This is a genomic window from Blautia fusiformis (assembly GCF_020686995.1).
Classification (GTDB): Bacteria; Bacillota; Clostridia; order Lachnospirales; family Lachnospiraceae; genus Blautia_A; species Blautia_A fusiformis.
This window is the reverse complement of record NZ_JAJEPT010000010.1, coordinates 1-115,343: the sequence shown is the minus strand read 5'-3', so window position 1 is coordinate 115,343 and position 115,343 is coordinate 1. Positions and strand designations below refer to the sequence as shown.

Sequence of the window (115,343 nt, the reverse complement as noted above, 5' to 3'; positions counted from 1 at the left end):
GGAACAACAGGAGCAAAAACTGGAGCAGCTCAGTGAGTATCTAAAACAACCAAAGGGAACTCTCTGTTATTACTATTCTCCAAAGGAACCTTATACCATCACTGCTGCCAAAAATATTTTTGACATTCAGAAACCGGAAAAGAAGATCGGTATTTTACTGACTGAGATCAATATCCGGTTTATGGAGGATATGATCACGGAGCATCAGGATTCTGAATATAGTTATTATTCCCTTTTTCAAAATAGTGACCTGGTATATACAACTTCCCCCTATGCCCCATCCGTCACAGCCAGCATGAATATGAATTATCACTCCCACAGGGGGAATAGTAATTTTTATGCCATCCGCTATTCTGTAAACGATTTCTTACAAATCGGAGGGCTTCTCAACACAACCGGCGCATTTCATTCGATCAATCGTGTATGGCGTCAGCTACTGGTTATTTCCATATTTTTTCTCTTGATACTGGTTTTCGCTGTTATTCAGATTTCAAGAACCATATCCCAGGAATTTCAGGTTTTTATCACTAAGTTAAAACAAACTTCTGTTGCCGATGAAACCGCCCTGATCCACACAGTTTCCAGCAACGAATTTTCTGAGCTGACAAAGGAATACAACCATATGCTCCTGCGCCTTCAGGAATCCGGAAAGAAGATCACGGAACAACAGATTCTTCTAAAAAACGCAGAGCTGAAAACGCTTCAGGCACAGATCAACCCACATTTTCTTTACAATACCCTGGACTGTATCTCAAGCCTGGCATCTCTTGGAAAAACAGCGCAAATCACAGATATCGTTCCAAAACTGGCTGATATCATGCGAATGAGCATCAAAGGCCCTGATCTTCTTCCTATTTCAGAAGATCTTAATTACGTAAGAGAATATTTGGATATTCAGAAAATGCGTTTCCAGGATCGGCTTCTTTTTCTGATCGAATGTAACGATCCCATGGAAGATCTGTATATCCCAAAACTGATCATACAGCCGGTCGTTGAAAACGCTATCATACATGGTATCAGTGAATCTGTGGAAAATGGCTTTCTTTCTATTCAATTATTTACTTTTAAAGACGATGTACTGATCAAAGTCTATAACACCGGCCCCCTGTTTTCTCACCAGGTAATTGAAAAGATTCACTCTGTATCACAAACTTCTTTTTCCGACCAGAAAAGCATTGGGCTTATAAATATTCAGATGCGGCTACGGTCCCAATTCGGAAATTCCTATGGACTGCTTCTTGAAAATATGGAAGACCGTACTTCTGTGTGTGTTACGATCCGTATTCCACAAATACATCAAAGGGAGGACCTGACAAAATGAAAATTCTGATCGTTGATGATGAAAAGATCATCCTGGAAAAACTTAAAATGTATATTTCACAGATTTTTACAGAAAAAGAGAATATTTTTACTTCTGACAATGCAGCAAAAGCACTGGAGATCATATCCTCTCAGCAACCAGATATCATTCTTACGGATATCCGTATGCCAGGAAAAGACGGCCTGTATATTTCTTCTTTCGTGCATAATAATTTTCCAGATAAGATCGTAATACTGATTACCGGTTTTTCTGATTTCAAGTATGCACAGACAGCGATTAAAAACCATGTTTTCGATTATATCCTAAAACCAGTAGACGAAAACGTCCTGAAAGAATCCGTATTGAAAGCTATACATACTATCACCGAACGGAAAAATCAGGCGATCATGCGCAAAAAATATGAATCCTATCTAAAAGAAAATATCAGAAATCTTCAAAAAGATTTTTTTGAACGGTTACTTTTCAGGAACACCACTTCCCTTTCTTCTTCTTTTCATGAAGAAGTCACCATGCTCCGCCTGGATCATATTAAAAGCTATTACCTTTTATACTGCAAATGTTCTACAACAGTTTCAAAAGATCTGGAAAAAGAATATTACTTTACGCATATCGCCGAACATTATCTTCAGGAACAGATTCCGGGAGCTCTTATTTTTTCTTATGGAAACGCTTTGTATTCCTTATGTCCGGACATTGATGAAAAACAACTTACAAAAATAACTAATTTCATACATGGGGAACTAAAAAAGAATCACGTTCTCATGTCCGCAGCCATCAGCAGTCACTCTGAGAATCTGTCTGAAATTCCCCTGCTTCGAAGCCAGACTGTAGAAATTTTTAATACCCTGAAAAATTCCAGTCATTTTGTCATGCTCTACCGTGATCTGGAAACCAACCCCGTTGCTGTCATGTATGAAAAATCCAACTATTTTCAGGTTCTTCTCAATTCCCTGTCTTCCGGTGACAAAACAATGATTCAAAGGCATTTTGATGAGATCTCCCAGTTTTTCACCCGGCAAACTCCTGATGAGTTCAACAGTTTTATGTATAGTTTTATGACTCTTTTTCTTTCTTTTTTTCAGTCAGCTTCCACGGAACTGTCAGATTCGGTACGTCAGATCACCAAAACACAGAAAGAGCTTTTTTCAACCTCCTCACTTCCGGAAAAAAAGACTGAAATATTTCAGGACTGGATGTTTCAGATTGCAGGCCTTCTGAATACTGATAAAATTAATAAAAACAACTACCTGACCAGTCAGCTGATTGAATATATCCGCGCAAATTATGAAAAACCTCTGAGCCTATACAGTATCGCCGATGAATTTAACCGAAGTACTCCTTATATCAGCAGACTGATCAAACAGACAACCGGCAAAAATTTTACGGATCTTCTTACCGATCTGCGTATCCAGAAAGCTAAAGAATTGCTGAAAACTTCTTCCTATCACGTAAATGAGATATCCCACATGGTAGGATATCCCAATTTTCGTTACTTCAGCCGTATTTTCAAGCAGCAAACTGGTATGACTCCCAATGATTATCGGAAGATTTCCTGCCGTTTTCACTGAATTTTTATACTGCTTCCCACACCATCCCCACCACATTTTTTGGTGACGATGATCTTATTTTCGATCCGTTCCTTCAATTCTGACACATGTGAGATAATTCCTACCAGACGTTTTCCGTCGGCCAGACTTGTCAGGGCTTTCAGGGCCTGTTCCAGGGATTCCTCATCCAAGGATCCGAATCCTTCATCTACAAACATGGAATCCAGCCGGATTCCCCCTGCGCAGGCCTGGATCTCATCAGACAGGCCCAGTGCAAGGGACAGAGATGCCTGGAAGGATTCCCCACCGGACAATGTCTTTACACTTCGTTCTGTTCCGTTATAGTGATCTATGACATTCAGATCGAGACCTGCTTTTTCTTTCTGATTTTTGCTCTGCTCCTGGCGTTTCAGTTCGTACTGACCGCTACTCATGGTCATAAGACGGAGATTGGCTCTTCGCAGGATCCGGTCAAAATATGCCATCTGGATATAAGTTTCCAGCTCGATCTTTGCCTTTCCGTTCAGTTTTCCATTGGCTGTATCCGAAAGATTTTTCATCCAGACATATTCTTTTTCCGCCGCAGTCATTTCCGTCTGACGTACCTGCACTTTATGATATATTTCCTCATTTCCCTTCTGAACAGAAAAAAGTGCTTTTCGTTTTTCCGAAAGCTGTGTTTTCTCTTCCCTAAAACGGCTGTACTGCTCTCTGAGCGCATCCTCATCTACTTCTCCGATTTCTTTTTTCTGCTCCTCAAAGTTTTTTACAACCGCTGTTATTCTTTCCTTTTCCGCCCGGATCTCCTGTAATTTCTGTTGAGCTCTTCTGCTGCTTTCTTTCAGCTCTTCATACAGCTTCCTCTGTGTTTTTATTTCCTGTTCCCGAGATTCTTTTCCACCTTCTCCGAGCTCTTCGTTCAGCTCATCCACTTTCTGTGCTTTATTCTTCCTCTCTGTTTCCAGACGTACGATGTCCTGTACAGCTTCATTGATAACTCTTCCCAGTTCTTTCAGAGTCTTTTCTCTTTCTATGATCAGCTTCTCAAGATCCTGTTTCTGTTTTGCTTCTTTTTCCTTTCCCTGAACTTTTTCTGACAGGCAGCTGAGCATATCCTGTATCTGTCTTTCAAATCCTGCAGCTGTGTTGTCCGTCACTTCTCCATTTCCTGACACCAGACTTTTCTGAATCAGTTTTCGGATCTCTTCTGCTGTTATCTGCTGCTGCTTTTTGTTTTCCACGTCTCTTGTCTGAAGACCGGCCTGTTTTCTGTCACATTGATTTTTCTCTTCCTGTAACTGAACGATCTCTGTTTCCAGCTTTTCGATCCACGTTTCTGTTTCGTTCTTCTTTTTTTTACGTTCTATTGCTATGCGAATCTCTTCCTCGCTGTCTGCCAGCTGCTTTTCACATTGGTCCTGTTTTTCTTTCAGCAAAGGGATCAGCTTTTTCCATTCCGTCTCATGTAAAAGCTCTTGTGCCTCCCTCTGGATCTGATGCCATAATGTTTTCTGGCGTTCTTTTCGTTTTCCTGCTTCCACACTCTGCGTATTTGCGTCATTCTCCAGTCTGTCCAGTTTTTGTTTCTCTCTGTCCAGGATTTCCTGATCCACAACCTGTCCTTTGGGAAGTATTCCCGGACGCGGATGCTCGAAAGAACCACATACCGGGCATGGGCAACCCTCTTTCAGTTCCTGCGCCAGGAGCCCTGCCTGCGCGTCCAGAAAACTCTGAAACAGTTTCTGGTAAACTTCTCTCTGCTTTTGTACTTTTTCAATGGAAATCTTATATTTTTCCTGCTGCTCTTTCGTGGCATTATAAGCCCCTTGAAACTCCTTAACCAGAGCAATCAGTCCTTCTAATTCTTTCTTTTTCCGAAGCCCTTCTGTCTTTTTCGTCTCTGCCTTCTGAAGTTCCAGCTCCGCGCTGTCCAACAGCGCCTTGTCTTTCTTTTGCTGCTCCAGCTCTTCCTTCTGCTGCGTTTCTTTCCGGATGATTTCTTCCTGCCATCCATCTATCTGTTTCTGTTCTTTTTTGATCTCTTCTTCCGTCAGCAGACAGCTATCATAGCTTCGTTTTTCACTGTCCAGTTTATCGTACTCAAACTTGTATTTTTGTAGTTCTTCTCCTGCATCTGCCAGTATTGAAAGGCGTTTTTTTTCTTCCTCATCTTTTTTCTGCAAAAGCTGCTCTTCGGAAATATCCTTCTCTTTTTTTTCACTGACTGTTTCAAGCTTTCCTTCGATTGTTTCCAGCTCTTTTTTCAGCTTTTCCAGCTCCTGATATTTTTTCAGCTTTTCTTCTTTTTCACGGATCCTGATTCCAAGCTCTTCACATCTGTGATCTGCATCTTTATATTTTTCCGCCACTTCTACTGCAAGCTGTAGAAGTGGTGTTAATTCTTCCAGATCTTTTTCCGCTTTTTTCTTTTTCAGCTCCAGATTTCGTTTCTGAGCCACAAGATTTTGTGCCTCTTCTGATTTTCGTATATCCTGATTAAGCGAGTCTTCTTTTTCCCGGAGCTCTTTTTCCTGTGCTTCACCATATTCCAGAAACTGCTTCAGAAGTTCCAGACTCCGCTCCAGTTTTCCCTCGAATTTTATCTTTTTCAGTTCGTCAAATTCCTCTGCCTCCTGCCATGAAGCAGTCTCCGTTTTCACTCCATCCAAATACTGGGCAATACTGCGGCGCATTTCATCATATTCCTTATATCTGGCTATTGACGCATCCTTAAGTTTCATCTGAATCTGCTGATAAAGTCCTGTGTGAAAGAGCTGTCGGAAGATCTCTCCTCTCTGTGTAGTTCCTGCCAGAAGTAATTTCTGGAAATCCCCTTGGGCGATCATTGCGATCTGTGTGAACTGATCATAACTCAGTCCCAGAAGCTGTTCCACTGCCACAGTAACATCTTTTGCCTTTGTCACCGGCTGCCGGTCATCCGGATAGATCAGCTGTGCCTCAGCTTTCCTAAGAGTCTGTCCGGTGCCTCTTTTTTTCGGAGCCATATATTCCGGACTTCGGCGCACGTGATAGGTTTTCCCCTGATAGGAAAAAACAAGCTCCACAAAAGTCTCCGTGGAATCTTTTGCATACTTACTCCGGAACATGGCGGATTCCCTTACCTCTCCACTGGCTCTTCCATATAACGCAAAGGTGATCGCATCAAAGATCGTAGTTTTTCCCGCTCCGGTGTCACCGGTGATCAGGTAGAGACCGCCCTCTCCAAGCTTTGAAAAATCAATCTCTGTTTTATCTGCATAGGGCCCGAAGGCACTGATGGTCAGTTTTTCCGGTCTCATTGTCTCACCTCCTGGATCTTACGGATCAGATCTTCGGAATATTTCCGCTGTTCTTCATTCATGGGCTGGTTATTCTGCAGTTCAAAAAATTCCTCGAAATATTCCAGCTCGGATTTCCTTTTCACCGTTTCTGTACCTGCGATTTCCTGGTTTTCTCTTGTACGTCGGTTATCATATTCCAGCCTCATCAGATTCGGATAAACAGTACGGAGCTTCTGCATTCCATCTACGATATCTTCTTCATCTGTCAGCGTGATCTGCACATAATCCTCTGTGTTTGTGTCCTGATAACTGGACAGTGATGTGATCTCCATGTATGTGCCTTTCAGTTTTCGCATATCCCGAAGAGGCTTCAGCGGAATCGCCCTGATCCTGAAATTTCCTTTTTCCAGAAGCTCCACAACTGTCACGGATTTCTGCTGTCCTGCCTCGGAAAAAGAATATTTCAAAGGAGTTCCGCAGTAGCGGATGTGCTCGCTTCCCACATTCTGAGGACTGTGGATATGGCCAAGTGCCACATAGTCAAAATCCCGGAACACATCTGCCTCCACCTGGTCGATACCTCCAACGGAGATCTCTTCAGAATCACAGCGCATGGCACCGACCACAAACTGATGGGCGATCAATACATTGCGATAACGTTTATCAATCTCCATATGTGCAACTGCCGCCTGCACTGCCTCCTGGTAGGTACGGATCTCATCCACCTCTTCTTCTCCTTCCAGTCCGTGCCTCACAGTTGCCGGACGCACAAATGGAAGCAGATGGATCCAAACTTCTCCATAGCTGTCCGTTAAACAGTACTTTTCTGTTTTTCCATCGTATACCGGGGACATACAGATCCCGCTGCTGCTCATGATCTGTGAACCGAAAGCGATCCTTTCCGCACTGTCATGATTTCCGCTGATGGCATACACCGGGAGCTTCCGCTTTGCAAGCCTGGTAAGAAACCGGTCAAAAAGCTGCACTGCCTCCGCAGAAGGAACCGGCCTGTCATAAAGATCTCCCGCAAGAAGAATTCCATCCGGTTCTTCTTTATCAATGATTCTCAGAATTTCATTCAAAATATATTTCTGATCTTCGATCATGGAAAACTCATTGACTCGTTTTCCTAGGTGAAGGTCTGATAAATGGATCAGTTTCATCGATCACCTCCTGCGCTCACCCAGCCTCCGAACAGTTCCGGTGCAAGATCGATCTCACAGGCATCCAGTACATCTTTTAGCTGTGAAGGATTGCTGACGCCGGTTACAGGCACAGTCTGGAATGGCTGATGGAAAAAGTATGCCAAAGACAGGGCCTGCAGGCTGTGGCCAGTTTCTTTCTGCAGCTTTAACAGCTTCTGATAGGTGCGAAGGTTTGTCTCGTTCCAGTAGGATCTTTTCATACTTTCTGAAAGACCTGTGATCTGTGTTTCCTTCTCCCGCATCCAGGATGCATCCACCTCTGCATCTGTACAGGAAAGCCCCATTTTCTGAAGTTTTGAAAAAAATCCCATTGCAGTGGAAGAAAACGGAACGGCAGCAGCACCTGTCTCACAGTGCCACTGATATTCTTCTCTGGAAAACTCCACAAGTGTAGGATCCGGATTTGTATTTCCTCCGGGATTGATTCCTGCAAGACTCCACTGATTGGATACTGCTGTGATCCCTGAAAGATTTCGTTCTCTCAGACACTGAGCAATTTCTTTCAGCCTCTCTGTGCGGTAATTGGAAAATCCATAATAACGGATCCGGCCTTCTTTTTTCAATTCTTCCAGAATATCCACGATTTCCTCCGCCGGTTTCTCCGGATCATCTCTGTGAAGCCAGTAAAAATCCATCTCATCTTTTCCCAGTGTACGGCAGCTCTCATCCAGGTCCATGCGGATATCTTCTTTGTTCACTCTGCTGCGGCCCGGATCCTCAAAGGAATAGTGCGCGCCCTTCGTTGCCACAATAACTTTTCCCTGCATGCCACTCTCTTTCAGCCATTTTCCTATGATCTGCTCACTGCAGTTTCCATGTCCTTTTAGCCATTTGCAATAGACATTTGCCGTATCAATAAAATTTCCACCTGCGCGTACAAATGCGTTCAGAATCTCAAAGCTTTTTTCCAGGTCTGATTTATCTCCAAATCCTGCTGTTCCGAGGCAGATAGGACTGATGTTCAGATCTGTATTGTTCAGCTGTATATATTTCATCTACGTAACCTCCCGTATTCATATATATCTTTTTCTATTATAACTTTTTTCCGTAGATCCGAACAGTATATTTCCCAACTATCCATATACCACGGCACAAAAAAATCCTCCGGCACATGCATGCCGGAGGATTTGATATTCCGTTATCTTAACAATATGATTTATTTGTAAAGTGGTCCATAGTTCTTGCAAGCGCGGAAGTCTGCACCCTCTTTTTCCATACCGAATGCGTTCCAAGCTGCCGGACGATAGATATCCTTCTCAGGAACGTTGTGCATGGATACCGGGATTCTCAGCATAGAGCACATTGTGATCAGGTCTGCACCGATGTGTCCGTAGGAGATCGCACCGTGGTTAGCACCCCAGTTGTTCATTACATCGTAAGCTGTTTTGAACGGTCCCTCTTTGCCATCGCATCTTGGAGCGAACCATGTACATGGCCATGTGTAATCTGTACGTTTCCAAAGCTTGTCAGATACCTCTTCCGGAAGGGCTACTGTCCATCCCTCTGCGATCTGAAGAACCGGTCCAAGTCCTTTTACAAGGTTCAGACGGATCATAGTTGCAGGCATCTGAGCACGTGTCTCATAACGGCTGGAGTATCCGCCTCCACGGAAGTATCCGTTGTCGGCCATACACCACTCTGTGTTGTCCATGATCGCTTTCTGGTCTGCCTCTGTAACATCCCACCACTGTTTCATAACTGGTGTTCCGTCAGCCTCTTTAGCCTGTCCGTTAGCATCCAGGCAAGCAGCACCGGAGTTGATCAGATGAAGGAATCCGCCAGCTTCTTTGGCAACACCCTCAAGGTCATATCCTGTAGCTTTCTTAACTGCCTCCGGGCTCCAGTATGTACGAACATCAGCGAAGATCTGAGCACGTCCTGTAAGAAGTTTCATGAACAGCATTCCAAGTCCGTTGAGAACGTCGTTCTCTGTAGCAAGGATGTACGGCTCACGAGCGCCATTCCAGTCGAAGGATGTGTTCAGCATAGCCTCTGCGAAGTCACCGTTCGGATAGAAGTCTGTCCACTGTCTCTGGCCCTGGAATCCAGCTGCAAGAGCATTGTGTCCGATCGCTTCCTCGGAGAATTCCGGAGCAAGATTATCACAGCCGTTCATCAGCTCTTTGATGATAACTGCCATCTTAACAACAAACTCGAACTGCTCCTCTTTCTTCTCTGGTGAGAACTGAAGCTCTTCCGGGTTCTTGTCCCAACCGATCTTGCAGGTCTCTTTTGCCCATTTGAGAGCTTTCTCAAACTCTTCGTGATCGTAGATACCCTCTGTCATACGACGGATGATCTCTACCTCATCAACAGACTCAACTCTCATTCCGAGATAGGACTCGATGAAATCAGAATCGATGATAGATCCGCCGATACCCATTGTTACAGAACCGATCTGCAGGTAGGATTTACCTCTCATGGATGCAGCTGCAACTGCTGCACGACCGAATCTTAACAGTTTCTCTTTAACGTCTTCCGGAATGGATGTGTCGTCAGCTTCCTGAACGTCATGTCCGTAGATACCGAATGCCGGAAGGCCCTTCTGTGCATGTGTAGCAAGAACGGATGCCAGATATACAGCACCAGGTCTCTCTGTTCCGTTGAATCCCCATACAGCCTTGATGGTCTGTGGATCCATATCCATGGTCTCAGCTCCGTAGCACCAGCATGGTGTAACTGTAAGAGTGATATCTACACCCTCTTTACGGAATTTATCCGCACATGCAGCGCTCTCACCAACACGTCCGATGGTGGTATCAGCAATAACAACTTTTACAGGCTCACCATTTGAATATTTCAGGTTCTCCTCGAAAAGCTTTGCTGCGGATTTGGCCATGTTCATAGTCTGATCTTCCAGAGATCCTCTTACATCGAGGGCTCCTCTACGTCCGTCGATGGTTGGTCTGATACCGATAACCGGATAGCTGCCTACTAATCTGCTCTTTGCCATAGTAACAATTACCTCCTAAATTTATATTCACTATTATAACTTACAGTTTTTTCACGTTCTGACAACTCCTGTCCGAACTATGCTTTTATTATACGATTGCATCTTTTAAATTACTTGTGTTATAATAGCAAAAAACAGTACAATATTCACTTTTTCATATGAGTTCCTAAAAAATCTATAAAATTTAAGAAAGAAGGGTTGTATTTTGCACGATCTTGGAAGAAATGAGGACAGACTTCGAGGTACCTATGAATTTCCTTTTGAATTCCACCACATTGACAGCAGCCATCCACGCTATGTCATGTCCTACCACTGGCATGTAGAATGTGAAATCATGCGTGTATTACAGGGCACTCTCACCGTCACTTTAGACGAAAAAAGTTTTACAGCAAAAGCCGGAGATGTGATTTTTGTCAATAGTGGAGTTCTGCATTCCGGAATTCCTCAGGATTGTATCTATCAGTGCATTGTTTTTGATATGAACATGTTTCTGAAATTTAATTCCGTCTGCACAGAATATATGCAGAAGATCAGCCACCAGGAGCTGCTGATCTATCACCATTTCACCGAAAAGCAGCCTGATATCCAGAGAGCGGTGAACTCTCTTTTTGATTCTTTCTGGCAGAGGAAGCCAGGATATGAGCTGGTTGTGTTTGGACAATTTTACCACTTTTTCGGATTGGTTTTTGGTAATCATTACTACCTGGAAAGCCTGCGGAAAACCAGACGAGATTACAAGCGCATTGTCCAGCTGAAGCAGGTCGTGGAATTTATTGAAAAGAACTATGCCAGCCCCATTACCCTGCAGGAGCTTTCCGCTTCGGTTTCCATGTCTCCCAAATATTTCTGCCGGTTCTTTTCCGAGATGACGCATCAGACACCAATGGATTACCTCAACCGCCAGAGGATCGAGCAGGCCTGCTGCCAGCTGGCTACCACCGATGATTCCATCACAGAGATTGCCTATCGGAATGGCTTTAATGATCTGAGCTATTTTATCCGTACCTTCAAAAAGTACAAGGGGATCACCCCCGGCAAATATAAAAGACGCTGAAATATTTTTCCACGTCTTAATGGCACATATCAGAGTATTACATGACAAAAAGCAGGATCTCGCACATATTGCGGATATCCTGCTTTTTGAGGAATTGGGCTGTTTTATGTAAATACAGCTTTTTCGGCCTGGCGGAGAACAGTCATGCCGGAACGGATTCCCGTTTTGCAGACGGGCTATGTTCATGTCTTTATGAATACATGCTACTCTTCTGTATGAGAAAAAAAGCCGGCAGGGCAGATTTTCTGCATGAAAAAGCCGACGCAGATCGTGAAGGAGCCTGATCTCTGTTTACGCAGTGACCAGCACCAGATTATGTCTTAATTGAAAGCGGATACGATCATCCACCTCACTGCTTGCTTCTGACCAACGGATATCTCACACAGTTGGTCCATCTACTCGAAGGGATTCCACTGCTGCATAGAACTCTGCTTGCGAAATGCCTGTACGCTGCACCGGAACATGCAGCAGAAATATGATACAGTTAAAAACGATCCGGCCGCATTATAGCCGCCGGATGTTTCCTGCTTGTCTTATTCTAACAAATGCCTCTTTAAAATGCAAGAAATTTCAGAACATTTCGCTCTTCATTTTTCGACGGCAAAAGTCTATTTCCTACAGATTTTTCACCGCGTCTATAAACCTTTTTCCGTATTTTTCGTACTTGTGCCTGCCGACTCCTGTCACATTCAGCATTTCCTCCTCGTTTCCGGGCTTCAGAATGCACATATGGATAAGGGTTTTGTCGGAAAAGACCATATAAGGGGGGATTTTTTCCTCTCTGGCGATTTCCAGGCGAAGAGCACGGAGCTTCTGAAAAAGGGGCTCATCCTGTTCTCCCAGCTCCCCGACTGCAGATTTCGGAAGTCTGCTCCGTTTCTCTTTTTTCTTCGTCTCCAGCTCTTTTGGCATTTTCATTGTGAGGATATGCGCCTCCTCCAGAAATGACCTGGAAGCGGCGGTCAACTTCACAATCGTATATCCGTCATCCGTCAGATGAAGATATTCCTTCAGTACCAGATAATTAAAGATCTGCCGCAGCCGGTGTGCCGGAATCTTTGCACAGACTCCGTATTCCGGATTTCCATCCATCTCATACTGCCGGATCTTCGCCGTAGATGCGCCGCGCAGAGTATCCAGGATCACGTTCACCCCGTATCTCTGACCACTGCTTTCCACGCACCGGATCATTGCCCTGGCCTCCTGGCTCACATCCTGCTCTTCAAACTCGGTCTGGCAGTTCAGGCAGTTTCCGCAGTAGCTTTTTCCGTATTCCCCAAAATATTTCAGGATGTACTCACGCAGACAATCATGGGTAAAGCAGTAAAAGGTCATCTGCTTCAGCCTCTCCTGATCACGCTCCCGGACAAGGCGCCAGGCTGCCGCTTCCATTTCCTGGTTATCCTGTCCTCTCTCGATAAGATACTGATTGGTAACCACATCCTTCCCGCTGTAAAGCAGGATACATTCCGCAGGATCGCCGTCACGGCCCGCACGGCCTGCTTCCTGATAATAGCCTTCCATGTTCTTCGGCATATTATAATGAATGACATAACGCACATCGGACTTGTCGATTCCCATTCCAAATGCATTGGTGGCTACCATCACACGACAGCGGTCATAAATAAAATCATCCTGATTGTTCCGGCGTTCCTCATCGGAAAGTCCTGCATGATATCTGGTGGCCGTGATGCCGTCACGGATCAGCTTTCCGCAAACCTCCTCCACCACCTTTCTGGTGAGACAGTAGATGATTCCACTGTCGTCCGGATGCTCCAGTATGTAATCGTGTACTTCCTTATATTTATCTTTCGGTGTTTTCACTGCAAAATAAAGGTTTTCCCGATCAAATCCTGTGGTTGTGCAAAAGGGATCCTGAAGCCCCAGAAGTCTTGCAATATCCTCCCTGACCTCCTTCGTAGCTGTAGCTGTAAATGCACCGATCACCGGTCTTTTTGGAAGCTGTGCCACAAACTCTGCGATCTTCAGATAGCTTGGCCGAAAATCCTGTCCCCACTGTGATACACAGTGTGACTCATCCACTGCGATCATGGAAATATCCGCGCTCAGCGCAAAATCCAGAAACGCCTCTGTGGTAAGCCTCTCCGGTGCTACATAGATGATCGGATATCGTCCTGCCTTTGCATAGCGCAAGGCTGTGAAATACTGCCCCTGCGTCAGAGAGCTGTTGAGGTATGCTGCTGAGATACCGACCTGGTTCAGGCTTCTCACCTGATCCTTCATAAGGGAGATCAACGGTGATATTACCAGTGTGATCCCCTTCATCATCAGTGCCGGTACCTGATAGCAGATGGATTTTCCTGCGCCGGTTGGCATCACTGCCAGAACATCTTTTCCTGCAAGAAGCGCATCGATCACCGCTTCCTGCCCTTCTCTGAATGTATCATACCCGAAATGGGTCTTTAAAAGTTCCTGTTTCGTCATAAATCGACATGATCCTTTCTGTTACGTTCCCACCGGAACTGTAACGCTTCTCTTTTTCATTGTCGAATCGCTGCTGTTTTCCGAATATTTTATTTTAACATATTTACAGATAAATTGCCAATTGATACAAAAAAATCACAAAGCACTTCCTCTCTGGTTTCCTGTTATAATGATATAAGAGAAAGAGTCTGTTTATACTGTTCCGCAGCAGAGGACCATGAATTCATGGAGTACCCGGGCCTCTGTTCAGTAACAGCCGGAATGCTCATAAAAAAAGGAGGTTTGTTATGTGTAAAAGAAAAATAAAAACCATCGAAGCAATTTTTTTCCTGTTTCTTTTTTCCGTTATTGTGCTCCTGCTTCCCCAGGATGCCCACGCCAGAGTCCGGGTCGTGACCAAAGGAACCACTTCCACTATCCGTGATACCGACGGTGTGATCGAAGATGAGTCTTCAGACATTAATTTCCCGATCAACATCAAAAATGCAAACTGCCAAAAACGGGTCTATGCCGTGACAGTTCGTGTAAGCTTTTATTCACCCAAGGGAGTCATCCCAAAAAGCACCACATTTTCCATCGATGGGATCAATGTGGTTAAGCTGAGCACTTCAAATTATACACCACTGGCATACAAGGAAACCTTTTTCACCTACGATGACAACATAGAGGATGGCTACCTGGAGTTCGATTTCGGCAATAAAGAATGTCCGGTACCGGTAGACTGTGACTATGAGGTTACCATCAAACAGGCTGTTCCGGAAATTTTTATCACCAACAACAATTATCTGAACCAGAGCATCCGAACCGGAAAAACCACTTCCATCGGAATCGAGATTTCTGATCCCTACGTAAAAACCATCAGCAAATCAAAATTCAAGGTTACTTCTTCCAACAGCTCTGTTCTCAAGGTACAGAGCATCACTCAGGATTCCAAAAAACGCAGCCGTTTCACAGTTACCCTGAAGGGCATGAAAGCTGGATCCGCAAAGATCACTTTATCCTATCCAAAGGCCGCAGCCTGTAAGCTGACCGGAAAAGTAACCTCGCCTTCAAAAACCGTAGCAACCTTCCGCGCTTCCAAGACTACACTCAAGGTTGGTTCCAAGGTCAGCATGCGTTCTCTTATCAATCTAAAGGGCGGTACCAATCTGACCATCAAAAATGCAAAATCCAGCAAGCCTTCTGTACTTGCCATTTCCGGAAACTATCTTGTCCCAAAGAAAAAAGGGTCAGCCACGGTTACCGCAAACTTAAACGGTGTCAATCGTAAGATCACTATTACCGTGTCCGCACCGGCCGCCAAACCTACCGTCAAAAATCTGAAGATCAGTGTTGCCGGTATCAAGTATGGCCCCAATGACATGAAGACCTATTATACCTTAAAATTTACCAATACTTCTGCAAAAACCATCACCACCGCAAAAGTACAGATCACCACCGGTTCCGGTATCTATGACCAGATGTACTGGACCAAGAACCTGACACTGAACCTAAAGCCCGGAAAATCCATGACAAAAACCTATTTCATCCAGAACATGGTCCAGGCGCCGGAAAAAAGTGATATTTCCGTTAAATGCCTGAAGATTAGCTGGAAATAAATAATTCAAAAGGGACGTGCCGCAGTATTGATTTAAAAATCATCACTGCAACACGTCCCTTTTATTTATTCTCTCTGAGCTGTCTATACGTTTTGTTTTTATCCTACAGTACCTCATTCAGTACCTGCAGTCCATACTCTGCAAGGCTGTTATCCTCTTCGCCGGTACCGCCGCTGATACCGAGACCGCCGATGATGGTGTCTCCAACCTTCAGGGGTACACCGCCTCCGAATATCACAATATTGTCACTCATTTTTCCAAGACCATAAAATGTCTGGCCCGGTTGTGTCAGTCTGGAAAGCTCCATGGTGGACATCTTCACTGCAACCGATGTATAAGCCTTCTTCAAAGCCACCTCAAAGCTTACAAGAAAAGATCCATCCATCACATGAACCGCAACCGGATTTCCATCCGGGCTGCATATCGCAATTACGGAAGGCTTGTTTCTTCTCAAAGCTTCCTGCTCGATCTTCTCAATAAGCCTCTTGGCAGAATCCAATGTGATACGACCCTGGATACCCATACGCTTCAGCACTTCCTGGATCATCGCCGTGTTTGCTGCTATACTGTCATTCTGTGCCATTGCCGTATTTCCTCCCGCTGCTGTCGTCACAGTCCCATTCTGCACATCAAAAGCCTGTACATCCCTTTTCTGCACCATCTGCGAATCCTGTGCTCTTACATCCACCGCCGATGTACCCGCTGCAACATCCGCACTACTTCCAACAGCCTCTGCCCCAACATTAGCTACAATCCCAGCAGTTTCTGCTTTCACAGATTCCTGAACACTTTCAGAAATATCTGTCTTCTTCTCTTCAATCTTCGCTGCATCCACATACCTTGCCAACACATAAAAATAATCCGACAATCGATTCATATATTTCTTGGCTCCGGTATCCGATCCAAACTTCACGCTGACCAGCGCAAGCTCTCTCTCAGCCCTCCGTGCCACAGCTCTTGTCACATCAATCTCAGCCGCAACTCGGGAATCCCCCGGAAGAATCGGAAGCCTCTCTCCGGAAAAAATCTCTTTCATCCGGCCAATCTCCTCCTCCAGAAGCTCCGTCCGGTCTTCACTGACCTTAAACTCCCGATTATAAGGATCAGAAACCCCATCTATGATCTTCTTCAAAGTCTCCGAGATTTTCTCCAGCATCCGGACAACATCCACATCATCAACCAGAACCCGCACAAGCCCAATATGACTCATCAGCTCCTCAACTGACCCCATCAGACAAATCCGATCATCCGACTTTGAAACATTCTTCGTATGGGAAAGATCCGTCATCCCCTTATCACCATACCCGGTATAAACCTCCATCCCAGCTCAACCTCCCAGCAACTCCTGATAAATAATCCCACCCATATCAGACCAATTTTACAATCCTCGAAATGCTACGCATACCACACGTACGTAAACACACACCACAACCATCCCGGCAAACCAAGCGCGGCGTTCACAAACGCGCCAGCCCCTGCCAACAACGTCACACATCCAAAGCGCCCACGGCGCCCCATCGGCACAACGTTCAACCCGGAACAACCGCAGCATACAGGCACAAGTCAATACCCTTCCGCCCGCCACAGTCAAGCACTCTAAAAAAAGCCCGAGGGGTGTGCAGAGGGGCCGCGGCTTTGCGGCCCCTTTGCGGTTTTCATCTTTTATCAAAAAGACCAAAGTTTAGTATAAATCTTAACAATATCCTCTTTCTTCGGTACACGCGGATTTGCCGCTGTGCAGGCATCCGCAAGTGCCATATCCGCCATCTTATCAACCGCCGCAAAATAAGCATCCGGTGTGATCGTCTTCATCTCTTCGATGGTAAGCGGGATATTCATCTCTTTCTGCATAAACTGAATCCAGTTTACAAGAGATCTTACGCTCATAACTTCGTTATAATTGCTCAGTCCAAGAAGATGTGCAATATTGGAATATCTCTTTACTGCCGGAAGATATTCTTTCTGGCTTCTGCTGCGTTTGTTGATATTTGCATTATATTCAACAATATGCGGCAACAGCATCGCATTAGCTCTTCCGTGAGGAATATGGAAAATAGCACCCAGCTGATGAGCCATACTGTGAGTAATTCCAAGACCTGCTGCATTGAAGGAAAGTCCTGCCAGACAGGACGCTACATGCATCTTCTGTCTTGCATGCATATCATTACCGTCAACATATGCACGATAAAGATATACGCCACAGATCTCGATTGCTTTCTCTGCAAGTGCAGATGTAAACTCATTATGGTTGATGCTGACATAAGACTCAATTGCATGAGTCAGAACATCCATACCTGTATCTGCTGTAATCGCAGGCGGAACACTACGTACAAGCTCCGCATCCAGAATTGCCTCATCAGCGGTCAGGCTTTCTGAGATCAGCGGATACTTCACATGTGCTTCTGTATCATTTACAACTGCAAAAGAAGTAACCTCGGAACCGGTACCACTTGTTGTAGGAATGGCAACCAGTCCGACTTTTCCGTAATTATTGATCTTCAGGGCAAACTCACGGATTGCCTTGGAGGAGTCGATGGCAGAACCACCACCTACTGCAACAATAGCTTCCGGCTGATACTGAAGGAATTTCTTAACTCCTTCGGCAATTTTTCCAACCGGTGCATCCGGAACAACATCACAGAAAATATCAAATTCTTTTCCACCTGCCTGAAGCGGTTTTGTGATCATATCGATCATTCCGCTTTTTACAACAAACGGGTCTGTGATAACAAGGACTCTTTTGTATGGAATTTCTTTCAGTCTTCCCAGGGCATCAGCTCCAAAATGGATGGCTGTTTTCATTTCAAATGTATTCATAGAAACTGCTCCCTCTCGTCATACCGAAACACAGGTCTCTTTTGTCTGCCTGTGGCCGGATAAAGTAAAGCGGATCTCCGCATTCCGCATACACTGCATGCTCATGAACACAATCGTTTTCCGATATATGTCCAACCTATTTCGGGTAGATGCATTCGATCTTATGCGCGCTGAAATGCTTCAGCCACTTTTCAGACGGCTTTTTGTCTGTGATGACCGTCTCGATATCCCGCAGCTGTCCTGCCACGGAAAAAGCAGTCTGATCAAATTTCGTGCTGTCTACCACCAGAATACGCATTTTTCCGGAATTGATCATGGCTTTTTTGGTTGTTCCAAAGGCTTCTTTGGATTCCATGATCCCCATATCCTCGTTTAATGCCTTACAGGAAAAGATCACCTTGTCCACATAATAAGAACGGATCACTTCTTCGGTTCTGGCACCAAGAAATGCAAGATACCCTTCCTTCATCACTCCACCGGTGGAAATAATATTCCAGCCGGATACATCAGAGAGTTCCAGAAGGATCTCCATAGAATTGGTAACAACGGTGAGACGTTCTTTTTCTTTCAGCGCCTTGGCCACAAAAACTGCCGTTGTGCTGGCATCCAGAAAAATGTGATCTCCGTCATTCACCATGGAAGCAGCAATCTCCGCCATTTTCTGCTTTCCCTGTACATTCTGGTTTTTACGAACATTAAATGGTAAATCAATACCGACATCTTCGTTGATCACCGCACCGCCATAACTCTTTGTGGCAAGTCCCTCTTTTTCCAGCTTGTCCAGATCACGGCGGATGGTTTCTTCTGAGACACTGTAAAGCTGGCTTAGTTCACTTACAACAACCCTTTTCTCTTCCTGTAATTTCTCGAGAATCAGATTTCTTCTCTCTAATGCTAGCATAAGATGCCTCCTTTTCAGATGTCATTGCAGGGATACCCTTCAAAAGGATATCCCTCAGATATAAAGACAATATTAAAGGATCGTATCGATCATTCTCTTGTCCGGATGAGCGATCACTGAGGAATCCATGTACATTCCTTTTTCAGCTACCAGCTCTTTTGCTCTTTCGATAGAAGCCTCTACTGCAGAAACCTCGCCGGTAAGGAGCATGTAAGATTTACCGCACATACCCTTGGCGATACGAAGCTCGATCAGATCAACGATAGCTGTCTTAGCTGCCTGATCTGCTGCCTCGATGATAGATGCTGCATCATAGGTCTCAAGAATTCCCAGGGCACTGATCTCCTCGACCTGTGTGGTTCCGTAGATTGCCGGGAAAATGGACTCATGTGGATTGCCCAGTACAAAACTGTCAATACATTTGTCCTCGTATGTTGTTACAGCCGTGTCTACAGCAGCTTTTACTGCGCTTAAATCTCCGGTGATAATTGCAATATATTTTCCCGGACATACTGTCTGCGCCTCCACGATCTCTACTTCAGATGTCTTAACCATGGCATCTGCTGCAGTGATACCAGCTGGTGTGGTTTTAAACTCAATCATTCCGATTGCTCTACTCATTTTGTGCACGTCCTTTCTAATTTCTTGCAATTACAACATGGCGGTCTGTCACTTCTGTAACCTTACCGCTGATGGTTGCATGGATTCCGACACTTAATCCTTGTGCAGGCTGTGCGATCATCTGGCCTTCTGTTACCATATCGCCTACATTTACGATTGCCTGTGCCGGTGCACCGATATGCTGGCTTAAGAGAACCTTTACCTTCGATACGTTTACAAGTTCTTCCTGAAGCGGTGCATCCTTGTCATATCTGGTAAGTCCCAGACGTGCCATCAGACGCTCCTCAGGAACCTTGCGGTATTCTCTGGACTCCTGAACCGGCTTCGGCTGAACACCCTGAGGTGGTCTGATTCCGGCCTTACGAAGTCCGCCCTTCATATCTGCAAGCAGTGTTCTCGGAGCCAGGCTCTGCGGACACGCATACATCTCGCAGACGCCACAGGAGCTGCAGAATGCAGAATTGATATAAGGATTCACATTTCTGAAATCCTGATTGGATGCTGCCATCATGAACATTGCCGGATCGATCGGGTGTCCCAGATTGTGTCTCGGGCAAAGATCTGTACATGTATGGCAGTGGCAGCAGATGGATGCTGCTCTCTTCAGATCTATAGAAGAAGTCCGCTGCTTCTTCATGACAATAACATGGTCCTTTGGAAGAACCAGGATTGCGTTCGTTGTTTTTGTAACCGGATCAGAACCGTTTCCGATACGTCCCATCATCGGGCCGCCTACGAAATATACAGGATCTTTCACAGTTGTTCCGCCTGCCTGGGCAACAACCTCTTCCAGTGTGCATCCCAGTGGAACTTTCACTGTAACAGGATTCTCAACTTCTGCAACAACGGAAACATATTTGCTTGTAACCGGTTTGTGTTCTTCTACCGCGCGGTATACATTGTAGAGTGTCTCTACATTGAATACGGCTACTCCCTGCTCGATTGGCAGTCCTCCTGGCCGTACCACACGTCCGGTTGCCTCATAAATAAGAACAACCTCATCACCCATCGGATAAACCTCATCCAGAAGATGGATCTTAACCCTCGGGAATTCTTCAATATGCTGATTTAAAGCATTGATCGTCTGTACATAAGACTTTTTGATTCCGATAATGGCCTGTGAAGCTCCTACCGTCTCCGCAACCATATCGAATGTTTTCATGATCTCGTATGCGTGCTTCTCCAACAACTGTCTGTGAAGTTTCAGTAATGGTTCGCACTCTGCACAGTTCATAAGAATGGTATCCGCTTTGTCTGTCAGTTTCATGTATGTAGGGAAACCTGCTCCACCTGCTCCGACAACACCATTCTCCTGCATAATTTTCTGTAATTCTTTGATATCCATGGCGTTACTCCAATCCTGCACCGTCGTCTACGATACCGACGATGGCGGCATCTACCGGTGCTGTTTCTACGCCGCAGCCAATTCTTGCTGCGCTTCCTTGTGCCACCAATACATATTCGCCGATTCCCGCACCGATGATATCGATGGCAACAATCTGGCTGTGCTCGGCCTTCATATGATGCACCGGCTCCACGATCATGAACTTATTTCCTATCAGTTTTTCACTTTTTCGTGTGGAAACAATACTTCCAACTACTTTGCCTACAATCATATGAGCCTCCGTTTTTCTCTATATCCTCTGCTGGGGATGCCGGAAACGGCATCCCCGAAGGAGGAATATTATTTGATTATGGTAACTGTATTGCCTGTGGCAATTCTTGCTGCATTTGCTTCATCTGTATCAATATGCATTTCCAGTGTAAAGCTGTCATCAACACGGATCTTAACCTGATTAAAGATCGTTCCGCGCTCATTGTCAGCTTTGACGGAAACAACATCACCATCATGTACACCCGCAGCCTGGGCATCCTTCGGAGCCATGTGAATGTGACGCATAGCCACAATACATCCCTCTTTCAGATAAATGGCACCTTTCGGTCCGACGACGGCGATCGGTGCACTTCCTGCAAGATCACCGGACATACGTACCGGAACCTTCATTCCCAGCTTGATCGCATCTGTTGCGGAAACCTCAACCTGTGATTTACTGCGGACAGGTCCGAGGATCCTTACATTCTCGATCGCACGGAGCTTCAGTCCCACAATGGTAACTGTTTCGTTGGATGCAAACTGTCCGCCCATCAGATCCTTTTTCTTTGTGAGCTGATAGCCTTCTCCGAACAGCGCCTCCACATGCTCCTGTGTCAGGTGAATATGTCTTGCGGAAACTCCGATAGGAACAACGAAACCATTGCCCTTGTCTTCGTTTTTGTTGATCGCATCGATCACCATTTTTGTGATCATTTCAATATTATTCGTTTCCAAGAGTACACCTGCTTTCTTTCGGTTTCATGACTGAACTTAACTCAAAACACACCGGCCGGAAGCCTTAATGGCCCTCAGGCCGGTGCGTCTTGGAACTGATCAGTTAGATTATTTAAGAACCGGAAGGATTTTCTCTACGTCTGTATGAGGTCTCGGAATTACGTGTGTAGCTACAAGCTCTCCAAGTCTGGATGCTGCTGCGCTTCCGCTCTCTACTGCAGATTTAACTGCTCCTACATCTCCACGAACCATAACTGTTACAAGACCGGAACCGATCTTCTCTGTTCCTACCAGAGCAACGTTAGCTGCTTTACACATCTGGTCAGCTGCCTCGATAGCTGCTGTAAGTCCTCTTGTCTCAACCATTCCTAATGCTTCCTGTGTCATGATCATATCCTCCTTGTGGATTATAAATGCTTTATTTGTTCTGTTTACTTCTGACTATTTTGGTGCAACAGCTTATTTTTTGCTGCTGTTTTTGCTTTCCAGTGCTTCTTCCGGATTTTCCTGCTGTCTCTTTTTCCATCGGCTTGCACTCAGCTCAACCAGTTTGACGATTTCCTCGTGAGGATTGGCAATTACCGCATAGCTGGCAGGTTTTTTGATTGCCTGCTCCACTGCTGCATTGACAGCTGCTGTAACTGCTGATACATCGCCTTGTACGATCAGGGTCACCAGTCGTCCGCCCAGCTTACGCTCCCATGACGCCAGCTCAACGTCTGCCGTTTTGCACATGATGTCCAGGGCATTGATCGCCGCAACTACACCAGTGATTTCTATAAATCCATATGATTTTCCCATGAGCGAACTCCTTAACTAATTTCTATTCCTCTCAAAGCCTGAATCAGAGCTTTGGAAGGATTTTCTCTACGTCTGTATGAGGTCTCGGGATTACGTGTGTAGCTACGAGCTCTCCAAGTCTGGATGCTGCTGCGCTTCCGCTCTCTACTGCTGCTTTTACAGCGCCTACGTCTCCACGAACCATAACAGTTACAAGACCGGAACCGATCTTCTCTGTTCCTACCAGAGCAACCTCTGCTGCTTTTGTCATTGCATCTGCTGCCTCGATCGCAGCTGTGAGGCCTCTTGTCTCAACCATTCCTAATGCTTCCTGTGCCATGATTCTATCCTCCTGAATCTTATCTTCGTTACATTTTTATCATATATGATTCCGCCACTTTTGTAAAGTGAACTTCGGAATCCTCTCAATCTTTATCCAGGGCGCTGATTTTCAGCATTTTCTGTGTACCTGGTTCCGGGTTGGGGATTATGTAATGCTGTACCACGCCTGTCATGCTCTCTGCGACTTTCATGCCGGCTTCTACCGCTGCCGTGACATCTGACACGCTTCCGCGGTACTTGATGCAGACAAGAAGCGGTACTGGCAGGCTGTCCGCATTCGCCGGTTTATTCTTATCGAATACCTCCAGGTGGACATTTGCAGCCTTGCACCCGGCGTCAGCTGCCACAAAGGCTGTCGCAAGTCCGAAGACCTCCAGAATTCCTACAGCTTCTGCCATGTTGCTTCTCCTTTCCCGTTAAGGTTATTTGTTAACAATCGCGATCTTAAGACCTGTCATTGCCAGGTTTGTCTCAAGTGCCTCGTTGATCTCCTCAAGCGGGAACTTGTGTGTGATCAGCTCAGACATTGGAAGTCCGATTGCTTTTGCTCTCTTAAGGAAATCAAATGTTGTTGCATAGTCTCTGAGGTTGTATACCCAGGAACCAACAAGGTTGATCTCTTTGGAGCAGAGGTCGAAGTGCGGGTTGATGGTAGCGTCTCCACCGTTGATGAAGAAACCAAGCTCGCAAAGACCGCCGCCGTTGCGGATAAATTTGTAGATGTTGGAGTGTGCATGAGGATTTCCAGTACACTGGAAAGCGAAATCTGCAAGATGTCCGCCCTGAGCCTCTTTAACAGCCTCAGTAAGTGCCTCAATGCCCTTGAAGTTCATGAAGTTAACGGTTGTGTTTGCTCCCATTCTCTTGGCAAACTCAAGACGTTTCTCATTTCCGTCTACTGCACAGATATTATGAACGCCCATTGTATGGAGAACTGCGATGCAGATAAGACCGATCGGTCCGCAACCCTGAACAACAACTCTGCTGTTGAATTTCAGGATTCCTGTTGTTTTTGCTCTCTCTACAGCATGTACAAGTACTGCACATGGCTCGATGAGGATACGGGAATCAAGATCCAGGTCACTTACATTAAAGAATGTAGAACCGAATTTTCCGCCTCTGATGAAGATGTAATCAGCGAACCAGCCGTTGAATTTAACGTCGTCATCCGGAAGAAGTCCATATACGTCAGCGCCGCCTACGTTCTTCTTGTTAAGGTCGAACATTGTGATTTCCGGATCATCTTTGAAGATCATACAGGTAACGATCTTGTCGCCGACTTTAACCGGTTTACCAGCTGTATCAACTTTAACGTTTTTACCCATTTTTACGATCTCACCGGTTCCCTCATGTCCGAGAACTACTGGGATAAGACCAAACGGGTCATTTTTGTACTCATGAGCATCTGTTCCGCAGACGCCGCAGCCCTCAACTTTAACGAGGATGTCGTCGTCACCAACTTCTGGAAGATCATACTCCTGAAGCTCAAAATGTTTCTTCTCTGTCATCATTGCTACTCTTGCTTTTTTCGGAATTGTGTTTCCTGCCGGAGCAGCCGGAGCGCTTGTTGCAGCAGCTGCTGCAGGAGCGTTTCCTGTCATGCCGGAGAGAACCTGTTTAACGATTTCTTCGATATTTACATTGTTCATATCCATTGTTTCTGTTCCTCCTGATTAACGAATGCAAAGGCTGTCTGTCATTACGCAGCGTCTTCTCTTTGTGAATGTGCTTGCGCTTGTAAGTCCCTCACCGGTACGGCTTGCAATGGTGAATGTACAGAAACCTTCTCCGCCAAATCCAAGTGCGGAATAGGACGGGCCGTTCTTTACAAGGATTGCGGTATCAATTGCTTTCGCATATTTTGTAATGTTATCAATATTCTTGGAATGAATATGTGCGGAATGACGGTTGCCATGCTCAAGCCATACAGCCTGCTCTACAGCATCGTCAAAATCCTTAGCTCTTACGATTCCGAGGATTGGCATCATAAGCTCTGTTGTGATGAGCGGATGTTCCTTCGGTCCTTCGAAGATAATGCAGCGGGTATTTGCCGGTGCCTGAACTCCGATCATGGAAAGAAGTGTCTTCGCGTCACGTCCTACACATTTACGGTTCAGCTTGCCACCTGCAAGTACAGTCTCAACAAGTTTGTCCTGCTCTTCCTTGGATGCAAGATAGCAGTCATTCTCTGTGATCATGTAGTGCATTAACTCATCAACTACGGAAGATACTGCAACAACTTCCTTCTCAGCGATACATGGAAGATTGTTATCGAATGTACATCCGTTTACGATATCCTGAGCTGCCTTACGGATATCAGCAGTATCATCAACCAGTGCCGGTGGGTTACCTGCTCCTGCACCGATTCCTCTCTTACCGGAGGAAAGAACTGCTGTTACAACACCAGGGCCGCCTGTTGCTGCGATCAGATGGATATCTTTATGTTTCATCATAATATTGCTGGTCTCAAGTGTTGGTTTCTCAACTGTGACAGCGATATTATCCGGGCCGCCTGATTCCAGGGAAGCCTCATTTAAAAGATTGATTGCGTAAATAGAAGTTTTAACTGCTGCCGGATGTGGGTTGAATACTACTGTATTTCCGCCTGCCAGCATACCCATTGTGTTGCAGAGAACTGTTTCACTCGGGTTAGTACATGGTGTGATCGCGCCGATAACACCAAACGGTCCCATCTCGATCAGAGTCAGTCCTCTGTCTCCGGACCATGCAGTTGTTGTAATGTCTTCTGTTCCAGGTGTCTTGTCTGCTACCAGGTGATGCTTCAGGATCTTATCTCCTACATTACCCATACCAGTTTCCTCAACACCCATACGTGCCAGTACTTCCGCATTTTCTTTGATCTTCTTGCGGATGCAGGTGATGATCTTTTCTCTCTGGTCCATAGACATTGTCTTAACTACCAACTGAGCCTTCTTGGCTGCTTCGATAGCATCATTCATATCCTTGAAAACGCCATGTTTTCCGGCCGGAGCATCTGCGATCTGCATTTTTGCCATAACTTCCTGTACAATTTCCTGTACCATATTCTCACTTATTGGCATGAGATGTCCTCCTTAATATTCCGTCAAAAATTTATTTCAGGCCAAGCTGAGCCATAACCTGTTTTGTGATCTGAGCAACAAGCTCTGCATCATTCTTTGCTGCATCTGCTGCAGGAGCTGCATCTTTATCACAATCACAGTCTTTTCCAACGAAATCATACTGATATCCTGGGAACTGTTTGTAGTCCTCGCTGTGGCATGCACCGCCGCAGTTGTGGCAGTTCTTGCCGTCTTTGTTCAGGCAGAGGCTTGCCGGATGTTTTCCAGGCATACCGAATTTACGACGGATCGCATAGAGCTTCTCGATGTTCTCTTTGTCGAATTCCTTCGGTCCGCCAAGGAGCTTGGTCTGATACAGAAGCTGTGCGTAGAACTCTACAGACTCCATCTTCATGTATGCAGCGTTAAGGTCTGTGCTCCATGTAAGTGCTCCGTGGTTCTCAAGAAGTACTGCATCAAAGTATGGAAGGTATTTCTCAAGGTTGTCCGGAATCTCCATTGTGGAAGGTGTACCATACTCAGCGATCGGAACACATCCCAGAGCGATAACTGCCTCCGGCATGATCGGCTGTGTAAGCGGAATACCTGCGATTGCGAAAGATGTTGCATAGATCGGATGAGCATGTACAACAGATCCTACGTCCGGTCTCTTCTCATATACTCTCATGTGCATCTTGATCTCAGATGATGGTTTGAATCCCGGGTTAGCCTGGATTACATTACCTTTACCATCTACTTTACAGATGAACTCTGGTGTCATGAATCCTTTAGATACACCTGTTGGTGTGCAAAGATATTCATTCTCAGCTACTTTAACAGAAAAGTTTCCGTCGTTAGCTGCAACCATGTTACGGTTGTAAATTCTCTTACCGATGTCACAAAGCTGTTTTTTGATTTCAAACTCGTTTACCATGCTTAATTTCCTCCTTGAGCATTGGATTGCACTATTTTGTTTCTGAGAACATTTTACCCCATACCACAAAATAAGTCAAGGACAATCCGTTGTTTTATGTTGGTTTCTTGTTGTATTTTGTGTTGTTTTTATTGTTTTTTATATTTTCTGTTTGTAAAGGATCTTTTTTCTGTAATCCTGTATCTCTCAGCCGCCGATCTGGCAGTCCAGGCTGCATACCGCATGCACTGCATTCTTTAACATCTGCATATGTTCTGCTGTAGGCGGAAGGATTCCTTCCATTAAATAGGGTCTGCCAAGTCCTTCATATTTATCCTGCCCCAGTCTGTGGTACGGAAGAAGATGGATCTTGTTTACGCCCGGAAGGGATGCTGCAAATCTTGCGATCGCCTGGATTTCTTCCACAGAATCATTAAATGTGGGGATCACCGGAACGCGGATCACCAGTCTGGTTTTTCCGTAGAGCGCAACCCTTCTTGCATTCTCCAGCATCAGTCCGTTGGCCCGTCCTGTGAATTCTTTGTGTTTTTCCTGATTCATATGCTTGATATCCATCAGATATACATCCAGATAGGGAAGTACCTGTTCGATCTTTTCCCATGGGGCACAGGCCATACTTTCTACCGCTGTGTTGATTCCTCTCTCCTTTGCCGCGCGAAGAAGATCTCTGGAAAAGTCCGCCTGACACATACATTCCCCTCCGGAAAGGGTGATCCCGCCTCCGGAACGATAATAATAGGCACGGTCTTTTTCCACCTCTTCGATCATCTCACGAACTGTCACGTCGCGGCCGATCACTTTATCTTCTCCCAGAACCTTCATGTTCTGAATCCGGTATTCCTGTGATTCCGGATTACAGCACCAGCGGCAGCGAAGAACGCAGCCCTTCAGGAACACGATGGTACGGATACCCGGTCCATCGTGTACTGAATATTTCTGAATATCAAAGATCCTGCCCTTTGTATCCAAATAGTCCATTCGTTACTCCTTTAGAAGCCCTGCTCAGTACGTCTGATGATATCGTCCTGCAGAGATCTGGAAAGTGTAGTGAACAATGCGCTGTAGCCTGCAACACGTACAACCAGATGTTTGTACTTCTCCGGATGCTTCTGTGCATCCAGAAGTGTTTCTCTGTCAACAACGTTAAACTGCATATGCATACCCTTCTGATCAAAGTATCCGCGGATCAGTGCTACGAATTTCTCCAGTCCTTCTCTTCCTGCAAGTGCTGACGGATGGAATTTCTGATTGAACAGCGTTCCGTTGGATACGATAAAATGATCCAGGCGGGATACAGAAGTTGCCGCAGCTGTCGGTCCCTTCACATCCTTGCCGGCTGACGGGGAAACACCATCTGCTACCGGAGTATGTGCGTAACGGCCATCCGGTGTTGCACCGGTCTGTCCGCCAAGAGGAACGTTTGCAGATACAGGATAAAGTCCTGCCTGATAATGTCCGCCTCTCGGGTTCATATATTTCTGAAGCGGCTTGGTGTAAGTATAAGCCACATCTCTTGCAAAATAATCCACATCCGGGATATCGTTTCCAAACTTCGGAACCTCCTCGATCATCTTGTGGATCTCTTCGAATCTTGCTTTCTTCTCCGGAGATGGCTCTGTTCCGAGAGCTGCTGTCATAACAGCTGTTGCGGTCTGCTCATTTACGCGGATGCCATTCTCCTGAAGCTTCTGCATAACAATGGTGGTGATATCTGCTGCAGACTGTGCATCGATACCCTTGCCGTAGTTCCATGCCAGAGCCTCCTTCAGCTCTTCCATGGTCATCTTCTTTTCTTCATATACAAGTTTGCGGATCGCATACAGAGAATCTGCCATGTTTGCAATACCAAATCCCTGAGGACCTGTAAAGTTATAAACAGCTCCGCCTTCCTGAACGGATTTGCCTCGTTTCAGGCAGTCATCCACCATACAGGAAAGGAATGGAAGCGGACATCTCTCCGCATGTGCCACATCAATGGCATTATCAGCATTTACAAGCAGGGAAATGAAATATTCCATCTGTTTCTTATATGCATCATAGAACTCATCGAAGCTCTTCATCTCTGTAACATCGCCGGTCTGGACACTGATCTGTACCCCTTTGTCCATACCATTAGAGAAAACCATCTCCAGCGGACGGCACATGTTAAAGAATGCAGCGTCATGCCAGCCCTCTGTCTTACCTGCCTTCTGCGGTTCTACACAGCCGATGATGTTATATTCTCTGGCATCTGCAAGAGAAAGGCCGCGGTTCTGCAGTGCAGGAATGATAACCTCATCATTGTAATAAGCCGGAAGTCCGATTCCTGTTCTTGTAAGCTCTGCAGCCTTGATCAGGAATTCATGTGGTGATCCGTTCCATACTCTTACAGAAAGAGACGGTGCCGGAAGGTGCACATGCATAGACGCCTGGATGCACATAAAGGAGAGATCATTGGTCACATCCTCGCCATCCTTGTTCTGACCACCTGCGATCAGGTTCTGGAAAAGGCTGTAGCCTGCAAAGCCTTCTGCAGATGCAGCATCACGGCATTTATTCAGGTCGTTTAATTTTACCCATATGCAGTCCATCAGTTCCTGGGCAAATTCTCTGGTAAGATTGCCTGCTTCCATATCACTCTTGTAATACGGATACATATACTGGTCAAAACGTCCCGGAGAAATAGAATGTCCGCTGCTTTCCATCTGGATCAGCTGCTGTACAAACCAGAAGGACTGGCACGCCTCATAGAAGTTACGGGCGCCCTTCGCCGGTACGCGTGTACAATTGGATGCGATCTGAAGGAGTTCCTGTTTTCTGGTCGGATCCTGACACTGATATGCCATCTGCTCTGCGAGCTCGGCATAGCGATGTGCATAGTCGATAACTGCCTGACAGCTCATGATAACTGCTTCCAGGAAACGGGATTTCTTTGCGTAATCACCATCTCCTACATTACACTCATCCAGTTCCTTCTGAGCTTTGGCAATGATCCCTTCATAGCCGATCGCCAGAACTTCTTCATATTTAACGGTTACGTGTCCTACACCATTGTAGAAATAGTTTCCGGGTGTAAAAATATTGTGGTCAATGGCAAGAATCGCTTCCGGTGCCATATAGGAGGTTGCAAGCTCACTGGTAGTCTTGCCTTTCCAGTATTTATGTACCTCACGGAGCTCCGCCTTGGTTTCCTCCGCAATATAAAATGGATCGGCTGTTCTGGTAGCCACTGTATCCAGCTCATCTTCCAGCCACTGGAAAGAATACTCCGGAAACGTCTGACATCCTCTCGGCGCCAAAGTGCTGCTTCCGACGATCAGCTCCTCATCACGGATGATGATCGGAATGTTGTGCAGGATGTGGGCAAATGCCTTGGCTCTGCGGGTGATGATCGGCTCGTCTTCTGTTGCTTTGTAAGACTCTGTGATCAGTTTTGCTCTGGCAGATTCGATCACCGGCATCTTTGCATAAAGATTATCTACAAGATGTGTGATCCTGTCTGTTTTCGGAACATCTGCTATATGAAATTTCTCCATGATTCTCCTTTCTCATAACCGGTTGTTTCTGGTGATCTGTCTGCCTCTACGCTTCCAGAACCGCTCCTGTCCGGCTATGTGCTCATGTAGTTTTATTATACCTTACCCCTACTGCGATGTCAACGAAATCCAACATGTGTTTCTAGCTGTTTTTGTGGGTTTTATCGGTTGTGCCCTGTTGATTTTATTTGTTTTTTGTATTTTTATGTTTTTCTCTATTGACTTTGTTTTTCTGCTCTGCCATACTTGAATTTATATAGGAATTCCTTTGTTTTTCAGAAAAATTTATGCAAAGCGGACATTCGTATTCCGCTCTGTCACATGTTCTCAAACAGTAAAAGAGGTGTATTTTTATGTATCTTTCTGATATGCATACCCACTCCATCGCCAGTGGTCACGGCACGGAATGTACCATCACAAACATGGCACGCGCAGCTGCCGAGAAAGGTCTCCGGCTTCTCGGGATCACTGATCACGGTCCCGGCACTCTGGCAGCCGGAACTTCCTCCTATTTCCGCAGCCTTACCTATTCTCCCAAAAAACATTTCGGTGTAGAATTACTCTACGGAATTGAACTGAATATCCTTGACCGCAACGGAACGGTAGATTTAGATCAGGAATTATTATGTAAACTTGATTACGCCATTGCCAGCATGCATGCCTGGAATTACCGCTGCGGTACCAGAGCCGAAAACACAGAAGCTTTTATCAATGTAATGAAAAACCCCTGTGTAAAGATCCTCGGACATAGTGATAACACTCATTACCCGGTTAATTATGATGCGCTTGCAAGGGCTGCCAGAGAAACCGGCACGATCTTTGAGATCAACGAAGCTTCTCTTGCACCTTATGGCTATCGTGGCGACACAAGAGAAAACTGTTTCGAGATCCTTCGATGCTGCCGCAAATATGATCTGCCGCTGCTTCTTTCCAGTGACAGCCATGGCCCGGAGCATATCGGAGATTTTACCTGTGCTGCTGAGTTTGTTCATCAGGCCATGTTTCCGGAACAGCTGATCCTCAACAACCAGATTCCCAGACTCAGGGTTTTTCTCCAAACCAGAGAATGATCTTCTGTATCTTTTCCGACAGATAACAGATATTGTCCACTCCAAACAAAACAGGCCAGTTCAAACACAGGAATATACATTTTCCTGTATCTGAACTGGCCTGTTTTTTATTTTTCCCGCTGCTTCCGTACAATTTCCGCAAGCTCGCTATATTTACCTGTAACATATCCAAAATTTTCTCTTCTGTGAGGAAGCTTGCACTCGGTGCAGTCTTTAATCCCGCTTTCCGTAAAGCGGAAATTACCACCACATTTATCTCCCAGTGCATATAAAGGACAATAGCAGAACAGACAATTGAAGTTCTCCGGATCTGCTCCTTTATGGCACGGAAAATACTCACAATTTTTGTGGCTGAAGTAAGAGTATTCTTTGCCTTCCCAGTATGGTTTCTCCATGGCTCTTTTCTCCTCTCCTGACATAACCACACATAACTTTTTCCTATAAAAAAGAGGTAGCGATGCCACCCCGGGGTAGAAATATAATCCGTTCATGAGTGCGCGGAGGGAACGAATGTATCCGGAGTAGTATCGCCTGCCATTTAATCATGTATAATTCATATGAACAGGCGCATTCCATAAAAAAATGCCTACTCTCGTAAAAAAGTAGACAACGTCCCAGGGGTGCGGAGTCCCTGAAATGGTTGTTACACTTTACACGGAAGTTTAACCTCGCCATAACAAGCAGGTTTCCTGGCTCCGGGATCATGGCTCCTCTCTCCTTCTCATACATACGTACAATGGACTATGAGATTCGCTCCTCCGTTACAGTGACCGGATCGCTCAGGTTTCACACCTGATTCCCTTTTCTGTGGACTTCTGATAATCAATATATAACTGTCAGCTATCCTCAGCACTTGCTATGTTCAATATGGAATTATACTGACATTATAATAACATCCTGTTAATTATATGTCAATACTGTTTTCAATATTTATACATTTTTGAGCATATTTTATTGCTGTTCACTCCGTTCCATGGGTTTTCAATATTTTTTCCGACGTCAAAAACAGCCCGACAAACTGCTGTCGGGCTGCTGTATTTTTATTTTCTATTGTACGTTCTTATTATACAAGACGTCTTACAGATACAATTGTTCTGTATGTAGCATCATTGCTGATCTTGATCCCATCCTGAGAGTTCGATGCATGAACGATCTGGCCATTACCCATGTAAATAGCCACGTGTCCGCCATAGCAGATCAGATCTCCCGGCTGTGCATCTGCGTAGGATACTTCTGTACCTGCATTCTGCTGCTCATAGGAGGTTCTCGGAAGGCTGACTCCGAAGTTCGCATAGACACTCTGTACAAATCCGGAGCAGTCTGCACCATTGGTAAGGCTTGTTCCGCCCCATACGTAAGGATTTCCCACAAACTGTGTAGCATAATTCACAACAGAAGATCCGGAACCACTGCTGTAAGAAGAACTGTCACTGTCTGAAGATGTATCCTCTGCATTAGATGTGTCCTCTGCACTTTCTTCAGATGCGTCTGTGCTGTTATCGTAATCTGCGTCTGCATTATCCTCTGTATTCTCAGTATCCTCGGACGCATCATCATTCTCACCATTGTCTGCATCTTCATCCACATCCTCGGTGTCATCTTCTGCAGTATCCTCATCTGCATTCTCGATCACGTCGCCGTCCTCATCGTGCTGTACGTCTTCGCTCTCGTCCGCCTCATCCTGCTGTGCTTCCTGCTCTGCCTGACGTCTTGCTTCCTCTTCTGCCTCAGCCTGTGCTCTCGCTGCTGCTTCAGCCTCGGCCTGACGTCTTGCCTCTTCCTCTGCTGCAATACGCTCAGCCTCTAATCTCTGAAGCTCTGCAGTCTGCTCTGCAAGAAGGTTGGCATAATCTGTAGCCTGCTGCTGTGCGTAGGCGATCTCATTATCATAATCTGCGGATGTGGCACGCTTCTCATCCAGCTGTGCCTGCAGGTTCTGGGACTCTGCCTCATATTCCTGCTTCATTCCCTCCAGCTCTGCCTTCTCCTGTGTGTACTGTGCCTCCAGGTTTGCCACCTGCTGGATCGTATTGGAATATTTTTCAAGACTCTTACGGTCCTGCTCATAAGTCTTCTGTGTGTACTCTGCTCTTGTAAGAAGGTCAGACAGGTTCTCTGCATTCAGCATCATCTGGAACCATGCATCGTCTCCACCCTTCTCATAGAGATACTGGATACGTTTCTTCATTGCCTCATACTGCTTCTGCTTGGCATTTTTGGCCTTCTCAAGGTTGGTCTGTGTAGATGCAATGTCGGCTTCCTTATTGGAGATATCTCCCTCCAGTGTCTGGATCGAAACCATCACGTTTACAAGATTGGCATCAAGAGTTGAAATCTCGCCTTCAATCTGTGACTTCTGTGAGGAAAGCTCATCCAATCTGGAATAAGTCGCATTCAGCTGTTCGTTAGTCGCATCCATCTCCTGCTGAAGTGCTGCCTCATCTTCTCTTGTTGCGCTTACGCTGACTACCTGTGCTCCGCTGATGATGAGCGCCAGTGTCAGACATAATATCCTTTTCTTCATGACTGTTCACCCTCGCAATCTGATTCTAATTTAATACAGCGGATCTGACCATCCGCTTCGTTGGTTTTCTTTGTAATACTTTTGCAATATCTTGTTTCAATCTTTTTATATATTAACACAGTGTTATTTGGATTGCAAGGATTTTCTATTAATTAGTTTAAAACTTTGTAACATTTATTAATGATTTTGACATTAAAAAAGGAGAACCCGGGTTATCTCAGGTTCTCCTCTCACGTTTCTTATTTCTATTTGTTACATACAAATTTCTTTCAGCACATCCTGATCAGAACAGATCTGCAAGGATCTGATTGGCTGTCTTGTTCAGATATCCGTTGGGATCGGAAAGAGTGCTTCTGTTCCATCTGAAGTATGCACCGTTTCGGATATAGTTACCACTGGATTCATGATAGTCATATTTGCTGGCTCCAGGATACCTGGACATATAAGTTTCTGCCAGCTTGATCGCCTGGCTTCCGTAAGTTCCGCTTGGTGTCGGTGTTCCGGAAATCTGTACGCCGGCATTCGGTGTACAGTGGAGGATCACAACACTCTTATCGGAACACTGTCCGAGAACGATCCAAGTATGTCCGCTGTTGTATCCGATATCTCCCGGATAAAGCTTCCAGTTTGAGCTTGCCAGCTGAGACTGGGAAACAACGGTACCCATTCCCTTGCCGGAATACAAAGATCCAAGATTTCCGGAAACATCCGTGTACATAGGTCCACCGGATCTGCTCTGCATGATCTGATATACAGACCATCCTACAAAGCCGGAGCAGTCAAGGCCCTTCTGTTCTGTAGCTTCACTGAGATCCATATAATATCTGTAATTATAGGAGCTGGAATTGCTGTCATACCACTGTTTCCATTTTGGACTGATGCCCTTTCTGGTCGCATCTGACCAGTTGTGGCCGCCGCCCCATACGTAAAGAGTCTTTCCTACCGGAAGTAATGCATTGGCAAGGAAATTCTTGATAGTCCTGGAGCTTGTAGCTGTAGTAGTGTTTGGGTTGGTATCCAGGACACCGTTGCTGCCAAATGTATACTTCTTGCCATCGATCGTCTTCGTTCCCGTAGCCATGACACCGGTTGACGGATCGAAATAATATTTATATCCTTTTTTGGAATTTGTGACCCAACCGGTAGCCATCACGCCGCTCTTACTGTAAAAATAATAGGTATCGCTGCCGATCTTCTTGAAGCCCTTATACATAGCTCCCGTGTTTGGATCAAAATAACGCTTCTGCTGTTTCTTATTCGTTGCCCAACCCTTTGCCATATAGCATTTGCTGGTAAAATATCTGGTCACATTCTTCTTGTCTGTAAGGAATACGCTTCTGGCAGCAACACCACTGCCGCTGTAGAAATAATATTTCTTATTACTGATCGTGGCCCATCTCGTTGTCATATATCCGCTGGCGGGATTAAAATAGCGGGTATTGTTCTCGCTGTCTGTAAGCCAGCCTGTTGCCATATAGCCCTTGGCACCATTGACATTATAAAAATATCGTTTGCCCTTGGAATCCTTAACCCAGCGCTTCATCTGCACGCCTGTGGATTTATTAAAAAAATATTTCTTCCCGTTTAATGTAAGCCAGCCTTTTACCTTCTGGCCGTTCCGATAATAATAGGACTTTCCTTTTTCTGTCTTAAAACCTTTTTTGGTCGCAGCCTGTACATCTGTTGCCGTTGTATGTACAGTTGCTCCGGCTGCAAAGAACATCAGAACAAAAAAAAGTCCCCAGAGTTTCCATTTTCTGCTTAATTTTCGCATACATACCTTCCTTTGATAGATAGATCATTGATATTTACTATTTCTTAAGTCCGGCTGATCGTAAACATTACAATTTTGTTACAATTTTACGTCCATATTATATAACATTCTTTACGGTCCGTCAACTCTTTCCTTTTCTTTCAGAAAAAACATCATCCAGGTATTACCAATGTTGATTTTATGCAGAAAAAATCCCCGAAACATCAGAAATATTCACTGATGCTCCGGGGATATGATCCTTTATGCAGTTTTGCTCCTGTCTGTTACAGATCTGTTAGAGATACTTACAGAAATTTTTTGCGAAGCTCTGCTCCGTCAAGGGCACTTAAATATGCAGGTGCAACATCAAATACAGTCTTGCAGCCCTTCTGTCCTTCCTGGTTCATGCGGTATGCAGCTCTTGCATAGGCAACGATCACAGAAGATGTGAACTCAGGATTGGAATCCAGCTTCAGGCTGTACTCGATCACATGGCTGTTCTCATTGTTCCAGCCTGTCTTTCCGCTGCGGATCACAAAACCGCCGTGCGGGATACCGCTGTGGTCACGGTCCAGCTCTTCCTGGGAAATGAAATGTACCGTTGTATCATACTCGTCAAAGTAGTTCGGCATGGTCTTGATCTCTTCCTCGATGCGTGCAAGATCAGCACCTTCCTCAGCAACTACAAAGCACTCTCTTGTATGTTTCTGGCGTGTGGTAAGCTCCGGATTTTCTCCGTTTCTTACTGCCTCAAGTGCAGCTTCTACCGGAATGGTGTACTGCTTTGCATCCTTTACGCCTTTGATGCGGCGGACTGCATCAGAATGTCCCTGGCTGACACCCTTGCCCCAGAATGTGTAGTCGTTTCCATTTGTAAGGATCGCATTTGCATACATACGGTTCAGAGAAAACATTCCTGGATCCCAGCCTACGGAAATGATTCCTACATGTCCACTCTCTGCTGCTGCCTTGTCAACATTTGCAAAATGCTCCGGGATTTTCTTATGTGTATCAAAGCTGTCCACAACATTGAAATATTTTACATACTCCGGTGTCTGAACAGGAAGATCTGTAGCACTTCCTCCACAGATGATCAGGACATCGATCTCATCCTTCAGCTTCTCCGCATCTTTTACAGAATAAACCTTTGCGGTCTCTGTAAGGATCTTTACAGTCTCTGGATCACGTCTGGTAAATACTGCAACCAGCTCTGTATCCGGATTATGCTTGATGGCGCACTCCACGCCGCGTCCCAGGTTTCCGTAACCTAAAATACCAATTCTTATACTCATAACGATTTCCTCCTCTTTTCTCTGCAGTGCAGCATTTCCCGGACAGCACTGTGAATTTCTGTCAGAAAAAGCCTTCTGCGATCTATATCGCAAAACGGATCTGCAGGATCCGCCTTACAAACATATGGATATGCTACCTTATGATATCCCCGATCTCAGTTTCAGGACATCGATGACAGACCTTTTTCCTGCATCAGCAGCAGAAAAAGCCGCCCGGCCAGCACATGAAACAGGCCATGGTCCTGCAGCAGGCATCACACATATCTCCTCCTGCGGTCGGCATTCCCCCAAAGGGATCCTGCCGCTGCTGATACCAGCCGCCACCGCCTTCCATTCTCTGGAGCAGCATACGGTACTGCATATTATCCGGTTCCTGACGGACTGCTTCACGGATCTGATCCAGAGCTGTTACATTATTTCCCATTCCCATATTTGCCATAGCAGCCAAGTAATACCATTCTCCATTTTTCTGACCAAGAGAATCCAGTACATTCATAGCTTCCTGAAAGTGGCCGCTCTGCACATAATTGGCGGCCGCCCTTCTGCGCATACTTTCCTCATCCTGATAGGCACTGGAACCGGCATTTCCGTAATTTCCAAAACCACCGTAATTTCCGTAACCGCCATAACCATTCCGGGAACTGCTTCCGTACTCACGCTCTTTCATGATCTGCTCGTAAGCCTGCTGCACTTCTTTGAATTTTTCTTCGGCCTGATCCTTATTCGGATTATTGATATTGGCATCCGGGTGATACTTTCGGCTCAGCTTCCGGTATGCCTTTTTTATTTCATCATCAGATGCGTTTCTGGGAACTCCCAGCACGCTGTATGGATCTAACATTTTTTCTCTTTCTCCCGTTCTTCCCTGCGCTTCTGTCCGATCGCCGCAAAGCGGCACCAGACGCCGGAATATAAAATATTTCGAAGGATATCTCCGTATCGGAGGATCGGCAGCTTTTCAAATTCTCTGCAGCATTCTGCAAGCATCATCATAAGAAGCCGACGTACCTCTTCCTCGAACCCTTCTATCTTATATTTTTCAAGGAAAGGATTGTAATTTCCGTTTTCTGCATCTTTTTCCACATCGTCATAAGCATCCAGGATGTAGATAAATTTTCCGAGATAAAATCCCAGACGGCGCAGGGACGATTCCCAGACATCCTTACGGAAGGCCAGAATCTCTTCCATGATACGTCCGGAACACCCAGCTACACGGTCCACATCGGTTTCCCCCTGTTTTTCCAGGGAAGAAAGCTCCTCCAGCGCGTTTCGGATCCTTTGGATCTTCTCCGGATAAGCGGACATATGCATATTTCCGCAATTCTTCAGAATTCCTGCATATGCATAGCGCAGTGGTTTGTGTTCATCCTGCCAGTCATCCATACATTTGTAATAGGTAAGGATCACATTCATATCCGCACAGTACTCAGTTACTGTATTTTTACGTACCGGCTGGGGCTTCAGCGGATGGACCACACACCTGGAGGTTCCCTTCTTCGTTGGCGGCTCATAAAGGCCGCTTAAAAGAAGGACCACAAATGTCATATCATAAGTCAGTGAGATCTGTCCCGGTATCCCGTATCTCTCCCGCAATTCTCTGCAAAGACCGCAGTAAAAAGAACGGTACACATCAAAATCCTTGAATTTTATTTCCGGTTTATTAACGGTCACATATCCGAACATGTCAGCTCCTTTTTACGAATTTTGTGTGGCATTTCGGACATTCGATCTCGATCTTGCCCTTTCCCTTTGGAATACGTATCTTCTGTCCGCAGCCCGGACAGCTGTAGATGTGATGGGTCTTTCTCTGCTTCATCAGATCCTTTTCTTTATTAAAGCGAAAACGGAACTTTGACGTCATCTGAAGGAATTTCTGATTTTCGGCATAACGCTGCTGGATATTTCTGGAAAAAATACGTATATATGCATATACGATCGCTGCGACCCCGAGAATGTCAAGGGTGCTGCCGACAGTTCTGCTGAATATATTGGCAAACATTGCCAGAATGATCAGAACCAGTGCGACTCCCATGATGAACCTGGAAAAATCATCCACTCCATAACGTCCCTGCATAAATTTATTGAATTTGTCTCTCATATGATCTGCATCTCCTTTTCACTGCCAGACGGCACTGCCCCAAAATTTCCGTAAAAAAATCCGGATGGCAGTTCCTAACGGTCATTGCATACCTGGAAAATGTAGAATTTCAGATAATAGGACTCATCTGCTGACCAGAGGATCGGATGATCCGGTGCCTGTGTACGGTACTCTACCTGGCGCAGTCTCTTATGGACATTCTTCGCTGCCTGACCGATGGTCTGTGTAAACAGCTCATACGTCATAAAATGAGAGCAGGAACAGGTTGCGAGAAATCCGCCGTCCTTTACAAGACGCATTGCACGGAGATTGATCTCACGGTATCCCTTGATGGCATTTTTTACAGAGCTTCTGGATTTCGTAAATGCCGGAGGATCCAGTACCACAACATCAAATTTCTCTCCCTTCTCCTCAAGCTCAGGAAGAAGCTCAAAAACATCCTCACAGAGGAATTTCACTGTTCCGTCCAGGCCGTTCAGACTGGCGTTTCTTCTTGCCTGCAGGACTGCAGTTTCCGACGCATCCACACCGAGAACACTCTGTGCCCCTGCAATTCCCGCATTCAGGGCAAAAGAGCCGGTATGTGTAAAGCAGTCCAGAACCTTCGCCCCCTTGCAGAGCTTCTGGATAGCAAGACGGTTATATTTCTGATCCAGGAAAAATCCGGTCTTCTGCCCGTCCCTGATATCTACTTCATATTTCACACCGTTCTCTTCAATCTGAACAAGCGTCGGAAATTCTTCTCCGATAAATCCCTTGGTAAGTTCCATTCCTTCCTGGCGGCGTACCTTTGCATCACTTCGCTCATAAACTCCACGGATCCGGATCCCATCCTCAGCAAGGACTTCCTTCAGTGCATCTAGGATCGTTTCTTTAAGACGGTCGATTCCCAGTGCAAGAGACTGTACAACAAGCACATCTGAAAACTTATCCACAACAAGCCCCGGAAGAAAGTCTGCTTCTCCGAAGATCACACGGCAGCTTCCGGTATCTACTACCTTCTTACGATACTCCCATGCGTCGCGGACACGTTGTTTCAAAAATTCCGGACTGATCTCTGTACGCTCATCTCTGGTAAGCATACGGACTGTGATCTTGGAATTGGTGTTGATAAATCCTCTTCCCATTGGATATCCGTCAAAGTCCCGGACCAGAACGATATCTCCGTTCACAAAACTTCCCATGATGCTTGCGATCTCATTGTCATATACCCAGAGGCCTCCTGATTTCAGGAATCTGCCTTCGCCTTTTTTTAATGTTACTACTGCCAGGCTCATAAATTCTACCTTTTCCCTTTCTCGTTTCCCTGTCACGGTTTGCGATGTATGAGTCCACAAAACCGATTTACGGTCAATTTTATCACAGAAAAATCCATTTTTCCAGTGCTTACACAAATCCTTGTCGTAAATCACAAAATTTTCATGATATCTTTCCGGCACGACAAAAAATACCGCAGCAAAGGTTGTTTTCTCTGCTGCGGTATTTTTTATCTCTTTTTCTGTAAATCTTTTATTCTGCTGCGGATTCCTCAGAAGAGTCCGTGTTCTCGCCGTAAAGACCTGCCAGATATTTCATGGTTTCTTTATAAAGTGTCTGCTTATCTTCCTGGGGAACATCTGCAAGAATAGCTGCTGTCACGTCTGTGGCCTCTGTGTCCTCCTGGGAACTGTCAATACCGAACAGCTTCTTCAGCTTCTGATCCATCATATTCAGCTCTGTACTCTGATATTTTTCTGTACCATCTGCCTCATAGGATTCTGTACCATCCTTCAGGATATCATAATAATCCTTCTCAACAGTTTCTGTCACACTCTTCGCTATCTGCTCATCCAGTGTTACCGTTGCCACTGCCTCTGTATCCTCCGTTGCAGCGAGAAGGGAATCTGCATCTCCCTCATACTCGCCTTTTACAAAGAGGACAAATTTGTCATAATTGTTCTTTGCTTCTTCACTGAGCACGGAAGTATCGTTTTCTGCACTATCTGCCTGGTCTGAGCCCTCTGTACTTTCTGAAGATTCTGTATCTTCTGTTGCCTCCGGGATTCCGGTCTCATCGGATGCAGCCTCATCAGAAGCGCTTTCATCTGTGCTGTTCTCGTCAGAAGCACTTTCGTCTGTACTGCTCTCGTCAGATGCACTATCCTCTGTGCTGTTCTCGTCAGATGCACTTTCATCTGTACTGCTTTCGTCCGAGCTTTCCTCATTGCTATAGGTTCCGTCGTCGGTAGCATCCGGGATTCCGGTCTCATTGCTTGTATCCTGAGAATCTGCTCCTGTTTCTTCCTCAAGACCCGGATCCTCTGTGGAGCTCTGGATCACATCGTCACCAAGAATGCTGTCATTTACATTGTTGACGATATCATCAGAAGAATCTGCATCCACATCTACGGTTTCATCACTGCTCTCGCCATCCAGCGTATCATCAGAGGAAGAGGTCTGGCCTGTGGTATTGGCATCTACCTGCTCCAATGTTTCCTTCACATCATCATAATTGTAATCCTGCTGTGAGATCTGCTTCAGAAGAGACACGATCCTGTCAATATCGTCCTGGCTTACGGAAATATTGTTCTGCTCAGCCACATTGATGACAATATTCTGGATCTCATCTGCATTCTGTACTCCGTTCTGGATCACATCCATCTTGGACTGGTTTACAACTGTTGTCGCCTCATTTTTACCAACCTTATCTGCAAGCTCACCGGTGGTTACGATCTCCTGGTTGGCAAGCTTCGTCTTGGTCTCATCCAGCTTCTCTCCACTGGCCTTCTCATATGCCATCTGGATGCCGGTAAGTGCGCCTGTTCCGGATACTTCCATCGGGCAGGCAGCAACTACTTCACAGTTCTTCACACCGGATGTGGAAAGTGTCGTTGCGATCATATTACCTGTCACCCAGTTCAGATTTGCTGTGCGGACCTTAATCCCGCCGGACTGTGTAGGCTTCACATAGGCACAGCTCAAAGTTCTGGAACCGATCTGGGACTGTGGTGCGATATTATCCAGGTGTTTATGCTCATCCTCATTTGTAATGGTCATCACCTGCACCTGATCGGAACTTACATTAAAATATTTCATCATTGTCTGCTTCTGAGCATCCGTAAGATCTGCTCCAAGTGTTACTACCTTCGATGCATCTGCAAATACGGGATTTACACTTCCTGCCACAAGGCATGCACTGCAGAGCAGAGCTGCGATCATGTTTCTTTTTTTCATTGATCTTCCCTCCATATATTTTTTCGGATCGATTGTATCTGCTTAACTTTTGCGGTGTAAAGCGGACATTCCTCTTCGTTACTTACATCTCCACGAATGCGAGCGCTTCACGATCTGTCGTTCTTGTCACATTATAACACAGCTGCTGAAATATTTGTAATTTATATTATATAAAAAACGCTGCCGGAAATTATATCACTCATTTCTGACAGCGTTTTATTGCTTTTCTCATTTTCCCAGAGAACTTATCTGATCTGGTTTAATTTTCCGGTTTCTTTTGCTTTTTTCAACAATTCCCGGTTTTTTTCATTCATGATACCAAAATCCTTCAGCGGACAGTACACTTTTTCACATTTTCCCATGAACTCCAGTGCTTCTTCAAAGGCAGACTCCGAAATGCATTCAAAAGGCTTCTCCGTGATCACTTTTGCAGCCAGTTCTTTTGCCACCTGATAATCTGCATCATTGGTATGGAGAACTCCGGTCACAAAAGGAATCCCCTGTCGCTGCAGCTTCCGATATACCGGAATCCCACTTCCATTTCCTCCGATCACAAACACCTCCGGTTTTCCGGCCGGAGGTTCCATTTCCACGCAGCCGAATTCTGCATTATAGCTTCCACGGGTGATGCCATAAAGCTTCCGAATATAATCGGAAGTAAAGATTTCCTCCGGTGCACCATATTTCTCAATGTGATCTCCATGAACACAGATCACCTGGTCAGAAATCTTCTGGGCAAGATCCAGCTCATGAAGGGACATGATCACCGTCATCTGTTTTTCCAATACCATCTTCTTCAAAATAGCAAGAAGCTCCAGCTTATGCCGGATATCCAGGAAGGAGGTCGGTTCATCCAGGATAATGATCTCCGGTTCCTGGCAGATGGCGCGTGCCAGAAGGATACGCTGTCTCTGTCCGTCACTGATAGCTGTAAAATCCCTGTCCTTCAGATCCCAGGCGTGAACCATCTCCATGGCACTTTTAACTTTTTCCTTGTCCTCTGCGGAAAGGATCCCGAGAGTTCCGGTATAGGGATATCGTCCGGTGGATACCACATCCTCACAGGTCATAAGCTCCGGTCGCATGCGCTCGGTAAGTACTACAGCCAGTTTTTTTGACACTTCCCTGTTGGTCATCCGGCTCATCTGTTCCTGTTCCAGATATACCGTTCCGCTGATCAGGGAAAGCTGTCTTGTGATACTCTTCAAAATAGTAGATTTTCCGGCACCGTTGGGACCGATCAGTGTCAGGATCTCTCCTTTATTCAGCTGAATATTGATCTCTTTGATCAGCGGTTTTCCATCATAGCCTACGGTCAGCTGATCTGTATAAAAAAAATATGATTTCATCGTTTATATCCTCTGCTGTCTGCGAATCATGATATAGATAACTACCGGTGCTCCGAAAACTGCTGTCACAGAACTGATGCTCAGCTCCGTCGGTGCAAATACAGTTCTTGCGATCAGGTCACAGAACAGGCAGAACACTGCACCGCCCAGAAAACAGGCCGGGATCACAAGCAGGGGTTTGGCAGTCTTCAGGAGACTTTTTGCAATATGAGGCACAGCGATCCCCACGAAGGAGATCGGCCCTGCAAAAGCAGTCACACAGGCAGAAAGAATACTGGAAAGCAGGATCAGAAGTATCCGGAAAGCCTTGATATTAACTCCCATATTCTGCGCGTAAGTCTCCCCCAGCTGATAGGCGCTGATCGGTTTTGACATAAAAAATACGATCACCATAGTAAGAAGTACCACAGCAGCCATAGTCTGCACATTCCCCCAGGTCATACCGGAAAAGCTACCCAGTGACCAATTATGAAGATTGACTATATTGGAATCATCTGCAAAGGTCACCACAAAGTCTGTGATGGCCGAACAGATATAGCCGATCATAACACCACTGATGACCAGCATGGACATGTTGTGGACTTTTTTTGCCACAAGGAGCACAAAGCCCATGGAGATCATTGAGCCTGCAAAAGCAGCCAGGATCATGGCGCCAGAACCGATGGACACCGATCTGCTTAAAAAAAAGATCATCAGAAGCGCCACGATCAGCTTGGCACCGGAAGAGATTCCCAGTACAAAGGGTCCCGCGATAGGATTGTTAAAAAAGGTCTGCAGCAAAAATCCGGAAACAGAAAGTGCTCCGCCAAGGATGATCACTGCCAGTATCCTGGGAAGACGGATCTCCCAGACGATATTATAAGAAGTTTCATCTCCCTGATGCCGGAATATGATATTCAGGATCTCCCTCACAGAGAGGTGGATACTTCCGGAATTTACATTCCATATAAATAAAAAGATTAAAAGTACCGCAAGGATCACAAAAGAGATCCCGTATCGGACTGCGCGTTTTCTGTCATTCATTTTTCTGGTACACTCCTCTTCTGTTTTGTTATCCTGTCCTTTCGTTTCCTGCTCACAGGTGGAAACCGGCAAAGGAGTTAAAGCGAACACTGGAATTTATTTCAGTTTATGCATATAGGTCAGCTCATCCAGAGAATCATCGTCTGTAGTCAGCATGGTGTGGATATCCTCGATCATGGTTCCAAGTCCGGTAGTTTCCTGGAAGAGATTTTTGCCTGTGCACCAGACATTTCCGTTCTTCACTGCCTTGAAATCTGCAAGAAGCTTACTTTTGGAAAGAAGCTCATCAATGGTCTTAAGTTCCCCGTCAATCGTACTGTTATAGATGATATAGTCTGCATCCTTCGCCTTGGCATAAAACTCTTCCATCTGCATATTCATGGTGGAAAGAGCATTGTCATTTACTCCCGTATCCTCCGGAACATAATTTCCCCCTGCAAGAGAGATCATTTCTGAAACATAGTCGCCGCTTTTTCTTATATTTACCGCACCTACGGAGTTGATATAAAAGAACGCTACGGTCTTGTCTGTTTTATCTGCTGTGAGAACCTTATCCAGCTTGTCCGTCTGCTCTTTGAAAACCTTTTCTGCTACATCTTCTTTTCCCAGAAGAACTGCGTAAAGCTTCATCCACTCGGTCCTTCCAAGAGGATGACTCTCATAGCTGGAACGCTCTACCATTACAGGGATCCCGAACTGCTCCAGTTTCTCCTGTACCTCCGGATTGTGATGGATCATGGTGGATTCAATGGCAAGGTCACAGCCCTCGTTCAGGATCAGCTCGTAATCCGGAGCATTGTACTTGCCGGCATAGATCATCTTTTTCTGTTCCATGGCGTCCTTTGCTTCCTGGATATACCATCCGTCTTCCTTGGTTCCGGAAAGCTTGATGCTGTCAATCCCGTCGATAGCGCGGAAAAGATCCATGGCCGAGGTTGCTACCAGATAGATATTGTTTATGGGCTGCTGCAGAACCGCAATGTCAGGATTCAGCCCCTCCGGTGCTTTCTTGCCTTCGGGAACTACAAGAAACTGTCCTTCCTGATCAATAGTGAGCAGCGCATAGCCATCGTTGTAGTAATCCACATTAAATTCCTTTGCGTAGGAAAGATCCATACTGTGGTCAAAGGTAAGGCCTGGAATATCCGCAGGCTTATGTTCTGTCTCTGCTGCCTGCACTGCAAAAGCACACCCCAGGATCAGGGTCAGCGTCAGAAATATGTATGAAATTATTTTTTTCATTTTTCTTCCTTTTTCATGCTCGAAGAATCAAAATTCAGGGTATACTCAATCTCGTGAGGAGTACTCATGGCTACAGTATCTGCAGTCACTTCCATTTCTGCGTCAAAGACTGTGACCGGGATCTCAAATGTGGAGTTTCCGTCTTTGTTCACCGGCTCATATTTTTCGCCGTCCACGATCATGTAATCATAATTCGGACTGCTCCAGATGATGGTTGCCGTAGCTTCTTTGTCCTTGATCTCTACTTTAGCTGGAGATTCTACAGATGCTCTTCCTGTTCCGCCTGTAAGGGTTACATCCGTCTCATAGGTTCCGTCCTCCAGCTTCAGCTCTTCCGGTTTTTTCCCTTCGGATTTTTTGTCGTCAGAGGTTTTTACAGGATTCTTTACGCTGACTTTATGGTCGTACCATTTGCCTTTTTCTCCCAGGATCGCCACGTTAAATTCCTCACCAATGGCCGGTACCGGGATATCAAATCCGTAAACCTCCTCTGTATAACCATCGCTGTACTTCACTGTATCTGTGGTCGGCTCAATGATCTCTGCTCCGTCCTTCTGGGCATCCTCGGCAGTTCCCGCAAACAGGTTAACGATCTTCTTGGAAACCAGACTTACGTGGATGGTCATTTTACCATCTTTGACCGTGAGCTCTCCTTTATTGTCATTGGCCTCATTTACATGAAACATGCTGCTGTCTGTATCAAACTCTGCTGTATAAACGCCATCTTCCAGGGTATCTGCTTTGGCTGCATCTGTATCCTTGTCTTCGGAAGCTTCTGCTTCCTCACCGGACTCTGTTTTTGTTTCATCTGTTTTTGCCATCGCAGGCACAGAGCCCAGCACCAGGACTGATGCACTTGCCATTGCAAGAATTAAGTTTACATAGCGTTTTTTCATGATAATCTTCTCCCTTCCATAGATACAGCAATCTGCCCGGAAAACAGTCTTCCTGATCTTTCCGGGCAGTTACATTGATTTCTTATAGGTATCTGAACTCACTCAGATATTTTTATATTTATTATTCTGCGGACTCCTCAGCAGAATCAGCCTCTGTATCTGCTGCTGCATCAGAATCTGCGGACTCCTCAGTGCTTCCCAGAGAATCGATGGCTGCCTTTGTATGCTCTACATAAAGCTTCTCAACTGCTTCGATTCTTCCAAGACCCTCGATCTGGCAGTCAACCTTATCGAAGTTTCCGGATGCTACAAACTGGCTCTTCCAGGAATCCTCCTCATCACCGGCCATATCGTTATTTGCATGGTCTCCGGCAACAACCATCAGCGGACGAAGAACAACGTTCTTGTATCCTGCTTCTTTTACCTTCTCGATAACCTTGTCGCAGGCTGTATCTTCCGGCTTACCCTCTACAGTACCGATGAATGCGTTCTTCAATCCAAGGTTTTCCATCTGTGTCTGCATCTGATCGTATGTAACGTTAGCTGTATGAGATGTTCCATGTCCCATGAATACGAATGCTGTGCCAGCCTCAGCTGCTGCATCCATGCTGTCAAATCCGGCCTCTTTGCAAGCCGTATCTGTGATCGCCTGAGCAACGGCTTTCTTGTCATCATTGATCACAGTTGCATCGTCTCCAACCTCACCGAGCATTGGCTCTGCGATAGCTACAGACTCGAATTTATCTTTATAGCCATTGATCGCTTCTGTCATCTCATCGTACTCAGCACCATGCATCAGATGGGTAGGCTGTACAACCAGATTCTTAACACCATTCTCTACTGCACGGTCAAGAGCCTGCTGCATGTTATCGATCACTTCATCATCTCTTGCCTCTACATGGTTGATGATGATCTGTGCTGTAAATGCTCTTCTTACAGACCAGTCCGGATAAGCTTCTGCAAGAGCATCCTCGATTCCCTTGACATCCTCTGCACGGCTGTCATTGAAGGAAGTACCAAAGCTTACAACAAGAAGTTCATTCTCACCGATCTCATCCTGGTTACGCGGATCGTCCTTGGAAGCATCTCCTGTGTCACGTCCGAAATAATCCGGATCTGCATTCTCACCCTCTACCAGTTCTTTCTGAGCATCTGTCAGAGCATCCCATGCTTCTTTGGCTGCCTTGCAGTCCTCATCTGTTGTGTCGTTTCTTTCCTGTACATAGATCTTGTCGATCAGAGCTGCTACATTATCTGCTGCTTCCTGATCTGCATCAGAAGCCTCTGTGGTATCAGCTGCCTCAGCGTTCTCTTCTGTAGCAGAATCCTCTGCTGCCATTGCTGTTGTAGCTGCACCCATAGAGCATGTCATGGAAACTGCGAGCATCAGAGCTAACATTGTTTTTCTTTTCATTTCTCATTGTCCTCTTTTCATGTATTTCCAGAATACTGATATGTACAAAAAAGCAGCAGCTCTCTGCGGCCGCCTGCTCACACATGATTCTCTGCGCAATACAAATACATAAAAAGAAGTTCTGTATTGTTATGGAGAATACCGATTCGTAAACCGCGAATCCCTGAATCTCACAATAAGGCAGTTCTCCTGACTTGGTTCCACGCTGCTTTCCCTTCCCGGTCTCCCAGTGGTTATAAAAGCAGCTCCCCTTTCACAGTGACGGTATCGTTCCGGATTCTCACCGGATTCTCTTTTGCACATCCGACTGGATGCAACCTTATCATTATAACATTTGCACATATTTTCTTTTACCTGGTTATCTAACTTTTACCACAAACTCATAAATTTGTCAAGATTGATGTCAGACGATTCACGGTTTTCTGTGATCTTCGCTCACAAAAAACACCTCGCGAAATATTACCAGTGAACAGTAACCGGTTTTCTCCCTGTATCTGTCAGTTATTATCAGAATGCTTTCTCCAATATTCATGCATATCCTGCATAAAAAACAGCCCCTTTCTGTCATCACCCTGATATCAGAAAAGGACTGTCTTACATCAGATATTCGCAATCCGCTTCGCTACTTGCTCATAACAGATAAACTGCTTTGCAGTTTATCTAGTCAAGCGGATATTCGCAATCCGCTTTGCTACTTGCTCATAACAGATAAACTGCTCTGCAGTTTATCTGTTAAAATACTCCTGCTCCAGGTATCTGGCTACGTAGATTCCGCTGGCAGATGCATGGGACAGAGAATGGGTCACGCCGCTGCAGTCTCCGATAACAAAGAGACCCTTGTGGCAGGTTTCCAGATTTTCGTCGATCTCGACCTCCATGTTGTAGAATTTAACCTCAACGCCATAAAGCAAAGTATCATCATCTGCGGTTCCCGGTGCGATCTTATCCAGAGCATAGATCATCTCAATGATGCCATCCAGGATACGTTTCGGCATAACAAGACTTAAATCTCCCGGTGTCGCAGAAAGTGTAGGTGTTACGAAACTTTCCTCAATACGGGCTTTTGTGCTTCGTCTTCCGCGGATCAGATCTCCAAACCGCTGTACCATAACACCACCGCCAAGCATATTGGAAAGTCTTGCAATGCTCTCACCGTATCCGTTGCTGTCATGGAACGGCTCTGAGAAATGCTTGGATACCAGAAGGGCAAAGTTTGTATTGTTGGTATGCTTTGCCGGATCTTCGTAGCTGTGACCGTTTACTGTGATGATACCGTTGGTATTTTCATTCACGACAACACCTCGCGGGTTCATGCAGAAGGTACGGACCATATCCTCAAACTTCTCAGTTCTGTAAACGATCTTGCTCTCATAAAGCTCATCTGTCAGACGGCTGAAAACCTCTGCCGGAAGCTCCACACGGACTCCGATGTCCACACGGTTGGAAAGAGTCGGGATCTTAAGCTCTGTACATACCGTCTCCATCCATTTACTTCCGCTTCGTCCTGCGGAGATGATACAGTAAGTTCCCTCGTAACGCTCATCTCCTACAAAAACTGCATAACCGTCTTCAGTTTTTTCTACTTTGTCAACAGATGCGTCAAAATAGAAGTCCACATGGTCTTTCATTTTTTCATAGAGGTTCTGAAGCACCACATAGTTGATATCTGTTCCCAGATGGCGGACTGATGCATCCAAAAGATGCAGGCCGTTCTGAAGGCAGAGCTTACGGATCTCGCTGTTTGTGGTAGAATAAAGTTTGGTTCCCTCACCGCCATGCATCAGGTTCAGTTTATCTACATATTCCATCAGCTCTGTGGCTGTATCCTTGCCGATATGCTGGTACAGAGTTCCGCCAAACTGATTGGTGATATTATATTTTCCGTCGGAGAAAGCGCCTGCACCGCCAAATCCCTTCATGATCGCACAGGTTTTGCAGTGGATACAGGATTTTACTTTCTTTCCGTCGATGGGACATTTTCTTTTTTCCAGAGGATGACCAGCTTCAAAAACCGCGATCTTTTTCTCCGGATCATTATTCATCAGTTCATAGGCCGCAAAGATTCCACCGGGACCTGCTCCTACGATCAGTACATCATATTTCATAAATAAAAACTCCTTATCTTGTATTGCACATTTTCAGTACTTTGTTTTTGCATAAACCCTGTCTATTCTACAACAAGTGTGTTCAAAAGTCACCTGTTTTTTCGGAACCTTCCGATCTTAAGCTTTTTTCCATCTGTTTCCACGGTAATAGCACCGTTTTTCATGGTGTATTCCACCTGACTTCCGGCCGCTTTAAGCCGCTCTACGGTTTCCGGTGACGGATGTCCGTAGGTGTTAGTGAGCGAACAGGAAATGATCGCCACTTCCGGCTTTATTTTCTCAAGAAATGCTTCTGTGGTAGAATAACGGGAACCGTGATGTCCCACCTTCAGACAGTCAACATCCTCAAGCCCCCCGGCTGCCAGAAGCTTTTTCTCCGTATCTGCACCGATATCTCCGGTAAAAAGCATCTGAAAATCTCCAAAAGACAACTCCATCACCATAGCTTCCTCATTCACATCTTTTCCTGTGGCATTTTTCTCCGGCCACAGAACAGAAAAAGATACTTTGCCGCAAGGCAGCTCATCCCCTTTTCCGGCTGTCATGACCTTAACTCCGGCTGTTTTTGCTGCCTCTGCAAGCTCCCTCCACGCATCTGGTCTTTCCGCCCAGGCAGGCAGGATCAGATATCCGGCCCGGATGGTTGTAAGACCTTTTCCCATATATTCCAGAAGCTCCTTCACACCGTTGATGTGATCCTGATCTGTATGGGAAATAAAAATCCCATCCAGCCAGGAAATCCCCTGACTTTTCAATGCCGGCAAAAGGCAGTATCTTCCAAGCTCCGACTGGCTGCTGCTTCCTCCGTCGATCAAAAAATGGTGATCCTCCGGGGTCTCCACAAGAATACCGTCACCTTGTCCTACATCCAGGCAGATCACCTTCAGACTTCCTGCTGGATGAAATCCCAGTATCAGGATTCCGACTGCCAGAAAAATACCGGCTGTTATCCGGATAGCATATAGCTTCCAACAACCTGCTTCCGCCCGCTCCTCTGATAACTCCATTTCCTCACTGACTGCTTTTTTCTTCCGGAGCTGTTCTTTTATATACTGTCCCATAAACAGGACTATGATCAAAAAGCCATAATATACCACAATCTGCCATATTTCCGGCTCCCCTCCGATCCAGGTACTCCATCCTGATCTTCCTGCCAGACTGCAGAGATATTCATAAAAAAGCAGCAGTACCCTTGCCGGCAGGATTACCAGTTTTGCCGCAGGAATACTGAGAATTCCCAGCAGCAGCGCCGCCATTCCTCCAGTCAGCACTACCCCCACACTTGGAAGCACCAACAGATTCAGGATAAATCCGGCAATAGAGACTTCTCCGAAAAACTTCAGCATCACCGGCAGAGTCACAAGCTGAAGAGCTATAGGACTTACCAGTGCCTTTGTCCATTTTTTCTCCGCTCCTGCAAGGGCACAGATCTTTTCCGCAGCGAACCCCATTCCCAGAACACAGCCAAAGGACAGAAGAAATCCGCTGTCCAAGAGATAGGCCGGAGATTCCACAAGGAGCATCATGGCAGTTACGGAAAGAGCACTCATCATATCATAGATCCGTCCGGTGATCCTGGCTCCCATGGCGATCAAAAACATAGTTACTGCACGCATGGTGGAAACACTCCCTCCGGTCATGATCCCATACTGCAGCATCACTCCCAGAGAAAAAATCCCGGCAGGCCAGATTCCCAGTCCCATCTTCTTTAGAAGGTTGTAAAGCCCCATTCCAAGAATACTGATATGAAGTCCGCTGATGGCAAGGATATGTATGATCCCGGCCAGCTGATAGCTCATCTGTGTTTCCGGATCCAGTTCCTGTTTGTCTCCAAGCGTCATGGCACAAAAAACAGGTGCATCTTTTCCTGCTGCTTCCTTCAGGATCTGTCTGCAGCTTTCTTTTATCTCCAAAAGGAGCTGCCTGTAGCCGGAATACACTGCTGTTTTCTTTTGGAGCACAGCGTTCTTCATAAAATAATAAATATGACGACAGGCATAAAAGTGTTGGCTGTCAAAGCCCCCCGGATTCGCAGGACCTTCCACTCTTTTCAGCGTTCCCTTGACCAGGATCCGCATTCCCGGTTTCAGATCTTCTTCTTTTTTGAGAAATATTCTTACATTTTCAATTGGAAATTTTTTTGACTGATGGATAAGATATGTTTTTTTCAGATAAACAGACTGGGAAAATTCTGTGTTTTCATACTGTTCCACCTCCCCGCAGATCATGGAACCAGGGTGCGCTTCGATCTGCTCCTGCACATTTAACGGAAGGGGATTCCCCCTGATCAGAGGAATCCCCATAAGCTCCAGTGCGCCAAGACTCAGCACCATAAGAAAACACAAAAGACACATCGGCCTTTTCGCCATAAATGTTCTCCCGTTTTCTGATATTTTGAAATGTTTTATTTTTTCTATTCTTTTTTAGCCTTTGTGTGTGCCAGCAAGCTGTCGTTCCATTCATAGAACTTATAAAGCTGCATATTCTGGCCAAAGGTCACTTCCTTGTTTCCTTCGATGGAAATCTCAACTTTGTCCACATCCGTTGCCGCGATCAGCGTATTTACCACCGAATACACGGCAATCTGTTCCGAAACATCCAGCGCATAATCCTGAAATACGGAATTATAATCCACATAGCAGATTCCGTTTGCTCTCGTCAGGGAAAGTACCTCTGAATTCTCCGGTATTGTAGGATAATGTCCTTTTTCCAGCGGACCTCTTGCAAGCTGCTCCAAAACCACCGTAGCCTTCGGAAGATTTCGTCTGTAGCGGACACTTCTCTGTTCCGCTACCAGTTTATCTCCGTTTTTATTTGTGAAATACAAAGTAAAGGTGTCATAGCTGTACACATCCCCATCGGACCCGGAAAACTCCACAAAGGTGTCGTTGTTCATGGCTCCCACTTCTTCACCCCTGGTATCTGTCAGCGGCTTTTTACCCACATAGATTTCCACAGAATCTACTCCTGGAACCTGTAAAAAGATCTTCACTATACCTGCCCGCACCAGAAGTTCCCTGGTACGTGACATTTTATCATAGGCCTCATTGAATTCTACGTTCAGGACTCCATCCTGTATGGAATAAGAAGAAATCTTTACCCCATCCGGAAAAAGTGAGATTCCGTCTTCCCGGGTCTCACGGTTATTCAGACTCTCGGAAAAATTGCGCAGCATCACTTCTGTTGTTTCCTTCTCCGGAGTATATTTTTCTTCTTTCAGTCTCGTTTCATCGCTGTTGATATAATAAAATCTATACTGCTGTTCTTCGTTTTTATTTCTTCCTGACAAACCTATGAAAGCAACCAGACCAAAAAGGATGCAGGCAGCGGCCACACAGATGATCAAAATCGTTTTTTTCATGCTGTACCTCCTAGGACGGGATATAGGACAGCGGGATCTTCACGGTAAATGTGGTTCCCTCGCCCTCTTTGCTGGATACCTTGATGATCCCATGATGCATGGCTATAGAACTTCTTGTAATAGCAAGTCCAAGACCGGTTCCGCCGATTTCTCTGGAATGAGATTTATCCACACGATAAAAACGCTCAAAGATCCGTTCAATGGAATCTTCCGGTATTCCCAGGCCGGAATCTGCAACCGTCACATAGAAATCCTTATGATCCGCATCCAGTGTTACGCGGACCCATCCCTCATCTACATTGTATTTGATACCATTTTCGACCAGGTTACTGATGGCAAGGGTAAATTTCACCTCATCCACATCTGCGGTTACCGGTCGGAACGAATCCAGGATCAGGTCAATCCTTCTCTGATCTGCAATAGGACGGAGACGCTTCAGGATATTCTCCAACAGCTCATTGATATTCATATTACTGATATTCATATCTGCTGCTTTTTTGTCCATTTTTACCAGGGAGAGCAGATCGGTGATGATCTTGTTCTCTCTGTCAATCTCTTCTGTGATATCAGAAAGAAATTCCTGATACAGTTCCTCCGGAACCCCCTGCTGTCCTACCAGCGAATCCGCCAGAACCTTCATTGAAGTCATAGGTGTCTTCAGCTCATGAGACACATTGGATACAAACTCCTGTCTGGATTCATCCAACGTCTTCATTCTGGAAAGCATCTTGTTAAATGCATCTGTGATCAAAGCTGTCTCTGTATAATCCGGTACCGAGATCTCCTCATTCTGATATCCGTCTGTAAGGTCCTCGATTGCTTTCGTTACCCTGGCAAATGGCTTCACCAGGATCGTGGAAAGAATATAACCCAGAAAAATGGCCAGCACTACAATGATACCGATGATCAGAATCCCTTTCTGCTCCAGTTCATGGATGGTTGCTGTCACCTCACTGGAAGATGCCATGATCATCATGGCACCCTGCACCTGTTTTACATCCGGACTTTTTACCGGAACTGCCAGGATCAGCTTCTGGCTGTCAGAATCATATTGGTAGGCATCTTCTCCTTTAAAACAGTTCAATACTTTCTGGGAAACCAGAGTCCTGCCCTCATCCACGCCATAGGTATCCTTGATGATCCTGAAATCCCTGTCTACAATGAGAATCCTGCCACCATAGCTGTTGGACAGTAATTCCAGCTTGCTGTTCACCGTCTGAGAGCTGGTGTTATTCAGATAATTCTCCTTGATCAGCAGGTCGCACATGATGTCACAGATGTTCTCCATGCTCTGCACACGGTTGGCAATGGCACGATCTTCATAGTTGGCAATGACCATTTCCGTTACGATGACACTCGGTACGATTCCCAGTATGATCAGGATGATCAGAATACGAAAGCGGAGACTTTTGAAAAATTTGCCGTTCTTTTTGAACTTCACAGGTTATGCCTGGAAATAGTAGCCCACACCCCATTTGGTGTGTACATATTTCGGCTCACTGGGATTGGCCTCGATCTTTTCTCTCAGGCGGCGGATATGTACATCTACGGTACGGACATCTCCCGGATATTCATAGCCCCATACGATATTCAGAAGATTTTCTCTGCTGTATACCTTGTTCGGATTGAATACCAGCAGTTCCAGCACATCAAATTCCTTGGCTGTGAGGTTGATCTCTTTTCCGGAGATAAATACGCGGCGTCCTTCGCAGTCCAGCTTCAGTTCTCCGACTTCCACAGTCTTGGCCTTCTCCTGCTTGTCCTGTTTGCTGCCTGCACGGCGGATGATCGCCTTGATGCGGGCTTTGACTTCCAGGATATTGAAAGGCTTGGTGACATAATCATCAGCTCCGTATTCCAGACCCAGGATCTTATCCATATCTTCTCCTTTTGCTGTAAGCATGATGATCGGAACATTGGAAAATTCACGGATCTGCTGGCATACCTCAAGACCGTCCATTTTGGGAAGCATCAGGTCAAGAAGGATGATATCGTACTCTCCTGCTTTTGCTTTTTCCAATGCTTCCTCTCCGTCATAGGCACAGTCCACTTCCATTCCGTCCTGTTCCAGACTGAAGCGAAGTCCCTTGACAATCAGTTTCTCATCATCTACTACCAATACTTTCCTGCTCATTTAGCGCTCCTTACTTTATTGCTATTTTATCCTTTATCTTCTCATAGGTTCCTTCTTTGATGCCTGGTACATTCATGATATCCTCTGCTGAAGTAAAGGGACCGTTCTCTTCCCTGTAAGCGATGATCGCCAGGGCCTTGGACTCCCCTACACCTGTGAGAGTAGTAAGCTGGGATACATCAGCGGTGTTCAGATCGATCTTCTGCTCTGTGGAAGATGCAGTCTCGGCTTCACCGGAATTCTCTCCGGCGGATTTCTGTCCGCTCGCCGTTTCGGTACTGTTTTCTGCTGTGACTTCCGATCCATCCTGGGTAGCTGCGATCCGCTGGCTGTCCACCTCCGCCTGGGTAGGCACATAAACCTGCTGTCCATCGGAAAGTCCCTTAGCACGGTTGAGATAGCTTGCCGCAGCTTCCGGAAGATATCCTCCGGCCTGCTCGATAGCCTGAAAAACACGGCTGCCATATGGAAGCTCATAGACTCCCGGGCTGGTCACTGCTCCACATATATCTACATAAATGGTCTGAGGGGTGTCTGAGATCTCCGGCAGCTGTTTTTCAACCTCCGGAGCAGGTTCCTCCGCAGACTCATTCTGTTTCTTCTGTGATATATCTGCCGCAGCCCCTGCGGATGCCTTCCCGGATACTTCACTTTCCGTATCCTTCGGTTCTTCCTGCTCTGCATCCATTCCGGATGCTTCCGTACTTTCTTCCTGCACCAGTTCTTTCTCCAGAAATTCTGTTCCGTCATCCTTACAGCCTGTCAGCCCTGCCAGGATCTGTAACAAAAATATGGAAAAAACAAACCGAACACTTCTGATATGTGATCTTATTTTCATAGGTAGGCGGTCCACTCCTTTCCGCCGATGTGGCGGCAGGTGCCCCGTTACTCATGCAAAACCATACCTTATTTTAACGAAGTATTACAAATATTACAATACTTTTATTTCTATTTCCATTTGAAAATAACCACACCTGCAATACAGATCAGCATTCCCAACAGCTTTCTCCACTGAAAATCTGCTCTTTCCACACCGAAAATCCCCAGCAATTCTATAAGATAAGCCACCGCAAGCTGAGAAATGACAATAAGCATAACCGCCCGCGCAGGCCCCAGACTTCCCATACTCCGGATCACTGTGATAGTGATAAATGCACCGATCACTCCTCCGAGTAAATTATATTTATCCTCTACCTGCCACAGCATGCCGATACTTTCTCTGCCTGTAAAAAACCATGCTGCCACACAGACCAGAAATGCAGAAAACTGTACCCAGCCGGTTGAAACCCACAGACTGGTCTGTTTTGTTACATTTGTGTTAAATACCCCTTGAATACTCATCAGTACACCTGAGATCAGTGCTGACAAAAATCCCCACATAAAAATCCCTCCATATATACTCCATTTCCGGTATTACTGCTGGAAAAAGGCGCTGCATATTTCTGCAACGCCTTTACGGTTTCTTATAATTTAGTTTATGTGATTTTCCTGCAATTATACACACTGCTGCCCTGTTTTCTCATCCGCATAATATTTATATACATGATCACGAAACGCTCTTTATTCCGAAAAATACTTTCTGAGATATATCCTTCCGGAAAACGCAATATGCGGCATCTCATAAAAAATGGCTGTTTTCGGACAGATTGGACGATAGAGTGGGTCTGCCACAATGATCCTGGCTGTTTTCAGCTTTTCTTCCATGGCTTTCTCGCCACAGATGGCTTCATCTCCCTTGCGCAAAAGTCCCTCTGTGATCTCCAGCGGACAGAGTAGCTGAACCTTTTTTCCGTATTTCTGCTCTATGACTGCTGCCAAGGAGCCCATGGTAACCGGTTCTCCGATGATGGTAATGTCCGGTACGGAAAAAAATACCTCATCTTTGTCGGGCATTTCCCTGCTTTCTCCTGAAGGGTCAGATACTGCTGACAGACTGTTCCTTCCCTGAAAATAGATTACCTGCTCCGGAGTTACTTTCCACAGTTCCTCCTGTTTCCCTAAGATCTGCCCTCCGCTTTCCTCTTCGGAGTCATCCTTTTTATTTACCCACTCTCCACAGGATCTATCCGCGATCCGCTCAAGTGCATCTGAAATCTGTCCCTCATAGCCTTCCACAGGAGTCCCCACGAGAAATGGCGTACCGAATTTTTCTTTCAGCACATTGGCCGCCGGGATCCCCACAGAGGATACCACAAGGTTTACCGCTGCTTCGCCGGCACGGGACAAAGCTTCCAGCGTATCCCCCATAGCCCAGGTGGAAAGTATCTCCCAGCCATAGTTTTTCAGACGTTTTTTCATGGCATCTACTGCAGACTGCGGGCCAAGATCAAGGGGTGTTGCTCCAAGAAGATTTAATTTTCTGCTTCTCTTCTCTGTAGATCTTTCCGCAGATCCCGTCGGTACTTCTGAACACCTTCCTGTTTTCTCTGCTGCTCCTGTGAAATGTCCTGCGATTTCCGCCAGTGCCAGCCCTGCTCCGTATACATAGTCGTGCATGCCGCTAGTCGGAACCGAAAATACCGGAATTTCGGTCCTTGCTGTAAGTGCACGGGCCAGTCCCTGAAAATCTGTTCCGTTCATAAAGGGGATCGGTGAACTTGCAAGTGCAATAAATTTCGGTTTCAGCTCCTTTGCTGCCTCTTCGATATCTTGAAGAAATTTCTCATCATTTCCCATAATGGCATCGATATCCGTAAGACCTGAGATAAAGATCAGACTGTCCTGGTCGTACCACCGGATCTCATCATGGGTATTATAGGTAGAATTACAGCCGGAGGGATCATGCATCACTGTCATTCCTCCAAGCTCATACAATGCGGAGCAGACGCCGGACACATCTGCCGTGTAGATCGGTATGATCCGATATGCCTGTCTCATATGCAGCTTTCGCACCCCCATCCCTTTCGAACGATCAGATCCTCCGGAGCTTTTTCCTCATTAAATGCCTCCAGCATCAGCTGTGCAGTACGTCTGATCCCGTCAAAGCCCCAGAGCCCGCCGCCCTGTACCATATTGACAAAATTCCGGCTTCCAGTAAACCAGGCTGCTTTTTGTCCGACGGCAAGGAGTTTTCCGGAATGCTGCCGTGGCCGCACTCTCATCTCCGGGCGAACAGTCGAAATCAGCCTGAGTTCCGGATAATTCTCCTTCAGCCAGAAAAATACTTCTTTTTCTTCCGGGCTGATACTGTCCAGAAAAACGGACTGTACCTGAAATCCATGGGTAAGGAGAAGCTTTGCAAGTCCCAGAGGTCTTGGATGAAAAAGATAATCCACAGCTATGGGAGTGTCACCGATGATCTGGTGTGCATGGGAAAGAGCCTCCTCGCATTTTCGGATCTCCGTTTTGATATCCAGGCCATTTTTACCGCAGCTGTGCTGATCCAGCAGCTCCAGCAAATACTTTTCCTGCGTCTCTATCTCCTCATAGTCAAAGCTTCCGGGCAGGTATAAAAACGGCCTTCCAAGTCTCTCCGCCTGCTGCTGTACTCCGAATTTTCCTGCCGGATAACAGTTAAGAATCAGGCTTCCCTCTCCCAGGCTCTGATAATCCTCCCAGGTCTTACAGGCCGGTGCTTCCCGGAGACGGATTCCGTTCTTTTTCAGGATCCGGCAGATATCTGCACTCTCATCCAGAACAAAATCACTGCCCAGGACTGTGACACATTCCGGATCAGCTTTCCTCTCCGGTACTGCATCATACATGGCACGGCGCAGCTTCTGATCCGGAGTCGGACCTGTTTTCTGCATGACAGGATCCATAAAGCATCGCATAAAAAAGATCTCCGGAAATCTTTCTTCCAGTTCGCCGTAGATGCGGTCCAGATCACTTCCCAGAAAATGATGAAGACACACGGTAAAAAGCAAGACTGCCTTTGGCTTCTCATCCAGCCGGTTCAGAATGTCCGTCACTCCTTCAATGGTCACATCCTCCAGATTTCCGCCCAGAAGATCCTTTTCCTCCACGATCACAAAGGAAAAACGGTCTGCCGCATTCATCTCTGCGGCAGTCAGCACAACGCCACGCATGCAGTTATCCGCACAGACGTAGATCTGCCTTGCTTCCGGAACCAGCATTCCCGTATGTACGATATTCCAGTTTCCATGGACCGGTGAATTAAATTCCAGCCCCGGCTGAAAGGGAACCGGAAAAGAGGCTTCCTTTATAAATATTTCTGTTTTTCCCGAAAGCCCTCTGCTACCAACTCTTTTTAACATGGGCTTTCCTCCCTGCATGCACTCAGGATCTGCTCTGCCAGCATCCGGTACTCTTCTGCCATCTCGCTATCCGGATAGGCTTCCAGAAGAGTTTTTCCCCTGTTCTCTGCTTCCAGGACCAGCTCACTTCTGGAAAGCGTTCCCACTACCTGCGTATGAAAGTCCGCCGCCAGCGCCCGGACTTTTTCTTCCTCTCCCGGCACGTTCCGCCGGTTCAGGATCACGCCACCAAGGGACGCATATCCTCTGTTTCTGAAATTATCCACTGCCATGGCAATATTTGCCCCTGCATGGATGGCCATGTTTTCTCCGGAGGTGATGATAAATACCTTATCTGCATACCCCTTTCGCATGGGCATGGAGAATCCACCGCAGACAACATCTCCCAGTACGTCATAAAAAACAATGTCCGGTTTATAGGTCTCATAAGCTCCGTTTTCCTTAAGCTTCTCAAGAGCGGTAATGATACCTCTTCCCGCACATCCAAGCCCCGGTGCAGGACCGCCGGCTTCCACACAGACTACACCTCCATATCCGATCTGCACCATATCCGTAAGCTTCAGCTCCTGGCGTTTTTCGTTATACAGTTCCAGCACAGTGGGAACTTTTTTTCCATGCCTGAGAAGGATCGTGGAATCTGCTTTTGGATCACAGCCGATCTGCATCACTTTCATTCCTTTTTCCGCAAGGGTAGCTGCCACATTGGAAACCGTAGTAGACTTTCCGATGCCGCCCTTTCCGTATACCGCAACTTTTATCATTTTCTGTCCTCCGCTTTTGTGATCACATTGGAATATGCCGTTTTGGCGGAAACTCCACTGAGGCGGCCGATCTTTCCGGATAAGGAGCTGATCACATCTTGTGGTGCGTCAATGGCAATACTGATGATATTGATGCCTTTCTCCCGGTAAGGGATCCCCATTCTCCCGATAATATATTTTCCCGCTTCGTGAAGGAAACGGTTGATATCATCGATCACATCATTGTTTTCCACAATGATCGAAATCAATGCCACTCTTGTCTCCATAAGATCTGACTCTCCTTTCCGATATTATCAGCAGATCCTCGGCAGAAGCTCTCCTCCCGGCTGCGGAAGAAGTGCCTGAGTTCCGATCTCCGTAGTCATGACAACTTTTCCGGGCTGTTCTTCAGTAACTTCACCGATAATGGCTGCATCCCTGGAATAAGGACATTTACGCAGTGCTTCCACGATCCTTCCTGCCTCTTCCTTTGGTGCCATGATCACCATACGTCCCTCACATGCCAGATAAAGCGGCTCCAGGCCAAGCATGCCGCAGACACCCTTTACCTCCGGAGCTACCGGAACAGCTGCTGCATCCAGGCGGATTCCTACATTACTCTGTCCTGCGATCTCATAAAGAACCGTTCCGACACCACCTCTTGTGGCATCACGGATCACATGAATGTTATGGGTGGCATCCAGCACTTCTTTTACGGCTCCCCACAGCGGTGCGCAGTCACTTGTCACATCTGCGTCAATGCCGAAATCCTCTCTTGCCAGAAGAATGGTGCATCCATGTCTTCCCACATCACCGGTTACAATAATGGCATCTCCCGGTTTTGCCAGCTCACCGCCTACCTGAACGCCCTCCCGGATCTCACCCATTCCGGTTGTTGTGATAAACACACCGTCAACCTGGCCTTTTCCTGCCACCTTAGTATCTCCGGAAACGATGCGCACTCCGGCTTCTTTTGCTGTTTTTTCCATGGCGGCGGCGATCTCCTCCAGCTTCTCCATGGGAAAACCCTCCTCGATGACAAAAGCGCAGGTAAGATACATCGGTTTTGCTCCCATACAGGCAAGGTCATTAACTGTTCCGCAGATGGAAAGCTTGCCGATATTTCCCCCCTGAAAGAATGCCGGAGAAACAATAAATCCATCGGTGGATACTGCCATTTTTCCTGCAGGCGGAACCAGCACTGCCGCATCATCGGCTGTGAGATCCGGGTTTGCAAAATGCGCTTTGAATACTTCATCGATCAGTTCTGAGGTTTGACGGCCTCCGGCACCGTGTGCCATGGTCACTGTTTTATTTTCCATAATATTATCTTCTTTCTATGCTGGGTCAAAGGAATTTCATATCGGTTTCATCCTGTCAGATCTTCCGGATACGATCCTTCGTTTGTACTATATGTAATGTATCATATTTCGCAGTCCATTAAAGCGGACATCAGTTTCCGTACATAAAATATGCGGAACATGCTCCTTCATTGGATACCATACAGGCACCTACCGGATGCTGCGGGGTACAGACCTTTCCGAATACCTTACAATCTGATGGCCTGCATTTTCCCTGAAGCACATCCCCACAGCGACAGGCCGGATTTGGCCTGCCCTGGATCGGCGGCACTGCATATTTTTTTCTGGCATCAAAGGCTTCCCACTCCTTCCGGAGCACCAGGCCGGACCCCGGGATCACACCCAGACCGCGCCATTCGGAATCACAGGGCTCCATCAGTTCTTCGATCAGCTTCTGTGCCTCCGGGCTTCCCTCACTTTTTACCACACGGGGATAGCAGTTCACAAAGAACGGTTTTCCTTCCTGAAAACGTACCAGTGCAACAGCCAGTGCCGTAAGCAGCTCCTTCGCTGTAAAGCCTGCCACCACACCACTGATACCTTCCTCTGCCAGCTGCTCACAGAGCGCAGTTCCTGTGATCGCATTGACATGTCCCGGATAAAGGAACACATCCGCACTGCCCTTTAATGCCTGATAAGCCTGGGGCATGGTCTTGTTTGCCACAAGGAGCGAATAATTGGAAAGTCCGTCCTCTCCGGCCTTTTTCACGGAAAGACAGCCGGCAGGCGTGGTGGTCTCAAAGCCAACGGAAAGAAATACCACCTGCTCTTTTGGATGCTCTTTCGCATATTTTTCTGCATCTGCCGGTGAATAGACGATCCGTATCCTGGCGCCTTCTGCCCTGGCATCTGCAAGGCTTTTCTTTGTTCCCGGTACGCGGACAAGATCACCGAATGTGCAGATCGTCACCTGTTTTTCCAGAGCAAGATAAACGGCCTCGTCAATAAACCCTACCGGTGTTACACAGACCGGACATCCCGGTCCTGAGATCAGCTCCACCTGCGGCGGCAGAAGCTTGCGGATCCCCAGACGGAAGATCTCGTGGGTATGTGTTCCGCAGACCTCCATGATCCGCACCGGCGGCCCCTGATATCCTTCTATGATCTCTCTTGCTGTTTTTTTCCTCTCTTCCATCACAGCAGTTCCTCCATCAGCTGATCTGTCTCTTCCTCGTCATCATCGGTGATCTTTGCAATGGCAACACCTGCATGCACCATCACATAATCCCCCGGCTCCAGGTCTCCCAAGAGCTGGGCGGAAACCTCTCTCTTTGCGCCGCCTGCATCCACCACTGCTGTTCCGTCACTGATCTTTACTACTTTTGCTGATAATCCTACACACATATCTGTGCCTCCCATCCTGCATTTCTGCTGTATGCTCCATGCGTTATCATAAAACATTTTTGATCCGTATCTGCATGATCTCGTCTATATTTATCTGTGCCGCTGCACATAAGCCATCCCATACACCGCCTGTCCCAGTGCGATCCCTCCGTCATTCGGCGGGATCAGGCTGTGCTTCAGAACTTTAAACCCCATTTCCGTAAGGCCGTCATCTACCAGCTCCAGAAGCAGCCGGTTCTGAAAGACACCGCCACTTAATGCCACTTTCCGGATTCCGGTCTGCCGTTCTGCTTCCCCACAGGCTGCAAGGATCTCATCTGCCAGTGCCCGGTGAAATCCATAAGCCAGCTTCCCGGGATCCTCTCCTGCAAGCCTTGCCCGGACCAGATATGCAACGATCTCACCTGTATTTAAAATAAATTTTCGTTCATCTTCAGACGCTTCTGAGATGCCTGTGCTTTCCGGAATGTCTTCCTTTTCTGACATCCGTATCTTCAGATTTTCTTCCGGATTTTTCTTCTGCATCTCCCGCTGCTTTCTCCAGGCCTCCGCCGCAAATTCCAGTGCTGTGGACGCTTCTCCCTCAAAGGTAGACGCTCTCCGGATCCCCAGGATCGCACTGACTCCGTCAAAAAGTCTTCCTGCACTGGTGGAAGTCACGGCATTGATCTTCCGCTGTGCCATAGTCACCAGTACCTTTGCTTCCTGATCTGTGCAAAGTCCCAGTTTACGGACAGTGTCCAGGGTTTTTTCCAGATTTCCCATATTCTGCCAGATCAGGGAAACGGCGATCCGCCAGCCTTCTTTTGCGGAAATATCTCCGCCAACCTGGACAAAGGGTTCTATACTTCCAAGCCTTGTAAATCCCTGCCAGTCTGCAACCAGGAGCTCTCCGCCCCAGATGGTTCCATCGGTTCCATAGCCTGTTCCGTCAAAGGAAACCCCTATCACCTTTTCTTCGCAGTCATTTTCTGCCATGCAGGATAAAATGTGTGCATAATGATGCTGCACCCTCAGAACCGGAAGCCCTAGCTCCTCTGCCACCACTGTGGAATTATATTTAGGGTGAAGATCACAGACCACTACCTCCGGCTGCACCTCCAGAAGTGTTTCCAGCCGCCCGATCGTTTCCTTCAGGGCTTTTACCGTTCGAAGATCCTCCAGATCTCCCACATAAGGGGAAGGATAAAAACGGTTATCCACACCAATGCAGAAGGTGTTCTTAAGTTCTCCACCTGCTGCGATCACCTGGCCCTTCCAGGGTGTGGAGACCATAAACGGAAGAGGCGCATACCCGCGGGAACGGCGGATCATATAGGGTTCACCCTTATAGAAATCCATCACCGAATCGTCGGCCCGGATACGTATCTTCCTGTTGTGGGAAAGAATGCAGTCACAGAGATAGGAAAGCTCCTCTGCCGCCTCCTCATCATCTCTGCAGATCGGCGCCCCAGAAGTATTTCCGCTGGTCATTACCAGAAGCCCAGGCATCCGGATCCCATCATCGTAATGAAAAAGAAGCAGCTGAACCGGTGCATAGGGAAGCATGACACCCACCTTGGGATTCCCAGGTGCAATGCTCTCACAAAGCCCCGTTTCTCCCGGCAGCTTATCCAACAGCAGGATCGGCTTCTGATGACCGGTAAGGATCTTCTCCTGTTCCTCGCTGACCTTACAGATCTTCTTCACAGCTTCCATATCCTGTGCCATCACTGCAAAAGGCTTCCCCGGACGCCGTTTCCGCTGCCGCAGCCGCTGTACTGCCTCCTCACTGGTAGCATCACAGCAAAGGTGAAAACCACCGATCCCTTTGATGGCCACGATCCCGCCGGAAGCAATGATCTTCCTTGTATAAGTGATAGCCTCCCGTCCCCGTTCCTCTCTTCCCGCCAGGTATACCTCAGGGCCGCAGTCATTACAGCACACCGGCTGGGCATCATAGCGTCTGGTATCCGGGTTATGGTACTCATCCGCACAGGAGGGACACATGGGAAATTCCTTCATACTGGTCCGTTCACGGTCATAAGGAAGCGAATCCAGGATCGTCAGTCTCGGACCGCAGCAGGTACAGTTGATAAAGGGATGCAGATACCGCCTGTTTTCCGGATCAAACATCTCCGCCTTACATTCATCGCAGATCGCGATATCCGGGGAGACAAAGATTTCCCCCTTTGTCTTCTCACTTTCGATGATATCAAACTGTGTAAATTTCTCCGGCTCCTCCACCGGTTCTTCAAGAAGCTTCAGGATAGCTGCACGCTTCGGTGGCTTATTCCCGATATCTGCGATAAAGGCATCCACATCCTGCTGCTTACCCTGAGCAAAAATCTCCACATAGGGTCCTTTATTGGACACACTGCCACGGATTCCTCTTGCCATAGCATGACGACTCACCGTAGGGCGAAATCCCACTCCCTGTACGATCCCGTAAACACGGATCATTTTCGTAATTTCCCGCTCCATATGTTTCTCCATTCCCTGCAGCTGTTTCCACTGATCCGGCTGCAGCATGCATGTAACTTTATGTCCTGCCCTTATGGTCTACCTGCATTTTCCGGATACTGCAAAATGCACTGTATCCACAAACACTCCTGAAAAAGCCTTTGTCATCCGCTTCATACATGGATCTGCAAAGATCACGTCATATCCGCCCTTCTCTGCCAGTTCCATGTAATCTTCCTCATCCCTTAATGACACATCGCCCTCCTCCAGGAGATCTTTTTCCATGGAAAACCAGCTTGCCACGGTGAGCTCTCCGTCCGCACCACGTTTCCGTAGCTCCTCTCTTATGGAACCGGCCATCACCTGCTGCTGCACGATGAGAATCTTTTTTCCTGTATAATCCATATCAGGAACCAGCTCTTCCGCCAGAGGATATCCCACCTCATAAGGTGTTCCGAAGGTTTTCTCCAGATATCTGGCACATTCCAGTGCCGCAGGAGAAACCACAATATTTTTTTCCGCAGAGGAGGCTTTTTTTACCTCATCAAGCCCGTCTCCCATTCCATAGCAGACTGCTCTCTGTCCTCTGGCACGGAATTTTTCACGGATCTTGTCTGCTGCTTTCAGGTCACTGACATCCTGAGGTGTCATTCCGAGAACTCCTGTCTTACCAGCCTCCACAGGCTGCTTTTCCCGGGCAAAGGCTTTAAAAAGCTCCAGATAAGCCTTCCGCTCTCCCGCATCATAAAGCTCCATTCCGTTGGTATTTACTGCAAGCACCGGAAGATCTGTTTTCTTCTCGCACATCCGCCGCAGTGCCTGATGATCCGTTCCGATCACAGCAGGTACCGGTGTTCCGATAATGGCTGCAAAGCCTGCCTCCACCTTTTCTGCTACATCCACAAGCTTGGCAACCAGGCGGTCATCCCGTCCCAGGATGGCATCCATATCCCGAAGTCCTGCGCTGAATACCGCGCTTTTCTGTTCAAACCATCTTGGTTCATCAAAGCCGCAGACATTTCCCGCACATCCTCCTGCATCACAGATCACGATGATCCCGCCAAGCTCATACAGCACTGACACAGCTCCGGACTGATCCGGTGCAAAGGGTGTCAGATATTTCCGAAGTCCTCTCATACCTTTTCTCCCTTCTGCAAAACTTTCTCTGTCAGTGTCTCAAACAGCCTGCGTACCCCTGCATAGCCATAGGGCTGCCGGTCCTGATTCCACACGGCATTTGGCTGATCCCGGTGATAATATCCTGCATCCTTTCCTATGGTAAGGTTCACTCCGCTCCCGGACGGATCGTAATACAGCATGGTGGGTTCCATATTGGAAAAAACCTTTGTATCCGGACTCAATTCCGCAAGATGCCGTATGTATACAAAATTCTCGGCTGTGATAGTTCCGTAGATCTCCGGCACCCGGAAACCATACCGCACCAGGGCAAGGGCCAGCTCAAAGGGATCTCCATTCATGCACTCCCCTACTGCAAAGGACGCATCCGGACAGACCTCCCGGAATCGCTCCACAGCCTCTTCTGCTGCTTTTTTATACACTTCCTGATCAAAAGAGACTCCAAGAACCTGTCCCAAGGCACGATACTGATTTTCGATCTTATCTGTCTGGTAGAGCCTCCGAAGCTCAATAAAAGGAATCTTCAGCCGGTCATGAAAATCCTCCGCTGCAAACCTTGCTTCCGGATGAAGCACCAGATTAAAATTGGCCTGTGACATGGTCTGATATTCTTCATAATCCTTACATCTTGAGATCTCATGGATGGTCTTTACGCCTGCCTGCTGCAGCAGCTCATACATCTCGCAGTCATCAACCAGCGGCGAAAAAAATCCCAGAAGATTGACCACATTTCCCTTTTTCTTCTGTGGCTCAAGGAGGGAGTATAAGGACTGGCGCACATGGACCATAGGCGGCTTTCTGCCCTCACGTGTCAGTGCGTACATGTAACAGGGACGCACCGGAATATCCACCTTTTCCTCTGCCTTCCGGCAGACACGTTCCATATCCGTTCCCAGAAGTGCATCCACACAGGTGATACAGATCATCACCACAGACGGCTTCTTCTCACAGCAGTCGCAGATCTCTTTTACCGCTTTCGGGATCTTTTTCAGGTGACGGCCTGTAACAATATCCGTCTCGTCCATCATCAGATAAAAAAATCGATCATTGTACTCCGGCATGGAGCTGATAAGAGAAGTATTTCTTCCGCAGCATCCCGGTGCCACGATCAGCATAATGGAATCCGGCACTGCAAGCCCGGCTCTTTTTACGCCAAAGCCCTCCGCTCCCGGAGAGTTAAATGCCAGAGTTGCCGGAGAGCTATAGATCAGATGCTTCCCGGAGATCATCTGCGGAGGGATCGTTTCCAGCCCGCCCCGGGCCAGTTCTTCTGCAGTTGCAAAATATGCTTCCTTTTTCATATATCCTCCTTCTCCGTTTCTTCACTTTCCAATAGCTTCCTGGCCAGTGCAAAAAATTTCTCACTGATCTCAGAATTCTCATCTCCCTCGATCACCGTTTTGCCCTGATCCTCCCATCGGATGATCTCGTCACTTCTCGGGATCTCACCCACGACCGGAATATTATTTTTTTCTGCAAAAGCATTTACTTTTTCCGTTTCATTCTCCACATTCCTGTGATTCAGCACGATCCCGAAGATCCTCGCATAGCTTCGATCCTCAAAATTCCGCACAGCACTGGAAATATTATTGGCTGCATAGAGTGCCATTTTCTCTCCGGATGTGACAATGAGTACTTTTTCCGCATAGCCCTCCCGGATCGGTGCCGCAAAACCGCCGCATACTACATCTCCAAGAACATCGTAAAGCACTACATCCGGCTTCCAGGTCTCAAAAAGCTTCAGATCCTCCAGAAGCTGAAAGGTTGCGATGATACCTCTGCCTGCACAGCCAAGTCCCGGCGTGGGGCCGCCGGTCTCAATGCAGAGGACTCCACCAAAACCCTCCTTTGAAATATCCTCCAGCTTTTCCGGCTCCTCATCCTCTTCCCGCATATAATTCATTACCGGCCGCAGAGGTTCTCCCCCAAGAAGATTGATGGTGGAATCCGCCTTGGGATCACAACCGATCTGGATCACTCTCTTCCCCATGGCTGCAAAAGCCGCCGCCAGGTTGGACGTCACTGTAGACTTTCCGATACCGCCCTTTCCGTATACTGCTACCTTCAGCATAAAATCCTCCCTAATTCATTCTGTCCGCTCCCGCAGGTATTTTTCATAAAAAAAGCTCTTTCACGCACAAGGTGAAAGAGTCCCGTATTCCGCTCACAAAACAAAGTCAAACGGATATTCGCGATCCGCATTTGCTGCTTGTTCATAACCGAATAACGGCTTCGCAGCTGATTCGGTTAAGCTGTGCCGGATGAACAACGATTCCTGCTCGGATATTCCTTGCCGTCAAAGTCTGTTTCCTGCTGTATTTTGTTTTAATGCCTCATCCGGATAGAAAGAAAATATTTCGTTCCGTCTGAATTTTTCTGTTTTTATTATACAATGGTGTACATTAGTGAGTCAATTGCAACTCTGACTTTTTATGCAAAAAAAGGCCCCCAGGCGAAATATTTTTAAGCATTTCGCCGAGAAGTCTTTTCTCTGATCTGCCGGCTCAGAAGCCGCGGCAAAGTTATTCTTATGATAAAGCTTTACTGGATAGAAACTACGTGATATCCTCTGTCTTCCACTACCTTCTTAAGCTCTTCGTTGGAGATCTCTCTGTCGTAGGAAACCACTGCCTCACCTTTTTTCAGGCTTACTTTTGCTGCCGCACCGTCAATGCGGTTGATCGCTCTTGTGACGCTGGCCACACAGTTCTCACAGTGCATGCCTGTGATCTTCATGGTTTTCTCACCCAGCTTGGTTCCATCCAGCTTCTTCTTCGGGATCTCCGGCTTGCTGCCGCCTCCGCAGCAGGCGCCTTCGCCCTTCAGATGTTTATATGCGCCTTTTCCGGCAAACAGCATAATGATGATAACAACGATGACAACAATTGCATTTGCCATGATTTCTTTCCCTCCTGGTTACTTATGCATTCCACTGCAGCCGGAGCAGCCGGAACAATGACCGGAGCAGCTGCCGCCACAGCCTCCTGTACGTGTGTTACCGGCACAGCCGACACAGCTGAGCCCCTGTTTCTTTCTTGAATAGAGATAACTGATCACAAATACGCCATATGCGATCACCAGTGCCAGTACAATAATATCCGCTATCATACTCATATCTGTCACCCTTTCTTTCGCTGCACAGCCTGTAAACTGCTGCCAGCCTCTGATGAATACTTTTGTAAAAAAACTTCCATATTTCTTCAGGCTTATTATAGCACAGAAGACCAGGTATTTACATCCCCGGTCTCCTGCATTTCTTATCATTTCAGCTGTTCTTACAGCATCATTTCAAAGCTATCATATGTACCGGATCGTTACTGTATGACCGGTTTTCAATTACTCTGCTGCCTGTACAGATCTCTTTGTAACATCGTTCTGGTTCTTGTACGGATCTGGTCTGAACAGAAGGAAGAGCAGGATCGCTGCAAGGATCAGCGCTACGATCGTTCCAATTCCGAAGGAACCGGCACCTGTAACAACAAGACCGATCTGGTATACACAAAGTGTTACAACATAAGCAAAAATGTTCTGGAAGAGAATTGCAAACCAGAACCATTTTCTGGACTGCATCTCATGTGCCATTGTAGAAATAGCTGCAAGGCACGGAGAATCAAGCAGGTTGAACAGCAGGAAAGAAAATGCTGCTACTGCTGTCGGGAACCATGCTTTGATCGCTGCACCAACGATCATGGTATCCTCTGCATCATCACCAGCTACGTTTGCAAGAACACCCATTGTACTTACGATGGACTCTTTTGCGGAGAATCCAGAGATGGAGGCTGCAACCGGCTGCCATTTGCCAAATCCAAGAGGAGCAAAGATCGGAGCAAGGATACCGCCAAGGATAGCCATGATACTGTCGTTGCTGTCCTCAACAAATCCGATTCCGCTTCCTGTATTTCCGATGCTGGAAAGGATCCACATGATAACGGTTGCAAGGAAAAGAATGGTACCGGCTTTGATGATGAAGCCTTTCAGTCTCTCCCAAACGTGAAGCAGAACTGTCTTTACAGACGGAATGTGATACTGTGGAAGCTCCATTACGAACGGAGCAGGTTTACCGGAGAACGGTTTTGTTTTCTTCAGGATGATCGCAGCTACAAGAACTGCTACAACACCGATGAAGTACATCAGTGGTGTAATGAAACCAGCAGCTACATAGTCACCGGTTGCATAAGCTGTCATGATACCACCCATAAGAGCGATAACAGGAAGCTTGGCACCACATGGGATAAATGTCGCTGTCATGATCGTCAGACGACGGTCATTATCTGCCTCGATCGTTTTGGAAGCCATGATTCCAGGGATTCCACAGCCGGAGGAGATAAGAAGCGGGATAAAGCTCTTTCCGGAAAGTCCGAAATGACGGAATACACGGTCCATGACGAATGCGATACGAACCATGTAACCGCAGTCCTCAAGGATGGAAAGGAACAGGAACAGGATTGCCATCTGCGGAACGAATCCAAGCACTGCACCAAGACCACCGATGATACCATCTGATACAAGGCTTACCAGCCAATCCGCAACGCCGGCATTGCCGAGTCCATCCGATACAACACCCTGGATGGTTCCCACAAAGCTGTCGTTCGTCCAGTCTGTTACCATGGTACCAACTGTTGTTACCGATACATAATAAACGATAAACATGGTAAGGATAAAGATCGGAAGACCGAGAATACGGTTTGTTACGATACGGTCGATCTTATCGGAAACTGTCATCTTATTTCCGCTTCTCTTAACGTTTGCAGAAACAACCTTCTGGATGTACTGATATCTTCCATCCGTTACGATACTCTCTGTATCATCATCCTCTGCCTTCTCAAGGCCAGAAGCAATCTCCTCGATCCTGGACTGTGCAGAAGCCGGAAGGTTCAGACCTTCTTTTACCTTGCTGTCTCTCTCAAGAAGCTTTACTGCATACCATCTCTTGTTCTCCTCAGCGATGTTTGCAGGAACAAATCCCTCGATCTCATTTACAGCTTTTTCTACTGCTTTCGGAAATTCCATCTGCTTCGATGGTACTCTGTGCTGGTTCGCACATTTGATTGCCTCATCAACAACCTCTTTAAGGCCTGTTCCTTTAAGAGCAGAGGTCTCAACGATCGGGCATCCAAGCGCGGAGCTTAAGCCTTTTACATTGATATGGATGTTGTTCTTTTTCAGAAGATCCACCATATTAAGAGCGATAACAACCGGGATACCGATCTCAAGAAGCTGGGTTGCAAGATACAGGTTTCTCTCGATGTTTGTTGCATCCACAAGATCGATGATCACATCCGGTTTCTCTTTCAGAAGATAATCACGGCTGACAACCTCCTCAAGTGTATACGGGGAAAGTGAATAGATACCCGGAAGGTCTGTTACCGTTACATCCTTCTGGTTTTTCAGCTTACCCTCTTTTTTCTCTACAGTAACACCTGGCCAGTTACCAACGTACTGGTTTGCGCCTGTAAGAGCATTGAACATTGTAGTCTTACCACAGTTCGGGTTTCCGGCAAGAGCTATTGTTACAGACATTTTGCATCCTCCTTTTTTCAGGTCAGAGCCTGACGCTCTGTCATTTTTCGAAGCTTATTTACTTTACTTCCACACATGCTGCGTCATGCTTACGCAGGGAAAGCTCATAACCTCTGATGGTGATCTCAACCGGATCTCCAAGAGGAGCTACCTTTCGGATATAAACCTCGCTGCCTTTTGTGATTCCCATATCCATGATACGGCGCTTGTAAGCCGGGTCGCCGGTGATCTTGGAAACAACTACTGTAGAACCTACTGCTGCATCACGTAAAGTCATTTCTCTTTTCCTCCCTGTTCATATTCCAATTCCTAATCTATCCTCAACTGCGCCTTCCGCAGTTTGGGGCAAATCCACTACCGGTCACTGCCGCACAGTCCGGTCACACCATAATGTGTCTGGCCATTTCCTTATTGACTGCTACTCTGGAATCCTTGACATTTACGATCAGATTGCCGTCAAACTGAGAAATAACTGTCACTTCCGCATTCTCAACAAAACCAAGGCCTGCAAGAAATCTTCTTGTATCCTCCGCTCCGGAAATACGCTTAATCGTGCCAGTATCACCTGACTGTAAAAATAAAATCGGCTGCATGGAATCCCTCCGTTTCTTTCTATTAATTAACTCAGTCTAATTAGTCAGCCCTAACTCATAGGTTAGTTTATACTAAGTTTTTTCGAATGTCAATCCCCTAAATGAAAAAAGTTAATCAAGATTAAGTTTTTATAAACAACATATAAAAAAAGTTCCTGCATTCTGAAGTACTTCTGGCTGGCAGAAGGTTACCTCTCCTTTGCAGGAACTCTGTTCTGATTCTTTTTCTGTTTGCAGCCTGTTAAGCTAAAATCCCCTTCGGAACTTTTTCTTTCTTCCAGGCTGCTCATATTTTTATCTCTCAGTGGATCTGATCATCTAGCAGTTTCAGGATCAGATTCTCTGTTTCATTGATTCCGTAGCTTGCACTGTTGATACAAAGATCATAATTATCCGGCTTGCCCCACTGAGCTCCGCCGTAAAAATTGTAATACCGTCTGTGCTGGCTATCCATCTTCTTCAGGAAACGGACTGCCTGCTTCATATTCATCTTCCTCACATCCATAACATGCTGCACACGGATAGCAAAAGGAGCTGTGATAAACAGACTGATATGCGGAATGTGATTGTTCTTGAGGATCGCATCCGCACACCTTCCCATAATGATGCAGTCCTCTTTTGAGGCCAGATCGCAGATCAGGTCACTCATGTTAAAGAATACCGCATCCTGTTTCGGAAGACCATGGTAACGGTTGAATTCCCGGAACCAGCCCTTGGGATCAAATTTATGCTTCTTCTCATATTTATTGAAATCCGCAAAATATTCCGCATCGTTGACAGCGCCCTTTTCCGCCTCAAGACGCCTTAATACCTGATCAAAGATCTCCACATCATAATAGTTGATCCGAAGCTTGTCTGCCAGTCCGAAACCGATATCATTACCGGCACTTCCCTGTGTACGGCTGATGCAGATGACCAGATGGTCATTCTCAGAGATTTTTTCCCTGTGCTTGATCATATGATTCAGCGCCACACGTTCCTTATCCATGATATCCGTAGCAACAAAAGTCTCCGGCAGCGTCAGGATCTCCTGAAAGATCTCATCATATTTCTTCATGAGACGGCTTTTTTCTTCTTTATCCTTGATGGTCCTGGCCATGTTGCTGATCAGTGCCATCTCGCTTCGAAGAAGATGTCCGTCCGGTTTGGTATACATCAGAGCACTTAAGTTCCGGATAGTGCCTTCTCTGTCACCGGTGAAGGTACGTCCAAGGGAAGATCCTACGCTTTCATAAACCTCGCCATCCAGTTCATAAAGTCTGGTGGCAAGCTCTCTGCATTTCTCTCGAATGTTATTATCCTGCATATTGATCCTCCTCCCTTATAAAAAGAATACCAGCATATCGATGATGAACACCGGTACCAGGAAACAAATGGACCATGCCATATATCCGAAGAAGGACGGCATGTTGATACCATTTTCGTCAGAAAGTGTCTTGACCATAAAGTTCGGAGCATTGCCGATATATGTATTGGCGCCCATAAATACAGCACCGCAGGAAATCGCAGAAAGCAGCTTTACAGGAACCGTTCCCAGCGTTGTTGCGATTCCGTTTGTAAATCCAAGAGTTCCTGCTGTTGTCAGAAATACCAGATAGGTCGGCGTATTATCCAGGAAGCTGGACAAAGCTCCGGTCGCCCAGAACATCTGGTACGGCTCGGTGATACCAAGATTCGGTCCTACTGCTTTCAGAAGCATCAGAGCCGGCTGCATGGTGATAAAAATACCGATGAAAAGTACTGCAACCTCCTTGATCGCACCCCAGGTAAAATGGTTCCGCACACGGATCCTCTTATCCGTTGTCTTAAAGGACAAAAATGCAGCTGCCAGGATCAGGACGATCTCAATGATCGACGGGAAACTTAAAGTAACCTCACCGAAAATATGAATCCCCTTTACATTTCCGGCTGCATCCTGGAATACAGGCATACCTGGAAGCATTCCGCTTAAGATAACACCCACAACGATCATCACAAGGAAGATGATATTATGAAGACCCTCGATCTTAAACTCGGTACCCGGTTTGCTGATATCCGGTTTACGTCCCTCTGCGATATCCTTCTTGTAAGAGCGCATATCCAGATGATAGAACACAAACAGAAGAATCACCATATTAAGGATCAGTACCGGAAAAAGATGAAGGCTCCAGAAGAACGGAACTCCTCGCATGAAGCCCATCAGAAGCGGCGGATCACCGATCGGTGTCAGGCAGCCACCCATGTTGGATACCATAAAGATGAAAAAGATCATAATATGACCTTTTCTTTTTCTCCAGGAATTCATTTTGATCACCGGACGGACCATCAGCATGCTGGCTCCGGTAGTTCCGATGCAGCTGGAAAGCAGGGTTCCCAGTGCAAGAAGTCCTACATTTACTCTTGGTGAGCCCGCAAAATCACCCTCAACTGTAATGTTACCGGATACACAGAACAGTCCGAATAACAGGATGATAAATGTAAGATAGTCATTGATCACGCACTCCAGTACTGTTTCCGCAGTTTTTCCGGCACCGTAAACAACTGCAAACGGAATGATCATAAGAACGATCCAGAATGCAACTACAACGGGCTGATGTGACTCCCACCACTCACCCTTTACCAGCGGCATCACTGCAACACACAGAAGAAGACCCGCAAAAGGGATACAAAGCCACACCGGCACACCAGATCCTGTCCCACCGTTTCCGGCTGCCCATACACCCACAGGACATGCCAGAAATACTGTCAGAAAAGTACACATGACGGTTAATAATTTTTTCAAAATTTTCACCCCTCACATAAATTTTTTTACCAGTGAAATTATAACATATGGCGTTCTAAAATCAACTGTGTAGATGTGCAATTTATACTCAAACCTTCGCGCTTTTTTGTACATTTTGTCGGTGTGTCATAGCAGTTTTTGTTTGTTTTCAAACACACGACCAGATTTTCGGATATTGTTTTCTATATCTGTTATATAATTTATATATATTGTCTCTCTGACAAAAAAGCAGCCGTATTCTCCATCGGTACACTGCCCTTTCCGGAAAATACTGCTGCTTTTGTATCTGTTATTTTTTTATTATTCCATACACTCGTCAAGGATCTCTGCCATCTTGTCGATATCCTCTTTTGTGATCACAAGAGGAGGAACAAGGCGGAGAACATCACTTCCTGCTGAGATCACCAGAAGGCCTTTTGCAAGAGCTTTTTTCACCACGTCTCCTACCGGACGTCCCTTGATCACGATACCCTGCATGAAGCCTTTGCCTCTTCTTGTTTCTGCACAGTCATGCTTTGCAACCAGTTCGTCCAGCTTCTCCTCAAAATACGGAGTAAGTCCCTGCACATGGGAAAGGATCTGATCTTTTTCAAAAATGTCAAATACCTTGCTGACTGCTGCACATACGAAGGGATTTCCGCCGTAAGTGGTTCCGTGGTCGCCTGGCTTCAGGGAAGCTGCAGCTGCTTTTTTGTTCAGCACAAAAGCCCCTACCGGAACACCACAGCCAAGTGCTTTGGCACAGGTCATGATATCCGGCTGTACTCCATATGCCTGCCATGCAAAATAATGTCCGGTACGTCCCATACCGCACTGGATCTCGTCCAGGATCAGGATGATATCCTGCTCATCACAAAGCTTACGTAAGCCTTCCAGGAACTCTTTTGTAGCCGGATAAATACCGCCTTCTCCCTGTACGGTCTCGGTGATGATGGCACAGGTCTTATCTGTGATCTGAGCCTTTACACTCTCAAGATCATTGAAATCTGCAAATTTCACCCCACCCATCAGCGGCTCAAAGGGTTCTCTGTAATGTGCATTGCCTGTCACGGAAAGAGCGCCGATGCTGCGGCCGTGGAAGGAATGGTTCATGGCAATGATCTCATGGTCTGCATGGCCATCTCTTTCGTAGGCATATTTCTTGGCAGCCTTCAGAGCACCCTCAATGGCCTCTGTACCACTGTTTGTGAAGAAAGCCTTTTCCATATGGCTTGCCTGTACAAGTCTGGCTCCTGCATCAATGATCGGCTCATTGTAGTACAGGTTGGAAATATGCATCAGCTTGTCGATCTGGGATTTCAATGCTTCGTCATAGCCCGGATAATGATATCCCAGGGCATTTACAGCGATACCTGCCGCAAAATCCAGATATTCCTTTCCTTCGGAATCATAGAGGTAACAGCCCTCACCTTTTTCAAAAACTACCGGAAAACGGTTATATGTATGAAGAATACTGGCTTCAGATTCTTCCATCTGTTCATTCATGCTCATTGTAATATTTCTCCCCATCATCTTTTAAAATTGCAGTACCAATACCTTTGTTTGTAAATATCTCAAGCAGTAAGCTGTGCGGGATCCTTCCATCCAGGATATGGACTCTGTTTACACCATGCTCGATAGCGTCAATACAGTTTTTCAGCTTCGGGATCATACCGCCGCCCACAGTACCATCTGAGATCAGGTTCTCAGCCTCATCTACACGAAGCTCGGAGATCAGAGTGGAGGGATCATCTGCCTCTCTGTAAACACCCTCGATGTCAGACAGGAAGGCCAGCTTCTCTGCCTCAACTGCCTCTGCAATGGCGCAGGCTGCATCATCCGCATTGATATTGTAGGAATCAAAATTTTCGTCAAAGCCGATCGGGAATACGATCGGAAGGAAATCTCTTTCCAGAAGGTCCTGGAGGATCTTCGGATTAACCTTTGTAACCTCACCTACGTAGCCGATGTCTTCGCCTTTGGAAAGCTTTTTTTTGCACTGGAGAAGACCGCCGTCCTTGCCGCTGACACCTACAGCCTGTACGCCGAGAGATTCTACCAGAGTAACAAGCTCCTTGTTTACTTTTGCAAGAACCATCTCTGCGATCTCCATAGTGTCTTTATCCGTTACACGGAGACCGTTTACAAAATGCGGCTCCATGCCGACTTTGCCGACCCAGCGGCTGATTTCCTTGCCGCCGCCGTGAACAATGATCGGTTTGAAACCGACTAATTTCAGAAGGACTGCGTCCTTGATGACGTTACGCTTTAATTCTTCATCAAGCATGGCGCTTCCGCCGTATTTGATGACTACGATCTTGCGGTTGAACCGCTGGATATATGGCAGGGCTTCTATGAGCACCTCTGCTTTGTCAAGATATTTCTGATTTACCATGTGGGTGTCTCCTTTTTTTGAAAAATGATATGGATTGAAAAAGGTTTTGTTGTTGTATGTTGGAGGGATTTCTTTTTTATTATAATTTTGTCTCAGCTGACAGCTGTGGATTTGCGAGGAGGGGAGGCACTCGGAGTTCCGAAGGCCGTTTCCCCTCCTCGCGCTCCTCCCCTCCGGCCACGGGGAACGGGCTGTTGCCCGCGTTGCGGGCAAAGCGCCTGCTGCGGACAGGCTGTCGCAGACAGCCGCTTCCGACGCGCTTTCGCCGAAGGCGAATAGCTCGTCAGTCTGCCTTCGGCGACTGACGTTTAACCCGACATAACTTCCAGGCTCCCGCTCTGAGGGTTCTCACGTTCGTCACTCAGTTTTCATCGACTGAAGTTCAACACGCCTCAACTTCCAGGTTCCCGCACTGCGGGTTCTCACGTTCGTCACTCAGTCTTCGTCAACTACACCTCAACACGCCTCAACTTCCGGGCTCCCGCACTGCGGGTTCTCACGTTCGTCACCCAGTCTTCGTCGACTGAAGTTCTACATGCCACAGCCAAGCGTGCCCAACGGAGGGGGTTCTTAGGGGGAGCGTGCGGGCTTCGCAACTTTGAGCTCGCTCCCCCTAAGGGTTTTCTCAGCTTACAAACTGAAACAAAACTACAACCAAAATCCACCCATAAAAACCATTCTACAGAGTTCTTACATCAAGAACGATAATCCGCATTGATCTTTATGTAATCATAGGTGAGGTCGCATCCCCACGCAGTTGCGGATGCATCTCCCATCTTCATATCCGCGATGGCTGTCACTGCCTCTTCAGAGAGGATCTTAGTTGCTTCCTCTTCGCTGTAGCCTGTAGAAACTCCATTTTCAATGATCTTGATCTTTCCTGCTTTGCTCTCAAAGTAGAGATCTACCTTTTCCGGATCGAACTGGACGCCGGAGTAGCCGAGGGCGCAGAGGATTCTTCCCCAGTTTGCGTCGTGGCCGTAGATGGCTGCCTTTGTTAAGGAAGAGGTTACTACGGATTTACTTAAGGTTACGGCTTCTGCCTTGGTGGCTGCGCCGATAACCTTGACCTCGAAGAGTGCAGTTGCGCCTTCTCCGTCACCTGCGATCTTTTTGGCAAGGGTTGTGTTTACGTAGTTAAGAGCCTTTTTGAACTCTTCATAATCTGCGTTTTTCTCTGTGATCTTCGGATTGCCGGCCTGTCCGTTTGCAAGGAGGAGGACGGTGTCGTTTGTGGAGGTATCTCCGTCAACGGATACCATGTTGTAGGTGTCCTTGATATCCTCGCTGAGTGCTTCCTGAAGAAGCTCCTTTGAGATATCCACATCACTGGTGATAAATCCAAGCATCGTGCACATATTGGGGTGGATCATTCCGGAGCCCTTGCACATACCGCCTACCGTTACGGTTTTTCCACCGATCTCGATCTCTACCGCTGCCTCTTTCTTCTCGGTATCTGTTGTCATGATGGCTTTTGCTGCCTCAAGGCCTGCCTCGCGGCTTCCCTCAAGCTTCGGTGCCATGGCTTTTACTCCGTTTGCGATACGGTCGATCGGAAGCTGCATTCCAATGACACCGGTGGATGCTACCAGTACGCTGTCTTCCGGGATCCCAAGGCTTTCGGATGCTGCCTTGGCGGTTTCCCTGCAATAGCCGAATCCTTCCTCACCGGTACATGCGTTGGCGATTCCGCTGTTGCAGATCACAGCTCTTGCACCCGGGTGATTATATACAATGTCCTGATCCCATCTTACAGGAGCTGCTTTTACCACATTGGTCGTGAAGGTTCCTGCAGCCACACAGGGAACCTCACTGAATACCATGGCCATATCGGTACGGCCTTTATATTTGATCTCTGCTGCAGTTGACGCTGCCTTAAAACCTTTTGCGGCTGTAACGCCGCCGTCGATGATCTTCATATTATATATCTCCTCTCAATGGTGATGCCAGATCGAATATCGCAGTTCATTCGTTTAAAGTCCTTCGGCATCCCCCCATATTTTATTTGTGATCTGCCTGTTTTACGGACACATCGGAATCTGTTTCAGTCCTTCGTTCTCGTCAAATCCAAACATCAGGTTCATGTTCTGAACAGCCTGTCCTGCTGCACCCTTTACCAGGTTGTCGATAGCGCCCATCATGATGACTCTCTTTGTTCTCGGATCGATCTTGAAGTTCACGTCCACAAAATTGCTGCCTTCTACATTTCTTGTCTGCGGGCATACATCCTTGTTCAGGACACGTACAAAGAACTCGTCTTTATAATATTTGTCATAGGCTGCTTTTACTTCCTCGTAGGTAACATCCTTGGTCAGGGAGGCATATGCTGTTACCAGGATTCCACGGTTCATCGGAACAAGATGCGGGGTAAAGTTGATCATCACTTCCTGTCCGCATGCATATCCAAGCTGATCCTCGATCTCCGGTGTATGTCTGTGTGTGGCAACACCGTAAGCTTTGATGCTCTCGTTTACCTCACAGTAGAGATTCGGAACCTTGGCTCCTCTTCCTGCTCCGGAGGTTCCGGACTTGGCATCAATGATAATGGTATTCGGATCAATGAGGCCTTCCTTTAACAGCGGATAAATAGACAGTGTGGAGCATGTCGGATAGCATCCCGGGTTGGCGATCAGCCTTGCATTCTTAATATCCTCACGGTTGATCTCGCAGAGGCCATAAACAGCTTCCTCGATAAACTGCGGAGCCTTATGCTCGATTCCGTACCACTTCTCATATTTTTTCACATCTTTAATACGGAAATCTGCGCTTAAGTCGATCACCTTACATTTGGAAAGGATTTCTTCATTAATAAGGGATGCACAAAGGCCCTGTGGTGTTGCGGTAAAGATTACATCCACCTCATCTGCAAGTGCAGCCATGTTGTCATCCATACATTTGGCATCCACCAGCCTGAAAAAATTCTGATAAATATCTGCATACTGCTGATCTATGTAGCTTCGGGAGCCGAACCATTTGATCTCAACGTCCTTGTGTCCAAGAAGAAGTCTTACGATCTCATTTCCTGCGTATCCTGTCGCACCGATAATTCCTGCTTTAATCATCTTTCACATTCCTCCTCTGCCGTTTTCCTACGGCTTAATACACCCTGCAGAAGCGCTTGCTATTCTTATTTATGCCTCTTTTTTATGTCTTCTGATATCTGAATCTTCTGCACAGGTCAGACGGACATCTTAAACCTGTCTGTACTGCCAGCTCATATGTCCATCTTATCAATGGATAGATTATACATCTTCTCTGCATATTATGCAATAGTCATTTTCTTTGATTTTTCACGGTCTTTTCTGTTTTTCCTGTATTTTCTTATAATATCGCCTACTTTTAGATGTATTTTTATGCAAAATTTTTTTCATATTTTTCAAATTATCTCTTGCATATTTATAAAATCTGGTGTATATTAAGCCATGTCGACAGGACAGCCGAAAATTTTGTTTTGTTGTACATGAATATTTATTCACTCTGGTAAAGTTATAAAACAGCATAATTTTTTTCCAGATAACGTAAAAAAATTCACCGTCCCGGAAATGTCCGGAGCGATACAAAATCAAAAAAATCCCAGGAGGACATATATTATGAAAGAAAAAGTTGTTTTAGCGTATTCCGGTGGTCTTGATACCACAGCCCTTATCCCGTGGCTGAAAGAAACCTTTGATTATGACGTTGTCTGCTGCTGTGTAAACTGCGGACAGGGAAACGAGCTGGACGGTCTTGAAGAGAGAGCAAAAATGTCCGGTGCTTCCAAATTATATATCGAGGATATCGTCGATGAGTTCTGCGATGATTTCATCATGCCGTGTGTAGAGGCTGGTGCTGTATACGAGCATTCCTATCTTCTCGGAACTTCCATGGCTCGTCCGGTCATTGCCAAGAAGCTGGTTGAGATCGCACGTAAAGAGGGTGCCGTTGCTATCTGCCATGGTGCTACCGGTAAAGGAAATGACCAGATCCGTTTCGAGCTTGGCATCAAGGCTCTCGCTCCGGACATCAAGATCATTGCTCCATGGCGTATGACCGATCTGTGGACCATGCAGTCCCGTGAAGATGAGATCGAGTTCTGTAAGGCTCATGGCATCACTCTTCCATTTGATGCAAGCCACAGCTACAGCCGTGACAGAAACCTCTGGCACATCAGCCATGAGGGACTTGAGCTTGAGGATCCATCCCAGGCTCCGAACTATGATGACATGCTTGTATTAAGCGTAACACCTGAGAAAGCCCCGGATAAAGAAACTGAGATCACCATGACATTCGAGCAGGGTGTTCCGAAAACACTCAACGGAAAAGCAATGAAGGTTTCCGAGATCATCACAGAGCTGAACAAGCTTGGCGGTGAGAACGGCATCGGTATCGTTGATATTGTTGAGAACCGTGTTGTTGGTATGAAATCCCGTGGCGTTTATGAAACTCCTGGCGGAACGATCCTGATGGCAGCACATGACCAGCTTGAGGAGCTGATCCTTGACCGTGAGACAATGGAAGCCAAGAAAAAGCTTGGCAGCCAGTTTGCACAGGTTGTTTACGAAGGAAAATGGTACACACCTCTCCGTGAGGCTATCCAGGCATTTGTTGAGTCCACTCAGAAATATGTTACCGGTGAGGTTAAATTCAAGCTTTACAAAGGAAACATCATCAAGAATGGTACAACCTCTCCGTACAGCCTTTACAATGAGTCTCTTGCTTCTTTCACAACCGGTGATATGTATGATCATCATGATGCAGACGGATTCATCACTCTGTTTGGTCTGCCGCTGAAGGTTCGTGCCATGAAGCTTGCAGAAGTTAAGAATAACCAGAATCAGAACTAATTTTGTTGGACATTGTTCCGACAGATCATAAGAATGCCCCGGGAAGCTATATAAGTTCCCCGGGGTCTTTTGTTATATACTGCTTTGATCACATAATACCTAATAAACGAAAGGATTTTTTATCATGAACTCACAGAAAATGCCTCTAAAAAATTCTCTCTACCTGCTTCTGGCCGCAACGATCTGGGGAATCGCCTTTGTTGCCCAGAGTGTGGGCATGGAATATGTCGGCCCCTTCACCTTCAACGGCGTCCGTTCCCTGATCGGTGCCGCTGTTCTGGTTCCGGTGCTCTTTATCCTGAACCGTTCCGGAAATAAATCCTCTGCTGCCACAGACTCCGCAATACCGAAATCCTCATCAACACCTTCAGAAAAAGCTGTATCCCCCACTCCATATAACAGCCGTGACCTGTGGCTGGGCGGCATTGCCTGCGGATTTGCTCTTTTTGCTGCCAGCAGCTTCCAGCAGTTTGGTATCAAGTACACAACAGTAGGAAAAGCCGGCTTCATCACCGCCTGTTACATTGTCATCGTCCCGATCATCGGAATTTTCCTGAAAAAGAAATGCAGTCCCTTTATATGGACAGCCGTTGTCATGGCACTGGTCGGACTTTATCTTCTCTGCATCACAGACGGATTTTCCATTGGCCTCGGAGATATTCTGGTGCTGGTATGTGCTTTTCTCTTTTCCCTGCACATTCTGGTGATTGACTATTTTTCCCCGAAGGCAGACGGTGTAAAGCTTTCCTGTATACAGTTTCTGGTCTGCGGGATCCTGTCCATGATCCCGGCACTTATTCTGGAACATCCGCAGATTTCTTCCATTCTCACTGCCTGGCTGCCGATCCTGTATGCTGGTGTGATGTCCTGCGGTGTTGCCTACACCCTGCAGGTCGTAGGCCAGAAAAATGTGAATCCCACCGTTGCTTCTCTGATCCTTTCTCTTGAATCCTGCATCTCCGTGCTTGCAGGCTGGGTGCTCCTGGATCAGAAGCTTTCCATAAAAGAGCTCCTTGGATGTGTCATCATGTTTGCAGCCATCATCCTGGCACAGCTGCCGGAAAAAGAAAAAGATAATAAATAAAAAACAGGCAGCCGGTTTGGTATTTTACCTTCCGGCTGCCTGTCTACATGTTTCTTAGTCTGCTGTTTCTTCCTTCTTAATGAAGTTATTATAATGTGCCTTGATCTTCTCAAAGCTCTCCTGGCTGATGTCGTGCTCCATCTTGCAGGCATCCTCCATTGCGATCTCTGCCGGAACCCCAAGTCCCTCCAGCATCCTGGCAAGAACAATGTGACGCTCATAAATCTGATTGGCGATCTCTGCCCCCTTCTCCAGAAGTGTCACGGTACCGTAACGGTCCATAGCAATATAACCATCCTCACGAAGAAGCTTCATTGCGTGACTGACGCTTGGCTTGGAAACACCAAGTCTGGTCGCAATATCAATGGAACGAACTCCTCCTCCTTTTTTGGATAAAACCAGAATTGATTCAAGATAATCCTCCGCTGACTGTCTGATCTCCATATAAAATCCTCCCTGCAAAAATTTAACTCTATATAGACCCTCTAAAGGGACCTGAAGCCCATTCTTTCCCTGTTCTACAGGCGAATATTAACTTTTAATATACCGCTTAAAGGATGTTGTGTCAAGCATTTCGCACATGTTTATCTTGACATTAAAAATAATTTCCCCGATAATAGTAGCTGAACAATATATCTGTTCTATAGCAGCCCGGAATCCTTTCCAGTAGTGCTGTCTTTTGAACAGTAAAGAAAGGAGATTTTTTATGCTCAAAACCCTTCTGGCCCAGGTCAGGGAGTTTAAAAAGGCATCGTTTCTCACGCCTTTTTTCATGATCCTGGAAGTTCTCTTTGAGACTCTGATCCCCCTGGCCATGGCTTCCATCATTGATAAGGGTGTGGAAGCCGGAAATATCGGCCATATCTATCGGATGGGTGCAGTTATGGTAGCTCTTGCCCTGTGCGGACTCTGGTCCGGCGTCATGGGAGGAAAATACGGAGCACTGGCCTCCACAGGCTTTGCCAGAAACCTCCGAAAAGCCATGTACACCAACATCCAGACCTTTTCTTTTTCCAACATCGACAAATACAGCACTGCCGGCCTGATCACCCGTCTTACCACAGATGTGACCAACCTGCAGAACGCCTATCAGATGATCCTTCGTATGTGTACCCGTGCACCGGCCAGTCTGATCTGTGCCATGGTCATGGCATTTCTTATCAATGCAAAGCTTGCAAGCATCTATCTTGTCGCTGTTATCTTCCTGGGAGGCTGTCTGATCTTTATCATGAGAAAAGCAACGGTATATTTTCAGGCCGTATTCCGTAAATATGACGACCTAAACGCAAGTGTCCAGGAAAACATCGGCGCTGTACGCGTTGTCAAGGCCTATGTCCGCGAAGACTACGAGATCAGCAAATTCCAGAAAGCCTGCAACAAAGTATACGAAATGTTCTTAAGTGCTGAGAAGATCGTTGTCATGAACATGCCCCTGATGCAGTTTACCGTTTATGCCTGTATCCTGGGGATCAGCTGGCTCGGCGCCAAAATGATCGTAGGCAGCTCCCTTACTACCGGTGAGCTTATGAGCCTTCTCACCTACTGCATGAACATTCTCATGAGCCTTATGATGCTTTCCATGGTTTTTGTTATGGTGACAATGAGTATTGCCAGCGCAGAGCGTGTTACGGAAGTCATCAATGATACTGCTGACATCACAGATCCGGAAGATCCGGTAACAGATGTCCCGGACGGAAGTATCGTCTTCGATCATGTAAATTTCAGCTATAAGAAAGACAGTCAGGAACCCGTTCTGAAGGATATCAATCTCTCGATCCGCTCCGGCGAGACCATAGGGATCATCGGCGGTACCGGAAGTGCAAAATCCAGCCTTGTCAACCTGATCAGCCGTCTTTATGACGTAACGGATGGTTCTGTTTCCGTAGGAGGCATCGATGTCCGTAAATACCATCTGGAATCTCTCAGAAATCAGGTTTCCGTTGTTCTTCAGAAGAATGTACTCTTCTCAGGAACCATTCTGGAAAATCTCCGCTGGGGTGACAAAAATGCCACAGAGGAGGAATGCCGCCGCGCATGCCAGCTTGCCTGTGCCGATGATTTCATCGAAAAAATGCCGGACAAATACAATACCTTCATTGAACAGGGCGGCTCCAATGTTTCCGGAGGCCAGAAGCAGCGTCTCTGTATTGCCCGTGCTCTTCTGAAGAAGCCGAAGATACTGATCCTGGATGACTCCACCAGTGCGGTAGATACTGCCACAGACGCAAGGATCCGCCGTGCCTTTGCCGAGGAGATCCCGGATACCACCAAGCTGATCATCGCACAGCGTGTTTCCAGCATCCAGAACGCGGACCGGATCATCGTTATGGATAACGGTGAGATCAACGGTTTTGGTACCCACGAGGAGCTTCTTAAGACCAACGCCATTTATCAGGAAGTATTTCATTCACAGACCGGCGGCGCCGGTGATTTTGACGAGGGAGGTGAGCCGGCTTGAAAAAACAGAACATGAAAGGCCCGGGCGGTCCTGGCCCAAGGGGTATGGGAACACCGGAGCAGCCGGGAAAGCTTCTGGGACGCCTTGCCCGTTATATCTTTAAAAACTACAGTATCCATATCGTGATCGTGGTGATCTGCATTTTTGTCAGTGTTCTTGCCAATGTACAGGGAACCATGTTCATGAAAACCCTGATTGACCAGTATATCACACCGCTTCTCTCAGCAGATACACCGGATTTCGGGCCTCTAGCTGTAGCCATCGCACGTGTGGCATGCTTTTACGCCATTGGTGTTATTGCCACCTATACTTATAACCGTATCATGATCAATGTTTCCCAGGGAACCTTACGTAACCTCCGAAACGATATGTTTGCAACGATGGAAACGCTTCCCATCAAATATTTTGATACTCACGCACACGGCGATATCATGTCCATCTACACCAACGACATTGATACCCTGCGCCAGATGATCAGCCAGAGCTTTCCGCAGCTGCTTTCCAGTGTGATCACCATCGTCAGTGTTCTTGTAAGTATGCTGATCCTGAATGTTCCGCTTACTGTAGTTACCCTGCTTATGGTTGCCATTATGATGACTGCCAGCCGGAAGCTTGCGGGCTTAAGCGGAAAATATTTCCTGGAGCAGCAGACCAACCTTGGTATTGTCAATGGTTATATCGAAGAGATGATGGAGGGTCAGAAGGTTGTCAAGGTCTTCTGCCATGAAGACGAAAGCATCCGGAAATTCGATGAACTGAACGACCAGCTTTTCACCAGCGCAGACAATGCAAACCGTTTTGCCAACATCCTGATGCCTGTGGTCGCACAGCTTGGAAATGTCAGCTATGTGATCTGCGCCATGGTGGGCGGTATCCTTGCTATCAACGGCATCGGCAGCTTCACACTTGGCGGGCTTGCCAGCTTCCTGACCTTCAATAAGAGCTTCAACATGCCTATCAACCAGGTCAGCCAGCAGTTCAACAGTATTGTTATGGCTCTTGCAGGTGCAAAACGTATCTTTGATCTTCTGGATGAAAAACCGGAAGTGGATGAAGGCTACGTTACTCTCGTTAATGCAAAAGAGGAAAACGGTGTTCTTACCGAATCCGACAAACGTACCGGCCGCTGGGCATGGAAGCATTTCCACAAAGCTGAGGGTACCACTGATTATATCGAGCTGAAGGGTGATATGGTCCTGGAGGATGTAGACTTTGGTTATAATTCCAACAAGATCGTTCTCCATGACATCAACATGTATGCACAGCCAGGCCAAAAGATCGCTTTTGTAGGCTCTACCGGCGCCGGAAAAACCACCATCACCAATCTTCTGAACCGTTTTTACGACATTCAGAAGGGTAAGATCCGTTATGACGGCATCAACATCACCAAGATCAAAAAAGACGATCTCAGACGCTCCATGGGCATCGTTCTTCAGGATACCAACCTGTTCACAGCAACCGTTATGGAAAATATCCGCTACGGAAAGCTGGATGCCACAGATGAGGAGGTTATCGCAGCAGCAAAGCTTGCCAACGCCGACGGTTTCATCCGCAGGCTTCCGCAGGGTTATAATACCCTTCTCCGCGGAAACGGTGCAAACTTAAGTCAGGGCCAGCGACAGCTTCTCTCCATTGCCCGTGCAGCCGTTGCAGACCCGCCCGTCCTGATCCTGGACGAGGCCACCAGCTCCATTGATACCCGTACCGAAAAGCTTGTACAGGATGGTATGGATAAGCTGATGGAAGGCAGGACGACCTTTGTGATCGCCCACAGACTTTCCACAGTACGCAACAGTGACTGCATCATGGTCCTGGAGCAGGGACACATCATCGAGCGTGGTTCCCACGAGGAGCTGCTTGCACAGAAGGGCCGGTATTATCAGCTGTATAACGGCTGATCCAGGCTCACAGTTATTTTCGATCTAAAATATTCAATACCAAAAACATGCAGGGTGTATCTTTTCTGATAGTCCTGCATGTTTTTTTATGCTATAATCTTTGATTGAAATCTATTTTTCCGGAAAGGAGTCTCCGTATTTTTATATATGAAACAAACTGAAGAATATTACTACGGCAGAATGCCGAAAGATAAACAAAACGTGTACCGTGCAATGCTTCACGGGCTTATGGAGCTTTCCGACGAGTTCCTGATCCCGCAGGTACCAACCACCGATGGAAACTGGCTCTATGATGTATTTTTCCAGCTTCGTCTAGATCACCCGGAGATTTTCTGGGCTGTGGGGTTTAAATACCGTTATTACAAGGACTCGCCAAATCTGATACTGATCCCTGAATATATCTTCGACAAAAATAAAATCCGGGAGCATCAGAAAGCCCTAGGAGCCCGCGTAGACAAGCTTGTGCGCACCGCCATGAAGTTTTCCGAGTGGGATAAGGAAAAATATGTCCATGACTTCATCTGCGAAAATATCCGCTACGACAAACTGAAAAAGCCATATTCCCACGAGATCATCGGGCCTCTGGGCCATGGTGTCGGTGTCTGCGAGGGAATCGCCAAATCCGTAAAGGTCCTCTGTGATGCCCTTGGTGTATGGTGTATTATCGCCATCTGCGGGAACAATCCGGAAAAAGGGATCAAATACCGTCATACCTGGAACATCGTCCGGATCAACGGACAGTACTATCATCTGGATGCCACCTTCGATAATACTCTGGGCAAAAACGAAGACGGCTCAACCAGTATCCGTTACGACTATTTTAATCTGGATGACAAAAACATCTTCCGTGACCATGAACCACTGATCGCTCCGGCACCTCCCTGCCCGGATGGAAACCACTTTTATTACCGCGAGAAAAAGCTGTCCTTCACCAAATTGGAAGACGTATACAAACGTGCCCTCCAAGCCGCAAAAAAAGGCCGCGAATTCACCTTCCACTGGCGAGGCGGATATCTCACCCGCGAAGTCCTGGCAGACCTTGTAGATCAGATCCAGGCCGCAGGAAAGACACGGGACAAAAAAGCCATCATCACACTCAACTGGCCTCAGGCTGTACTGCGATTTCATTTTACGGAACAGCAGGCGGAAGGGAAGGTGTTTATTGAGGAAGTGAATGAAGGGGAGAAACTGTAGGGTCATTTATCAGGCGGTTATTCTGATTCAATGTAGATGACAGCTTGATTCAGCTAAAAATTTCTATAGTAAGAATGCTACAGACATATTGCTCATGATCTGTAGCATTTTTGTCCTGGATGTTACATAAGTGTCCATAATAAAAAAGACCTTCCATAAATTCAAAATTTACAGAAAGTCTCTCTCTTTTCTGATGCGGATAACAGGACTTGAACCTGCACGGTTACCCACTGGTACCTAAAACCAGCGCGTCTGCCAATTCCGCCATATCCGCATATTCAATTATATTTTCATCCTGTCTGATGATAAAAAAATAACGGAAAGCAAATGCTTTCCGCTAATGAGGCATCGGGGATTCGAACCCCGGACAACTTGATTAAAAGTCAAGTGCTCTACCGACTGAGCTAATACCCCATAAAAAGGACTGGGCTAGCTGGATTCGAACCAGCGAATGCAGCAGTCAAAGTGCTGTGCCTTACCGCTTGGCGATAGCCCAATGGGCGAAGGGTGGATACAGGGATTCGAACCCTGGGCCTCCAGAGCCACAATCTGGCGCGCTAACCAACTGCGCTATACCCACCACAACGTGCCTGAAGGGATTCGAACCCCCGACCCACGGCTTAGAAGGCCGTTGCTCTATCCAGCTGAGCTACAGACACATGCTCTCTTCTCAGAGAAGCGGGTGATGGGAATCGAACCCACGTATCCAGCTTGGAAGGCTGGTGTTCTACCATTGAACTACACCCGCATGCTTGCGGTAATAAGTTTACAGCAGTCGGGGTGACAGGATTCGAACCTGCGGCCTCCTGGTCCCAAACCAGGCGCTCTAGCCAAGCTGAGCCACACCCCGATGTACCATTTACTTATGGTTTTTATTAAGTTGTTGTCGTCTTCGTTTGTGTTTCGTTTTCGTTTCCTGCCTGACGACAAGTGATATTATATTATAGCAATCTACAAATGTCAACACCTTTTTTGAATTTTTTTAAAAAAACTTTTTTTCACGTTTTTTCCGCCTATTTAAAGGTTTTCTTGTCATTTGCGACTGGCTTATGGTATCATGAAACCATAATTTAAGTCAAGAAAAAAAGCAAATAATAAGGAGATGTTTTTACATGGATATAAAATTATTTCAGCAGAAGCTTAATGACATCTGTGCCATCGCTGAGGAAAACAATAAGCAGCTCTCCCAGCAGCAGATCCGTGACCATTTCGATGAATCGGATCTGAGCACTTCACAGCTTGTAAAGATCCTGCAGTATCTCAAATTAAAAGGGATCACCATCGAAGGCGCCGATGAAGGCACCGGTGCTGCCAGAGCAGATGCTGTTTCATCCGAATCCGGCGACAAGGAAGAGCTTCCGGGTACCCGTGCTGCTCTTACTGCCGAAGAACAGGCTTATCTCAGTGACTATATGGAAAGCTTTTCCCCGGAAGGACTTGATCCGGATGATCTTGCGTCCCTCTTTCATGCCTTTGCAAAGGGAGACACTGCTGCCGAAGGTGCACTGACACAGTTCTACATGGCTCAGGCAGCCCAGATGGCCGCTAAACTGAACTGTGAGGAAATCCACCTGGCCGATCTCATTCAGGAGGCAAATCTGGCCCTTCTGGCGTCTCTCAAAGAGACTGCCCCACAGGAGAAAAACGACACCTGGATGCGTGGTCGTATCCGCAGTGGGATCCTTCATGCCATTGAGGAACAGACACAACAGAAATTCCGTGACGACTATCTGGTATCCAAGGTAGAAAACCTGGAGGCTGCGGTTAAAGAACTCACAGACGATGATGACGCCACCAAATTCACCATTGATGAGCTTGCCGTGATCCTGGATATGAATGTGGATGAGATCCGGGATGTACTTCGCCTTACCGGAGATGATAAATAAAGCTTTCTTCCTATTCTTCACAAAAACGGGTCTGACATAGCTTGTCAGACCCGTAATCTTAATATTCTTTATGCTTTTTCTTCCCGTTTCAGCTCTGCCGGTTCTGCCAGATGGATCTTTCCTTCCCGAAATATGTGGATAAATACCTCCGCCATATCCGGATCGAACTGTTTTCCTTCCTCTTCTCTTATGATTCGAAGAGCTTTTTCCACCGGCATCAGTTCTTTATAACAACGTTTAGATGTCATGGCATCAAAGGAATCTGCGATGCAGAGGATCCTTGCAGATGCCGGGATATCTTCTCCCGCGATCCTCCTTGGATAGCCGTTTCCGTCATAACGTTCGTGATGACCGATAACCGCAGGGATAACATAATCCAGCGACGGAAGGTGACGGATGATCCCGATGGACGCTTCCACATGACCTTTCATGATCTCATACTCTTCATCCGTAAGCTTGCCTTCTTTATTCAGGATATGCTCCGGGATCCCGATCTTTCCAACATCATGAAGAAGCGCCGCCTGACGGATGATCTCCACCATTTCCGTTGTATAGTTCAGCGCCTTCGCAAGACTTGTTGCGTAATAAGCCACATTGTTGGAATGTCCGAAGGTATAATGATCTTTGGTATCAATGGCTGCAGTCAGCGCATAGATCGTGGATTCATAGGACTGATAAATATGTTCATGATCGGATTTCTTACCCGCATTTTCTTCATCCAGGCTTTCCTTCAGCATGGTGTCAAAAATCTCGATGCCGTTTTTACCGCTGCGCTTTACATGATATACTGCCAGGTCCGCATTATCCAGGAGCTCCTTTGCTGAGCGTGCCGCATAAGGCGCCGCACTGATTCCCACGCTTACCGTAAGGATCTTCAGCTTGTAGTCTGCAGAATCGTTGCGCATATGCAGGATCTGCTTCTGTATGGATTCTGCCAGATTTCTGGCGGAAAAAATATCGTAATTTGGCATCAGGACCGCAAATTCCTTGGCACTGTGACGTGCCACATATCCCTGTTCTCCCACACTTGCCTGGATGATATCTGCCACCTTTCGAAGTGCAACATCTCCCTGCTGATTTCCGTACAGCTGATTGTACAGCTTGAAATCATCAATATTGAACAGGATCAGTGCAAGCGAACCCTCTTTATTTTTTTCGTATTCCTCATCCAGGATCTCATAAAAATATTTCCGGTTCAGAAGGCCCGTCAGTTCATCGGTCCTTGCCTCAGTCCATGCCGCCTCATAAAGTCTGGCATTTTTGATGGCAATGGAAGCTACAGAGCTGACCGAAGACAGCATGGCAAGGTCATTATGGTTCAGATTTCTGTGTCCGTCACCGGAAATCGCAATGATCCCGGCCAGATCATCATTTTGTCGAAGACCTGCACAGTATTCGATACCCAGCTCTGAAAACATATGTTTCTCCGACTCCCACATGGATTTGTAGGCTGTGGAAGAACGAAAATCCCGGATCACCACACAGTCCTCATTTCTGGTAAGCCAAGTGACCACCGGATTATCCGCTTTCAGCGAAAAGGTCAGATCGTTCAACGGACGGTTGCTGTAAACAGCCTGATATTCCCCTGATTTTTTGTCTCTCAGACAAATATAGATCCGTCCTGCATTGGTAGTTTCCTTCAGCACATTTACCGTATTGCGCAGGATCTCTCCTACCTGGAGTGTCCTGGATACTGACTGGCTGAAATCTTTCAGCTCCTGAGACTGCTGGATCTCTTTTTTGATAAAAACATTGTTCATCAGACATTTCCACAGCACTGTGACCAGCCATGCAGATATAAGAAAAACGAAAGAAAAGATCAGCACATGATACTCACTGGCTGCAGGGAGCAACATTCGGATATAACTCATCAGGTACGGTGAAAGATTGATAAACAGTACTACCGTCAGGACCACGCCCACACCAAAGCAAACCCCATCTGACGCAAGACGGCGCATCTGGAACAGCCGTCTTCTGGTCAGTGCATAAAGCATCAGGACAGCATTGATCAGACCACTGACAATATCGATGGGGAATCCGGAAAATGCCGGCACTGCCAGCGCAAGGTTTCCCACAAAAATGATCAGTATCCCCACAAGGATCGGTTCGATCTGTTTGCGGTATCCGGGATGTCTCCGGCATCCGCGGTACATGGTAATAAAAATCTGGATAATGGTGATCCCTGATACCACAAAGAACAGAAGGAACCAGGGTGTGATCTTATAAACAAAATGCGCACCACCATTTTTACGGATCAGATCTGGCCAGCGCAGGATGATCCCGCCCGGGATGTTGATCACAAAAAGCAGCATCATCAAAAGCAATGGGATCTTGCTTTTTCTGCCCATACGCACTCCCATGAATTCGCTGATGAACACATAGTAAAAATATGGCAGAAACAGGATTCCTGCCAGAGACACATAATACCACAGGATGTAAGAGGGGCCTGCTTCCATACGCATCAGAAAAGAGCCCAGCGTCCAGCAGAGCATTCCTCCCAGCACACGCATGAAACTGTTGATGATCCGGCTGCGCTTACCAGCCAGAAGAGTCAGTATCATAAATGTATAGAAAAAAACTGAAATGATTGAAAATGATATATAGCTTTCCATAGTTACTTCCTCATATTCCCGAATCCGATCTCATCCTGCAGTCTCAAAAGTTCCGCCACCTCATAATAAGGAGTGCTCATATGCCGTGGTTTCCGTCCTTTTCTGGACTCATACAGATGAAAGGTACCACAGCGCAGGATGGTCACCACAAGGGGATCCATTCCCAGGATTTTCTTCAGATCCCGGTAATCCTGATCGATATATTTGAAATACGTGGTCAGAAGTTCTTTCAGAATATCCGTGCTCATAGCCTGATACATCAGCGCTTCTTTTTTTACTTCTATATAAAGATGCAGATATGGGCGTTTTTTCTCATTATATTCTTTCACTGCGATCCAATCCGTAACCGGCTGCCCGGACAGCTGGATCACACTTTTGATACCGTTTTCCGAAATCCTGGTAAAGCCTGCGATATCAATGATCCACGGAACACGGTCTATGTACTCAAATCTTGGGATCTGTGTCCGATCCTCCTGGTTGGTAAGACCCACGCACCGATACATATCTCCCACACGGTACCTGGCAAAGGCTCCGCCCTTCAACACAGTGATCACAAGCTCATATTTCTCCCCGGGAACAACCTCATCCATAAGATAGGTCGGAGGAGTGAACGTGGGATCCTCATAATTATGGAGCATATCCTTTTCGGTGATAAATTCATAAAAGCAGGTATCCGGGAAAAAGTACATTCCGTTCCTGGTCCAGGTCTCGGTTCCTATAATGGAAGGTTCCGTTCCTGCAAAAAGCTCCATGGACCGAACTCCCCACATTTCCTCCAGATCATCCTTATAGCACTGGTTGTCGGTTCCTGCCACCATAAATCCCTTCAGTTGAAAAAGGTCTTTCGGAAGAAGCTCCCGTTTCTCCTTCTTACAGATCTTTTTGGCATTCAGAATCCTTTTCAGCATCTTTGGTTTATACTGTAGAAGTTCCGAAAAGGAGATTTTGCTTTTTCCTGATGATACGCTTCCGGTGAGGCTCTGGCTTACTGCATAGGCCACACTTCCAAGTCCGAAGAAAAATTCCACGTCCTGTTTCATGGCCATCTTGAAGCCCTCTTTATTCCGCTCACCAAAGCTCATATTTACCGCATCTTCCACTTCCGGAAGAAAACGGATGTCGATATCTTCTTTCAGCGCCAGTGGAAAAAGGCCGGTAGCAAAAGGCAGCGGTGCCAGTCCGTAAAGGATCTTGTCCGTTTCCTCCACATCAAATTTGCCCTTTTCACGGCTTGTAGCTAATATGAGGCAGGCAACTACATTGTTCCTGTAGGTATCCAGCATACTTCTTGTGTATGGTGCTACCTTTATCGGATGGCGTCCGCCTTCCCAGGTCGTCTGTATCCAGATGATCGGATTCCCCGGAAGAGTTTCACTTCTCTTCTGGAGGAGCATATCCGCATAATCCTCATAAGTGGTAAGAGGTACCAGCCGACGGAACTCGTCGATCCCGGATGGTCTCCTGCCCTTCAGAATGCTTTTGCCCAGTTCACAGTCTGACCAGAGCTGGATCTGCTCTTCCATCAGGCGATTCTGGATCTTCATGTAATCCTGCATTGTCAGATCAAGAAATCCGCAATATTCTTTCCAGATAGCATCATACTGCTGTTTTCGAAGCTTTTCGCCAAGACTCACCGCCTTTTCCCCCCTTTTCGCCATGTTTTTATGCAGGCAGCTGTACTGTTTCGGTCTGGGATCAGAAAGGGAGTTGTCTGCTGATACGCTCCGTAATTACTGAATGTTTCCGGAAACACGATCCTGTCCTGGTAAAAAATGTACAATATGTTCCACACAATAAGGACCCCAAAAGCCCCCATTGCCTTCCCGGATCCCAGAAATCCGGCCAGGCAAAAATAAAATCCGGCGAACCACAGAACGCCAGGATGTCGGCAGAGTGCATAAACACCCTCTGTATAGGCCAGCCTTTCATGATTTTCTTTGACATATGTCTCATCAAAGGGCAGCGCAAAAAACAATGTATAGATCAACAGTCCCAGAAACAGGAGCGCTGCTGCCAGAAAAACAGCAGAAATAAAAAAAGAACTTCCCCGCCGCGGCCAGCAGTTCCGGATCACCAGACCTGTTGACACTGCGATCAGGAAACATCCTATGCTAAAAAACGGGTGGAGAAAGCTTTTTTTCAGTCGGATACTGTTATGATCATACAGGAAGCAGCATAAAAAGCCGATACTTCCTATAATAACCGCAGTCATGCGTATTTTCCCCCTTCATTTATGTAAAGCGGACCTTCTCATTCCGCTCTGCTGCATTCTCAGGAACGAGACCCATTCATGGTCAGTACCCTAAAGAATGCTCTATATTACTAGAAAACAACTACTTGTTCATTATATAGCACATAGCTGACTTTCGCAATCGTTTTTGACTAATATATGCTGAATATTGGCACAAATTTTATCAATTATGACAGTTTATTTGTTTTTTCTGCCGGAATCAGAGGTAACGGATCTCTACGTGCATTTCGCCCTTTCCATCTGTCTCCATTACTGCATAGCTTGGACGGCGTCCCCGTTGTCTGGGATAAGCCAGACTTCCGGGATTTACCAGAAGCACACCTGCTTCCTTTTCAACAACCGGTACGTGGATATGTCCGAAAAAAGCCGCATTGCATCCCCTTGAGCGGGCAGCTTCTGCCAGCTGATCAAAGGCCATGGATACACCGTAGTAATGACCGTGAGTTACCAGGATCTTATTTCCCTCGACCTCGATCACATCTTCTCTCGGAAGATCCGAGAAAAAATCATTATTTCCGGACACAATACTGCAGGGACATTCTGCAAGAGCTTCGATATAAAATTCTCTGCCTTCCACGTCTCCGCAATGTACCAGCATGTCAAAAGGAGCCTCCCGATTTATCGCGATCTCCAGGTTTTCATCTCTTCCGTGAGTATCGCTTACGATCAGCACCTTCATACAAGCTCTTCCTTTATAAGGCAAAGAGCTTTTCCACGATGGCTGATCCTGTTCTTTTCTTCCATGGAAAGCTCTGCGGAAGTACAGCCATATTCCGGAAGATAAAAGATAGGGTCATAGCCAAAGCCATTCTCCCCTTTTTCCTCGTAGCCGATGCGGCCTTCCATGGCAGCACGGACTGTCTTTCTTCTGCCATCCGGGAAAGCTGCCGCAATAGCACATACAAAACGTGCAGTACGTTTCTCATCAGGTACACCTTCCAGACGCTGGATCAGGTTTGCGTTTTTAATATGATAAGAAGTATCCTCACCCATATAGCGTGCGGAATAGATTCCCGGCTCTTTGTTCAGATAGTCGATCTCCAGACCGGAATCATCTGCCAGAACGATCTCGCCAGTCATTTTACTGATTGCTTCTGCCTTGATCATGGCATTTTCTTCAAAGCTTTTTCCATTTTCATCAATATCCGCATGGATCCCTGCATCCTTCAGGGAAAGGATCTCCAGAGAAGGATCCGCAAGTATCCTTCGGATCTCCTTCATTTTATCCTCATTTCCGGTAGCAAAAATGATCTTTTTCATTCTTTAATACTTCCTTTCTTCGGCGGACGTGGTCCAAGAAACTGGTAATAGTAGGTTTTCATCATTCCATTATAGATCTTACGGTTTTTATCTGCCTTTCGGCCGATGTCATTCTCTGCCTTGTCATAGGCAGTGATCAGATACATGGACCAGCGATCCAGCCCCTTATAGCTTTCACCGATCTCACGGTACAATGCAGGGAGATTGGATTTTTCTTCGATCCGCTCACCATATGGCGGATTTGTCACGATAAAACCAAAGGGTTTGGAATGGCGGAGTTCACTGACCGGGCGCTGCTGGAAATGGATCAGTCTGTCCACTCCTGCCATTTTTGCGTTGGCGCGTGCTGCCTTGATGGCAGCTGCATCGATATCAAAGCCCTGGATATCGGTTTCAATATCAAGATTTACACGTTCTCTGGCTTCTTCTCTTGCATCCTCCCAGCATTCCTTCGGGATCAGATGCTCCCAGCTCTCGGCCAGAAAATGACGGTTCAGTCCCGGCGCCATATCCGCTGCCATCATTGCCGCCTCAATAGGAAAGGTGCCGCTTCCGCAGAACGGATCGACAAGAATACGATCCTTTTTCCAGGGGGTGAGCATCAAAAGAGCGCTGGCAAGCGTCTCGGTGATAGGTGCCTTGACAGTCATCTGGCGATACCCTCTCTTATGGAGGGATACTCCTGAAGTGTCGATTCCGATCAGAGCTACGTCTTTCATAAAGGCCACACGGATAGGAAATTCCGGACCGTCTTCCGGAAACCAGGAAATCCCGTAGATGCCTTTGAGACGCTCTACAATGGCTTTTTTCATAATGGACTGGATATCAGATGGACTGAAAAGCTTACTTTTGATGGAGTTTGCCTTGGCTACCCAGAATTTACCGTTTTTCGGTATGTAATTCTCCCATGGGAGAGCCTTGGTCTTTTCAAAAAGCTCATCAAAAGTCTCGGCCTTTACTTCGCCTACTTTCAGAAGCACACGTTCTGTGGTACGAAGGAATAGATTGGCGTCTGCCACACCCTGGGCATCAGCCTCAAAGGTTACTCTTCCGTCTTCCACCCTGGTCACTTCATAGCCAAGATCCAGTATTTCACGCTTCAGCACCGCCTCTGTTCCAAAATGACAGGGCGCCGTTAATTCCCACAGATTCATAAAGTGATCTCCCGTACTGTATTTCCTTCAAAATCTTTAATGGTAAAAATTCCGTTCTCAAGAATTGCATAGGTCGGCGGGTTACCTTCCTTTGGAATGGATACGGAACCTGGGTTCAGAAGGATATAATTCCCCATATTTTCTGCCTTCAGCACATGTGTATGACCGTGGATCAGAATGTCTCCGTCCATCATCGGCGGAAGATTATCCTTATTATAGATATGACCGTGTGTGGCGTACATCGTTTTTCCTTCGATGGCAAGGATACAGTAATCTGCCATAACCGGGAAGTCCAGGACCATCTGATCCACCTCTGCCTCACAGTTTCCGCGTACTGCATAGATCTGGTTTTTTCTCTCATTTAAAAGGCGGATGACTTCCTTTGGTGCGTATTCCTTCGGAAGGTCATTTCTTGGTCCGTGATAAAGCAGATCTCCCAGAAGCACCAGTCTCTCCGCCTTCTCCTTGTCATATGCTTCCAGCATTTTCCGGCAGTAATATGCCGAACCATGTACATCGGACGCAAACATATATTTCATAAGCTTTTCTCCTTGTAATTTGTATTGGTTTTTATCTCTGTTCTTTACATTATCATGATTTCCTTTAAAATACAAGATTTGTTACAGATATGCATTCGCAATCTGATTTGATATTGTCCGTTTTTTTTATCCGCGCACAAGATTTCTCCCTCTGTAGGCTGCAAATCCACCAATCACGGACCTGGTACGACAGCCCTGTCTTGCCAGGCTCCGGGCAGCCTGCATGCTGGCGCCGCCGCGGTCGCAGTAAAATATCAGCAGCTTATCTTTGGGAAAACGATATTTCTGATCCTGTTTTTTCTCAAGATATTCCTCCAGCTCTCTGTATGGAATATTTACCGCGTTCCGGACATGTCCCCTTCTGTAGGCGGCAGAATCCCGGAGATCTATGATAACAGCGTCGCTGCGCTCCACATAATAATCCAGCATTTTTGCAGAGATAGTTTCGATCTGAAACATGGAAAAAATCTCCTCTTTTTGGTATATTATATGGAAGCTTCCGGGTGAATGTTCCCTTATATGTATTTAAGCGGGAAAAGCCATCTCTGACTTTTCCCGCTTTTCTTATCCTTTAATATCTGTCAGAGCCTCTGTCCTTCTCAGAATCATATTCATCGGAAATTTTGTTTCCGTAGCTGCTTTTGGAACTGTTTCTGGAAGAATTTCCCGAACTGTTCTTAGAGCTGTTTTTCCCGCAGTTTCTGGAAGCACTTTCCCCGTGATTTTTTCCTGCATAATTAGACTCATTTCTGTCTGTTTCGTAATTTTTCGCCATTTGAATTACCTCCTGATGAAGTTGATTTTACGGCTTTCCCAAGCTTTCTGCCGCTTTTTATTACAGGAAATAGTATCCCAAAAAGTTTGGAGATTATTCGCCAAAATCATATTGCTTTTTTTTCCAGTTTATATTATAATCATTCTTGTAAAAAGAATTTACCCTTCAAAAATTTTTTTTACATAACCCCTTATTTAATTATTTATACTCCCCTCGAAACACCCGGTAGCTCCCCTACCGGGTGTTTCTCTATACAAAAACAAGCCGCCGGATGACGATCACAGTCGCTCCGGCAGCTTGTTTTTTTATCCGTTGATCGGATTTACATGCACCATACAGTGCTTTACATCTTTGAATTTATTCTCGATCGTATGATGTACATTTTCCGCAATATCATGTGCATCAAAAAGGGAAATACTTCCATCTGCTGCGATCTCGATATCCACATACATCTTAGATCCGAAAAGACGGGTTTTAAGAAGGTCTACTCTTCTGACGCCCGGTACCTTGAGGATCTCTCTCTTCATGGATTCCTCAGTTTTTGCATCACAGGAATGATCTACCATCTTATCAATGGCATCCCTGAAAATGTCGATCGATGCCTTGGCGATCATAACGCAGATCACGATACTGGCGATCGGGTCCAGGATCGGGTATCCCAGTCTTGCACCTAAAATACCGACAAACGCTCCGATAGAGGAAAGTGCATCTGAACGATGGTGCCATGCATCTGCCATCAGGGCTCCTGAATTGATCTTCTTTGCAGCACCTCTTGTATACCAGAACATCCACTCTTTTACCACAATGGATACCACTGCTGCAATCAGTGCAAGTGTTCCCGGAATGGCAATGGTTCCGCCGGATGTGCTTTTTACGATATCACGGGCACCGGTAATTCCGATCCCGAGACCAGTGACAAGCAGCATTCCTGCAAGGACAATGGAAGAAACACACTCCATTCTTTCATGTCCGTACTGGTGCTCTTTGTCCGATTTCTTTGTAGAAAGACGGACACCGATAATTACGATGAAGGTGCTTCCCACATCTGATGCAGAATGAATGGCATCCGAGATCATCGCTCCTGAATGTGCCACAATACCTGCGATCAGTTTAAATACAGATAATAAAAGGTTTACCAGAATACTGATCCCGGATACCTTCATTGCTGTCTGCTGTTCCCATGAAGCTGTTTTTTCTGTATCATGTATAATTGTTTTGTTTTCTGTGTGTTCCATAAACAGGACCTCCTTTTAAATATATGATCAGGTTCTTCTTATGGCACAACATTTTCCGTGAAAAAACCGGCGGTTCCTTCACTACTCGCTGCAGTGCGATTTTCCGCCGGTGTTCTTTCTTTTATATATATGGATACCTCAACTTCTACCATCTGTACCATCCATATTTTTGCAGTAAAAAAGACATACCTGCGAAACATACACTGTCCCGCAGATATGTCTGAAAGCAAAGTCACATTCCATATCCGCTGCCGCTTCCTGCGGCCCGGCCCCATGCCTTCGGATTAATATTTTCGATTCCGAAAAGCATCGCCTGCTCAGTTTGTACTGTTGATCTCGCATCCTGTTCGAATGTAATGCAGTGCAAAGAGAATTTTTACAGTCTTACTGGTCTCCCGCTTAACTTCTCAGAAAGGATACACCATATGTCCTTTGTTAGTCAAGCCAAAGTTTTTTATTTTACAGGTAGATATCTTCAACTTTCTGTTTATTCCATGTCTGGAAACATGCTTCGCACTGCACAGTTCTATATCAAATAATAAATCCTCAGTTGTTTGTCAAAAAACCGGGAGCGGATAAATCCGCTCCCGGTTAAGTCTACGATCTGTATTCAGTTGGAATGACTGATTATGCCTGCGGGCCAGCTGCAACGAGTGCTTTACCAGCTGCATTTCCTTCATATTTAGCAAAGTTCTTAACGAATCTTGCAGCAAGATCTTTAGCCTTTGTCTCCCACTCTGCAGCATCTGCATATGTGTCACGTGGGTCAAGGATTGCAGGATCTACGCCTGGAAGCTCTGTCGGAACCTCGAAGTTGAAGAATGGGATCTTCTTTGTCGGAGCTTTAAGGATAGATCCGTCAAGGATAGCATCGATGATACCACGAGTATCTTTGATGGAGATACGTTTTCCAGTTCCATTCCATCCTGTGTTAACGAGGTATGCTTTCGCACCACTCTTCTCCATTCTCTTAACGAGCTCCTCAGCATATTTTGTCGGATGAAGCTCAAGGAATGCCTGTCCGAAGCATGCGGAGAATGTAGGAGTAGGCTCTGTGATTCCACGCTCTGTACCAGCAAGCTTAGCTGTGAATCCGGAAAGGAAGTAGTACTGTGTCTGCTCCGGTGTCAGGATAGATACTGGAGGAAGTACGCCGAATGCATCTGCGGACAGGAAGATAACCTCTTTCGCTGCCGGTGCAGAAGATACAGGGCGAACAATGTTCTCGATGTGGTTGATCGGATAAGAAACACGTGTGTTCTCTGTTACGCTCTTGTCAGCGAAGTCGATCTTGCCCTCAGCATCAAGTGTTACGTTCTCAAGAAGAGCGTTTCTCTTGATCGCATTGTAGATGTCCGGCTCAGACTCTTTGTCAAGGTTGATAACCTTAGCGTAGCATCCACCCTCGAAGTTGAATACTCCGTTGTCATCCCAGCCATGCTCGTCATCACCGATCAGAAGACGCTTAGGATCTGTGGAAAGTGTTGTCTTACCTGTTCCGGAAAGACCGAAGAAGATTGCTGTGTTCTCTCCGTTAAGGTCTGTGTTTGCAGAGCAGTGCATGGAAGCGATGCCCTTCAGCGGCAGATAGTAGTTCATCATGGAGAACATACCTTTCTTCATCTCTCCGCCGTACCATGTATTAACGATAACCTGCTCACGGCTTGTAATGTTGAACATTACAGCTGTCTCAGAGTTAAGTCCTAATTCTTTGTAGTTCTCAACTTTAGCCTTGGATGCGTTGTAAACAACGAAATCCGGCTCAAAGTTCTCAAGCTCCTCAGCTGTCGGCTGAATGAACATGTTTGTTACGAAGTGTGCCTGCCATGCAACCTCAACGATGAAACGGATAGCCATACGTGTGTCTTTGTTAGCTCCGCAGAATGCATCTACTACGAAAAGTTTCTTGTTGGAAAGCTCCTTCTTGGCAAGATCTTTAACTGCATTCCATGCTTCCTGAGTTGCCGGATGGTTATCGTTCTTGTACTCATCGGATGTCCACCAAACTGTGTCCTTGGAGTTCTCATCCATAACGATATATTTGTCTTTAGGGGAACGTCCTGTGTAGATACCTGTCATTACATTGACAGCACCAAGCTCACTGACCTGACCCTTCTCAAATCCTTCAAGCTCCGGTTTGGTCTCTTCCTCAAATAATGTCTCGTAGGAAGGATTGTACACGATCTCAGTTGTTCCGGTAATACCATACTTTGTTAAATCGATTTTTGCCATCTTAACATTTACCTCTCTTCTTTAATAGTAATTATGATAGCCACCTACTGCTGCAGGTTTTTGTCATCCTGCCATAGGAATTGGTCATTCCAACATCCCTATCCACAATTATACATAAATTGTACGTAAAAGCAACCAAAAAAATTCATTTTCCGCAAAAAAATGATAAATCTTTAACAGTGACGTTTTGGTACTGTCAGATTTTACTCCATCTATACTTGACTTTTTCAGAATAATGGCTACAATATATCTGATTATAGTTATTATATATATTTATAATAGTAACTATATGATTTTAATATATAGAAAGAAGTGATTTCTATGTCAGATATTCTGATCAAACGTAATCATATGGAAATCCCTTGGCACAACTACGTAAGTACCAAGAACAGCCAGCCCATTACCGAAGCTTCTCTTTCCGAAAAAGCTTCCCTGATCGGCCGTACAGGCATGATGCTTCTCTCCTGTGGGACCGGTGCCTGGCGGGTACGGAGTTCCATGAATACATTGTCAGAAGCACTTGGTATCACCTGTTCCGCAGATATCGGACTGATGTCTATAAGCTACACCTGCTTTGACGGTGAGAGCAGTTTTTCCCATGCACTTAGTCTGACTACCACCGGCGTAAATACTTCCAGACTGAACAGGCTGGAACATTTTGTCAGTGATTTTCCTGCGGAGGGTATCCATATGAGCGGTGAAGCACTGCACAGTCAGTTAGATGAGATCGAGCGGATCCACGGGCTTTATTCCCCTGCCGCCCTGGGACTGGCTTCTGCACTGGCCTGTGGTGCATTTACTTTTCTTCTGGGCGGTGGCCCGCTGGAAATGATCCTGGCTTTTGCAGGCGCAGGCATCGGAAACGCCATCCGCTGCAAGCTTGGCAAGCATCATTTTACTCTGTTTATGTGCATTGCAGTTTCTGTTTCCTCCGCCTGTCTTGTATATGCAGGCTTCCTGAAGCTGGCAGAGCTTCTGTTCCACATTTCCGTCCAGCATGAGGCCGGGTACATCTGTTCCATGCTGTTTATCATTCCGGGCTTTCCGTTTATCACAAGCGGGATCGACCTTGCCAAGCTGGATATGCGTTCCGGTCTGGAACGACTGGCCTACGCCATTATTGTTGTAATGGTGGCTGCTGTCTCTGCCTGGCTGATGGCACTGCTTCTTCATCTGAAGCCTGTGGATTTCCTGCCTCTGGAGCTTTCGGCAGCTCAGAGGATCCTGTTCCGGCTTCTGGCAAGCTTCTGCGGGGTATTCGGCTTTTCGGTCATGTTCAACAGCCCTGTCCGTCTAGCCGCAGCTGCCGCCTTCATCGGCGCACTGTCCAACACTTTGCGTCTGGAGCTTGTTGATCTTGCCGGTTTCCCACCTGCTGCCGCGGCTTTTTTCGGAGCACTGACAGCCGGACTTCTGGCCTCCCTCATTAAAACCAAAGTGGGATATCCCAGGATTTCCATTACCGTGCCATCCATTGTGATCATGGTTCCCGGACTTTATCTCTACCGGGCAATCTACAATCTGGGGATCATGTCCCTGAATGTTTCCGCCTCCTGGTTTGCAGCTGCGATCCTGATCATCGTTGCTCTTCCCCTGGGCCTTATTTTCGCCAGGATCCTTACGGACAAAATGTTCCGCTACTGCACCTGACGGGCATACAAAAAGGACTGCTTTCTGTAGCTTCCGGTCATCAGCTATCCTTCTGATAACCGGAGCAATACAAAAGCAGTCCTTTTTTTGTACATTCTATTTCATTACGATCTCATCAGCAATCCCGATCATTTTTTCCAGGCGGTCCGCAAATTTATGGATGGGTAGAAAAACGCCCAGTCCGTCATAACGTTTGCCACCATCCTCCACAGAATCCTGCCCATAATACACAAAGGCTCTTGGAAGCTTCTTCTGAATTGCCATCATGATATCCCATACAGCCGCATAGGCCTGTGCCTCCGTTTCCTTTTCCTTTATGCTGTCCGGAAGCTCATACACCAGCAGCACACCGATATGTTCGCCCATTTTATACTCTTCAACTTCCATGGTAGCTTCATCATAGGAATGGCGCTTCCGATAGCCATACGCCAGATACATCTTTACACCAGGTTTCTCCCTGTATATCCTGCGGAACCGGTCGTAATCCCTGTCACTTACATGGATTCCCTTTTCCCGCAGAAAATTTCCGTTTTCATCTGTGAGAAACACCGGATTCTCCTGTCCATCTGCATTGAACCTGAACGGTGCCAGAAAAGAATTTCGCAGAAGATCAAACATACTGTTCTGGCAGATCGCCATAAGGAGAGCTGTCAGATCACGGTTTTTATATGCGTCCAGCAATGCATAGGCGAATTTTTCCGGAGGAAGATATCCGCATTCTATGTCTGTATCCGCATCCATGGATTCATAGAAGGTCTCCGTCAGCCGTCTGCACGCCTCCGGATCCTTCAGGATCTTTTCAAATAAAAGCTCCGCCTTTTCCTCTCTTGGGAATAATGTGCTGTTTTCCACAATTCCTCACCCTTTCTAATCTCTATGTTTACTGGAAAACATCAGAATAAAGCTGAGCAGAAGCAAAACATCCGATACCCAGATTGCCGGGATCCCCAGCCTCATGGACAGATTTCCTCCGCCGCCGGCTCCAATGGCAAAAAAGAAAATTATTCCGAAATAATAAAGAGCCTGCTTCAACTGTTCCGGACGTTTTTCACGACAATACACGGACAACGCCGCCGTGCCGCTTCGTAAATTTCCAATGCACATGGTGCTTGCATAGGAATAACCACCCACCTTCCGGAAGGTCTGTACCTGCATGGCGCAGGAAAAGGATACCAGTACGGTTGCCAGCATATCCAATTCTCCCGGCATAAATCCCACCGCAAAAAGGATCAGGATCTCGATCAGCAGGATCATCTGCCTCCAGTGAAGTTTTTTTGCATATTTAAAGGTACTCTGGATCCGCTCCGCCGCTACAACACCAATGGCAAAGGCTAAAACAGGGAACAGGTACCTTAAGCCCTCTCCCCACTGTCCTGTCATAAAATTTTGGCTCATCAGAACCACGTTGCCTGTCTGGGCGTTGGAAAACACCTCATCTCTTGTAAAGTATGTGTAGGCATCCTGAAATCCGCCGGACATTGCCAGAAATACACTTGTGATAAAAGCTTCTGACATCTGCCGGTCTGCGCTCTGCAGCTTTCTGCCTCCTGAAACCACTCTAAATCACTCCTGTCATTGATTTTTTTCCTCGGGTGTATTATAGTTTGCTCAGAAGCAAATGTAAAAAGTATTATTAATATCGTAAACATATTAAAATCATATCACAGGATGGAGACAATACATGATCACTTACGACTACTACCGGATCTTTTATTATGTAGCCCAGTATAAGAGCTTTACCAAGGCAGCAAGAGCTCTTCACAACAATCAGCCAAATATCACCCGCTGTATGAACAACCTGGAGCAGGAGCTGAAATGTACGCTCTTTCTCCGCTCCAACAAAGGAATCGCACTTACACCGGAAGGCCGCCAGCTTTATGAACACGTTGCCCTGGCTTTTGAGCAGCTGTCCCTAGGCGAGGAGGAGATCCGCCAGAACGGAGAGCTGGAGCATGGTCTGGTTTCCATCGGCGCCAGCGAAAATGCCCTGCGTCTGATCCTTCTGGAAAAGCTGGAGCTGTTCCGCGAGCAATATCCCCATGTTCGCCTGCGCCTCTTTAACCATTCTACTCCTCAGGCAGTACAGGCACTGAAAAATTATGCGGTGGATTTCGCTATTGTCACCACTCCGATCTCCATCCGCAAACCTTTACAGAAAAAAAGTCTCCTGCGTTACCGGGAGATCCTTGTATGCGGAAGCAAATATAAGGATCTGACCACTGCCCCTATCAGCATCCATGAGCTTCAGGATCTGCCCTTTGTAGGTCTTGCGGAAGGGACCAGCACCAGAGAAATGTATATGAATTACTTTATGGAAAACCGTGTTTCTTTTCATCCTGACATCGAGGCAGCAACTACAGACCAGGTCCTTCCCATGATCGTCCACAATCTGGGAATCGGCTTTTACCCCGAGCCCCTTGCACGGGAAGTGATCAATGACGGGAAGATTTTTGCCCTTCAGCTTAAGGAGCCGCTCCCTCAGAGAGAGGTCTGCTTAGTCACAAACAGCAGTACTGCCATGAGTACTGCTGTCAAAAAAGCTATTGAATTTATTGTGTAAATCCCTGAGGCGGATCAGCCATTTATATTTATTGCTCCACTGTCCGCTCAATATGCATGGCAAGATAACCAATCTCGATAGGGTCCAGCTTTTTCCCAAGGCTTTTGCCCAGACTCTCGCAGACATCCTCTGCGATCCTGTAGGATTCCGGATATTTTTCTTCTATATATTCATTCATATCCAGCTTCAGTGTCTCCCCTGTGGAGACACGGGCTACCATATATTTGATATGGTTCATCATACGGTTGTAGGACAGGGAGATCACATCGATCTTTCTTCCTGTGGCCATCTCGATCATGGCGATGCATTCCCGTACCGTTCTTGCTGTCTGCATGGCAACAGACACCTTTTCATCTCCAAGTGCTGAGTGAATATGAAGTGCCACATATCCCACCTCATGCTCGTCGATCTCAATATCCATCCGCTCCTTCAGGATCTTCTTCAATACCTCCGCCACCTTGAATTCGCTGTAAAAAAGCACCTTGATATCATCAGTCAGAGGATTGCTGATCTGCTCATGATTCCGGATACGTCCCACTGCAAAGGAAATATGATCAGCAAGGGGAAACAGGATCCTTCTGTCTATGGTATCCCCAAAGGTCTTCTCAGCTTCTCTCAATATCTCATCTGCGATCTCCAGAAATTCCGGTGCTACGCTCTTTGCCAGTTCTTTTGCTGAGCCACGTTCTGTCTCCTGAGCCAGCCTGTAAATAGTACAGTCTGCCGAAGCCTCAAAACGCTGGCTGACCTTCTTTCCAAATCCCACACCTTTTCCCAGAAGTACATATTCCTGGTTTTCTTCCATATTTATGGCAATGATGCCGTTATTGTTTAATACCTTGCTCACTCTGTACATCTTTTTCCCCACCATTTTTATATATCCTGCTGCTTTTCCACATTCCACCACTGTCTGCCCCGGATTTTCAGTCGACATTTTTGTCTGCAGCTGTTGATTTTCTTTATCGTAACAGAATCTTTCTTTTGTGTAAAGTCCTTCTGACAGACAGTTATTTTCTTTGCCACAGGAAAAGCGCGCCCGGGCATTAGGCGCGCTTTTCACAAAACCAATCTTCTATATTATTGCTGAAAAATTTCCTATTCTTCCACAGTCTCTACTGCGAACAGCGGCTCTCCTGCCTTGATCTCTCCATTGGCAAGAAGGCGTACTCTCTGATTATCCTCGATCTCTGTGCAAAGGATCGGAGAACATAAGGACGGAGCGTTTTCTGTAAGATACGGGATGTCAATCTTCATCAACGGCTCGCCTTTTTTTACATGCTGTCCCTGCTCTACCAGGATCTCGAAGCCTTTTCCTTCCAGCTTTACAGTGTCAATGCCGATATGGAGGAGCATAGGAAGATCTGTATCTGTCTGGAATCCGATGGCATGCTTTGTGTCAAAAATAAACTCTACCTCGCCGTCTTCCGGAGCACAGATCACCGGGTCCTTCGGTGTGACTACAGCACCCTCTCCCATCATTCCTTCCGCAAAGCCTTCATCCGGCGCTGTGGAAAGGTCTGCAGCGATACCGGTTACCGGGCTGTAGACAATCGCTGTTCTGAGAACCTTTTTCTCCGGCTGCATGTTGGCTTCGGATGTCGGAGCTGTGTTCTGAGCAGCCTCACCTGTACTTTCTGCTGTACGCTCTGTATCAGACTGAGCCTGATTTTCCGCATTGTCTGTTTCTTTCTCATTTGCACCTTCAAAATATTCATTCGGCGCTGTCTCCAGATAATCCTCCAGCTTGGATTTGATCACAGTTACCTGCGGACCGTAGATGATCTGCACGCCCTGGCCTTTTTTCACGATTCCTCTGGAGCCTGTTGTTTTCAGAATGTCGTCGTTAACTCTTGCTGCATCATGGACGGTGATACGGAGTCTTGTTGCACAGCAGTCCACATCACTGATGTTTTTCTTTCCGCCAAGACCGGCTGTGATGGCTTCACTTACCGGATCTGCGGATGTGCTTCCTGCTGCTTCACCGGCTTTTCCGGCTTCTTTTCTCGCGTTTACATCTGCTTTTGTATAAAGCTTTGTTTCTGTGTCGTCATCCTCACGTCCCGGAGTCTTGAAGTTGAACTTTTTGATCAGGAAGGTGAAGATCACATAATAGAGAATAAAGTAAATGATACCTACCGGGATAATCCTGAGCCAGCTTGTCTTTGCATTTCCCTGAAGGATCCCGAACAGGAACAGATCAAGGAAACCTCCGGAAAAGGTAAGTCCTACTGCAATGTTCAGCATATGTGCGATCATATAAGCCGCGCCTGCAAGAACAACCTGTACCGCAAACAATGCAGGAGCTACAAACAGGAAAGAGAACTCCAGTGGCTCTGTGATTCCTGTAAGCATACATGCAAGGGCTGCGGAAAGAAGAAGTCCGCCTGCTGCTTTTTTCTTCTCAGGCTTTGCACAGCGGTACATGGCAAGAGCTGCTCCCGGAAGACCGAAGATCATGAAAATGAACTCTCCGGAAAAATATCTTGTTGCATCTGCGCTGAAATGCGCTACATTTGCGGAATCTGCAAGCTGGGCGAAAAAGATGTTCTGTCCGCCCTGTACCATCTGGCCTGCAACCTCCATAGTCCCGCCAACGGCTGTCTGCCAGAATGGCATATAAAATACGTGATGAAGTCCGAAGGGGATCAGCGCACGTTTGATAATACCGAAGATCAGAGTTCCGATATAGCCGCTGCCTGTTACAAGACCGCCCAGAGCATAAATACCGTTCTGGACTGCCGGCCATACGAAATACATCAGGATTCCCACAAACATATATACAATGGTGGAAATGATGGGCACAAATCTGGAACCGCCGAAGAAGGAAAGTGCGTTTGGAAGCACGATCTTATGAAAACGGTTATGCAAAGCCGCAACACCAAGGCCGACGATGATACCGCCAAACACACCCATCTGTAAGGACTGGATGCCGCAGACAGAGGTTACAGTACCTTCCAGAACGCTTTTTGCGATCTGTCCGTCTGCTGTGATCTTACCATTTACTACCAGCATACCATTGATGGCTACATTCATAACGAAGTAAGCGATCAGTGCAGAAAGAGCTGCTACCTCTTTCTCTTTTTTTGCCATACCGATGGCCACACCTACTGCAAAGATCAGCGGCAGGTTATCAAATACCGCGCTTCCGACTTTGTTCATAATGATCAGGAGTGCATGTAAAATCGTTCCGTCTCCCAGAATCTTCTGAAGTCCGTAGGTTGCAATGGTTGTTTCATTTGTGAAGGAACTGCCGAATCCAAGAAGCAGGCCTGCCACAGGAAGGATTGCTATGGGAAGCATAAAGGAACGTCCCACTCGCTGCAAAACTCCGAAAATCTTGTCTTTCATGTTTTCTCTCCTTTTCTTTCGACGTTTTGGAGCGGGAGTCTTTTAAGTGGGCAACAAAAAAAGACACCAACCCCCATAAACGTCAAATAATAACATTTATGACTGGTTAATGCCTGCTTATCAGTTACACACCAAATCTGAAATACACTATACGGGTTTTGTTCTTCTGTGTCAAGGAGTAATTTAATTTTTTCCCAAAAAGATATCTCCTCATATCACGATCCGCTCCGTTGCCAGCAATCCCTCGCGGAATATTACCTGTGAACAGCAGCCATATAGCTTCTATTCTCAGAAAGTATGCAGAAACGAAACAGACCGGAAATTCACTTATCTTGACTTTATTCTTACTTATGATAAGATGAACATAGAATGTCCGGCAGCAATGTTTTTTGCCCAGACCACACTATACATTTCATAAAAACGGAGGTACTTTTCCGATGAATACCATCAAGAAATTCATCCACTACTACGGCCCGTACAAAGCGGTCTTTTTTATTGACCTGATCTGTGCAGCCGTTATCAGTCTGGTAGATCTTGCTTATCCCCAGATTCTTCGTACTATGACAAAAACTCTCTTTACACAGGATAAGGATATTATTCTTCATGCCCTCCCTGTGATTGCAGCTTCTCTTTTTGTTATGTACATTGTGCAGAGTCTCTGCAAATATTATGTAACCTATCAGGGACATATGATGGGTGCAAAGATGGAACGTGATATGCGCCGGGAGCTTTTTGACCATTACCAGGAGCTGTCTTTTTCCTATTACAGCAGGAATAATTCCGGTCAGATGATGAGCAAGCTGGTCAGTGACCTTTTTGACATTTCCGAGTTTGCACATCATGGTCCTGAGAATCTTTTTATCTCTCTGGTAAAGATCGTCGGTGCTTTTATCTTCTTGGTCTTTATCAACAAGAAGCTTGCACTGCCGCTGATCCTCCTGGTGATCGTAATGTTTGTGTTTTCCTTCCGCCAGAATGCAAAAATGCAGGAAACCTTCATGGAAAACCGTCGTAAGATCGGAGATGTAAATGCTAGTCTTCAGGATACGCTTTCCGGAATCCGCGTGGTGCAGTCCTTCGCAAACGAGGACATCGAACGTGCCAAATTTAAGAAAAGCAATGAAGCGTTCCTTGTTTCCAAAAGAGATAATTATCACTGCATGGGAAGCTTCATGAGTTCCAATCTTTTCTTCCAGGGCATGATGTACCTGGTAACTCTTGTTTACGGCGGCTATCTGATCGCTCAGGGTGAAATGCAGACTGCAGATCTTGCCATGTATGCCCTGTATATTGGAATCTTTATCAGCCCCATCCAGATCCTGGTGGAACTTGTGGAAATGATGCAGAAGGGTCTTTCCGGTTTCCGCCGTTTCCTGGATGTGATGGAAACAGAATCCGAGATCAGGGATGCAGACAACGCTGCGGAGCTTACGGACGTGAAAGGACATGTGCGTTACGACCATGTTTCTTTTCATTACAGCGATGATGAAACTCCTGTGCTTTCCGATATCTCTATTGATATCCCGGCTGGAAAATCCATTGCCCTGGTGGGACCTTCCGGAAGCGGAAAAACCACGATCTGCTCTCTCCTGCCCAGATTTTATGATGTGACCGGCGGTTCCATTACTGTAGACGGAAAGGATATCCGCGGGCTGACTCTTAAGAGCCTTCGAAGCCAGATCGGTATGGTACAGCAGGATGTCTATCTTTTTGATGGAACCATCAAGGATAATATTGCCTACGGAAAGCCCGGAGCTTCCGATGAAGAGATCATCAAAGCCGCCAAATGTGCGAGTATCCATGACTTTATCATGGAGCTTCCGGATAAATACGACACTTATGTCGGAGAACGTGGCACACGCCTTTCCGGCGGACAGAAACAGCGGATTTCCATTGCACGTGTATTCCTTAAGAATCCTCCGATCCTGATCCTGGATGAGGCCACCAGCGCTCTGGATAACGAAAGCGAACGTTGGATCCAGAAGAGTCTGGAGGAGCTTTCAAAAAATCGTACTACCATTACGATCGCGCACCGGCTTTCTACGATCCGTGATGCGGATGAGATCATTGTGATCACGGAGGAGGGTATCGCCGAAAGAGGCACTCATGCTGAACTGCTTGAGAAGAATGGATTGTATGCTGCATATTACAATATGTAGAAAGATACGAGGGAGGCGCTTCGCTGTCCCACTGAGATTTTTATAGGGCAAAATAAAAGGCTGCTGTATACCTTATCAATAGTGATATAGATATATAGCAGTCTTTTTATTTGTCAATTACTATCTTTTCAAAAAATTCAATCAAAGATTACAGCAGATAAACCGGAAGCTCGTCTTTAATTCCTACTGGCTGGTTGTTGTCCGGCTCATCTTTCTTTGGGGTGAGGAATTTGGCCTGGAGTTCGTCGGCGTTTCCTCCGCTGATCACGTTCTGGGCTACAGTTCCTGTTGTTTCTGCTGCAGCTGTTTTCTTTGCTGCGGTTTTACGTGCTGTTGTTTTTCTGGTAGTGGTTTTCTTTGCTGTTGTTTTTGTTGCGGCTGCTTTCTTTGCTGTGGTCTTCTTTGCAGGAGCTTTGGCTGCTGTTTTCTTTGCTGTAGTTTTTTCTGCCGCTTTTTCAGCTGTTTCAGCTTTTACCTCTGACGGCTTCTCTGCTGCTTTAACCTCAGCCTCTTTTACCTCTGTTTTTGTTTCTGTTTTGGATGCTTTTTCTGCATTTACTGCTCTTGCGATGCTTGCTTTACCTACTGACACGATTCATTACCTCCTCTGCCAATGCTATGTACTCTTTTGCGCTGCGGCTGCTTTTTTTGAACTCCACAACTGGTTCACTGCTGTCCTGGGACCATTCGATGGAGCTGTCTACACGGATAAAAGATTCGAAAAGATAGATTCCTTCCATTTCTTTCAGTGTTTCCATAGTCTGTTTGAAATAATTCTTTCTGGCATCTGCCTTGGTTACTACGATTCCCAAAACCTTTAAATCCGGAGCGATCTCCCTGACTTCATTGAGGAAATCAAACATATTTGCAAGACCAAACATACCCCACGGACTTGCCTCTACCGGAACAAGAACATAATCGGATGCACATAAAATATTCATCACCCAGCCGCCAAGAGTAGGCGGTGCATCAATGAGAATGTAATCGTACACTCCGGAATCTTTAACCTTCTGCAGACATTTCCGCAGGATAAACTCTCTCTGCCATTTTGTAAAAAGCTCATATTCCACGGAGCTCATCAGCGTAGACGACGGAACCAGATCCAGATTCTCATACTTCGTATGCACGATAAAATCGCTGAGATCCGACTGATGACCGATAGCATAATAGAGATTCTTTTCCCCTGCTGCCATCTCAAGCACTTCTTCCTCCGAAAAAAAAGAAAGGGAAAGATTCAGCTGCATATCACCGTCTACCATCAGTACCTTCTTACCCATGCCGGCCAGTGCCGCTCCCACATTGGAACAGCTGGTGGACTTTCCGCTGCCGCCCTTATTATTTGCAAAACAGATCGTTACTGTATTTCCCATTACAGCCTCCCGACAACATAATTTCGTATTTTCTGTCACTTGCCCTTATTATAATATAACGTTCTCCTAAAAACAAGCACATCCCCCATAAAACCACGAAAACCGACAAAATAACCTCACATAAAACAACAGTATATACACCCAAAAACAGCAGGTTCCGGATCACTCCGAAAACCTGCTGTCCTGATTCGCTGACTATTATTATTTT

General features: G+C 46.5%; 97 protein-coding genes, 7 tRNA genes and 3 riboswitches (1 of these 107 running past the window's edge). Of the genes, 14 read left to right on the top strand and 90 right to left on the bottom strand.

Going from position 1 to position 115,343, the window contains the following annotated elements; genetic code table 11:
• Together LKD46_RS10120 and LKD46_RS10115 are read left to right on the top strand one after the other, a co-directional pair.
• Nucleotides 1-1,321, top strand: partial view of a sensor histidine kinase gene (locus tag LKD46_RS10120; protein ID WP_092070120.1) — the 3' portion only. It extends 425 nt beyond the left edge of the window; only the last 1,321 of its 1,746 coding nucleotides appear in the window; its start codon lies beyond the left edge, outside the window; the stop codon is at nt 1,319-1,321.
• Nucleotides 1,318-2,889, top strand: coding sequence for a response regulator transcription factor (locus LKD46_RS10115; protein ID WP_118368601.1), 1,572 nt, complete (start codon nt 1,318-1,320; stop codon nt 2,887-2,889). Before LKD46_RS10120 ends, LKD46_RS10115 begins: the two co-directional genes overlap by 4 nt.
• Here LKD46_RS10115 and LKD46_RS10110 read toward each other — a convergent pair.
• The 4 genes from LKD46_RS10110 to LKD46_RS10095 form a co-directional block, all read right to left on the bottom strand.
• Nucleotides 2,883-6,167, bottom strand: coding sequence for an SbcC/MukB-like Walker B domain-containing protein (locus LKD46_RS10110; RefSeq protein WP_227574091.1), 3,285 nt, complete (start codon nt 6,165-6,167; stop codon nt 2,883-2,885). The genes LKD46_RS10115 and LKD46_RS10110 overlap by 7 nt on opposite strands.
• Nucleotides 6,164-7,312, bottom strand: a complete 1,149-nt coding sequence (locus LKD46_RS10105) for an exonuclease SbcCD subunit D (RefSeq protein WP_118368603.1) — start codon at nt 7,310-7,312, stop codon at nt 6,164-6,166. The genes LKD46_RS10110 and LKD46_RS10105 overlap by 4 nt, the downstream gene beginning before the upstream one ends.
• Nucleotides 7,309-8,349 carry an aldo/keto reductase gene (locus LKD46_RS10100; RefSeq protein WP_059086820.1) on the bottom strand — a complete coding sequence of 347 codons (1,041 nt, stop codon included), beginning with the start codon at nt 8,347-8,349 and terminating at the stop codon, nt 7,309-7,311. The genes LKD46_RS10105 and LKD46_RS10100 overlap by 4 nt, the downstream gene beginning before the upstream one ends.
• A 161-nt stretch (nt 8,350-8,510) precedes the next feature.
• Nucleotides 8,511-10,307 carry an L-fucose isomerase gene (locus LKD46_RS10095; protein WP_015525941.1) on the bottom strand — a complete coding sequence of 599 codons (1,797 nt, stop codon included), beginning with the start codon at nt 10,305-10,307 and terminating at the stop codon, nt 8,511-8,513.
• A gap of 205 nt (nt 10,308-10,512) precedes the next feature.
• Between LKD46_RS10095 and LKD46_RS10090 the strand changes: the two genes are divergently transcribed.
• On the top strand, nt 10,513-11,361 hold the full coding sequence (locus tag LKD46_RS10090) for an AraC family transcriptional regulator (protein ID WP_021651531.1): 849 nt from the start codon (nt 10,513-10,515) through the stop codon (nt 11,359-11,361).
• Between the two features lie 615 nt (nt 11,362-11,976).
• Here the strand turns inward: LKD46_RS10090 and recQ are convergent.
• Nucleotides 11,977-13,806, bottom strand: coding sequence for a DNA helicase RecQ (recQ, locus tag LKD46_RS10085; RefSeq protein ID WP_092070130.1), 1,830 nt, complete (start codon nt 13,804-13,806; stop codon nt 11,977-11,979).
• A gap of 287 nt (nt 13,807-14,093) precedes the next feature.
• Here recQ and LKD46_RS10080 point away from each other — a divergent pair, with 287 nt between their 5' ends.
• The gene (locus LKD46_RS10080) at nt 14,094-15,404 is read left to right on the top strand and encodes a hypothetical protein (RefSeq protein WP_092070132.1); all 1,311 of its coding nucleotides are present in this window, start codon (nt 14,094-14,096) and stop codon (nt 15,402-15,404) included.
• A 103-nt stretch (nt 15,405-15,507) separates the two neighbouring features.
• Here the strand turns inward: LKD46_RS10080 and LKD46_RS10075 are convergent, their stop codons facing one another.
• The 16 genes from LKD46_RS10075 to LKD46_RS10000 form a co-directional block, all read right to left on the bottom strand.
• Nucleotides 15,508-16,725: a cob(I)yrinic acid a,c-diamide adenosyltransferase gene (locus tag LKD46_RS10075; RefSeq protein ID WP_227574090.1), complete on the bottom strand. Its 1,218-nt coding sequence runs from the start codon at nt 16,723-16,725 to the stop codon at nt 15,508-15,510.
• A 344-nt stretch (nt 16,726-17,069) separates the two neighbouring features.
• A complete protein-coding gene (locus tag LKD46_RS10070; protein WP_110104062.1) occupies nt 17,070-18,221 on the bottom strand; it encodes a 1-propanol dehydrogenase PduQ in 1,152 nt (383 codons plus the stop codon).
• A 136-nt stretch (nt 18,222-18,357) separates the two neighbouring features.
• Complete coding sequence (locus LKD46_RS10065) at nt 18,358-19,122, bottom strand: DeoR/GlpR family DNA-binding transcription regulator (protein ID WP_092070138.1); 765 nt, start codon at nt 19,120-19,122, stop codon at nt 18,358-18,360.
• A gap of 72 nt (nt 19,123-19,194) precedes the next feature.
• Nucleotides 19,195-19,743 (bottom strand): BMC domain-containing protein, encoded by a 549-nt coding sequence (locus tag LKD46_RS10060; RefSeq protein ID WP_015525948.1) that lies wholly within the window; start codon nt 19,741-19,743, stop codon nt 19,195-19,197.
• A 16-nt stretch (nt 19,744-19,759) separates the two neighbouring features.
• Nucleotides 19,760-21,088 carry a 4Fe-4S dicluster domain-containing protein gene (locus LKD46_RS10055; protein WP_021977480.1) on the bottom strand — a complete coding sequence of 443 codons (1,329 nt, stop codon included), beginning with the start codon at nt 21,086-21,088 and terminating at the stop codon, nt 19,760-19,762.
• 4 nt (nt 21,089-21,092) lie between these two features.
• Nucleotides 21,093-21,359 carry a EutN/CcmL family microcompartment protein gene (locus LKD46_RS10050; RefSeq protein WP_015525950.1) on the bottom strand — a complete coding sequence of 89 codons (267 nt, stop codon included), beginning with the start codon at nt 21,357-21,359 and terminating at the stop codon, nt 21,093-21,095.
• Nucleotides 21,360-21,427: 68 nt separating this feature from the next.
• Entirely contained in the window at nt 21,428-22,039 is a 612-nt protein-coding gene (locus LKD46_RS10045) for a phosphate propanoyltransferase (protein ID WP_408611446.1), read from the bottom strand.
• Nucleotides 22,040-22,180: 141 nt separating this feature from the next.
• On the bottom strand, nt 22,181-22,459 hold the full coding sequence (locus LKD46_RS10040; protein ID WP_005427721.1) for a BMC domain-containing protein: 279 nt from the start codon (nt 22,457-22,459) through the stop codon (nt 22,181-22,183).
• A 72-nt stretch (nt 22,460-22,531) separates the two neighbouring features.
• On the bottom strand, nt 22,532-22,873 hold the full coding sequence (locus LKD46_RS10035; protein ID WP_118368606.1) for a BMC domain-containing protein: 342 nt from the start codon (nt 22,871-22,873) through the stop codon (nt 22,532-22,534).
• A gap of 43 nt (nt 22,874-22,916) precedes the next feature.
• Nucleotides 22,917-23,192 (bottom strand): propanediol utilization microcompartment protein PduA, encoded by a 276-nt coding sequence (gene pduA / locus LKD46_RS10030; RefSeq protein ID WP_015525952.1) that lies wholly within the window; start codon nt 23,190-23,192, stop codon nt 22,917-22,919.
• A gap of 85 nt (nt 23,193-23,277) precedes the next feature.
• Nucleotides 23,278-23,592, bottom strand: a complete 315-nt coding sequence (locus LKD46_RS10025; RefSeq protein WP_015525953.1) for a BMC domain-containing protein — start codon at nt 23,590-23,592, stop codon at nt 23,278-23,280.
• 24 nt (nt 23,593-23,616) lie between these two features.
• Complete coding sequence (locus LKD46_RS10020; RefSeq protein ID WP_015525954.1) at nt 23,617-24,849, bottom strand: zinc-binding dehydrogenase; 1,233 nt, start codon at nt 24,847-24,849, stop codon at nt 23,617-23,619.
• Between the two features lie 18 nt (nt 24,850-24,867).
• Nucleotides 24,868-26,256, bottom strand: coding sequence for an aldehyde dehydrogenase family protein (locus LKD46_RS10015; protein ID WP_015525955.1), 1,389 nt, complete (start codon nt 26,254-26,256; stop codon nt 24,868-24,870).
• A 31-nt stretch (nt 26,257-26,287) separates the two neighbouring features.
• Nucleotides 26,288-27,169 (bottom strand): class II aldolase/adducin family protein, encoded by an 882-nt coding sequence (locus tag LKD46_RS10010; RefSeq protein ID WP_118368607.1) that lies wholly within the window; start codon nt 27,167-27,169, stop codon nt 26,288-26,290.
• 186 nt (nt 27,170-27,355) lie between these two features.
• Complete coding sequence (locus LKD46_RS10005; protein ID WP_118368608.1) at nt 27,356-28,147, bottom strand: glycyl-radical enzyme activating protein; 792 nt, start codon at nt 28,145-28,147, stop codon at nt 27,356-27,358.
• Nucleotides 28,148-28,158: 11 nt separating this feature from the next.
• Nucleotides 28,159-30,684 (bottom strand): glycyl radical protein, encoded by a 2,526-nt coding sequence (locus LKD46_RS10000; protein ID WP_092070145.1) that lies wholly within the window; start codon nt 30,682-30,684, stop codon nt 28,159-28,161.
• A gap of 353 nt (nt 30,685-31,037) precedes the next feature.
• On the opposite strand from LKD46_RS10000, the gene LKD46_RS09995 reads away from it, so the two are divergent.
• The gene (locus LKD46_RS09995; RefSeq protein WP_118368609.1) at nt 31,038-31,754 is read left to right on the top strand and encodes a phosphatase; all 717 of its coding nucleotides are present in this window, start codon (nt 31,038-31,040) and stop codon (nt 31,752-31,754) included.
• 107 nt (nt 31,755-31,861) lie between these two features.
• On the opposite strand, the gene LKD46_RS09990 is transcribed toward LKD46_RS09995, so the two are convergent.
• From LKD46_RS09990 to argC, 43 genes are all read right to left on the bottom strand, one after another.
• Entirely contained in the window at nt 31,862-32,149 is a 288-nt protein-coding gene (locus LKD46_RS09990) for a cysteine-rich small domain-containing protein (protein ID WP_173723397.1), read from the bottom strand.
• Between the two features lie 267 nt (nt 32,150-32,416).
• A riboswitch (cobalamin riboswitch) is annotated at nt 32,417-32,586 on the bottom strand.
• Between the two features lie 231 nt (nt 32,587-32,817).
• Nucleotides 32,818-34,278, bottom strand: coding sequence for a C40 family peptidase (locus LKD46_RS09985; protein ID WP_118368610.1), 1,461 nt, complete (start codon nt 34,276-34,278; stop codon nt 32,818-32,820).
• A 283-nt stretch (nt 34,279-34,561) separates the two neighbouring features.
• Nucleotides 34,562-36,052 carry an N-acetylmuramoyl-L-alanine amidase family protein gene (locus tag LKD46_RS09980; protein WP_118368611.1) on the bottom strand — a complete coding sequence of 497 codons (1,491 nt, stop codon included), beginning with the start codon at nt 36,050-36,052 and terminating at the stop codon, nt 34,562-34,564.
• A 284-nt stretch (nt 36,053-36,336) separates the two neighbouring features.
• Nucleotides 36,337-37,323, bottom strand: a complete 987-nt coding sequence (locus LKD46_RS09975) for a diaminopimelate dehydrogenase (protein ID WP_015525965.1) — start codon at nt 37,321-37,323, stop codon at nt 36,337-36,339.
• Between the two features lie 193 nt (nt 37,324-37,516).
• Nucleotides 37,517-38,164, bottom strand: a complete 648-nt coding sequence (locus tag LKD46_RS09970) for a J domain-containing protein (RefSeq protein ID WP_118368612.1) — start codon at nt 38,162-38,164, stop codon at nt 37,517-37,519.
• Nucleotides 38,158-39,006 carry a DUF5685 family protein gene (locus LKD46_RS09965; protein WP_118368613.1) on the bottom strand — a complete coding sequence of 283 codons (849 nt, stop codon included), beginning with the start codon at nt 39,004-39,006 and terminating at the stop codon, nt 38,158-38,160. Before LKD46_RS09965 ends, LKD46_RS09970 begins: the two co-directional genes overlap by 7 nt.
• Before the next feature lies 1 nt (nt 39,007).
• Nucleotides 39,008-39,421: a hypothetical protein gene (locus tag LKD46_RS09960; RefSeq protein ID WP_118368614.1), complete on the bottom strand. Its 414-nt coding sequence runs from the start codon at nt 39,419-39,421 to the stop codon at nt 39,008-39,010.
• Between the two features lie 74 nt (nt 39,422-39,495).
• The gene (locus LKD46_RS09955) at nt 39,496-40,698 is read right to left on the bottom strand and encodes a class I SAM-dependent rRNA methyltransferase (RefSeq protein ID WP_059086808.1); all 1,203 of its coding nucleotides are present in this window, start codon (nt 40,696-40,698) and stop codon (nt 39,496-39,498) included.
• A 232-nt stretch (nt 40,699-40,930) separates the two neighbouring features.
• On the bottom strand, nt 40,931-42,634 hold the full coding sequence (locus LKD46_RS09950; RefSeq protein WP_118368615.1) for a DUF1002 domain-containing protein: 1,704 nt from the start codon (nt 42,632-42,634) through the stop codon (nt 40,931-40,933).
• Between the two features lie 245 nt (nt 42,635-42,879).
• Entirely contained in the window at nt 42,880-43,983 is a 1,104-nt protein-coding gene (locus tag LKD46_RS09945; RefSeq protein ID WP_059086806.1) for an ABC transporter ATP-binding protein, read from the bottom strand.
• Between the two features lie 3 nt (nt 43,984-43,986).
• Nucleotides 43,987-45,006 carry a FecCD family ABC transporter permease gene (locus LKD46_RS09940; protein ID WP_110103344.1) on the bottom strand — a complete coding sequence of 340 codons (1,020 nt, stop codon included), beginning with the start codon at nt 45,004-45,006 and terminating at the stop codon, nt 43,987-43,989.
• A 96-nt stretch (nt 45,007-45,102) separates the two neighbouring features.
• Nucleotides 45,103-46,248, bottom strand: coding sequence for an ABC transporter substrate-binding protein (locus LKD46_RS09935; protein ID WP_110103336.1), 1,146 nt, complete (start codon nt 46,246-46,248; stop codon nt 45,103-45,105).
• Complete coding sequence (locus LKD46_RS09930; RefSeq protein ID WP_110103335.1) at nt 46,245-47,144, bottom strand: hypothetical protein; 900 nt, start codon at nt 47,142-47,144, stop codon at nt 46,245-46,247. The genes LKD46_RS09935 and LKD46_RS09930 overlap by 4 nt, the downstream gene beginning before the upstream one ends.
• Before the next feature lie 121 nt (nt 47,145-47,265).
• Nucleotides 47,266-48,558, bottom strand: a complete 1,293-nt coding sequence (locus tag LKD46_RS09925) for a sirohydrochlorin cobaltochelatase (RefSeq protein ID WP_015525974.1) — start codon at nt 48,556-48,558, stop codon at nt 47,266-47,268.
• A 162-nt stretch (nt 48,559-48,720) separates the two neighbouring features.
• Nucleotides 48,721-48,895, bottom strand: a riboswitch (cobalamin riboswitch).
• Nucleotides 48,896-49,283: 388 nt separating this feature from the next.
• The gene (locus LKD46_RS09920; RefSeq protein ID WP_110103334.1) at nt 49,284-50,663 is read right to left on the bottom strand and encodes an NAD(P)/FAD-dependent oxidoreductase; all 1,380 of its coding nucleotides are present in this window, start codon (nt 50,661-50,663) and stop codon (nt 49,284-49,286) included.
• An 89-nt stretch (nt 50,664-50,752) separates the two neighbouring features.
• Nucleotides 50,753-53,032: a DNA internalization-related competence protein ComEC/Rec2 gene (locus LKD46_RS09915; protein WP_227574089.1), complete on the bottom strand. Its 2,280-nt coding sequence runs from the start codon at nt 53,030-53,032 to the stop codon at nt 50,753-50,755.
• Nucleotides 53,033-53,076: 44 nt separating this feature from the next.
• On the bottom strand, nt 53,077-54,024 hold the full coding sequence (locus tag LKD46_RS09910) for a GerMN domain-containing protein (RefSeq protein ID WP_021651566.1): 948 nt from the start codon (nt 54,022-54,024) through the stop codon (nt 53,077-53,079).
• Nucleotides 54,025-54,034: 10 nt separating this feature from the next.
• Nucleotides 54,035-55,465, bottom strand: coding sequence for a sensor histidine kinase (locus LKD46_RS09905; protein ID WP_110103333.1), 1,431 nt, complete (start codon nt 55,463-55,465; stop codon nt 54,035-54,037).
• Between the two features lie 3 nt (nt 55,466-55,468).
• On the bottom strand, nt 55,469-56,158 hold the full coding sequence (locus tag LKD46_RS09900) for a response regulator transcription factor (RefSeq protein ID WP_015525979.1): 690 nt from the start codon (nt 56,156-56,158) through the stop codon (nt 55,469-55,471).
• A 10-nt stretch (nt 56,159-56,168) separates the two neighbouring features.
• Nucleotides 56,169-56,996, bottom strand: a complete 828-nt coding sequence (locus tag LKD46_RS09895; protein WP_110103332.1) for a ComEA family DNA-binding protein — start codon at nt 56,994-56,996, stop codon at nt 56,169-56,171.
• A gap of 110 nt (nt 56,997-57,106) precedes the next feature.
• The gene (locus tag LKD46_RS09890) at nt 57,107-57,538 is read right to left on the bottom strand and encodes a DMT family transporter (protein WP_110103331.1); all 432 of its coding nucleotides are present in this window, start codon (nt 57,536-57,538) and stop codon (nt 57,107-57,109) included.
• A 180-nt stretch (nt 57,539-57,718) separates the two neighbouring features.
• Nucleotides 57,719-59,035, bottom strand: a complete 1,317-nt coding sequence (locus LKD46_RS09885; RefSeq protein WP_110103330.1) for a nitrogenase component 1 — start codon at nt 59,033-59,035, stop codon at nt 57,719-57,721.
• The gene (locus LKD46_RS09880; RefSeq protein ID WP_227574088.1) at nt 59,032-60,375 is read right to left on the bottom strand and encodes a nitrogenase component 1; all 1,344 of its coding nucleotides are present in this window, start codon (nt 60,373-60,375) and stop codon (nt 59,032-59,034) included. Before LKD46_RS09880 ends, LKD46_RS09885 begins: the two co-directional genes overlap by 4 nt.
• Nucleotides 60,369-61,136 carry a nucleotide-binding protein gene (locus LKD46_RS09875; protein ID WP_227574087.1) on the bottom strand — a complete coding sequence of 256 codons (768 nt, stop codon included), beginning with the start codon at nt 61,134-61,136 and terminating at the stop codon, nt 60,369-60,371. The genes LKD46_RS09880 and LKD46_RS09875 overlap by 7 nt, the downstream gene beginning before the upstream one ends.
• Nucleotides 61,133-61,402 carry a TM1266 family iron-only hydrogenase system putative regulator gene (locus tag LKD46_RS09870; protein WP_015525986.1) on the bottom strand — a complete coding sequence of 90 codons (270 nt, stop codon included), beginning with the start codon at nt 61,400-61,402 and terminating at the stop codon, nt 61,133-61,135. Before LKD46_RS09870 ends, LKD46_RS09875 begins: the two co-directional genes overlap by 4 nt.
• Before the next feature lie 27 nt (nt 61,403-61,429).
• Nucleotides 61,430-62,437, bottom strand: a complete 1,008-nt coding sequence (gene hypE / locus LKD46_RS09865) for a hydrogenase expression/formation protein HypE (protein ID WP_227574086.1) — start codon at nt 62,435-62,437, stop codon at nt 61,430-61,432.
• A gap of 130 nt (nt 62,438-62,567) precedes the next feature.
• Nucleotides 62,568-63,611: a hydrogenase formation protein HypD gene (gene hypD / locus LKD46_RS09860; RefSeq protein ID WP_015525988.1), complete on the bottom strand. Its 1,044-nt coding sequence runs from the start codon at nt 63,609-63,611 to the stop codon at nt 62,568-62,570.
• Nucleotides 63,611-63,820 (bottom strand): HypC/HybG/HupF family hydrogenase formation chaperone, encoded by a 210-nt coding sequence (locus tag LKD46_RS09855; protein ID WP_022426401.1) that lies wholly within the window; start codon nt 63,818-63,820, stop codon nt 63,611-63,613. Before LKD46_RS09855 ends, hypD begins: the two co-directional genes overlap by 1 nt.
• Nucleotides 63,821-63,910: 90 nt before the next feature.
• A complete protein-coding gene (hypF, locus tag LKD46_RS09850; protein ID WP_118368627.1) occupies nt 63,911-66,283 on the bottom strand; it encodes a carbamoyltransferase HypF in 2,373 nt (790 codons plus the stop codon).
• Nucleotides 66,284-66,361: 78 nt separating this feature from the next.
• On the bottom strand, nt 66,362-67,399 hold the full coding sequence (locus tag LKD46_RS09845; RefSeq protein ID WP_118368616.1) for a nitrogenase component 1: 1,038 nt from the start codon (nt 67,397-67,399) through the stop codon (nt 66,362-66,364).
• Nucleotides 67,396-68,700, bottom strand: a complete 1,305-nt coding sequence (locus LKD46_RS09840) for a nitrogenase component 1 (protein ID WP_022426398.1) — start codon at nt 68,698-68,700, stop codon at nt 67,396-67,398. Before LKD46_RS09840 ends, LKD46_RS09845 begins: the two co-directional genes overlap by 4 nt.
• A complete protein-coding gene (locus tag LKD46_RS09835) occupies nt 68,697-69,470 on the bottom strand; it encodes a nucleotide-binding protein (RefSeq protein WP_118368617.1) in 774 nt (257 codons plus the stop codon). Before LKD46_RS09835 ends, LKD46_RS09840 begins: the two co-directional genes overlap by 4 nt.
• 470 nt (nt 69,471-69,940) lie before the next feature.
• The gene (locus LKD46_RS09830; RefSeq protein ID WP_021651583.1) at nt 69,941-70,297 is read right to left on the bottom strand and encodes a heavy-metal-associated domain-containing protein; all 357 of its coding nucleotides are present in this window, start codon (nt 70,295-70,297) and stop codon (nt 69,941-69,943) included.
• 18 nt (nt 70,298-70,315) lie between these two features.
• Nucleotides 70,316-70,663, bottom strand: coding sequence for a FeoB-associated Cys-rich membrane protein (locus LKD46_RS09825; RefSeq protein WP_227574085.1), 348 nt, complete (start codon nt 70,661-70,663; stop codon nt 70,316-70,318).
• A gap of 72 nt (nt 70,664-70,735) precedes the next feature.
• Nucleotides 70,736-72,919: a ferrous iron transport protein B gene (gene feoB / locus LKD46_RS09820; protein WP_022426397.1), complete on the bottom strand. Its 2,184-nt coding sequence runs from the start codon at nt 72,917-72,919 to the stop codon at nt 70,736-70,738.
• Between the two features lie 58 nt (nt 72,920-72,977).
• Nucleotides 72,978-73,196: a FeoA family protein gene (locus tag LKD46_RS09815; protein WP_015525998.1), complete on the bottom strand. Its 219-nt coding sequence runs from the start codon at nt 73,194-73,196 to the stop codon at nt 72,978-72,980.
• Nucleotides 73,197-73,299: 103 nt separating this feature from the next.
• Nucleotides 73,300-73,512 (bottom strand): FeoA family protein, encoded by a 213-nt coding sequence (locus tag LKD46_RS09810; protein WP_015525999.1) that lies wholly within the window; start codon nt 73,510-73,512, stop codon nt 73,300-73,302.
• A 301-nt stretch (nt 73,513-73,813) separates the two neighbouring features.
• Nucleotides 73,814-74,818, bottom strand: a complete 1,005-nt coding sequence (locus tag LKD46_RS09805; RefSeq protein ID WP_059086793.1) for a cytidylate kinase-like family protein — start codon at nt 74,816-74,818, stop codon at nt 73,814-73,816.
• A 15-nt stretch (nt 74,819-74,833) separates the two neighbouring features.
• Entirely contained in the window at nt 74,834-76,273 is a 1,440-nt protein-coding gene (locus LKD46_RS09800) for a sodium:proton antiporter (protein ID WP_114002193.1), read from the bottom strand.
• Nucleotides 76,274-76,573: 300 nt separating this feature from the next.
• Nucleotides 76,574-77,764 carry an aspartate aminotransferase family protein gene (locus LKD46_RS09795; protein WP_118623556.1) on the bottom strand — a complete coding sequence of 397 codons (1,191 nt, stop codon included), beginning with the start codon at nt 77,762-77,764 and terminating at the stop codon, nt 76,574-76,576.
• Nucleotides 77,751-78,647: an acetylglutamate kinase gene (gene argB / locus LKD46_RS09790; protein ID WP_118513195.1), complete on the bottom strand. Its 897-nt coding sequence runs from the start codon at nt 78,645-78,647 to the stop codon at nt 77,751-77,753. The genes LKD46_RS09795 and argB overlap by 14 nt, the downstream gene beginning before the upstream one ends.
• Nucleotides 78,648-79,342: 695 nt before the next feature.
• On the bottom strand, nt 79,343-80,566 hold the full coding sequence (gene argJ, locus LKD46_RS09785; RefSeq protein ID WP_021650304.1) for a bifunctional glutamate N-acetyltransferase/amino-acid acetyltransferase ArgJ: 1,224 nt from the start codon (nt 80,564-80,566) through the stop codon (nt 79,343-79,345).
• A gap of 102 nt (nt 80,567-80,668) precedes the next feature.
• The gene (gene argC / locus LKD46_RS09780) at nt 80,669-81,709 is read right to left on the bottom strand and encodes an N-acetyl-gamma-glutamyl-phosphate reductase (RefSeq protein ID WP_015526006.1); all 1,041 of its coding nucleotides are present in this window, start codon (nt 81,707-81,709) and stop codon (nt 80,669-80,671) included.
• Between the two features lie 528 nt (nt 81,710-82,237).
• Here argC and LKD46_RS09775 point away from each other — a divergent pair.
• Both LKD46_RS09775 and LKD46_RS09770 read left to right on the top strand, forming a co-directional pair.
• Nucleotides 82,238-83,470, top strand: a complete 1,233-nt coding sequence (locus tag LKD46_RS09775; RefSeq protein WP_015526007.1) for an argininosuccinate synthase — start codon at nt 82,238-82,240, stop codon at nt 83,468-83,470.
• 139 nt (nt 83,471-83,609) lie between these two features.
• Nucleotides 83,610-84,554: a DMT family transporter gene (locus LKD46_RS09770; protein WP_118368628.1), complete on the top strand. Its 945-nt coding sequence runs from the start codon at nt 83,610-83,612 to the stop codon at nt 84,552-84,554.
• A gap of 54 nt (nt 84,555-84,608) precedes the next feature.
• On the opposite strand, the gene LKD46_RS09765 is transcribed toward LKD46_RS09770, so the two are convergent.
• The gene (locus LKD46_RS09765) at nt 84,609-84,998 is read right to left on the bottom strand and encodes a metal-dependent transcriptional regulator (RefSeq protein WP_021650299.1); all 390 of its coding nucleotides are present in this window, start codon (nt 84,996-84,998) and stop codon (nt 84,609-84,611) included.
• Nucleotides 84,999-85,260: 262 nt separating this feature from the next.
• Here LKD46_RS09765 and LKD46_RS09760 point away from each other — a divergent pair, with 262 nt between their 5' ends.
• The 3 genes from LKD46_RS09760 to LKD46_RS09750 all read left to right on the top strand — a co-directional run bounded on the left by LKD46_RS09760 (nt 85,261) and on the right by LKD46_RS09750 (nt 90,104).
• Nucleotides 85,261-87,012: an ABC transporter ATP-binding protein gene (locus tag LKD46_RS09760; protein WP_118368619.1), complete on the top strand. Its 1,752-nt coding sequence runs from the start codon at nt 85,261-85,263 to the stop codon at nt 87,010-87,012.
• A gap of 11 nt (nt 87,013-87,023) precedes the next feature.
• Complete coding sequence (locus LKD46_RS09755) at nt 87,024-88,910, top strand: ABC transporter ATP-binding protein (RefSeq protein ID WP_092070289.1); 1,887 nt, start codon at nt 87,024-87,026, stop codon at nt 88,908-88,910.
• A 147-nt stretch (nt 88,911-89,057) separates the two neighbouring features.
• Nucleotides 89,058-90,104 (top strand): transglutaminase domain-containing protein, encoded by a 1,047-nt coding sequence (locus tag LKD46_RS09750; protein WP_118368620.1) that lies wholly within the window; start codon nt 89,058-89,060, stop codon nt 90,102-90,104.
• A 194-nt stretch (nt 90,105-90,298) separates the two neighbouring features.
• Here LKD46_RS09750 and LKD46_RS09745 read toward each other — a convergent pair.
• The 7 genes from LKD46_RS09745 to LKD46_RS09715 form a co-directional block, all read right to left on the bottom strand.
• Nucleotides 90,299-90,378 (bottom strand) — tRNA-Leu (locus tag LKD46_RS09745).
• 67 nt (nt 90,379-90,445) lie between these two features.
• Nucleotides 90,446-90,518: transfer RNA gene (locus LKD46_RS09740), tRNA-Lys, on the bottom strand.
• 10 nt (nt 90,519-90,528) lie between these two features.
• Nucleotides 90,529-90,600: transfer RNA gene (locus tag LKD46_RS09735), tRNA-Gln, on the bottom strand.
• A gap of 10 nt (nt 90,601-90,610) precedes the next feature.
• Nucleotides 90,611-90,684 (bottom strand) — tRNA-His (locus LKD46_RS09730).
• Nucleotides 90,685-90,689: 5 nt separating this feature from the next.
• Nucleotides 90,690-90,763, bottom strand: a tRNA-Arg gene (locus LKD46_RS09725).
• A gap of 18 nt (nt 90,764-90,781) precedes the next feature.
• Nucleotides 90,782-90,852: transfer RNA gene (locus tag LKD46_RS09720), tRNA-Gly, on the bottom strand.
• A gap of 27 nt (nt 90,853-90,879) precedes the next feature.
• Nucleotides 90,880-90,954, bottom strand: a tRNA-Pro gene (locus LKD46_RS09715).
• Between the two features lie 262 nt (nt 90,955-91,216).
• Between LKD46_RS09715 and LKD46_RS09710 the strand changes: the two genes are divergently transcribed.
• Entirely contained in the window at nt 91,217-91,990 is a 774-nt protein-coding gene (locus LKD46_RS09710; RefSeq protein WP_118368621.1) for a hypothetical protein, read from the top strand.
• A 68-nt stretch (nt 91,991-92,058) separates the two neighbouring features.
• Here the strand turns inward: LKD46_RS09710 and LKD46_RS09705 are convergent, their stop codons facing one another.
• From LKD46_RS09705 to pckA, 11 genes are all read right to left on the bottom strand, one after another.
• Entirely contained in the window at nt 92,059-94,602 is a 2,544-nt protein-coding gene (locus LKD46_RS09705; RefSeq protein ID WP_227574084.1) for a histidine kinase N-terminal 7TM domain-containing diguanylate cyclase/phosphohydrolase, read from the bottom strand.
• A gap of 2 nt (nt 94,603-94,604) precedes the next feature.
• Nucleotides 94,605-96,236, bottom strand: coding sequence for a GH3 family acyl-acid amido synthetase (locus LKD46_RS09700; protein WP_227574083.1), 1,632 nt, complete (start codon nt 96,234-96,236; stop codon nt 94,605-94,607).
• Nucleotides 96,233-96,814: a hypothetical protein gene (locus LKD46_RS09695; protein ID WP_110103312.1), complete on the bottom strand. Its 582-nt coding sequence runs from the start codon at nt 96,812-96,814 to the stop codon at nt 96,233-96,235. Before LKD46_RS09695 ends, LKD46_RS09700 begins: the two co-directional genes overlap by 4 nt.
• 238 nt (nt 96,815-97,052) lie before the next feature.
• On the bottom strand, nt 97,053-97,532 hold the full coding sequence (locus LKD46_RS09690; RefSeq protein ID WP_021650292.1) for a metallophosphoesterase family protein: 480 nt from the start codon (nt 97,530-97,532) through the stop codon (nt 97,053-97,055).
• Nucleotides 97,529-98,113, bottom strand: coding sequence for an XTP/dITP diphosphatase (locus tag LKD46_RS09685; protein WP_110103311.1), 585 nt, complete (start codon nt 98,111-98,113; stop codon nt 97,529-97,531). Before LKD46_RS09685 ends, LKD46_RS09690 begins: the two co-directional genes overlap by 4 nt.
• Nucleotides 98,110-99,267, bottom strand: coding sequence for a THUMP domain-containing class I SAM-dependent RNA methyltransferase (locus LKD46_RS09680; protein ID WP_021650290.1), 1,158 nt, complete (start codon nt 99,265-99,267; stop codon nt 98,110-98,112). Before LKD46_RS09680 ends, LKD46_RS09685 begins: the two co-directional genes overlap by 4 nt.
• Nucleotides 99,264-99,806 (bottom strand): phosphodiesterase, encoded by a 543-nt coding sequence (gene yfcE / locus LKD46_RS09675; RefSeq protein ID WP_022426532.1) that lies wholly within the window; start codon nt 99,804-99,806, stop codon nt 99,264-99,266. Before yfcE ends, LKD46_RS09680 begins: the two co-directional genes overlap by 4 nt.
• A 126-nt stretch (nt 99,807-99,932) precedes the next feature.
• Complete coding sequence (locus tag LKD46_RS09670; protein WP_015526020.1) at nt 99,933-100,265, bottom strand: rhodanese-like domain-containing protein; 333 nt, start codon at nt 100,263-100,265, stop codon at nt 99,933-99,935.
• A gap of 112 nt (nt 100,266-100,377) precedes the next feature.
• A complete protein-coding gene (locus LKD46_RS09665) occupies nt 100,378-100,581 on the bottom strand; it encodes a hypothetical protein (RefSeq protein WP_022426534.1) in 204 nt (67 codons plus the stop codon).
• A gap of 305 nt (nt 100,582-100,886) precedes the next feature.
• On the bottom strand, nt 100,887-101,816 hold the full coding sequence (locus tag LKD46_RS09660) for a cation diffusion facilitator family transporter (protein WP_110103310.1): 930 nt from the start codon (nt 101,814-101,816) through the stop codon (nt 100,887-100,889).
• A 201-nt stretch (nt 101,817-102,017) separates the two neighbouring features.
• Nucleotides 102,018-102,147, bottom strand: a riboswitch (NiCo riboswitch).
• Between the two features lie 296 nt (nt 102,148-102,443).
• On the bottom strand, nt 102,444-104,048 hold the full coding sequence (gene pckA, locus LKD46_RS09655) for a phosphoenolpyruvate carboxykinase (ATP) (protein WP_015526024.1): 1,605 nt from the start codon (nt 104,046-104,048) through the stop codon (nt 102,444-102,446).
• Nucleotides 104,049-104,369: 321 nt separating this feature from the next.
• Between pckA and LKD46_RS09650 the strand changes: the two genes are divergently transcribed.
• Nucleotides 104,370-105,698, top strand: coding sequence for a threonine/serine exporter family protein (locus LKD46_RS09650; RefSeq protein WP_110103308.1), 1,329 nt, complete (start codon nt 104,370-104,372; stop codon nt 105,696-105,698).
• Nucleotides 105,699-105,794: 96 nt separating this feature from the next.
• Here LKD46_RS09650 and LKD46_RS09645 read toward each other — a convergent pair whose 3' ends face one another.
• Both LKD46_RS09645 and LKD46_RS09640 read right to left on the bottom strand, forming a co-directional pair.
• Nucleotides 105,795-106,550 (bottom strand): DUF4866 domain-containing protein, encoded by a 756-nt coding sequence (locus LKD46_RS09645; RefSeq protein WP_186582391.1) that lies wholly within the window; start codon nt 106,548-106,550, stop codon nt 105,795-105,797.
• 15 nt (nt 106,551-106,565) lie between these two features.
• Nucleotides 106,566-107,213: a YoaK family protein gene (locus LKD46_RS09640; RefSeq protein WP_110103340.1), complete on the bottom strand. Its 648-nt coding sequence runs from the start codon at nt 107,211-107,213 to the stop codon at nt 106,566-106,568.
• A gap of 166 nt (nt 107,214-107,379) precedes the next feature.
• Between LKD46_RS09640 and LKD46_RS09635 the strand changes: the two genes are divergently transcribed.
• Nucleotides 107,380-108,258: a LysR family transcriptional regulator gene (locus LKD46_RS09635; RefSeq protein ID WP_110103306.1), complete on the top strand. Its 879-nt coding sequence runs from the start codon at nt 107,380-107,382 to the stop codon at nt 108,256-108,258.
• A 28-nt stretch (nt 108,259-108,286) separates the two neighbouring features.
• Here the strand turns inward: LKD46_RS09635 and LKD46_RS09630 are convergent, their stop codons facing one another.
• On the bottom strand, nt 108,287-109,114 hold the full coding sequence (locus LKD46_RS09630) for a PRD domain-containing protein (RefSeq protein WP_110103339.1): 828 nt from the start codon (nt 109,112-109,114) through the stop codon (nt 108,287-108,289).
• Nucleotides 109,115-109,353: 239 nt separating this feature from the next.
• The gene (locus LKD46_RS09625) at nt 109,354-111,606 is read right to left on the bottom strand and encodes a PTS sugar transporter subunit IIABC (RefSeq protein WP_110103305.1); all 2,253 of its coding nucleotides are present in this window, start codon (nt 111,604-111,606) and stop codon (nt 109,354-109,356) included.
• Nucleotides 111,607-112,043: 437 nt separating this feature from the next.
• Between LKD46_RS09625 and LKD46_RS09620 the strand changes: the two genes are divergently transcribed.
• The gene (locus LKD46_RS09620; RefSeq protein WP_118368624.1) at nt 112,044-113,765 is read left to right on the top strand and encodes an ABC transporter ATP-binding protein; all 1,722 of its coding nucleotides are present in this window, start codon (nt 112,044-112,046) and stop codon (nt 113,763-113,765) included.
• Between the two features lie 148 nt (nt 113,766-113,913).
• Here LKD46_RS09620 and LKD46_RS09615 read toward each other — a convergent pair whose 3' ends face one another.
• The 3 genes from LKD46_RS09615 to LKD46_RS09605 form a co-directional block, all read right to left on the bottom strand.
• A complete protein-coding gene (locus tag LKD46_RS09615; protein ID WP_021650455.1) occupies nt 113,914-114,357 on the bottom strand; it encodes a hypothetical protein in 444 nt (147 codons plus the stop codon).
• Nucleotides 114,344-115,135, bottom strand: coding sequence for a ParA family protein (locus LKD46_RS09610; protein ID WP_015526030.1), 792 nt, complete (start codon nt 115,133-115,135; stop codon nt 114,344-114,346). Before LKD46_RS09610 ends, LKD46_RS09615 begins: the two co-directional genes overlap by 14 nt.
• The coding region (locus LKD46_RS09605) for a hypothetical protein (protein WP_227574082.1) at nt 115,101-115,343 on the bottom strand (243 nt) is incomplete at its 5' end. The genes LKD46_RS09610 and LKD46_RS09605, both read right to left, overlap by 35 nt.

Bases quoted from the DNA above. Each gene is read 5' to 3' on its own strand.
- LKD46_RS10115 (WP_118368601.1), top strand. From the start codon at position 1,318: ATGAAAATTCTGATCGTTGATGATGAAAAGATCATCCTGGAAAAACTT.
- LKD46_RS10110 (WP_227574091.1), bottom strand. From the start codon at position 6,167: ATGAGACCGGAAAAACTGACCATCAGTGCCTTCGGGCCCTATGCAGAT.
- LKD46_RS10105 (WP_118368603.1), bottom strand. From the start codon at position 7,312: ATGAAACTGATCCATTTATCAGACCTTCACCTAGGAAAACGAGTCAAT.
- LKD46_RS10100 (WP_059086820.1), bottom strand. From the start codon at position 8,349: ATGAAATATATACAGCTGAACAATACAGATCTGAACATCAGTCCTATC.
- LKD46_RS10095 (WP_015525941.1), bottom strand. From the start codon at position 10,307: ATGGCAAAGAGCAGATTAGTAGGCAGCTATCCGGTTATCGGTATCAGA.
- recQ (WP_092070130.1), bottom strand. From the start codon at position 13,806: ATGACGAAACAGGAACTTTTAAAGACCCATTTCGGGTATGATACATTC.
- LKD46_RS10080 (WP_092070132.1), top strand. From the start codon at position 14,094: ATGTGTAAAAGAAAAATAAAAACCATCGAAGCAATTTTTTTCCTGTTT.
- LKD46_RS10075 (WP_227574090.1), bottom strand. From the start codon at position 16,725: ATGGAGGTTTATACCGGGTATGGTGATAAGGGGATGACGGATCTTTCC.
- LKD46_RS10070 (WP_110104062.1), bottom strand. From the start codon at position 18,221: ATGAATACATTTGAAATGAAAACAGCCATCCATTTTGGAGCTGATGCC.
- LKD46_RS10065 (WP_092070138.1), bottom strand. From the start codon at position 19,122: ATGCTAGCATTAGAGAGAAGAAATCTGATTCTCGAGAAATTACAGGAA.
- LKD46_RS10060 (WP_015525948.1), bottom strand. From the start codon at position 19,743: ATGAGTAGAGCAATCGGAATGATTGAGTTTAAAACCACACCAGCTGGT.
- LKD46_RS10055 (WP_021977480.1), bottom strand. From the start codon at position 21,088: ATGGATATCAAAGAATTACAGAAAATTATGCAGGAGAATGGTGTTGTC.
- LKD46_RS10050 (WP_015525950.1), bottom strand. From the start codon at position 21,359: ATGATTGTAGGCAAAGTAGTTGGAAGTATTGTTTCCACACGAAAAAGT.
- LKD46_RS10045 (WP_408611446.1), bottom strand. From the start codon at position 22,039: ATGGTGATCGATGCGATCAACAAAAACGAAGACAAGGGCAATGGTTTC.
- LKD46_RS10040 (WP_005427721.1), bottom strand. From the start codon at position 22,459: ATGACACAGGAAGCATTAGGAATGGTTGAGACAAGAGGACTTACAGCA.
- LKD46_RS10035 (WP_118368606.1), bottom strand. From the start codon at position 22,873: ATGGGAAAATCATATGGATTTATAGAAATCACTGGTGTAGTTGCGGCG.
- pduA (WP_015525952.1), bottom strand. From the start codon at position 23,192: ATGGCACAGGAAGCATTAGGAATGGTTGAGACAAGAGGCCTCACAGCT.
- LKD46_RS10025 (WP_015525953.1), bottom strand. From the start codon at position 23,592: ATGGCAGAAGCTGTAGGAATTCTGGAGGTCTTCGGACTTGCGACAGCC.
- LKD46_RS10020 (WP_015525954.1), bottom strand. From the start codon at position 24,849: ATGGATATGAACAATGTAAATATCGAAGAAATCGTTAAACAGGTTCTC.
- LKD46_RS10015 (WP_015525955.1), bottom strand. From the start codon at position 26,256: ATGCCAATAAGTGAGAATATGGTACAGGAAATTGTACAGGAAGTTATG.
- LKD46_RS10010 (WP_118368607.1), bottom strand. From the start codon at position 27,169: ATGGTAAACGAGTTTGAAATCAAAAAACAGCTTTGTGACATCGGTAAG.
- LKD46_RS10005 (WP_118368608.1), bottom strand. From the start codon at position 28,147: ATGGACTATTTGGATACAAAGGGCAGGATCTTTGATATTCAGAAATAT.
- LKD46_RS10000 (WP_092070145.1), bottom strand. From the start codon at position 30,684: ATGGAGAAATTTCATATAGCAGATGTTCCGAAAACAGACAGGATCACA.
- LKD46_RS09995 (WP_118368609.1), top strand. From the start codon at position 31,038: ATGTATCTTTCTGATATGCATACCCACTCCATCGCCAGTGGTCACGGC.
- LKD46_RS09990 (WP_173723397.1), bottom strand. From the start codon at position 32,149: ATGGAGAAACCATACTGGGAAGGCAAAGAATACTCTTACTTCAGCCAC.
- LKD46_RS09985 (WP_118368610.1), bottom strand. From the start codon at position 34,278: ATGAAGAAAAGGATATTATGTCTGACACTGGCGCTCATCATCAGCGGA.
- LKD46_RS09980 (WP_118368611.1), bottom strand. From the start codon at position 36,052: ATGCGAAAATTAAGCAGAAAATGGAAACTCTGGGGACTTTTTTTTGTT.
- LKD46_RS09975 (WP_015525965.1), bottom strand. From the start codon at position 37,323: ATGAGTATAAGAATTGGTATTTTAGGTTACGGAAACCTGGGACGCGGC.
- LKD46_RS09970 (WP_118368612.1), bottom strand. From the start codon at position 38,164: ATGTTAGATCCATACAGCGTGCTGGGAGTTCCCAGAAACGCATCTGAT.
- LKD46_RS09965 (WP_118368613.1), bottom strand. From the start codon at position 39,006: ATGTTCGGATATGTGACCGTTAATAAACCGGAAATAAAATTCAAGGAT.
- LKD46_RS09960 (WP_118368614.1), bottom strand. From the start codon at position 39,421: ATGAGAGACAAATTCAATAAATTTATGCAGGGACGTTATGGAGTGGAT.
- LKD46_RS09955 (WP_059086808.1), bottom strand. From the start codon at position 40,698: ATGAGCCTGGCAGTAGTAACATTAAAAAAAGGCGAAGGCAGATTCCTG.
- LKD46_RS09950 (WP_118368615.1), bottom strand. From the start codon at position 42,634: ATGAAAAAAAGAAACATGATCGCAGCTCTGCTCTGCAGTGCATGCCTT.
- LKD46_RS09945 (WP_059086806.1), bottom strand. From the start codon at position 43,983: ATGAAATCATATTTTTTTTATACAGATCAGCTGACCGTAGGCTATGAT.
- LKD46_RS09940 (WP_110103344.1), bottom strand. From the start codon at position 45,006: ATGAATGACAGAAAACGCGCAGTCCGATACGGGATCTCTTTTGTGATC.
- LKD46_RS09935 (WP_110103336.1), bottom strand. From the start codon at position 46,248: ATGAAAAAAATAATTTCATACATATTTCTGACGCTGACCCTGATCCTG.
- LKD46_RS09930 (WP_110103335.1), bottom strand. From the start codon at position 47,144: ATGAAAAAACGCTATGTAAACTTAATTCTTGCAATGGCAAGTGCATCA.
- LKD46_RS09925 (WP_015525974.1), bottom strand. From the start codon at position 48,558: ATGAAAAGAAAAACAATGTTAGCTCTGATGCTCGCAGTTTCCATGACA.
- LKD46_RS09920 (WP_110103334.1), bottom strand. From the start codon at position 50,663: ATGAAATATGATGTACTGATCGTAGGAGCAGGTCCCGGTGGAATCTTT.
- LKD46_RS09915 (WP_227574089.1), bottom strand. From the start codon at position 53,032: ATGGCGAAAAGGCCGATGTGTCTTTTGTGTTTTCTTATGGTGCTGAGT.
- LKD46_RS09910 (WP_021651566.1), bottom strand. From the start codon at position 54,024: ATGAAAAAAACGATTTTGATCATCTGTGTGGCCGCTGCCTGCATCCTT.
- LKD46_RS09900 (WP_015525979.1), bottom strand. From the start codon at position 56,158: ATGAGCAGGAAAGTATTGGTAGTAGATGATGAGAAACTGATTGTCAAG.
- LKD46_RS09895 (WP_110103332.1), bottom strand. From the start codon at position 56,996: ATGAAAATAAGATCACATATCAGAAGTGTTCGGTTTGTTTTTTCCATA.
- LKD46_RS09890 (WP_110103331.1), bottom strand. From the start codon at position 57,538: ATGTGGGGATTTTTGTCAGCACTGATCTCAGGTGTACTGATGAGTATT.
- LKD46_RS09885 (WP_110103330.1), bottom strand. From the start codon at position 59,035: ATGAGACAGGCATATCGGATCATACCGATCTACACGGCAGATGTGTCC.
- LKD46_RS09880 (WP_227574088.1), bottom strand. From the start codon at position 60,375: ATGTTAAAAAGAGTTGGTAGCAGAGGGCTTTCGGGAAAAACAGAAATA.
- LKD46_RS09875 (WP_227574087.1), bottom strand. From the start codon at position 61,136: ATGATAAAAGTTGCGGTATACGGAAAGGGCGGCATCGGAAAGTCTACT.
- LKD46_RS09870 (WP_015525986.1), bottom strand. From the start codon at position 61,402: ATGGAGACAAGAGTGGCATTGATTTCGATCATTGTGGAAAACAATGAT.
- hypE (WP_227574086.1), bottom strand. From the start codon at position 62,437: ATGGAAAATAAAACAGTGACCATGGCACACGGTGCCGGAGGCCGTCAA.
- hypD (WP_015525988.1), bottom strand. From the start codon at position 63,611: ATGGAAGAGAGGAAAAAAACAGCAAGAGAGATCATAGAAGGATATCAG.
- LKD46_RS09855 (WP_022426401.1), bottom strand. From the start codon at position 63,820: ATGTGTGTAGGATTATCAGCAAAAGTAGTAAAGATCAGTGACGGAACA.
- hypF (WP_118368627.1), bottom strand. From the start codon at position 66,283: ATGGAGCGGGAAATTACGAAAATGATCCGTGTTTACGGGATCGTACAG.
- LKD46_RS09845 (WP_118368616.1), bottom strand. From the start codon at position 67,399: ATGAGAGGACTTCGGAAATATCTGACACCCTTTGCACCGGATCAGTCC.
- LKD46_RS09840 (WP_022426398.1), bottom strand. From the start codon at position 68,700: ATGAAAAAGGAAGCATATTTTGCAACTGCAGAAGAACTGGCCCGGGGC.
- LKD46_RS09835 (WP_118368617.1), bottom strand. From the start codon at position 69,470: ATGCTGAAGGTAGCAGTATACGGAAAGGGCGGTATCGGAAAGTCTACA.
- LKD46_RS09830 (WP_021651583.1), bottom strand. From the start codon at position 70,297: ATGGCAAATGCAATTGTTGTCATCGTTGTTATCATCATTATGCTGTTT.
- LKD46_RS09825 (WP_227574085.1), bottom strand. From the start codon at position 70,663: ATGATAAGAAATGCAGGAGACCGGGGATGTAAATACCTGGTCTTCTGT.
- feoB (WP_022426397.1), bottom strand. From the start codon at position 72,919: ATGTCTGTAACAATAGCTCTTGCCGGAAACCCGAACTGTGGTAAGACT.
- LKD46_RS09815 (WP_015525998.1), bottom strand. From the start codon at position 73,196: ATGACTTTACGTGATGCAGCAGTAGGTTCTACAGTAGTTGTTTCCAAG.
- LKD46_RS09810 (WP_015525999.1), bottom strand. From the start codon at position 73,512: ATGCAGCCGATTTTATTTTTACAGTCAGGTGATACTGGCACGATTAAG.
- LKD46_RS09805 (WP_059086793.1), bottom strand. From the start codon at position 74,818: ATGCAGGATAATAACATTCGAGAGAAATGCAGAGAGCTTGCCACCAGA.
- LKD46_RS09795 (WP_118623556.1), bottom strand. From the start codon at position 77,764: ATGAGCATGAATGAACAGATGGAAGAATCTGAAGCCAGTATTCTTCAT.
- argB (WP_118513195.1), bottom strand. From the start codon at position 78,647: ATGGTAAATCAGAAATATCTTGACAAAGCAGAGGTGCTCATAGAAGCC.
- argJ (WP_021650304.1), bottom strand. From the start codon at position 80,566: ATGAAGATCATCGACGGCGGCGTTACAGCCGCAAAAGGTTTTAAGGCA.
- argC (WP_015526006.1), bottom strand. From the start codon at position 81,709: ATGATTAAAGCAGGAATTATCGGTGCGACAGGATACGCAGGAAATGAG.
- LKD46_RS09775 (WP_015526007.1), top strand. From the start codon at position 82,238: ATGAAAGAAAAAGTTGTTTTAGCGTATTCCGGTGGTCTTGATACCACA.
- LKD46_RS09770 (WP_118368628.1), top strand. From the start codon at position 83,610: ATGCCTCTAAAAAATTCTCTCTACCTGCTTCTGGCCGCAACGATCTGG.
- LKD46_RS09765 (WP_021650299.1), bottom strand. From the start codon at position 84,998: ATGGAGATCAGACAGTCAGCGGAGGATTATCTTGAATCAATTCTGGTT.
- LKD46_RS09760 (WP_118368619.1), top strand. From the start codon at position 85,261: ATGCTCAAAACCCTTCTGGCCCAGGTCAGGGAGTTTAAAAAGGCATCG.
- LKD46_RS09755 (WP_092070289.1), top strand. From the start codon at position 87,024: ATGAAAGGCCCGGGCGGTCCTGGCCCAAGGGGTATGGGAACACCGGAG.
- LKD46_RS09750 (WP_118368620.1), top strand. From the start codon at position 89,058: ATGAAACAAACTGAAGAATATTACTACGGCAGAATGCCGAAAGATAAA.
- LKD46_RS09710 (WP_118368621.1), top strand. From the start codon at position 91,217: ATGGATATAAAATTATTTCAGCAGAAGCTTAATGACATCTGTGCCATC.
- LKD46_RS09705 (WP_227574084.1), bottom strand. From the start codon at position 94,602: ATGGAAAGCTATATATCATTTTCAATCATTTCAGTTTTTTTCTATACA.
- LKD46_RS09695 (WP_110103312.1), bottom strand. From the start codon at position 96,814: ATGACTGCGGTTATTATAGGAAGTATCGGCTTTTTATGCTGCTTCCTG.
- LKD46_RS09690 (WP_021650292.1), bottom strand. From the start codon at position 97,532: ATGAAGGTGCTGATCGTAAGCGATACTCACGGAAGAGATGAAAACCTG.
- LKD46_RS09685 (WP_110103311.1), bottom strand. From the start codon at position 98,113: ATGAAAAAGATCATTTTTGCTACCGGAAATGAGGATAAAATGAAGGAG.
- LKD46_RS09680 (WP_021650290.1), bottom strand. From the start codon at position 99,267: ATGAATCTGTGGGAATTAACGGCGCCCTGTCATTTTGGAACAGAGGCG.
- yfcE (WP_022426532.1), bottom strand. From the start codon at position 99,806: ATGAAATATATGTTTGCGTCCGATGTACATGGTTCGGCATATTACTGC.
- LKD46_RS09670 (WP_015526020.1), bottom strand. From the start codon at position 100,265: ATGTTTCAGATCGAAACTATCTCTGCAAAAATGCTGGATTATTATGTG.
- LKD46_RS09665 (WP_022426534.1), bottom strand. From the start codon at position 100,581: ATGGCGAAAAATTACGAAACAGACAGAAATGAGTCTAATTATGCAGGA.
- LKD46_RS09660 (WP_110103310.1), bottom strand. From the start codon at position 101,816: ATGGAACACACAGAAAACAAAACAATTATACATGATACAGAAAAAACA.
- pckA (WP_015526024.1), bottom strand. From the start codon at position 104,048: ATGGCAAAAATCGATTTAACAAAGTATGGTATTACCGGAACAACTGAG.
- LKD46_RS09650 (WP_110103308.1), top strand. From the start codon at position 104,370: ATGTCAGATATTCTGATCAAACGTAATCATATGGAAATCCCTTGGCAC.
- LKD46_RS09640 (WP_110103340.1), bottom strand. From the start codon at position 107,213: ATGTCAGAAGCTTTTATCACAAGTGTATTTCTGGCAATGTCCGGCGGA.
- LKD46_RS09635 (WP_110103306.1), top strand. From the start codon at position 107,380: ATGATCACTTACGACTACTACCGGATCTTTTATTATGTAGCCCAGTAT.
- LKD46_RS09630 (WP_110103339.1), bottom strand. From the start codon at position 109,114: ATGTACAGAGTGAGCAAGGTATTAAACAATAACGGCATCATTGCCATA.
- LKD46_RS09625 (WP_110103305.1), bottom strand. From the start codon at position 111,606: ATGAAAGACAAGATTTTCGGAGTTTTGCAGCGAGTGGGACGTTCCTTT.
- LKD46_RS09620 (WP_118368624.1), top strand. From the start codon at position 112,044: ATGAATACCATCAAGAAATTCATCCACTACTACGGCCCGTACAAAGCG.
- LKD46_RS09610 (WP_015526030.1), bottom strand. From the start codon at position 115,135: ATGGGAAATACAGTAACGATCTGTTTTGCAAATAATAAGGGCGGCAGC.